The following is a 114,253-nucleotide window of genomic DNA, read 5'->3' as shown; positions in this document are numbered from 1 at the left end:
CCCGTCCGCCTTCGCGGCAGCGATCATGGCGCGCAGGAGGGTGAGCGCAAAATCATTGCTGAGGCTGGGCGAGTGGACGCTGAAGGGCGAAGCGGCCGGCGGCTCGATGACGGGGGCATCGGGAGCCACCCCTTCCGGCGCCTTGCCGGACTGGTAATTGCGATAGGCAAGATAGCCGAGGCCCGCAATGGCGGCCACGCCGCCGACGGCTGCGACATTGCCGGCAAGCTTGCGGCCGGTCTTGGTGCCGAGAAGGGCGGCGGCGAGCGCGCCTGCCTTCATCGGGTTGTTGCGCGCAAGGTCTGTGACCTGACCGGCCTTCCCCTGCAAGGTGCCCGAAAGGCCGGGAACCTTGGATCCGAGGAACTGGTCAAGAAGCTTCTTGGCGTCGAACATGAACAAACTCTCCCTGTTGTTTCACAGGGAGAGATAGGACGGGTGCGGCGTTTTACAAACGCGCGTGGCTGCAATCAGGCCTTCAGCGCCGATGCTTCCGATGCCAATGTCGTGATGCCGGCCCAATCGCCGGCGGCCACAAGCTCCTTCGGGGCAACCCAGGAGCCGCCGACGCACACGACATTCGGCAGCGACAGGTAATCGCGGGCGTTTTTGAGCGAAATGCCGCCGGTCGGGCAGAACACGGTGCCGGCGAGCGGCGAAGAGAGCGCCTTCAGATAGGCGGCGCCACCAGCCTGTTCGGCGGGGAAGAATTTCAACACGTCATAGCCGGCTTCGCGCAGCGTCATCACTTCGCTGGCGGTCGCAGCACCCGGCAGGAGCGGCACGGAGGAGCCCTTGGCAGCAGACAACACGCCCGGTGCGACGCCCGGGCTGACGATGAAGGTGGAGCCCGCTGCAACGGCGGCATCGAAATCGCGCCCGTTGAGAATGGTGCCTGCCCCCACATGGGCACCCTCGACCTCGGCCGCAACCGCCTTGACCGCATCAAGCGCTGCCGGCGTGCGCATGGTGATCTCGATCGCCTTCAGGCCGCCGGCGACCAGCGCGCGGGCCAGATGAACGGCAGAGGCCGCATCATCGACGATCAGGACCGGCACGACCGGTTGCAGCTTCAGGATGGCAAGCAGGGCTTGGCTCTTGGCGTTCATGAGGACCTCCCGGACAGGACGGATTGAAACGATTGAAACTTGAAGCTGAGATAGCGCGCGCCACGGGCAGTGTCGAGAAAAAACGGACCTTTGCCCGCCTTTCGCCTCTGGTCGCATGCAAGGCTTTGCAATAGTTTAGAAAAGCCGACACGAACACGGGAATGGGCATGGCCACGGAAATCGAGCGGAAGTTTCTTGTCACCAGCGAGGACTGGCGAGCAGCGGCAAGCACAAGCGCTGCCTATCTGCAGGCCTATGTCGCCATCGGCGAGGACCGCAGCGTCCGGGTGCGGCTGATCGATGAACAGAGTGCCCGCCTTACCATCAAGATCGGTCGCGGCACGCTGGCGCGCGACGAATACGAATACGATATTCCGGTGGCGGATGCGCAGGAACTGGTGGGGGCAGCGATCGGAACCGTGATCGAAAAGACCCGCTATCTCGTGCCGCATGCCGGCTTCACCTGGGAAGTAGATGTGTTTACCGGCTTCTACCATGGCCTTGTCGTGGCCGAGGTGGAGCTGAGGAGCGAGGCGGACGACCCGCCGCTGCCGCCGTGGATCGGCGCGGAAGTGACCGGCGACCGTCGCTATTCCAATATGGTGATGGCGACAGAAGATCTGTCGGGAGAGCTGCCGCATGGCCTTTCGCATTCGCCCCTCTGAACCGTTCGACGCGGAATTCCGCCGGGTCGCCGAAAGCCAGTTGCGCCAGGCGATTGCGGTGCTGCGCGACCAGCCGGACGGAGAGCATCCCGCCATTCATGCCGCCCGCAAGCGCTTCAAGCGGCTTCGAGCGCTCTACCGCCTCGTATCGTCAGACGCCAAGGCGTTCAGCCGCCGCGAAAATGAACGCATGCGCGACATCGGCCGCAGCCTGTCCAGCGTACGGGATGCCACGGCGCTGATCGAGACCGTCGACTATCTGGCAGGGCTTGCGGTATCGCCGGAAGAAATTGCCGCGCTCGGCTTTGCCTCGCAAGCGCTGATCGACCGGCGCGACCGCATTGCCGCTGCCGAAACGGACCGGGCGCAGACGATCGACCAGGCGATAGCGGCTTGCGAGGAGGCAATCGCCGCACTCGAAATGCTGGACCTTCCGCGCGGCGAGTGCCGCACGGCACGGCGGCTAAAGCGTGCCTTTACCAAGCACGGACGAAAGACCAAGGCTGCCCTTTTCGCCTGCCGGCTGGCGCCGGATGCCGAAGCCTTTCACGACCTGCGAAAATGCGGGCAGACCGGCTGGATGTATCTGACGCTGTTTGCCGATCTCTACCCCTCGGCACTCGGTGCTCTGAAGCGCGAGACAAAGCAGCTTGTCGACCTGCTTGGCCATGAGCACGACCTGAGCGTCCTGACGCAAACCATCAACGAAAGCCCCGAACTTTTTGGGGATGGCGACACATTGGCGCTGCTGCTCGGCGCCATCATCACACGCCAGCAGGCAATCCGCGAAGAAGCACTGGCGCGCGCAGGCACTGTCGTCGCCGATCACCCGAAACGCGAAGCCCGCATTGTTGCGCGGCTCTGGCTGGAGGCCGCAGAGGCGTTGTCCTGATACGGCCTTCTGCCGTGCTTCTGCGGATGATAAGCGCTCCCTTTCACTGCGCGCTGAAAGAGCCTTGCCCTCACCCGTCAGGACCAATTGCTTCTGCGCACGCCCGCTTGACAAAAGGCAAACGATGTCGGTTTTGCGGAAATCCGTTGCGTTGCAGCGCCGGAGGCAGTATTTCGCCAGACATCATGACAGATCTTCACGCCACCGCCGCCGGGCCGAACTCCGGCTCCTTCCTTGTTGCCGCGCTCTACCACTTTGCGCGCTTCGACCAGTGTGAGACGGTGCGCGCACCGTTGCAGGCGCTGTGCGACGACAATGGCGTGAAGGGCACGCTGCTTCTGGCGCATGAAGGCATCAACGGCACGATTGCCGGACCCGATGAGGGCATTGCCCGCGTGCTGGCCTATCTGCGCGCGCTTCCAGGCTTTGCAAATCTCGAGCACAAGGAAAGCCGGGCCTCGAAAATGCCCTTCCTGCGCATGAAGGTGCGGCTGAAGAAAGAAATCGTCACCATGGGCGTCGAGAATATCGATCCCAACAAGATCGTCGGCACCTATGTGGAGCCGAAGGACTGGAATGACCTGATTTCCGATCCCGAGACGATCGTCATCGATACCCGCAACGACTACGAGACGGCCATCGGCATCTTCAAGGGTGCGGTCGACCCGAAGACGAAGACGTTTCGCGAGTTTCCCGACTGGGTGAAGAACAATACCGGCCTGCACAACAAGCCGAAGATCGCCATGTACTGCACCGGCGGCATCCGCTGCGAGAAGGCAACCGCCTTCATGAGGGAACAGGGCTTTGACGAGGTCTATCACCTCAAAGGCGGCATCCTCAAATATCTGGAAACCGTGCCGGAAGAGGAAAGCCTGTGGGAGGGCGCCTGTTTCGTGTTCGACGAGCGCGTTTCGGTCACGCACGGGCTCAAGGAAGGCGACCACAAGCTCTGCCATGCCTGCCGCGAGCCCATCACCCCGGATGTCCGGCTATCGCCGAAATTCGAGGAAGGTGTCTCCTGCCCGCATTGCTATGATACGCGCACCGAAGCCGACCGCGACCGGTATCGCCAGCGCCAGCTGCAGATCGAGCTTGCCCGCAAGCGCGGCGCAAAACATCTCGGCAGCTGACCCTTCCTCAGCCCGCAAGTGTGCCGGGCTCAGGCCGAGCCCGACAGGCGAAACAGCGGTTCTTCCAGCCCGCGCAGCCGTGCAATCTCGGCAATCGGCACCGGCTTTCCAAACAGGAACCCCTGCAGCTGATCGCAGCCGGCAATGCGCAGCGCCACGGCCTGCGCATCGGTTTCCACGCCTTCGGCTGTCACCGGAATATCGAGCGAGCGGGCGAGCGCCACAGTCGCCTGCAGCATGTCCACCGCCCGCCCGCCGAGATCCGCCGCCGCCACCAGCGAGCGGTCGATCTTCATGCGGTCGAAGCCGAACTGGCGCAGATAGCCGACGCTTGAAAAACCCGCACCAAAATCGTCGAGCGCGATGTTCACGCCGGTTTTTTTCAGCCGGCCGAGTGTGTCGCGGGCGCGGGCCGGATTCTGGATGAAATAGGTTTCCGTCATTTCCAGCGTGACGCGGGCCGGGTCCATTTCCGTTTGCTCAAACACCTCAGCCACCCGCTCGGCAAACGCCGGATCGCGGAACTGGCCGGGCGAGATATTGACGGCCAGCGTCAGTTCCGGCCAGTCGCGCAAGGCCTCGCAGGCGGTGCGCAACACGCAAAGGCCCAACTGGTCGATGAGGCCGGTGCTTTCGGCAATCGGAATGAACACGTCGGGCCTGACCGGGCCATGGCCCGGTCGCGTCCAGCGGGCCAGCGCCTCGACACCGGAGAGACGCATATGCTGCGCCTCCACGACCGGCTGGAAGGCAACCGAAATTTCCTGGCGTTCGATGGCCTGTCGCAGATCGACTTCCAGCCGATTTCGCTCCTCACGCTCGGCATCCATGGCCGGGCTATAGGCCGACCAGCGGCCGCGGCCTTCTTCCTTGGCGCGGTACATCGCCATATCGGCCCGTCGCAGCACTTCTTCGCCGGGCACGGTGCCTAGCGGCGAACAGGCAATGCCGATGCTGCAGCCGACAACTGCAATCCGATCGCCCATGCTGAGCGGCGCGCCGAGAAACTCCATCACGCGCTCGGCAAGCTGCGCGGCGTCCGCTTCGGCCGTCCTGCTGAGGAAGCCGATGGCAAATTCATCGCCGCCAAGACGCGCCAGCACCGCCTTTTCGCCGACAAGCGCGCTGAGGCCCGCCGAGACGGCGCGGATCAGCTCATCCCCCGTGGCATGGCCATAGGCATCGTTGACTTCCTTGAACCCATCGAGATCGAGGTAAAGCAGGGCGACATCGCGGCGGGATTTCTGCGCATCCGCCACCAGTTCCGACAGATCGGAAAACAGGCCGGTGCGGTTTGGAAGTCCGCTCAGGCGGTCGGTCAGAGACAGCTTGATGGCGGCTTCCTCATCGGCAGCAAGCCGCGCCAGCGCCTGGCTGCCGCTGACGAAGAGCAGGACGAAGTAGATGGCAACCATGGCGACCGCGCACCACACCAGCGGGCGCACCTGCGCAAGGCTGACATTGCCCGGTGAACGCGGCTCCCAGCTGAGCGCGCCGATCGCCCGGCCCGACGGCGACAGGATATCAACCCGGTGCGATCTGTGTTCCTGCGGTTCCTCGATGCGAAGACCGGGCAGCACATAGGCGCTGGCCAGCCGTTCGATCGTCGGCCCCGTCAGGTGCCGCATGAAGATGACGTAACGCCCCTCATCCGGGGGCGCCACACGCGCACCGCTTTTCATGCGGATGAGCCCGACCCCGAATGCCGCCGTACCGCGGGCCGTGCGCGTAAAGCTGGTGGCTTCCGGAAGCAGGCCCTCGCCGGCCGCCCGCGTCTGTTCGAGCAGGGACCTGACATCCGGCGTGATGTAATCCTCGAAACGTTCCGTGACCGGCTGACCTTCGGCATAGCCGAACACGACACGGCCGGCATGATCCACGATGATCGCCACGTCGAACAGTTCGTTCTTCTCTGTCATGGCGCCGAAATTGCGCCGGGCCCAGCCAAGGCCCGACAGGCGATAGACGTTGTCGGCCGCATCGTCCCAGGCGGCATAATCGTGAAGCGTGGCAGCGAGCTGGCGCTGGAAGGTGAGAAGCGCACCGCTGACGGATTCGCGCGAGCGTTCCTCATCGAGCTGGTTGGCGTAATGGCCCACCCGGTCGAGTGCGGTAAAAACCATTCCTGTTACCGCAATCACAACGGCTGCAAAAATCAGCAGCATCGAGCGCACCGCAGAGCGGCGGTCGACCTTGGCAGCGGAGTGTTTCAACGTAATCGGCACAAACCGCATTCGTCAGCCCTGGCACCTATGCGAACAATGCCGATCATGTATTCGCTTTTGCTTAATACCAGATGCCGGCCACATACCAAACGCAAAATAGCTCCCTTCCCCGAAAGGAAAAGAGCTATCTTGAAAAGTTAATGGGCGGAGTTTTACCAGGCGGCGATGACGGCGCCCTTGAACTGCTTGGCGACGAATTCCTTCACCGGAGCGCTGTGATAGGATTCGACCAGCGTCTTGACCCAGGCCGCGTCCTTGTTCTTCGCCTGCACGGCGATGACGTTGATGTAGGGTGCCTTTTCACCTTCGCGGGCAATCGGATCCTTGGCCGGATCAAGCCCTGCTTCAAGCGCGTAGTTGGTGTTGATCACGGAGGCATCGACATCATCGAGCGCACGCGGCAGCTGGGCAGCATCGAGTTCCGCAAAGGTGAGGTTCTTCGGGTTTTCCACCACATCGGCCGGCGACACCTTGAGGCCGGCGCCCTCGCGGATCTTGATCAGGCCCTTGTCGGCCAGGATCAGCAGCGCGCGGCCGCCATTGGTCGGATCGTTCGGGATGGCGACCGAGGCGCCGTTCTTCAACTCGTCCAGGCTCTTCACCTTCTTGGAGTAGATGCCCATCGGAAAGTTGACCGTCTGGCCGACGCTGACGAGATCAAAGCCGCGGTCCTTCACCTGGTTGTCGAGATAGGGCTGGTGCTGGAAGGAATTCGCCTGCAGGTCGCCATCGGCCAGTGCCTGGTTCGGCACGACGTAATCGGAAAATTCCAGGATCTCGAGGTCGATGCCCTTTTCGGCAGCGACCTTCTTGACCTGTTCCATGATCTGCGCGTGCGGACCGGGGGTCACGCCGATCTTGATGGTTTCGGCAAGCGCCGAGCCTGCGGACAGAAGTGCGGCAAGCGAGGCCGCTAGGATGAGCGTCTTCATGGGTATTCTCCTTGGGAAGGGTTGAATTCGGGTGCCTTGTGAAAGGGGTCAGGATTGGCGGTTGCGCTTGTCGAAGCGGCGCGCCAGCGCATCGCCTGCGCTCTGCACGGCCTGCACGAGAAGGATCAGCACCACCACGACGGCGGCCATGACTTCGGGCATGAAGCGCTGGTAACCGTACCGGATGCCCAGATCGCCCAGCCCGCCGCCGCCGACCGCGCCGACCATGGCCGAGTAACCGATGAGGCTGACCAGCGTCAGTGTCAGCGCAAGCGTGATGCCGGGACGGGCTTCGGCGATCAGCACCTTGGTGACGATCTGCCAGCGGCTGGCGCCCATGGCGCGTGCCGCCTCGATCAGCCCGCGATCCACCTCGCGGATGGCCGCTTCGATGAGGCGGGCAACAAAGGGAATGGTGGCAAGCGTCAGCGGCACGATGGCGGCACTGGTGCCGATCGACGTGCCGGCGATCGCCCGCGTGAAGGGAATGATCGCCACCACCAGAATGATGAAGGGCGTCGAGCGCGTCGCATTGACGACAAGGCCGACGATACGGTTGACCATCGGGGCGGCAAACAGTTCGCCTTTGCCGCTATTGGCCAGAAAGACGCCAATCGGCAGGCCGATCAGCGTGCCGATGAGGCCGGCGACCGTGACCATGTGAACCGTCTGGACAAGCGCCTTCCAGAGAAGGGCGAGAAGCATGTCAGGCGCCATAGCCGAGGACCTCCGTGGACAGGCCCGTCTGGGCATAAAAGGCTTCAGCGCGCGCAAGGACGGCGGGATCGGCGCTGTAGGAGACAACGAGCGACCCATAGGGTTCGCCGGCGATCTCGTCGATCGTGCCGGTGATGATGTTGACCTCGGCACCGAGTTCGCTCATCAGGCGGGCAATCAGCGGCTGTTCGGCCGTTGCGCCAAAAAAGGTGAGGCGCGTATAGATCCGGTCGCCGGGGCTGCCTTCAGCCTTCAGCCGGCGGGTGATGGCATCGGGAAGCTTGGTGCCGGGAAGGCCCGACAGCAGCGCCCGCGTCGTTTCGTGGCGCGGCCGTGTGAAGACGTCGAAGGTGCGGCCACTCTCGACGATCAGACCCTTGTCGATGACGGCCACCTCGGACGCGATCGATTTGACCACTTCCATTTCGTGGGTGATCAACAGAACGGTGAGGCCGAGATCGCGGTTGATGGTCTTCAGGAGATCGAGGATCGACTGGGTGGTTTCCGGATCGAGGGCCGAGGTTGCCTCATCCGAGAGCAGCAGCTTCGGCTCGGTGGCAAGCGCCCGCGCGATACCGACCCTCTGCTTCTGGCCGCCCGACAATTCGGCCGGATAACGGCCCGCCTTGTCGGAGAGGCCCACGAGATCGATCAGCGGCGCCACACGCGCCTTGATGGCCGCGCGCGACAGGCCGGCGATTTCCAGCGGCAGCGCGATATTGCCATAGACCGTGCGCGACGACAGCAGGTTGAAGTGCTGGAAGATCATGCCGACCTTCCGGCGAAGGCCGCGCAGGTTCGTTTCGTCCAGCGCGCCGACATCCACGCCATCGACCAGCACACTGCCGGATGTCGGCTGTTCGAGACCGTTGACCAGCCGGATCAGTGTCGACTTGCCGGCCCCCGAGCGGCCGATAATCCCGGTAATGGCGCCCTTCGGCACGGTATAATCGACGCCGGCAAGGGCGACAAATTCGCCTTGGCCCGCGCGGTCGGCAAAGCGTTTCGTAACGCCCCGAAAGGCAACCATGGGCGTGGCTGCGGTGCCAAGGACTGGAGCGCCTGGCAAGGCGCGAGGCTCAACAGGCGGCGGATCGGAAAGGGTGTCCATTCAATAACTCTTGGGAGGAGGATGCCATCACGAGGCGGAACAGGGTGTTGCGGCAGCGCCGGCAAAGAAGGCCGGGCGTCTAGAGCCTGCAGCACATTCGACGCATGATACGTCGCTCCATCGATCCTGTCTCTCTCTGCATGACGCGGCCTTGCTCAAGCGGCTTGCGGCGGCGCAAGCCCGTGACGTTCTTATGGCATCCGCGGCCTTGGAATCCGAGGGAAGAAATTCCGCATATGGGCGAGAGAGCGGAAAATAAGTGCGCGCAGAAGGCGAAGCGGCGCCGCACCCCCGGGGTGCCACGCCGCCGTTTCCTCACTTCACGTAGGAAACGAATTCATCCGTCGGGCGGCGAACCTTCTTCAGGTTGACCAGCCAGTCGCCTTCCGGCTGGCGATAGCCGAGCGGCAGAAGGGTGACGGAGCGCAGACCGCGGGCGCGCAGACCAAGGATCTCATCGACCTTGGCGGGCTCGAAACCTTCCATCGGCGTGGCATCGACGCCTTCAAAGGCAGCCTGGGCCGTGGCAAGACCGAAGGCGATATAGGCCTGGCGGGCGGCATGCTCGAAGTTCACCTGCGCATCCCGCGGCGGATAGGTGTCGAGCAGCATCTTGCGGTAATTTTCCCAGCCTTCGCTGGTAAAATTCCGCTCCTTGTTGACGAGATCGAACATCGTGTTGATGCGCTCGGCGGTATAATTGTCCCAGGCGGCAAAGACGAGGAGATGCGAGCCATCGGTAATCTGCGCCTGGTTCCAGGCGACGGCCTGGATTTGCGCGCGCACGTCCTTGTTGGTGACGACGATCACTTCGAAGGGCTGCAGGCCGCTGGACGTCGGCGCAAGCCGGGCGGCTTCGATGATCCGCGCCACCTTGTCTTCGGAGACCACCTTGGAAGGGTCCATTTTCTTGGCGGCATAGCGCCAGTTGAGCTTTTCGAGAAGCATGATGTCAGCTTTCTTAAAATTTGTGGCGGCCCGGTCGGGAGGAAACGAGCCAGCGCCTAGATAAAGATGCAAGGACGCCACACAAGGGGGCACATTTGGGTAACCACCCAGGTGCCCTGCAAAAGCCGGGAAAGATGGGCTGCTGACGCTCACGGCATGGGCAGAACGGGCGTGCCGAATGCTTCGAAGGCCGGCTTTGCCAGCAGATAGCCCTGCACGAGTTCAACGCCCAGATCGCGCAAGGCAGCCAGTTCACCGACTGTTTCGACGCCCTCGCACACGGGCGTAATGCCGAAGTCTGCGAGCATGGCCAGCGTGTGGCGCACCACGGTACGCTTGGCGGGCTCCCGGTCGATATCGCGGATGAGATCCATGTCGAGCTTGACGATATCCGGCTGGAAGCGGGCGAGAAGGTTGAGACCCGAATGACCGGCGCCGAAATCGTCGATCGCGGTCATGAAGCCGATCGACCGGTAGGTGCTGAGGATGGAGAGAAGGTGATCCGTATCGATGCGCTCGCTCTCGGTAAACTCGAAGATGATCCGCTCCGGCGGGAAGCCGACCCGCTCGGCGGTGGAGAGCGTCAGACGAATGCAGGCGCGGGGCTCATAGACTGCATTCGGCATGAAATTGATCGACAGCTTTTCCGTCGATGCCGGCAGTGACAGCCGGGCTGCGAGTTCCAGCGCCTTCACCCGGCATTGCTGGTCAAAGGCGTAGCGGTTGGTATGGGTGATGGCAGAGAGCACATGGCCAGCCCCTTCGCCGGCGGGCCCTCGCACCAGCGCCTCGCGCGCAAAAACCTCTCCGCTCGTGATATCGACAATCGGCTGGAACGCCATCGAAAAGGGTCGGTCAAACGCCTGACCATCCCGGCATCCCGCACAACCAACCCCCATCGGAAATCTCCACTCTCTCGCCCGCCGGCGTGCCCGCAGGACTGATCACGCCGGTCCCTCACCGCCCGATGGTAAATTCAACCCGAGGACCCGGCCAGAGGTTCCGGGTACGGCACCGCTTAAGGCAACTTATGGTTACCTTTTGGAAACGCGCCAGCCAGTTCGCTGTACCACTTGCCGCTTTTCTTCACCGTGCGCACCTGGGTGTCGTAATCGACATGCACGAGGCCGAAGCGCATGCGGTAGCCTTCCGCCCATTCGAAATTGTCCATGAGGCTCCAGGCGAAATAGCCCTTCAGCGGAAAGCCGTCACGCACGAGGTCGGCAGCGGCCGACAGGTGAGCGGCATAGTAATCGAGCCGCGGCTGGTCATCCACTTCGCCATCCACCACGCCCATATTGTAGGCGGCGCCGTTTTCGGTGATGTACAGGTCGGGAAGGTCGTAGCGGCGATAGAGATCCGCCACCATGTCCGTCATTGCCGAGGGGAAGATCTCCCAACCGATATCGGTCTTTTCCGGATTGACGAAGGGGGCCGGCACGGTTGCGGGAAACTCGGCGCCCTCTGTGGCGTCGTCGGCCACCCGCATCGGCGTATAGTAATTAAGGCCCCACCAGTCGAGCTTCTGGTTGATGATGGCCAGATCGCCGTCCTCGATCACCGGCATCCGGTCGCCAAGGGCTTCCACCAGGCTTTCCGGATAGTGGCCCTTGAAGACCGGATCGAAAAAGGCGCCGTTGTGGAAATCGAAGGCGCGTCCCGCTGCGGCCTGGTCTGCCGCGCTGTCGGAGCCAGCCACGATCGAATGGGCGTTCAGCACCAGACCGACGGGCACAGTCGGGCTCACATGGCGGATCGCCTCCACGGCAAGGCCATGGGCAAGATTGGTGTAGTGCAGCGCGTGCAGCGCCGCCTCCATGTTCTTTTCGCCCGGCGCATGCACACCGTAGAGGTGGCTGAGCCACACCGAACACCAGGGCTCGTTGAAGGTTGCCACCGCATCCAGCCGGTCGCCAAGACGGGCCATCGCCACCTTGGCATAGCGCTGGAAGGCGTAAGACGTGGAGCGTGCCGTCCAGCCGCCGTCTCCCATCAGCGACAACGGCAGATCCCAGTGATAGAGCGTCGCATAGGTCTTGATGCCGCGCGCCTTGCAGCCGTCGATCAGGCGGTCGTAAAAATCAAGACCCGGCTCGTTGATGCGGCCGATCCCATCCGGGATGACACGCGGCCAGGCGATGGAAAACCGGTAGGCCTCGACGCCCATCTCCTTGATGAGATCGAGATCCGCCTCCAGGCGGTTGTAGTGATCGCAGGCAACATCGCCGTTATCGCGGTTGAACACCCGGCCGGGCATGTTGGAAAAGGCATCCCAGATGCAGGGCTTGCGGCCATCGGCCTTGGTGGCGCCTTCGATCTGGTAGGCAGCCGTTGCCACGCCGAACAGGAAATCCCCGGGAAAGCGGTCGGCAAGAAGTGTCGGGTCAGTCATGGCACAGCTCCATTCCACACGTATAGGCACATCTGCTTTTCGGACTACATCAAATCCTCGCGTCAGGGAATGTGTCGCCTGTCATCCTCTTTCGGGATCCGGACAAACTGCATGAAGACACAACCATGAATATTGCAATAATAAAAATATTAACTTATAATTGCACTCAATGCCTTGACACGAACGCTGCGAGGATCGCTCCATGAACGACGACGGGTTGAACTTGACGTTCATCAACAAAACCGACCTTGACGAGAAGCAGGTCTTCATCAGCTTCCTCAATCACAATCTCGGATCGAAGGATTTTACAGCAAGCTACCAGAATGGCACCCCCGTACCATTCGCGGCGACCACGGATCTGATGTCAACCCCGCTCAGCCTGAAGGAGATCGGCGAGGACGGCTTTTTCATCACACAGGCGATAGGCATCGTGGTCTACGTGTCCTATGGAGCGCCTCTCGCCTCCCGGACAAGCGCTCCTGCGTATATTGGCGGTGGAACCGACTTCGATGTTCAGTTCCAGACGTTTGAACTCACCTGCAACGGAAATCCGGGCGATCAAGGCGACCTGACGGCGATCAATTATTTCACAGCTCCTCTCCGGATCGAAAGTTTCGGCACGGAAGCCACGCCGCTACAGTCGGTCGGCTATACACGGGCGGCCAGCGAGATCGGCAACACACTTTTCCAATGCACACGGCCTGAAGGAAGTGCGCTTGCCAAAACGGCCGATGGATCTCTGCTGCGCTATATCGGCCCCTCATCCTATGGCCAGGATTCAAACCCGTATCCGTCCTTCATCGGCTATCTGCAGGCCGTCAATGCCGCCGGTCAGACAACCGCGATCAGCAATTCCAATGCCTTCAACGTTCCCTCGCAAGGCGGCCCAGGTTCGATCAACTACAACTTCACGCTCAATCTCGTGGCCACGGCAGCTGCCGACGGCTCCATCGACCTCAACGGATCCGTCACCACCGATGTTACTCCCTATGGCCAACCGAGCGCACCCGGCGAGAGCTTCAACAATTGCACAGTGCATATCTCGGCAACGGATCCTCAGAGCTTCAACGACGTGATTTACGGCCAGGCGACAAACTCCGCCGTGACATTTACGGGCAGCGGATGGCAGGATTTTGCCACGTATATTGAACAAAATGGATTGACGGGACAAGGCGTCGAGATGACGACCAAGAACCTGTTGATCGGCGAGATCACGTCAGGCCTGCTGCTTGGCCTTGTCAACAGCGATATCATCCCTGCGGGCCAGACCCAGAAGCTCAAGGATATGACCAGCCGGGAGTGGTGGCACCTTGATCCACTGCCCGCCTTTGCCGAAGCACAGCCGGACAACACCTATTACGACCCCTATGCCGGCGTGATCTTTGCCGCGTCCAACAACGAGGTCTATTCGATCCCCTACAGCGACCGGCTCGGCAACGGCCCGCTGGTCAACAGCGTGTCGTATAACGGCACCACGGTGGAACGGTGGGAGGTGACGCTTCTGCCGCCACTTCCCACACCGATCTGAAGTTGACCGAACGCGACTCGCGCAGCCTTTGCGGCGGACGCCCTTGCCCTACCGCTCACACCTTCACCCAGCCACCATTTTTCTTGCCGCTTTCGATGCAGGCGGTGACGAAGGCGACGCCTTTCACGCCGTCATCGACCGTCGGATAGATGACGTCCGGATCGATGCTCGCACCGGATCGAGCCGCATGGATGGCGGCCGCCGCTTCCGAATAGATGGTGGCAAAGGCTTCGAGATAGCCTTCCGGGTGACCGCTCGGGATGCGGGTGACGCGGGAAGCTGCAGCCCCTGCCCCGGCACCGCCGCGGGTGATCAACTGCTTGGGCTCGCCCAATCGCGTGAACCAGAGATAGTTCGGATCGGCCTGCGTCCACTCGATGCCGGCCTTGGTGCCATAGATGCGCACCTTCAGGCCGTTTTCATTGCCGGTCGCCACCTGGCTGCACCAGAGCAGACCCTTCGCACCGCCTTTAAACCGCAGCATCACATGGGCATTGTCGTCCAGCCGGCGACCTTCGACAAAGGTGTGCACGTCGGCCGCCAGTTCATCGAGTTCGAGGCCCGAGATGAACGAGCCGAGATTATAGGCATGCGTGCCGATATCGCCGGTCGAGCCGCCGACGCCCGATTGTGCCGGATCGGTGCGCCAGACCGCCTGCTTGGCGCCCGTCTGCTCCACCGGTTCGGCCAGCCAATCCTGCGGATATTCCATCTGCACGAGGCGGATATCGCCCAGTTCCCCGGCTGCAACCAGTTCGCGCGCATGGCGCACCATGGGATAGCCGGTGTAATTGTGGGTGAGGATGAACAGCGCGCCGGCCTTGTCCGCCACATCCTTCAGCGCCTTGGCATCTTCCATGTTGGACGTCAGCGGCTTGTCGCAGATGACATGGATGCCGCGTTCCAGAAACGCCTTGGCGGCGGCAAAATGCACATGGTTTGGCGTCACGATCGAGACCGCCTCGATCCCGTCTTCGCGGGCCGCTTCCTTTTCGGCCATCTCGGCAAAGGAGCCATAGCACCGCTGCGGATCAAGCCCGAGATCCCGACCCGATGCGAGCGACTTTTCCGGCGTGGACGACAAGGCCCCGGCCACCAGATCGTAGTGGTCGTCCAGCCGCGCTGCCATGCGATGCACGGCACCGATAAACGCCCCCTGCCCGCCGCCCACCATGCCAAGACGGATTTTTGCCGCACGCTGTTCGGATTTGCTCGCTTCTATGGCCATGAAATGTCTCCTCCTCGATATATGTGCGCAAATTCCCCCTCTGGCTGCCGCCATCTACCCACAAGGGGGGAGAGATCAGGCGGCACAGTCTCCGCCAATCGCACTGGCAGCGGCCGGGTTAAGCCCCTCCCCCTTGTGGGGAGGGGTTGGGGGCGGGGTCTTTGTAGTCGTTACAATCCCAGCATCCGGCGATTTGCGGCGTCATCCGTGCCACCGGCGGCGAAATCGTCGAAGGCTTTTTCCGTGACCTTGATGATGTGCGCCTTGACGAATTCGGCCCCTTCGCGGGCGCCGTCCTCGGAATTTTTCAACGCGCATTCCCATTCGACCACGGCCCAGCCGTCGAAATCATTGGCCGTCAGCTTGGAAAATACCGCGCCAAAATCCACCTGTCCGTCGCCGAGCGAGCGGAAGCGGCCGGCACGGTTGACCCAGCCCTGATAGCCGCCATAGACGCCCTGACGACCTGTCGGGTTGAACTCGGCATCCTTGACGTGGAACATCTTGATGCGGTCTTTGTAGATGTCGATATTGTCGAGGTAATCCAGGCATTGCAGCACGTAATGCGAGGGATCGTAGAGCATGTTGGCGCGCGGATGGTTCTTCACCCGCTCCAGAAACATCTCGAAGGTCACGCCGTCATGCAGGTCCTCGCCCGGATGGATCTCGTAGCACACATCGACGCCCTGCTCGTCTGCAAAGTCGAGGATCGGCTGCCAGCGCTTTGCCAGTTCGTCGAAGGCAGTTTCGACAAGGCCCGCCGGGCGCTGTGGCCACGGATAGATGTAGGGCCAGGCGAGCGCGCCGGAAAAGGTGGCATGCGCCTTGATGCCGAGATGGTGCGAGGCCTTCAGCGCCATCTTCACCTGCTCGACGGCCCAAGCCTGCCGCGCCTTGGGGTTGCCGCGCACGTCCGGTGCCGCAAAGCCGTCAAAGGCTTCGTCATAGGCCGGATGCACGGCCACCAGCTGGCCCTGCAGGTGGGTGGACAGTTCGGTGATCTCGATGCCGTTTTCGCTCGCGACGCCGGCGAACTCGTCGCAGTAATCCTTGGAGTCGGACGCCTTCTTCAGGTCGATCAGCTGGCCGGCCCAGGTCGGCACCTGCACGCCGACATAGCCCTTGTCGGCAGCCCATCTGGTAATCCCGTCCCAGCTGTCGAACGGCGCGGCATCGCCGGCAAACTGTCCGAGAAAAATGGCGGGGCCCTTGATCGTCTTCATATCGTCTCCTCCCGATATCAAACTGCAACGTTACAGCACGGCTAAACCAATACGGCCTTTTGCACAACCGCACTTTTGAGGCACCGCCCGGCGCAACCGGGCGGTGCCTGCTCTCCATCAGATATGATGCACGCTCAGAAGGGCGAGTCCGGGAAATAGTAGTTTTTCGCGTTGTCCTTGGTGATCAGCGTCGCATCCAGCGTGTAGGTGCCGTGGACCGGAACCTGATCGTAGATGGCAGCGGCGGTCAGTTCCATCGCCGTGCCCACCATCGACGGCGGATAGAGCACGTCGACGGGGATCGTCTTGTCGCCGTCCATGACCTTCTTGATCATGTCCTTGGAGCCGGCACCGCCGATGACATATTTGATATCGGTGCGCTTGGCCTGTTCGATGGCCTGCAGTACGCCGACCGCCATGTCGTCATCCTGGCACCAGACCACGTCGATCTTCGGGTATTTGGTCAGGTAATCCTGCATGACCTTGAAGGCGTCGTCGCGGTTCCAGTTGCCGAACTGGCGGTCGAGAACTTTCACCTTGGAGCCGGCAATGCCCTTGTCGAAACCATCCTGGCGCTGCTGGTCGATCGGGATCGGCAGGCCGCGAATGACGACGACCTGTGCTTCCGGCGTATTGGCCTTGATATATTCGCCAGCGACTTCGCCGAGCGCCGGATTGTTGCCGGCGACATAGAGATCACGCACCGAGTTGTCATTGACGGACGGCGCACGGTCGACGATCGAGACGAACGTCCCCTTGCCCTTCACTTCCTTGATGGCGTTGACCAGCGGATCCGGATCCGTCGGCAGGATGACCAGCGCATCGATGCCCTGGATTTCGAGATCCTGCAGGGCATTTGCCTGGGTTGCAGGATCAGGCGAGGTCTTGACGACGACCTTGAGGCCCGGATGCTCCTTCATCAGGAGCGCTGCCACGCGGTTGGCATGGTAGACGACGCCGGCCGTCCAGCCGTGGTCGGCGGCCGGAATCGATACGCCGATGGTTTTGGTGTCGGCCGCGTGGGCTGCACCGAAGACTGTCGACATGGCCAAAGCCAGTCCCAAAATGCTCTTCTTCATTGCCTGTTCTCCTCCCATTGTGTCCAGGATCTTGGCCTTCGACAAAGACCGGGCGACCCCGAAGGCCCGGTCAGGTCACGTTTTGCGCGCCAGCGAACGCTGGACGAGCATTGCGATGATGATGATCGTGCCCTGGATGGCGCCGATCAGATATTCCGAGATGAAATTCGACAGAAGCATGATGTTGCCGACGAGCTCGAGGATGAAGGCGCCGCAGATCGTGCCCCAGACACGCCCCGCCCCACCCTTCAGCGCCGTGCCGCCGACGACGACGGCGGTAATCGCCTGCAATTCCCACAGCATGCCGGTGGTGGCCGAGGTTGAGCCGAGACGCGGCACGTAAAGAAGAACCGCGATCGCCACGCAAAGCCCCTGGATGATGAAGGCCGCCGTGCGCACCTTGTCGACCGCGATGCCGGAGTAGCGCGCCACGTCCCGGCTCGAGCCCACCGCCGTCACATGACGGCCATAGCGCGTGCGATAAAGGATGAAGGCGGCAATGGCGGTGACGGCCAGGATGACGAGGATCGGCACCGGAACGCCAAGCACGGAGCCGAAATAGGCCGGGCGATAGAGCGCCTGCTGCTCGGCCGAGCGCAGCGTGATGGCACCGCCTTGGCTGAGCCAGGTGGTGAGGCCGCGATAGATGCCCATGGTGCCAAGCGTGGCAATGAACGGTTCGATGCGCCCGACCGTCGTGATGAGGCCGTTTACGAGGCCGCAGAGCGAGCCGATGACGAGCGTGAGCACGATCGCCGCCAGAAGCATCAGGGCAGGATCGGCAATGACGCCGGAATTCATGAACAGGATCATGAGGCTTGCGACAAAGGCCACCATGGAGCCGACCGACAGGTCGAGATCGCCGGACGAAATGACGAAGGTGGCACCGACCGCGATGATGGCAATGAAGGCCGAGCGGGTGGCGACATTGGAGAGATTGTTCAGCCCGATGAAGTTCGGGTTGACCATGGCGCCGACGATGAGCAGCAGAAATAGCGCTGCAAACGGGGCGACAGCCCGAAGATCGATATCGCGCCAGGTTCTGGCCCGGCGAGGGCTTGCATCCGCTTGGGTGTCGCTCGTCATGTGTTCCCTGGCTCCCCGGCAGATCCCGCATCCGGCGGCCTGCCTTTCGTCGTCTTGTTTTAACTGCCCTTGAGACGGGCTTTTTGCCTCAGCTTGCCAGCTGCCGCCGAAGGCCGGCCGCATAGCGCATGATCTGCTGTTCGGAAATTTCTTCGCCCTCCAGCATGCCGACGATGCGCCCCTCGCGCATGACGGCAACGCGGGTGCAAAGACCGATCACCTCCGGCATTTCCGAGGACACCACGATGATCGAGCGGCCCTCGCGCGCAAGCGCTGCGATGAAATGATAGATCTGCTGCTTGGTGCCGACATCGATGCCGCGCGTCGGCTCATCGATGATGATGATGTTCGGCTCGATTTCCATGATCTTGGCAAGCAGCAGCTTCTGCTGGTTGCCACCCGACATGCGCCCTGCCCGCACATGCTCGTCGCGCACGCGGATGTCGAAGCGACGCTTCGCCCGCATCATTGCCTTGGCCTCGCTTTTCGGATCGAGATAGCCATGGCGCAGATGCTGGTCGATCGCCTGCAGCGTGAGGTTTACCGTCATGCCCTCGCCAAGCAGCAGGCCGCGTCCCTTGCGGTCCTTGGTCATATAGGCAAGACCTTCGGCATTGGCGGCGCGAAAATCGCCCGCCACAAGCTGCTTGCCGCGGATCGACACCACGCCGGAGGCGCGTGGGCGAAGACCGGCGACTGCCTCCATCAGTTCGGTGCGACCGGAGCCGATCAGGCCGGAAAAACCCAGCACCTCGCCCTTGCGCAGATCGAAACTGGCATCGCGCACATAACCGGTGGACAGCCCGCTGACCGACAGCACAACCTCCTCATCCACATCCGGCTCGTGCTTTGCGGGATAAAGGCTGGACAGCTCACGCCCCACCATCAGTTGGGCAATCGCTTCGCCGTCGAGCGCCGATGTCGGCGCAGTCTTGACCCATTGGCCATCGCGCAGCACCGTCACGCGGTCGGTGAGCTCCATCACCTCGTCCAGTTTGTGGGAGACGAACACGAAGCTCGTGCCCTTTTCGCGCAGCTTGCGCACCTCGCGAAACAGGATCGCGGTCTCCTCGCGCGACAGAACCGCCGTCGGCTCGTCCATGAAGATGATGCGGGCATCGCGGCTGATCGCTTTTGCGATCTCCACCATCTGCTTGTCGGCCACGGCGAGCGATCCGATCAGCGCATTTTCATCGATGTGGGAGCCCAGTTCGTCCAGCACTCGGCGCGTTTCCCGGCGCATGAAACGCCGGTCCAGAATACCGAAACGGGTGACTTCGCGGCCGAGATAGAGACTTTCCGCCACGGTCAGGTGTTCGGCAAGATTGAATTCCTGGTGGATGATGACGATGCCGAGGCTTTCGGCCGCCCCATTGCGCGGAAGCGTCACCGGCTGGCCGTCCAGCAGGATGCGGCCCGATGTCGGCTGTTCGAAGCCGGACAGGATCTTGACCAGCGTCGATTTGCCGGCGCCGTTTTCGCCCATTAGCGCATGGATTTCGCCGGGCATAACGTCGAAATCGACGCTGAACAGCACCTGCACGTCGCCGAAAGACTTGGAGATGCGCTCCCCTACGAGCACGGGTTGCCGCGCCTCGTCCCTGCCCGATATCATGCAAACCCTCCCCGGTGGCTCCTCAACCACCTCTCATCGTGTAAACCTTTACACCCCTGATGTAAAGGTTTACATTTATGAAAATCAGGGGATTATCCGTTCCACCCGGCTTCCTCTGCGCTCATTGCATCGCTAACGTCTCCGGCTATCCGGGCGTCCCGAGCCGGATACCTCTCCAGCAGATGGTCGCCAAGCCTTGTCGAATTCAGCGCCCGCCACGATCGAAGATGTCGCCCGCCTGGCCGAGGTGTCGATTGCAACGGTCAGCCGCGCCATCCACATGCCGGACAAGGTTGCGAAATCCACCCGTCAGCGGGTGAACCAGGCGATTGCGATTACCGGCTATACCACCAATGCCATGGCCCGCTCGCTGCGCATGGGCCGCTCCAACATGATCCTGGTGCTGGCGCCCGATATCGGCGACCCGAATTTCTCCTCGATCCTGATCGGGCTGGAAAACGAGGCGCGCGCCCATGGCTATGGCGTGCTGATCGGCCATACCCAGAACGACCCCGAGCGCGGGCTGGAATACCTGAAATTCCTAAGTTCCAGCCAGGCGGCCGGCATGGTGCTGTTTACCGGCCACCAGCCGTTTGGCCATCAGGTGGTGAGCGAGCGCCTGCCGCCCTCCGTTGCCGTGTTCGAACCGGTGTTCGACAGCGCCACTCCTTACGTCGGAGTGGATGACCAGGCGGGCGGGCGAAAAGCGGCGGAACATCTTCTCTCCTACGGTCATCGCCGCATCGCCTTCATCGGCGACAGCAAGACGCGGCTTGGCCACCAGCGCCGCCGCAAGGGCTATGATCTGGCCATGGATGCGGCCCGCATTCCCGCCAACCAGCGCATGGTGCTCGATGGCGACGGCACGATTGAAAGCGGCCGCCTTGCCGTCGAACAACTGTTCATGCGCGATACGCTGCCCACCGCCTTCTGCTGCGTCAACGATGCGACGGCACTTGGCGTCATCAACGGGCTTTCGGCGCGCGGCTATGACCTGCCGCGGGATTTTTCCGTTATCGGTTTCGACGATGTGCCGCAGGCGACCTATGTGAAGCCGGCGCTCACCACCATCCGCCAGCCACGCTCGGCCATCGGCCGACAGGCCATGGCGCTGCTTCTCCAAAATCTCGGCCAGACAGGTTCGGAGCATCGCGAGATCCTCATCCTGCCGGACCTGATCGTGCGCGGGTCGGTGTCGGAACCGGCAAGGCGTTAAAGCGCTCTGCGCATGAAAAAGCCGGGGCGATGGTCTGCCCCGGCTTGCTGTCGCGTCAGGAATGTCCCGCTCAGACGTAGCGGTTGACGATATTTTCCAGAAGTTCCTGCTGGCCGGATTTGGGCTGCGGGTTGATGTTCTTGGCTTCGACAAGCGCTGCGATGTCATCGAGCGACAGCTCGCCGCGCAGCATCTTCTGGCTGTCGTCCGAGGCCCAGCCGGCATAGCGGGCTTCGAGCGGAGCCGAAAGCGCCTTGTCCTCGATCATCTTTGCGGCTGCCTTCAGGCCGCGGGCGCAGCAATCCATGCCGCCGATATGGCCGATCAGCAGATCGGCCGGATCGATCGACTGGCGACGAAGCTTGGCATCGAAATTGGTGCCGCCCGTGGTGAAGCCGCCACCGGCGAGAACCTGGTAATAGGCCAGGGCCATTTCCGGCACGTTGTTCGGGAACTGGTCCGTATCCCAGCCGGACTGGTAGTCGTTGCGGTTCATGTCGATGGAGCCGAAGATGCCGAGCGCATTGGCCAGCGCCAGCTCATGCTCGAAGGTGTGGCCGGCAAGGATGGCGTGGCCCTGCTCGATGTTCACCTTCACCTCGTTCTCCAGGCCATGCTTCTTGAGGAAGCCGTAGACCGTGGCGACGTCATAGTCATACTGGTGCTTCGACGGCTCCTGCGGCTTCGGCTCGATGAGGATGGCACCCTTGAAGCCGATCTTGTGCTTGTATTCCACCACAAGGTTGAGGAAGCGGCCCATCTGGTCCAGCTCACGGCCGAGATCCGTGTTGAGGAGCGTTTCATAGCCTTCGCGGCCGCCCCACAGCACGTAGTTCTCGCCGCCGAGACGCTGGGTGGCATCCATGCAGGTCTTTACGGTGGCTGCCGCAAAGGCAAAGACGTCCGGATCCGGATTGGTCGCGGCACCCGACATATAACGGCGATGCGAGAACATGTTCGCCGTGCCCCAGAGGAGCTTCACGCCGGTTTCGGCCTGCTTCTTTTCGAAGTGATCGACGATTGCGTTGAGGTTCTTGGTGTTTTCGGCAAACGAGCCGCCTTCCGGGCGTACATCGGCGTCATGGAAGCAGTAATAGGGCGCGCCGAGCAGCTGGAAGAATTCGAAGGCCACGTCGGCTTTCAGCTTGGCCGCATCCATCGTGTCCTTGAACCAGGGACGCTCGAAGGTGTTGCCGCCGAACGGGTCCGTGCCCGGCCAGACGAACGTGTGCCAATAGGCAACGGCAAAGCGCAGATGGTCTTCCATGCGCTTGCCGAGCACGATCTCGTCGGGCTGGTAGTAACGGAAGGCGAGCGGATTGGTGCTGTCCGGACCTTCATATTTGATCTTGGCGATATCGCCGAAAAAGCCTGTCGACATGGGTGGTTCCTCCTTGGTGGGTGTCTATTCCTGTCCGTGCGCCTTACAGCGCTGCCCCTCATCCGCCTGCCGGCACCTTCTCCCCGTTCACGGGGAGAAGGGGTTGCGCCGCAGCCGTTCCGTTCCCTCTCCCCGCGTGCGGGGAGAGGGTCAGGGTGAGGGGCAATTTCCTCAAAGTCCTCGGATCGCCGGATAAAGCGCCCGATAACGGTGATAGGCGGTGTCGTAAGCCGATGTCAGACCTGCGACCGGCTCGACCGTCTCGGCCGTCTCCGGCGCGGTGCAGACGGCAAGCGGATCGGCGCCGGTTGCGGCAATCAGCCCGAGGCGGGCAGCGCCAAAGGCTGCGCCGAAATCACCGTCGGCCGGAATATCGACCGGCACGCCAAGCGCCGTGGCAATCGACGACAGCCAGTAGCGCGAGCGCGAACCGCCGCCGATGGCAGTGACGCGGTCGATGCGGGTGCCGGCGGATTTCAGCGCCTCAAGGCTGTCGCGGATGGCAAACGTCACGCCTTCCATCACGGCCTGGGTGAGTGCTGTACGGTCGGTCTCATGGCCAAGGCCAATGAAGGCGCCACGGATTTTTGCGTCATTGTGCGGCGTGCGCTCGCCCGAAAGATAGGGAAGGAAGGTGACGCCGGTCGGCGCATGCAGGATATCGCCCACCTCGGCGGAAAGCTCGCCGGCCGTCTTTCCGGTGACCTTCGCATGCCAGTTCAGCGCATCGGTGGCCGACAGGATGACGCCCATCTGGTGCCAGGTGTTCGGCAAGGCATGGCAGAAGGCATGGACCGCACTTTCCGGCTTCGGCAGGTAGGAGCCGTTTGCCGCAAAAAGAACGCCGGAGGTGCCGAGCGACACGAAGGCGTGGCCTTCCGCCACCGTTCCCATGCCGCAGGCCGACGCCGCATTATCGCCGGCGCCACCGGCAATCACCACGCTCTGCGTCATGCCCCAGGCGGCAGCAAGCTCGGGGCGGAGACGCCCGGCCTCGGCCGTGCCCTCCACCAGGGCCGGCATCTGGCTTTCCTGAAGGTCGGTCGCGGCAAGAAGCTCGGACGACCAGGCCCGCTTGCCGGTATCGAGCCAACTGGTGCCGGCGGAATCGGACATTTCGGAGATGTGTTCACCGGACAGCCAGAGCCTGAGATAATCCTTCGGCAGCAGCACCTTGGCCACCTTGGCAAAGATCTCCGGCTCGTTGTTCTTCACCCAGACAAGCTTTGGCGCGGTGAAGCCCGGAAAGACGATATTGCCGGTCAAGGCGCGAAAGCGCGGATCGGCATCCAGGTTCGCCGCCTCGGCAAAGGAGCGGGTGTCGTTCCACAGGATGCAGGGGCGCAGCACCTTGTCGTCAGCATCGATCAAAGTTGCGCCATGCATATGGCCGGAGAGGCCGATGCCGCGCACGGCCGCCAGAGCCGCCCCATGGGTGGCCTTCAGACCCGCGACCGCCTCTTCCGTCGCGCGGATCCAGTCGGCCGGATCCTGTTCCGACCAGCCCGGATGCGGGCGCGAGACATCGATGGCGGCGGTGGCCGAGCCGATGACGCGCTGGGTCACATCGATCAGCATGGCTTTGACGCCGGACGTGCCGAGATCGAGACCGAGATACATGCTGGTAGTCCTCCTCATGCTGCCTGTCAGGGCAGGTTGTCTTTCAAGAAAATATCGATGCGGATGCGCTCCTGCGCCTCCACCACGGTTGATCCATCGGCCGCCGCCTTCAGCACCCGGATCGTGCTGCGCACTTCATGACCGGCATCCTGATTGAGCACCGCGTCGATCAGATCAGAGACAAGTGCCGCGCGTGTGACATCGGTGAGCTCATGCAGGATGACGACGGGACGCGTCTTCGCCGGCAGCCGCTCGATGGCGCGGATGAGGCCGCGATTGCCGGCGCCGAAACTGTAGATGCCGGCCAGATCGCCGTGGATCGAGAGCGCCTCCCCCACCAGGTCTTCCGTCCGCGCCGGATCGTCGCGGCCTTCCACCGGCGCGAGGATTGCGCGTTCGGCAAAGCGTTCCGCCATGACGGCAGCAAAGCCGTCCAGCCGTTCGCGGTGGTCGCGCACCATCAGCGAACCGGACAGCGGCAGCACGGGGCCTGCGCGCCCCTGCAGGAAGCGGCCGGTAAGCATGCCGGCGGTGCGGCCGGCCGCGATATTGTCGATCCCCGCGTAATGCGTGCGGGACGCCTCGCCGAGATCCGAGACGAGCGTGACGACGGGGATGCCGGCCGCCACCAGCCGTTGTGCGACGGCGCGCACCGGCGGCGCATCGATTGCGACGAAGGCAACGCCATCCGGCCGTGCGTCCGCCACCGCCTCGAGCGCGGCGACAAGCGCCGGCACGTCAAAGGCCGGTACATCGATGATGCGGAGCGCCATGCGCTCGGCCGCGGCACGCCTTGCGGCCGCCGCCACCTCGCCGCGCAGGCCGATCATGAAGGAATTGTCGTTGGCCGGCAGGATGAAGGTGAAGGTGTAGACGCGGCCCTTGGCCAGATTGGCAGCGGCCATGTCGCGCACGAAACCGAGCGCTGCCACAGCCTCTTCCACCCGCTGCCGGGTGACTGCGCGCACGCCGCTTCGACCGTTCAGCACACGGTCCACGGTTGCAAGGCTGACGCCTGCATGGGCAGCAATATCGTGAACAGTCGGCTTCATGTGTCCTCCCGGCAGAACACATAGACGCGAATTTGAGGTACGTAAATCAAAAAATCGCCGTCCGTGCGGATCGCATGTGAAAAGGGCCGCCCCTTACGTGACGGCCCCTCTCAGGCGGTGGATCTTTTGTGCAGGCTCAGTGCCCGGCGCCGGGAGGTGGCGCGGCCTTTGGCCTGGAAATCATCATGACCAGCAGGATGAGGCTGGCAAACAGGCCCGTCAGCCCCATGAACACATCCATGAAGGACATGATGGTGGCCTGCTGGGTGACGATGCCGGACAGCTTGGAGAGAGCGGCAGTCGAACCGTCGATGCCAAAGGCATTGTAGTTCGCCCCGACACTTTCCAGCCAGTTGAGGGCAGCCGGATTGCCGTAATTCACATGTTCGGACAGACGCGCATAATGCTCGTCGGACCGCTGGGTCAGCAAGGTGTTGATGATGGCAAGGCCAACGGCACCGCCAAGGTTTCGGGTGAGGTTATAAAGACCCGATGCATTCTGGATGCGCTGCGGCGGCAGCGTGCCGAGCGCCACGTTGTTGATCGGCACCATGCACAGCATCATAGAGCATCCACGCAGGATCTGCGGCAGGAAAAGCTCGTAGAAATCCCAGTCCGCAGTCAGCCCTGTCATCAGATAGGTGCCTGACGCAAAGCCGAAGAAGCCGATAGCCATCATCAGGCGCGGATCGAGCTTTCCCGACAGCATGCCGGCGACGGGCGCCGTGAAGAACATGGCAAGGCCCGACACGAACATGGTCTCGCCGATCATCAGCGCGTCGTAGCCACGAATACGCGCCAGATACAGCGGGTAGAGATAGGTCAGGCCGTAAAGGCCGACGCCCATGACGAAGGAAAACAGCGAGCCGAAGGCAAAATTGCGGTTGGTGAAGGCCTTCAGATCCACCACCGGGAAATCCACCTTGAAGGCGCGCCAGAAGAAGACGACCGCGCCGATGACCATGGCGACCGTTCCAAGAACGATATGCTCGTCGCTGAACCAGTCCTTGCTGTTGCCCTCTTCCAACACGTATTCGAGCGAGCCGAGAAACACCGCCATGGAGAGAAGGCCCCACCAGTCGAAGCGCTTCATCAGTTCATGATTGGGCTTGTCGAAATCGATGAAGGTCCAGGCCATCAGCGTGACGATGATGCCGGGCACGATGTTGACCAGGAACAGCCAGTGCCAGGAAAAGGCATTGCTGAGATAGCCGCCGACCGTCGGCCCGATCGTCGGCGCAAGCGTCGCGATGAGGCCGATGATGGGCGAGACGACGGCGCGCTTAGAGGGTGGGAAGATGGTGAAGGCCGCCGCAAACACCGAGGGGATCATGCCGCCGCCGATAAAACCCTGTATGGCGCGGTAGATGATCATCTGGTCGATATTGGTGGCGGTGGCGCAGAGCGCACTCGACAGCGTGAAGCCCGCCGCGCAGACGGTAAACAGCACCCGCGTCGAGAGGATGCGGGCAAGCGTGCCCGACAGCGGGATCATGATGACCTCCGCGATGAGGTAGGAGGTCTGCACCCAGGCCACTTCGTCGGAACCGGCCGACAGGCCGGCCTGGATTTCAGACAGCGAGGCCGAGACGATCTGGATATCCAGGATGGACATGAACATGCCGACCACCATGGCGAAGAAGGCGATGATCTTCCTCTTGTCCATCGGCGGATCGACGGGCCGGGCACCGGCCGGGGCGCCCGCAGTCGCTGTTGTGGCGGCCATGTTGGTTCTCCTTTGCCGGAGCCTCAGCCGTTAGTTGGCCGCCGCGTGGGCGGAGGGAGCGGTGCGGGTATCCACATCGGCAACGACGCTCAAGCCAGCGCGCAGGCGACGTTCGTTCAACACATCCTGCGGCACGGCGATGCGAACCGGCACGCGCTGGACGACCTTGGTGAAGTTGCCCGTGGCATTTTCCGGCGGCAGCAGCGAGAAGACGGCACCGGAGGCCGGCGCAATCGACTGGACCGTGCCTTCAATCGTGTCTTTATCGAAGGCATCGACGTGAACGCGGACCTTCGACCCGACCGCGATATGGCCGATCTGCGTTTCCTTGAAATTCGCATCGATATAAAGGGCATCGAGCGGAACGAGCGAGGCGAGCCGCTTGCCGCTGGAGACGAGGTCACCCGTCTGCACCGACAGATTGCCGATGGTGCCGGCATAAGGCGCCTTCAGCACGGTGAAATCGAGGTCGCGCTTGGCCTGCTCGACTGCAAGCTCCTGCAGGCGCACCGTGTTGACGGCTTCGGTGCGCTGGGCGCGCAGGAGATCGACATTGGCGGCGGCCGAGGTGACGGCTGCCTGGCCTGCGGCCATATTGGCCTGCGCCTGCTCGAGCGCAATCTGCGCATTGTCGAGATCGGCTGCGGTGCCGACGGACTTGGAGGCCAGTTCCGTCTGGCGCTTCTGGGTAATCTCGGCACCGCGCAGCGCCGCCTGCAGCGCGCTCAACTGTGCCTGCGACTGCTTGAGGCTCGCCTCACCCACGGTAATCTGCGCATCCATGCGCGCGACCGCCAGATTGGCGCTTTCGACATTGGCCTGCGCCTGCTCGAGCGCAATGCGATAATCGCCCTGATCGAGCGTGACGAGCGGATCGCCGGCCTTCACCGTCTGGTTTTCGACCACGTTGACCTTTTCGACATAGCCGGACACCTTTGGCGAAATCACTGCGATATCGCCGGACACATAAGCGTCGTCGGTGGACACCAGGAAACGGCCGTCCGTCCACCAGTTGTAACCGTACCAGCCGCCGGCGCCGATGAGCGCCACCGCGAGGATCGGCAGGACAAAGCTCTTCTTTTTCTTCCCAGGCGCGCCCTCACCGGTCTTTGCAGCACCCTGGTCGGCACCGGCCGGCTTCTTTTCACCAATCGGTGCTTCGGTGCGCGCATCCGCCTGTCCGGCGGCATCTGCGCCCTTTGAAACAACACGAAGAGGACCGGATTGAGGAGATGCAGTCATCGGGAGCACCATGGAGGAAGGAGAACGAACGGATCGAACCGATCGGTTCAATTGTGGTTGACATAGAGTGATCCTTAGCACATATCAAGTGCAATCGAACCATCTGGTTCGAAAAGTTTTAAAACCGGGATCACGAATGCCTGAAGACAGCTGCGTTCCCTGCGACGTCCAAACCCCGACCGGCCGGTTTGCCGCTGGCGAGGACCCCGTCAAGCGCGAGCAGATCCTTGACGGCGCCAAGCGCATCTTCATGTCGACCGGTTTCGACGCGGCCAGCATGAACGACATTACGCGCGAGGCGGGCGTATCGAAAAGCACGATCTATGTCTACTTCGCCAACAAGGACGAATTGTTCGCCGCTCTGATGGAGCGCGAGAAGGCGCGCCTTGCCCAATCCCTGCAGGATATCCTGACGGGCGTCGATGACGTGGAGGATGGCCTGTTTCGCTTCGGCGTCGGCTTTGCCACGCACGTCACCAGCAACGACACGATCTCGGCCATGCGTACGATGATCGGGGTTGCCCCGCGCATGCCAAACCTCTCGCAACGGTTTTTCCGCGACGAGACGCTGAACGTACGCACGGTTCTGGAGAATTTCATCGAGCGGCAGGTGGAGCGTGGCGCGCTTGCAACCGATGACATTTCGCTTGCCGCCCGCCAGTTCATCGAACTGTGCACGGGATCGTTCCTGAAGCTGCGTCTGTTCGGCAGCATGCGCACCCCTCCTCCTGAGGACGAGATCGAGCATATCGTGAGTGCCGGCGTGACGCTGTTCATGGCCGGCTACGGGACAAAAAAATCTGCTTCCGCGACGGAATAAAAAAGCGGCTTGCCCGTATACCCCTTGCGCGCGTTCGGGTGTGCGCGGGCGCCAGAAGCCCGCATCCCTCCTAAGGCGCTGACAGTGTAAATTAATTTCGCACTGCAGAGACCGGCTCTTCCGCAATGGCCCAATGACGGTGGCTTGATTCATCAGGCATCCCGGCTACATTTCGAAAAGCCAGCACTCCTGCGGCGCCAAGGGGCTTTCACCTATGCAGAACCTGATGTTACTGGTCCAGGATCCCGCCGCCTGGGTCGCGCTCGTCACCCTGGTGGTGATGGAGATCGTGCTCGGTATCGACAACCTGATCTTCATCTCCATCCTCACCAACAAGCTGCCGCCGGAAAACCGCGAAAAGGCCCGCAAGATCGGCATCGGCCTTGCCCTCGTCATGCGGCTTGGCCTTCTGGGCACCGTCGCCTGGATCGTGCAGCTGACGACGCCGGTCTTCGAACTCTTCGGCCAGGGCTTTTCCTGGAAGGACATCATCCTGATCGCCGGCGGCCTTTTCCTCGTCTGGAAGGCCACCAAGGAGATCCACCACAGCGTCGATCCGGTCGATCACAAGGAAGACATGGTGTCCGGCAAGGTCGCCACAAGCTTTGCCTCCGCCATCGGCCAGATCCTGCTGCTCGACCTCGTCTTCTCCATCGACAGCATCATCACGGCCGTCGGCATGACGCCGCATGTGCCGATCATGGTGATCGCCGTCATTGCGGCCGTGACCGTGATGCTGGTGGCGGCAACACCGCTTGCCAATTTCATCGAGCGAAACCCGACCATCGTCATGCTGGCGCTCGCCTTCCTGCTGATGATCGGCACCACCCTGATTGCCGAAGGCATGGGCTTCCATGTGCCCAAGGGCTATGTCTATGCCGCCATGGCGTTTTCGGCACTGGTCGAGGTCTTGAACATGTTCTCGCGCAATGCCCGCAAGCGCAGTCAGGGCGGATCCGGCACAGATACCGTCCACTGACGCACCGCCCGCTGCGCAGAATGACCGTCAAAGGTCTGGAACTTTTGGGGTGCCGCCGTATTTGAGGTGGCACCCCAAACCACTTTCGCGGCGGCCCCTTCCGGTCCCGCCACCCCCGGAGCGGCATGACCACCCAACAGATCCTCGCCTTTCTCGTCATCGCCGCCATGATGGGGGCCTTCATCTGGGATCGCTTTCGCTATGACGTCGTCGCCTGCTGCTCGCTGGTGGCGGCGGTGCTTCTGGGCGTCGTGCCCGCCCATGATGCCTTTGCCGGCTTTTCCGACGATATCGTCATCATTGTCGGCAGTGCACTGGTCGTCAGTGCCGGCGTCGCCCGCTCGGGCGTCGTGGAAATGGCGATCAAGAAGTTCTTCCCCAACCTGACATCCGTGCGCGCGCAGATCGCGCTTCTGATGATCGTCGTGGCATTGCTGTCGGCCTTCATCAAGAACATCGGCGCGCTGGCGATCATGATCCCGGTCGCCTTCCAGTTTTCGCGCCGCGCCGGCGTTTCTCCCTCGCGCTATCTGATGCCCATGGCCTTTTCCGCGCTTCTCGGCGGCCTGATGACGCAGATCGGCACCTCGCCCAATATCGTTGTCTCGCGGCTTCGCGGCGAAATGACCGGCGCGCCCTTTACGATGTTCGACTTCACGCCCGTTGGCGGCCTGCTGGCGCTCGTCGGCGTGACCTTCCTGCTGTTCTTCTACTGGCTGGTGCCGGAGCGCACCAAGCAGACAGCCTCGATCGAGGATGCGGTGGAAATTTCCAATTACGCGTCAGAGGCGGTGGTCACGGAACAGTCGACGGTTCTGGGCAAGCCGCTCGGCGACCTGTTGAAGCTTGGCGACAACGAGGTGGTGGCAATCGCCGTCTTGCGCGGCGCAGCCCGCATGTCGCCCTTGCCGGACCTCATCCTGCGGGAGAACGATTCCGTTCTGCTGGAGGGGCGCTCGTCGGCTCTGGAACGGGCCACGTCCAGTGCCCGGCTCAAACTGTCCGGCAAGGTGCTGCGCGAAAGCGGCCAGCCGCTGCAGGATCTCGTCTCCATCGAATGCGTGATTTCGCGCCAGTCGGCCCTTGCCGGCGTCTCGGCGGCCAATCTGGCGCTCTCCTATACGCGCGGCGTCAATCTGCTGGCCGTCAGCCGGCGCGGCGAGCGTCTGCGGGAGCGCCTGCGCGACCTGGTGCTGCGCGAAGGTGACGTGATCGTGCTGCAGGGCGGGCGCAAAACGCTGCCGACCGTGCTTCAGGATCTTTCGCTGCTGCCGCTGGCGCAGCAGGAAATCATGCTGGGCACGCAAAGGCGGGCGCTGATCCCGATCGCCATCCTGGCTGTTGCCATGATCACCACGGCGTTGGGCTATGCGCCGGTAGCCGTTGCCTTCTTTGCCGCAGCGCTTGGAATGGCGGTGTTCCGCGCCGTGCCGCTCACCGACCTCTACAAATCGGTCGACGGCCCGATCCTCGTGATGCTCGGCGCGCTGATCCCCGTATCGGATTCCCTTCGCACCTCCGGCGGAAGCGAACTGATTGCGCATTGGCTCGGCACCGCCGCCCACAGCCTGCCGCCCTGGGGCGCGCTGACGCTGATCCTCGTCACGGCCATGGCTGTGACGCCCTTCCTCAACAATGCCGCGACCGTGCTGGTGATGGGGCCGATTGCCGTGAGCTTTGCGACCACCCTCAACTTCCGGCCCGAAGCCTTCCTGATGGCGGTTGCAATCGGCGCCGGCTCGGATTTCCTCACCCCCGTCGGCCATCAGTGCAACACGCTGGTCATGGGTCCGGGCGGCTACCGGTTTTCCGATTACCCGCGCCTTGGACTGCCGCTGTCGCTTCTGATCGTGCTGGTCAGCGTGCCCGCGCTGATGTGGGTGTGGCCGGTGACCTGACGGATTGCCGCATAAATCTTGACGCTTCCCGCAGAATATGCGCTAAGGCCTGCCAATCCCGAAATCCAGATTGCGCCCCTCGTGGCGCTTTTCCAGTTCGAGCAGGCACCCATGACCACTTCCGGCGTCCGCGTCCGTATCGCACCTTCCCCGACCGGCGAGCCGCATGTCGGCACGGTCTATATCGCGCTTTTCAACTATCTCTTCGCCAAGAAGATGGGCGGCGAGTTCATTCTGCGCATCGAGGACACTGATGCCTCGCGTTCGACGCCGGAATACGAGCAGAAAGTGCTGGACGCGCTGCGCTGGGCAGGCCTTGACTGGAAGGAAGGCCCCGATGTCGGCGGCCCCTACGGTCCCTATCGCCAGTCCGACCGCAAGGACATGTACTGGCCCTACGCGCAGGACCTTCTCGACAAGGGCCATGCCTTCCGCTGTTTCTGCACGCCGGAGCGCCTGGACAAGATGCGCGAAGACCAGCGTGCCGCCGGCAAGGCGCCCGGCTATGACGGCCTTTGCCTGCGCTATTCCGCCGAAGAAGTCACCGCCAAGATGGACGCCGGCGAAACCTCCGTCGTGCGCATGAAGATCCCGACGGAAGGGGCTTGCGAGTTCAACGACGGCGTCTATGGCGACGTGTCGATCCCGTGGAATTCCGTCGACATGCAGGTGCTGATCAAGGCCGACGGCATGCCGACCTATCATATGGCAAACGTCATCGACGACCATCTGATGAAGATCACCCATGTGGCGCGCGGCGAGGAATGGCTCGCCTCCGTGCCGAAGCACATCCTGCTCTATCGTTATTTCGGCTGGCAGGAGCCGAAGTTCATGCACCTGTCGCTGATGCGCAATGCCGACAAGTCAAAATTGTCGAAGCGCAAGAACCCGACCTCGATCTCCTATTACTCGGCGCTCGGCTACCTGCCGGAAGCGCTGATGAACTTCCTTGGCCTGTTCTTCATCCAGATCGCCGAAGGCGAAGAACTGCTGACCATGGAGGAACTGGCGGACAAATTCGATCCGGAAGCGCTGTCGAAGGCCGGCGCCATCTTCGACATCCAGAAGCTCGACTGGCTGAACGGCCGTTGGCTGCGCGAAAAGCTGTCGCCGGAGGAATTCATTGCCCGCAGCTTCGAATGGGCCTCTGAAAACCAGCGGCTGACGGAAGGCCTGAAGCTTGCCCAGAGCCGCATTTCCAAGCTCGGCGAATTGCCGAACCTGGCCGGCTTCCTGCTCGCCAGCGACGTCGGCCTGACGCCCGCCTCGTTTGCGGGCCTCAAGACCTCGCCCGCCGAGATGCTGGAAATCATCAACACCGTTCAGGCCGATTTCGAAAAAATGCCGGAATGGACGGTGGAAAGCATCGACCAGGAACTGCGCGCCGTGGCCGACAAGCTCGGCAAGAAGCTGCGCGTCGTCACACCGCCGCTGTTCGTCGCCATGTCCGGTTCGCAGCGCTCGCTGCCGCTGTTTGACAGTATGGCGCTGCTCGGCCGCTCCGTGGTGCGCCAGCGGCTCAAAATTGCCGCAACCGTGGTGGCATCCCTGGTGGGTGCAGAGAAGTAAATAACTGTCCATATGGGATTTTGAATACCCCCTCTGCCCTGCCGGGCATCTCCCCCACAAGGGGGGAGATCATCAAGCAGCATTCGTCCTGCCCTCAGCAAACGAAGCGCCGGGCCGAAGGCAGAGAGTTGGACTGAGAAGCATGCTCCATCCGATCTCCCCCCTTGTGGGGGAGATGCCCGGCAGGGCAGAGGGGGTAACCCGAAACGAACACGGCCCCAAAAGGCGATAACCGATGACCGAACAGAAGACCGAAACCGCCCTCTCCTCCGACGCCACGCAGGTGCGCCGCCAGAAACTGGCGCTGCTGCGCGAAAAGATCGGCGACGTCTATCCGGCGCATTTCCACCGGACGCTGACCAATGCGGAGCTTTCGGAAAAATACGAAAGCCTCGAAGCGGACGTGGAAACGCAGGACGTCGTGACCGTTGCCGGCCGCGTCTATTCCTCGCGCAATTCCGGCATGTTCATGGACATCCGCGATGCCTCGGGCAAGGTGCAGATCTTCTCCCACAAGGACACGACACCGGAAGCCGCCCGCGACATGCTGTCGATGATCGACATCGGCGACATCATCGGCGTGACAGGCATCGTGCGCCGCACCAAGCGCGGCGAGCTGACGATCAACGCGCATGAAATCACCATGCTGACGAAGTCGCTGCTGCCGATGCCGGAAAAGTGGCATGGCGTCTCCGACATCGAACTGCGCTACCGCAAGCGCCACCTCGATATCCTCAGCAATGACGAGAGCAAACTGCGCTTCCAGCAGCGCTCGAAGATCGTTTCCGGCTTCCGCCGCTTCCTGGAAGGCGAAGGTTTCCTCGAAGTGGAAACTCCGATGCTGCAGACAGTCTATGGCGGTGCAACCGCCGATCCGTTCAAGACCTTCCACAACACGCTGAAGATGGACATGTACCTGCGCATCGCGCCGGAACTGTTCCTGAAGCGCACACTGGTGTCGGGTCTCTCCGACAAGGTGTTCGAGATCAACCGCAACTTCCGCAACGAAGGTGTTTCCACCCGGCACAATCCTGAATTCACCATGATGGAGTGCTACTGGGCCTATGCCGACTACGAGGACATGATGGGCCTGGTCGAACGCCTGTTCGAAACACTGGCGCTGTCGATCCACGGCACGACGGATGTCGCCTTTGCCGACAAGACGCTCTCCTTCAAGGGCCCGTTCAAGCGCGTGCCCATGCCGGATGCCGTCAAGGATGCAACGGGCATCGACTTCCTGGCGATCAAGACCGACGAGGAAGCGCGCGCGGCCGCCAAGGCTGCCGGCTTTGCGGTCGAAAAGGACTGGACCTGGGGCGAGTGCCTCGCCTTCATCTTCGAGGAAAAGGTCGAAGGCACGCTGATCCAACCGTCTCACGTCACGCATTTCCCGAAGGACATTTCTCCCTTTGCCAAGGAAGTGCCGGGCGAGCCGCGTCTGGTCGAACGCTTCGAGACCTATTGCAATGCCTGGGAAGTCGGCAATGCCTTTTCCGAACTCAACGATCCGGAAGAGCAGCGCCGCCGCATGGAAGAGCAGCTGGAACAGGCACATGCCCGCGGCGAGAAGGACAAGCAGCTCGACGACGAATTCCTCGATGCCATCGACCAGGGCATGCCGCCGGCCGGTGGCCTTGGCATCGGCGTCGACCGCCTGATCATGCTGCTCACCAATTCGCCCTCGATCCGCGACATCATTCTCTTCCCGGCCCGCCGCAACAAGGCGGACTGATCAGAACCGCACGGACTGATGATCACGGCTCGCCATTGGCGGGCCGTTTTGCTGTCCAGCATTTGGACAAGAAATAACAGAGACGGGATCAGTGGGCGACGGTGGGCGCTTTCGGTGCGGGCGCGGCATCGTTGGTCACCGATGCCGGTTCAGCCGCGTGCGATCCATCCACGTGTGGCGCGGCCACCTTCATCGGGTCGATGCCATCCTGCGCCGGCGCGGACGCAACGGATGGTGCAGCAGCCTCTTCCCCCTGTAACGGGGCACCTGCCGGCGCACGAGCGGCCGGCTCGACAACCGGCTTTGGTGCGTCACTGCCAAAGATCATCGCCTTGGCGCGGGCAAAGAGGCCAGGTGCTTCTGCGGCGGCGGTCTGCTCGGGCGCGGAAGGCGCGGCTTTTGCCGCATCGGCCGCGTGCGCCGCCCCTGGCTCCGCAGGTCCGCTGCCCGCACCATGGGACTGCGCATCGGCGGCGGCCGTCTGCGGCGCGGGACTGCCGAACACCATGCTTTTCAGCGAACTGATCAGGCCACCGCCTTCGGGCTTTTCAGCCGGTGCACCGCCCTCCCCGCCATGACCGCCTCCGGCTGCGGGTTTGTCGCCGTCTCCGGCAACCGGCGTGCCACCATGGCCTTCGGCAGGCTTTTCTGCACCACCGCCATGGCCGGCATCGCCACCACCATGGGCATCGGCTGCGGCGTCGTGGCCGCCTCCCTTGGCTTTCTTCTTGCCCTTCGGCGCACCGTGACCATCGTCCTTGTGCTGCGTTTCGATGACCGGTGACACGCAATCGGCCTTGTCGGTCAGGCTGGCTGCAATCTTTTCGATATCCCCCAGCGTCGGCTCGATGCGCGTTCCGAAATACTCGCCCTTGGCCGAGGCCGGGCCTTCGAAATAGAAGGCCGAGTAGACGGGTTCGGGAATATCCGCGTCCTTGGATGGCGTCGGAATATAAACCACCTGCGCCCCGATGGCGCGACCGCGCATGCCCGCCCTCAGCGTCGGCCCCGATTTGTCCAGCACGCTGATCTGGACGAGATCCGCCTTTTCCGCCGCCTGCACGGACTTTGCCACGCGAAGCGCGGTCTTCAATCGCGCCGGTCCGTCGCCCTGATCGGTGAAGACATATTTGCGCACCCAGTAGTGACCATCGCGTTTGATCTTCACCAGCTGCAGCGTGGTGCATTGCAGCCCGTTCACTTCCAGGTAGGAGGGGCCGAGAAGTCTGTCGGCACCGATATAGAGCGCCAAGGCTCCGCTGCCGCCGCCGAGAAGAACGACGCCGCCGAGAACCAGGCAAAGGGTGCGTGACAGTCGTATCTTCACGCCTTTCACGCCCGGACCTCCGGCATGCTCAAATCCCCTCAACGCAAAACACAGGCCCTGAAGGCCGAGTGGACATCCTCTCTCATTACTCTTGAAGAAGCTTTAAGCCCCCATGCCAATCTCACTGGCCGCGATGCGCCATTCCGCGACAGGGCGCGGCGTTAAGGCGAAAGTCACGAAGTTGCGAATGATTTGCAATAGCATTGACATCGGTAAAAGCGAGGCTAAGTTAGATTGCAAATGAGTTGCATTAGAGGATGACATCCGTGCTACTGCGCATGCTCGCTGCCGGTTTTATAACCGTTTTTAGCCTTGCCCCGGCTGTTTCAAGCGCGGCGGAAAAGCCGAAGGTGGTCACCACCTTCACGATTATCGCCGACATGGCCAAGAACGTGGCCGGCGACACCGCCGACGTCGAAAGCATTACCAAACCCGGCGCCGAGATTCACAATTACCAGCCCACGCCCCGCGACATCCTGCGTGCGCGCTATGCAACCCTTGTGCTGCGCAACGGACTGAACCTCGAACAGTGGTTTGAAAAATTCCTGGTCAACATGGGCGATGTGCCAAGCGTCACGGTGTCGGAGGGCGTGGTGCCGATGGCGATTGCCGGCGGCGCCTATCAAGGCAAGCCCAACCCGCATGCCTGGATGTCTCCGGATAACGCCCTGATCTATGTGGAAAACATCCGCAAGGCGCTCGCTAAAGTCGATCCCGCCCATGCCGATCTCTATGCCGCCAATGCAAAGGCCTATTCCGACAAGATCCGCGCGGCCGTCCAGCCGATCCGCGACACGCTGAACAGTCTGCCTGAAAACAAGCGTTTTCTCGTGACGAGCGAAGGCGCCTTTTCCTATCTCGCCCGGGATTTCGGCCTGAAGGAACTGTATCTCTGGCCGGTCAATGCCGACAGCCAGGGAACGCCGCAGCAGGTGAAAGCGGTGATCGACGCCATGCGGGCCGACAGGATCGGCGTGATCTTTTCCGAAAGCACCGTCTCGCCCGATCCGGCAAAGCAGGTGGCGCGGGAAACAGGGGCAACCTATGGCGGGGTGCTCTATGTCGATAGTCTCAGCGATCCGGATGGCCCCGTTCCGACCTACCTGGATCTTCTGAAAGTCACCACCGGCACGATTGCGAAAGGTCTTGCGCAATGATGATGGGAAAGGTGAAGCCGGCGGCCTTCGGCATAAAGGTCGATAACGTCACCGTCTCCTACCGCAATGGGCATACGGCGCTGCGCCAGGCCAGTTTCACGGTTCCCAAAGGCACGATCACGGCCCTTGTCGGCGTCAACGGCGCCGGCAAATCCACCCTCTTCAAGGCCATCATGGGCTTTGTGCCGCTCTCTGCCGGCACTGTCGACATCCTGGGCATGAGCGCGGCCCAGGCACTGCGCAAAAACCTTGTCGCCTACGTGCCGCAAGCCGAGGAGGTGGACTGGAATTTTCCGGTTCTCGTCGAGGACGTGGTGATGATGGGCCGCTACGGCCACATGAATTTCCTGCGCATCCCCTCGCGCCGCGACCACGAGATGGTGATCGAGGCGCTGGAGCGGGTCAACATGACGGAGTTTCGCAAGCGCCAGATCGGCGAACTCTCCGGCGGCCAGCGCAAGCGGGTGTTTCTCGCCCGCGCCCTTGCCCAGGAAGGCCAGGTCATCCTGCTCGACGAACCGTTCACCGGCGTCGATGTCGGCACCGAGGAACAGATCATCGCGCTATTGAAATCCCTGCGCGACGAAGGCCGCGTCATGCTGGTCTCCACCCACAATCTCGGCAGCGTGCCGGATTTCTGCGACCGCACCGTCTTCGTCAAGGGCACCGTGATCGCCTATGGCAAGACGCAGGACACGTTCAACGAGGAGAACCTCGAAAAGGCCTTCGGCGGCGTGCTGCGCCACTTCGTCCTCGGCGGCCGCGACCTGCATGACGACGAGGACGCCCGCCATGTGCGTGTCATCACCGACGATGAACGCCCCTATGTGACCTATGGCAATGGCACCCGCAAGACGGCGGCCCGGGCACCGCAGGAGGCAACGGATGCTCCAGACGCTTCTTGAGCCCTTCACCTATGGCTATATGCTGAACGCCATCTGGGTGAGCGCGCTGGTGGGTGGCGTCTGCGGCTTTCTCTCGGCCTATCTGATGCTGAAGGGCTGGTCGCTGATCGGGGACGCACTGTCCCATGCCATCGTGCCGGGCGTTGCCGGCGCCTATATGCTGGGCCTGCCCTTCGCGCTCGGGGCCTTCCTCTCCGGCGGCCTTGCAGCGATTGCCATGCTGTTTCTCAACCAGCGCACCAAGCTCAAAGAAGATGCCATTATCGGGCTGATCTTTACCGCCTTCTTCGGGCTTGGCCTGTTCATGGTGTCGCTGTCGCCAACCTCGGTCAACATCCAGACCATCGTGCTCGGCAATATCCTCGCCATCACGCCGGAAGATACCGTGCAACTTGTGCTGATCGGCGGCATCAGCCTCGTCATCCTGCTGTTGAAATGGAAGGACCTGATGGTGGCCTTCTTCGATGAAAACCATGCCCGCACCATCGGCCTGCATCCGGATTTTTTGAAGGCGCTGTTCTTCACGCTGCTGGCTGCCTCCACCGTTGCCGCCCTGCAAACGGTCGGCGCCTTTCTTGTCGTTGCGATGGTGGTGACGCCGGGTGCCACTGCTTACCTCATCACCGACCGGTTTCAGCGCCTGATCGTGCTGGCAGCAGGCATCGGTGCTGTCACCAGCTTTGTCGGGGCCTATGCCAGCTATTTCCTCAACGGCGCGACCGGCGGCATCATCGTGGTGCTGCAGACGCTGATCTTTCTGGCCGCCTTCGTCTTTGCGCCCAAGCACGGCCTGATCGCGGCGCGCCGCCGCCGCGCCCATGCCCTGGAGGAGCCGGCATGAGCGAGACCCTGCAACTGGCCATCCTGCCGTTCCAGCTGCCCTTCATGCAGAATGCCTTTATCGTCACCATGATGATTGCCGTGCCGATGGCCATGCTGTCCTGTCTGCTGGTGCTGAAGGGCTGGTCGCTGATGGGCGATGCGGTTTCCCACGCGGTGCTGCCGGGCGTGGTGGTCGCCTACATGCTGTCGCTGCCGCTGTCGCTCGGGGCTTTCGCCGCCGGCCTCGTCTGTGCGCTCTCCACCGGCTACCTCAAGGACAACAGCCGCATCAAGGAGGATACGGTCCTCGGCATCGTGTTTTCGGGCATGTTCGGGCTGGGCCTCGTGATGTTCGTTGCCGTCAAGAGCGACGTGCATCTTGACCATATCCTGTTTGGCGACATGCTCGGCATCGCGCCGGCCGACCTGCTGGAGACCGGCCTGATTGCGCTTGGCTGCACGATCTTTCTCGGCGTGTTGCGCAAGGACCTTCTGGTGCATGCTTTCGATCCGCAGCATGCGCAAGCCATCGGCCTGCCGGTAAAACTGCTGCATTACGGCCTGCTGACGGTGCTGTCCCTGACGGTTGTCGGGGCGCTGACGGCCGTCGGCATCATTCTGTCGGTTGCCATTCTGGTGGCGCCCGGTGCGATCGCCTTCCTGCTGACGCGGCGCTTCCACACGATGATGCTTGTGGCTGTTGCCATCGCCCTGACTGCGTCCTTCCTCGGCATTTATCTCAGCTTCTTCATCGACAGCGCACCGGCACCCACCATCGTGCTCCTGATGAGCGCCACCTTCATCGCTGCCTTTATCCGCAGTTCGATCCGCGCCCGCCAAAGCGTCGCGACACCCTGACCCCAACGCAAAACGGCCCGCCGTCAAGGCGAGCCGCTTGTCATCGGTCAAGGCGATACTGCGATCAGGCGGCCGCCAGTTCCTTCTTCACCATGGCGCGAAGGCTGATCAGATCCTTGTTGAAGGAGCGGATGCCTTCGGACAGCTTCTCGGTTGCCATTGCATCCTCGTTCAGCATCCAGCGGAACTTCTTCTCGTCGATCGGGAAGAAGGCGTCCTCGGTGATGTTGTCGGGGGACAGCTTGCGCTCCAGCGTGCCTTCGGCCTTGTCCAGTTCATCGAGCAGTGCCGGGCTGATCGTCAGGCGGTCGCAACCGGCCAGCGCTTCGATTTCGCCGGCATTGCGGAAAGAGGCGCCCATGACGATGGTCTCGATGCCGTTCGCCTTGTAGTAATTGTAGATCTGGCGCACCGAGATGACGCCCGGATCGGTTTCGGAGGTGTAATCCTCGCCGGTCGACTTCTTGTACCAGTCAAGGATACGGCCGACGAAGGGCGAGATGAGGAAGGCCTTGGCATCCGCGCAGGCAATCGCCTGGGCCTTGGAGAAGAGCAGCGTCAGGTTGCAGTCGATGCCTTCCGTCTGCAGCACTTCAGCAGCCTTGATGCCTTCCCAGGTAGAGGCGAGCTTGATCAGGATGCGATCGCGCTCGATGCCGCGCTCCTTGTAGGCAGCAATGATGCCATGCGCCTTCTTGATCGACGCTTCGGTATCGAAGGAGAGATCCGCATCGACTTCGGTCGAGACGCGGCCCGGCACCAGCTTGGAGAGCGCGGCACCCACGGAAATGGCGAGCCGATCGGCAACGGCCGAAATCACCGCTTCCTCATTGCCGCCCTGCTTCTTGCCCCAGGAGACGGCTTCCTTGACATCGTCGGCAAACATCGACGTGCCAAGCGCCTTGAGCACGATGGTCGGGTTGGTGGTGCAATCCACCGGCTTCAGACGCGCCACAGCCTCGATATCGCCGGTATCAGCGACAACCGTGGTCATGGAACGGAGTTGTTCGAGCTTGGACGCCATCCGGAATATCCTTGACTTGTTGCATTGGAATTGAGGGAAAAACTGCACCCCTCTCTATCCTTAGTATCTGCGGTCCACAGCGCAAAAGTCAAGACATTTGCCCAGTCGATTTGACATTTGTTTCATCACAATCGATAGTCCTGTCTCCTCAGGAGGAAAAGGATCCGCATACCCGTGGCGAAACTCAGACGCGACACGCATATCGCCTATTCGGAAGCCGCGTCGCTCCGGCTGCGCGCCGCTTGGCTCTATTACAACCAGGGACTGACCCAGAAGGACGTGGCGGAAAAGCTCGGCGTCAGCCGCTCCACCGTCATCCGCCTGCTGGACGAGGCGCTCAAGCGCTCCGAAGTGCAGATCTGGATCAGCGAAGGCATCGACGATTGCGTCGATCTCGCTGTGAAGCTGGAAAAGGCCTACGGGCTGGATGAAGCAGTCGTGGTGCCCTCCCCCGACAGCGACGATGCGGGCGCCATTGCCAAGGCTGTCGGCCTAGCGCTCGGGCAGTTCCTCACCGAAGTGATGACCGACAACATGACCATCGGCGTCGGCTGGGGCCGCACCATGACGGCATCGCTTTCCGGCTTTCGCCCGCCAAGGCGCGAAAACTGCAAGGTCGTCTCGCTGCTCGGCGGCATCGTTGCGGTTCACCAGACCAATCCGATCGACTATACGTGGCGGCTGGCAAGCCAGCTCGGGGCGGAGTGCTACATGTTTCTCGCGCCGCTGCTGGTCGATTCAGTGGCCACCAAGCGGGCGCTGATCGAGGAATGCGGGTTGAAGACGCTCTATGATCTGGCGGAAAACCTCGATCTCGCCATCGTCTCCTGCGGCGATATCGGTCCGCACTCCACGTCCCTGTCGGAAGGCTTTATCAGCCACGACACCTTGCAGGAGCTGGTGGATGCCGGCTGCGTCTGCGACACCATGTTCAACTTCCTCGATGCCGAGGGCCACACCATCGAACACCCGATCCACGAGCGGGTGATGTCGGTCGATCTCGACACGCTGAAGAAGGCCCGTCACATCGTGCTCTCCTCGGGCGGCGCCCACCGCGCAAAAGCCATTCGCGCCACCATCCTCCGCATCGGCTGCAACACGCTGATTACCGACGAGGCGGCGGCACGGGCGCTATTGGGGTTGGCAAAGGAGTGAACGACAACGGCGTTCAGATATCGTCTGGCCATTCCCGTGCCGCGTGCTGCACGAACAGCACTTCGACCTGATCCTCCCGCACCCGGTAGGCGACGATATAGGGCAGGTTCGGCAGCACCAGTTCACGCGTCCCCTCGATCTCTCCACGGCGACCGAGGAACGGATTGGCCGACAGGAGCCGAACGGTTCTGCGATGGATATCCTTGACGACCCGGGCTGCAGCCGACGGATTATGCTGGGCGATGTAATCGCCGATGGCGGTGAGTTCTCCAATGGATCGTCGCGTCCAGACGACCTGCATGCGATCAGACCTGATCGTATCTGGTCAAGAGCGCGTCGATGTCAGCCGGCGAGGCAAATTCGTCCTTGTCCGCATCCGCGATGCCGGCCTGGACACCCGCAATCCATTTTTCCTGCCACGCAAGGGAGCGTCCGTGGGAAAGTGCATCCTCGACAATCCGGCTGCGCGTCAGGCTGGTCCGTTCGGCCAGTTGGTCGATACGGCGCGAGATGTCATCAGGAAGGTCAATCGAGGTTTTCATGCGGTCAGTCTCTCACACCCGGCTGTGCGGCACAAAGAAAATTTGCCCCTCACGCCTTGCCCGCCTCCCAGCCGAGAATGGCGCGCTTGCGGGTGAGCCCCCAGTGATAACCGGTGAGCGCTCCGCTTTTGCCGAGCGCCCGGTGGCAGGGCACGACGAAGGAGATGGGGTTGCGGCCGATGGCAGCGCCCACCGCCCGGCTGGCCGTCGGCTGGCCGATGTCGCGGGCGACGTCCGAATAGGTGACGGCCTTGCCGAACGGAATTTTCAAAAGGCTCTGCCAAACGCGCACCTGAAAATCCGAACCGATCAAAACCACGCGTAGCGGTTCTTCCGCGCACCAGCAAGAGGGATCGAAGGCGCGGGCGATGTAGGGCGCGGTTGCGGCCTGGTCCTCGACATAGACGGCATTCGGCCAGCGTTTGGCCATGTCCTCGAAGCAGGCAGCCTTGCCCCCTTCGTCATCGGCAAAGGCAAGGCCCGCAAGTCCGCGGTCGGTTGCCATCACCAGCGCCAAACCGAAGGGCGACGGGTGGAAGCCGTAGGAAATCGTCAGCCCGCCGCCCTTGGCCTTCCACTCGCCGGGGCTCATCGCTTCATGGGTGACGAAAAGATCATGCAGCCGGCCCGGACCGGAAAGACCCACTTCATAGGAGGCTTCCAGAAGCGGCAATTGCTCGTGCCCCAACAGCCGCTTGGCGTGATCGAGTGTCACAGCCTGCAGGAAGGCTTTCGGCGACAGGCCCGCCCAGCGGGTGAAAACCTTCTGAAGCTGGGTCGGCGAGCGGTCGAGGTCGGCGGCGATCCTCTCGAGCGACGGCTGGTCGCGGTAATCGAGCGTGATGCGTTCGATGACCTGCTTGACCACGGCATAATCCTCACCCTCTGGTGTGATGTCGGTGGCGGGTATGGGCGAAAAGGCGTTCATCGGAAAAGTCCTCATGTCGAGGATGAATTCACCACGGGCAGGCAAAAGACGCCACCCGATTCTTGCGTCACGCCGACCTCAGATCCGCTGCTTCACCGTGGCGAGCGCCCCGCGAAACGCCTTGGCGAAACTTTCGCGATCATCCGGGTTGAGAAAGGAGCCTACATCCGTCAGCCGCCCCTCGCCGCACACATGCATGGAGGTGATGCCGTATTCCTGATGCCGGCGCACGCGAAAGCGCGTCCAGAACGGATTGAACCGATGCTCCACCATGCGCCCTGCCGGCGAGAACTTGCGGATAAAGACATTGGTGCGCGACACCGTGACTTCCTCCCGGGCGCGGCCGGCGCGGTAGTTCAGCCAGAAAGCGCCGTAGAGCAGGAAGAAATCCAGTCCGAAGAACAGACCGATCGGCCAGGCGCCGGTTGCCATGAAGAACAGGCCATGCAGCAGGCAGACGGCACCGCTCACGGCAAGCAAGATGCGAAAGCCCTTTCGCCCAAGCGAGCGATAGGGCGTCAGCTCGGCTGCAAAAACCGGGTTATCCTCCAGCCTGTCCACGTTGCCTTCCCTCGCGCGCCTTGTCATAGAAGCTAAATGGCAATTTCGACGTCACAATCCCATAGGTAAACCTTGCAAAAGTCAAATGGCGCGGCGAGAAGCCGCAGGCATGCCCGCTCCGCCTATAGCAAGGCGGAGATCGAGGAGATCTTTCGACGCTTCAGCATCCAACGGCCGGAGCCAAAAGGCGAACTGGAGCATGTGAACCCGTTCACGCTGGTGGTGGCGGTGGCGCTGTCGGCGCAGGCCACCGATATCGGCGTCAACCGCGCCACAAAAAAACTGTTTGAGATCGCCGATACCCCGGAAAAGATGCTGGCGCTCGGCGAAGAGGGCGTGACCGAGCATATCAAGACGATCGGGCTTTATCGCAACAAGGCCAAGAACGTCATTGCGCTGTCGCGCCTGCTGATCGAGGAATTCGGCAGCGAGGTTCCGAAAACCCGGGAAGAGCTGATGCGGCTGCCGGGCGTCGGGCGCAAGACGGCCAATGTGGTGATGTCGATGGCCTTCGGCATTCCAACGCTTGCCGTCGATACTCATGTGTTTCGCCTTGCCAACCGGCTGAAGCTGGCCCCGGGCAGCACGCCGGATGCGGTGGAGGAAAACCTGCTCCGGGTCATTCCGAAGCAATACCTGTTTCACGCCCATCACTGGCTGATCCTGCACGGGCGCTACACCTGCAAGGCCCGCAAGCCGGAATGCGAGGCGTGCGTGATTGCCGATCTCTGTCGCTATCCGGCCAAGACCTGTGACGTGCCGGTGCCGCTTGCCGAACTACCCGCGCAGATGCTGGGCGCGGATGCCCTCCGCAACAGCGAATGACGGATCGCGCGCGCTCAGGGCCTTGTGCAGATGTACCATCAGGCCGGCGGCAAACAGCGGCGTCAGCAGGTTGACGATCGGGATCGCCAGAAAGCCGGCAATCAGCAGGCCAGCCAGAAACACCGTGCCCTGGTGCTTGCGGCGAAATGCCTTGGCCTCAACCGGCGGGCGAAAGCGCATGGCCGCAAATTCGAAGAACTCCCGCCCCAGAAGGTAGCCGTTCACCAGAAAGAAGGCGACGAGATTGATGCCCGGCAGGAAGAGCAGAAACAGCGCGATGATGTTGCCGATGATCACCACGCCGAGAAACTGCACCGATTCCACCATGGCACGCGCGAGCGGCAGTTCCGTGCCGGGCGGATCGTTCGGATAGTCGCGCTTTTCCACCACTTCGGCCACATCGTCGAGAAACAGGCCGGCAATCAGCGCGGTCACCGGTGCGATCAACAGCGCAAGGCCAAGCGCCAGCCCGATGCCGGCGAGGATCGCAAAGATGAAGGTGAGCCAGCCCGCCCAGTCCGGCACGCTCGGCAGAAGATCGGCAAAGTAGGGCCAGACATAACCGATGAAGATGCCGCGCAGCGCAAACCAAAGACCGATCAGCACCAGGATCGTCAGCCCCAGCACTTTCCAGAAGGCCGAGCGCGTTTCCGGCGCAAAAAGGTTCAAGAGGGACAGTCGCGCGGATTGAAAGATCATGCGTGGCAGGCTCCGTTGAGGACCTGGATGTAGGTGCACGCTGGGCCGCGAACAATAAGCAGCCGGTCAGGTGATGGCTTCGAGTTCGGCGCGGTGGCGATGCATCGCGAGGAACCTGCGGTAATCACGGTCGTAATCGGCGCGCACCGCGGCATTGGGCGCACGGATCTCGCCGCCAAGGTCCATGGCAAGTCCGGCATCGGCAAGCGAAGGGTAAAGCCCTGCTGCAACCGCCGCGGCCATCGCAGAGCCCGCGAGTACGGCATCCGGGGCAGAGGGCACGCGCACGGGGTGACCGGTTATATCGGCATAGAGCTCGATCAGCAGCGGGTTCTGCACATGCCCTCCGGCCACATGCAGCATGTCGAAGCCGTGACCGAACGTCTCCATGGTTTCCAGGATATGGCGGATGCCGAGCACCAGCGCCACGCAGGTGCGCCAGTAGATGCGGCAAAGCCCGTCAAAGGAGGCATCGAGCGTCAACCCGCTCACGACGCCGGTCGCGCGCGGATCGGCAAGCGGAGACCGGTTGCCATGGAAATCCGGCAGGATGTCGATCCCCTCGCCGAGACGATGGCCCTCGGTGGCCCGCAGGACGGCAATGCGGTCGATGATGCGTTGGTGAAGGCCTGGCGTCGGTTCGCCGCCCGCCGCATGCATGCGCACCATATGATCGAGAAGCGCGCCGGTGGCCGACTGGCTTCCCTCGACCAGCCAGTGACCGGCAAGCAGTGCCTCGTAATAGGGTCCCCAGAGACTATGCCCCGGCAGCGGCTGGCGCGATAGCGCAACCAGACAGCTCGACGTTCCCCCAATCAGCGCCAGATTGCGCTCCATGTCGGGATGCCCCGCAACAGCGCCCAGAGCCCCAAGTGCACCGGCATAGGCATCGATCTGGCCAGCAGCCACGACGCACTCGACATCCAGCCCGAGGCCATCGGCAGCTTCTGGCAGGAGACGGCCGGCGGCATCGCCGACGGCAAGCGTGTCCTTCGGCAGGGAGGCCCTTTCAACAAGATCCTCAAGGCCTGCGGCGTCAAGGAAGCCGGCATGCCAGCCCGGATCTTCATGCGACAGATAGTTCCATTTGGCAGTCAGGGTGGAGCGCGAGCGCGCATTGGAGCCGGTTGCGCGCCAAGTGAGAAAATCGGCAAGATCAAAGGCATAGCCGGCCCGCTGCCAGCTGTCGGGCAGATGCGTCTTCAACCACATCAGCTTGGGGATCTGCATTTCCGGCGAGAGCGAACCGCCGGAAAACCGGAGCACCGGATGGGCCATGGCGCTCAACCGTTCCGCCTCCAGCACGGCACGGTGATCGAGCCAGACAATCGTATCGAAACGATCTTCACCCTGGTGAGAGACGGCAAGCGGGGCGCCCTCACGATCGCGCAGCACCAGCGAGCAGGTGGCATCGAAACCAAGCGCTGCAATATCGCTGGCGGCAAGACCCGCTTCACCGATCGCTTGGCGCACCGCATGGCACACAGCCCGCCAGATGTCTTCCGAATCATGCTCGGCAAAGGCATCGCCATCGCGGCGCATCACGATCGGATGCCGTGCCTTGGCAAGAAGCCTGCCGTCTCGGGTAAAAACGCCGGCCCGCGCGCTGGTCGTCCCCACATCGACCGCCACCAGGTGCGCACGCATCAGGTCATATTCCCCATCATCCCTGAAAGCCATTTTCTCAAGACATGGCGCTTATGGTGCGCCCGCCGCTGCTACCGGCTGCAACCGTCGATATGGTTATGGACAAGGTGGATCAAATCGGACATGGCGTCAAACTCGGCATCGGGTGCCAGAGCCGTGATGTCTGCCCGGTACTCCTCCCGGTCTGCATGCGAGCCGCCGGTAAAGGCGAACACTGCCATTCCCGCGCGTTTTGCCGCCAGAATCCCGGCGGGACTGTCCTCAATCACGATGCAATGCTGCGGAGCCACTCCCATCTGCTCTGCCGCGTAAAGGAAAAGATCCGGCGCCGGCTTGCCGTTCTTCACCATGGTGGCGCTGAATATATGCGGCTCGAAGAAATCGACAAGACCGGTGAGGCCGAGCGACAGACGGATACGCTCCGGCTGGCTGGACGAGGCCACGCAGAACCGCCAATTAAGCGCCTGGAGCGCTGCGGCAATGCCGGCAATGGGTTGCAGTTCCTGTTCGAAGCGGGCGTACAGATCCGCCCGCATCCGGTCGAGAAATGCTTCGTTGGCTTCGACACCGAAGGTCTCGTCGAGGACGGACACCATGGTTGCAAGGCTTCTGCCGAGAAAGTGGCGATAGGCCTCCGCCTCCGTCATGACGACGCCATGCGCCTTTACCGCATCCACCAGAACGCGGATGGACAGCGGCTCGCTGTCCACCAGCACGCCATCGCAGTCGAAGATTATCAGCGGCGCCGAGTTCGTCATGACATCACTCTAGCCGACGAGTCGGCCCTCGAGATAGAGCTGAAGTGTGGCGGCCGTGCCTTTGGACCACAATGTCTGAAGCGCATGGGCAAACCGGTCACGGAAATGCTGCGAGCCGGAGACGGCGCCGAAGATTTCATCGAAAGCCAGAAAGGCCATTGGATCGGTTTTGGCCGCAAGCGCTGCCGCCTGCAGCTTTTCGGCGCTCGCATCGTTGAAGACGATCGTCCTGCCGCTGTCGGATGTGCCGGCAAAGTAACGGCACCAGAGAGCCGACACCAGCGACAGGCCGACGATATCTTCGCCGCGCTGCAAGCGGTCGGCGGTAGATGGCAGGATGAATTTCGGTTGACGATTGGAGCCATCCTGTGCAAGGCGCGGGATGGTGTCGCCGATCTTCGGGTTGAGGAAACGCCGCTCGATCAGATCGTAATAGGCCTCAAGGCTGGTATCGGGCACCGGCGGCACGATGGGGATGATTTCTTCCTTTTCCAGCTTTTCCAGAAATGCCCGGATGAGCGGATGTTCCATTGCCTCATGCACGAAATGGATATCGAGAAGCGCTGCCGGATAGGCGATTGCCGCATGGCCACCGTTGAGGATACGGATCTTCATCAGCTCGTAGGGTGCCACATCCTCGACGAACTGCACGCCGACCTTTTCAAGGGCGGGGCGACCGGCGGGGAAATGATCTTCCATCACCCATTGCTTGAACTCCTCGCAGAAGACCGGCCAGCCGTCTTCGATCTCGAACGTGTTGCGCAGAAAATCGATCTCGCGGGCGCCGGTGGCCGGTGTGATGCGGTCCACCATAGAATTGGGAAAGGCGACATTGTCGTGGATCCAGGCGGCAAAATCCGGATCGGAGAGTTTTGCAAGGCCACAGACGGTATTTTCCGTCACATGGCCGTTGCCGGGAATGTTGTCGCAGGACATTACGGTGAAGGGCGCGATCCCTTTTTCGCGGCGCGCCTTCAGCCCGGCGATGATGAGGCCGAAGACCGTCTTCGGCGCGGCGGGATTTTCAGCATCGGCGCGGATGGCCGGATGCGCCGGGTTGAAATCGCCATTGGCGTCGATGAAATAGCCGCCTTCGGTAATGGTCATCGAGACGATGCGGATCTTCGGATCGGTGAGAGCTGCAATGATGGCTGCCTGATCGCCGACCGGCAGGATATCGACCATCGGCCCGGTCACGCGGGCGGCGGTGCGGTTGTTGTCCTGCTCGACCACCGTCGTCAGGAAATCCTGCGCCTGAAGTTTTTTGCGCATCGCCTGGTCGGAGGGCAGGACACCGGCACCGACGATGGCCCAGTCATGATCGAACCCCTCGTTGAAAAGGTCATCCAAGTAGACCGCCTGATGGGCGCGATGGAAATTGCCGACGCCGAAATGCAGGATGCCGGCGGAAAGAGCCGCACGATCATAGGCCGGGATAGCCGCCGTGGCCGCTGCATCGGAGAGGGTGGAGAGGGAGATTTTGACAGTCATGGTGCGGTCCTCGAAGGGTCCCAGGGAGTAAGATTGCAGCGTGATCGCCCGCGTGCGGGCCATCAGCTCATCCAGTTGCCGCCATCGACATTGTAGGTCTGGGCAACGATATAATCGGCGTCGGCAGAGGCGAGGAACACGGCCATGCCGGTCAGGTCCTCGGCGCGGCCCATGCGCCCGAAGGGCACAGCCGCACCAACCTGTCGCTTCTTTTCGCCAAGCGGCAGGTTTTCATGGCGGGCAAACAGCGCGTCGACGCCGTCCCAGTGCTCGCCATCGACCACGCCCGGCGCAATCGCATTGACGTTAATGCCGTGGCGGATGAGATCGAGGCCGGCCGACTGCGTGAGCGAAATCATGGCGGCCTTGGTGGCGCAGTAGACGGCGACCAGCGCCTCGCCGCGCCGCCCGGCCTGGCTTGCCATGTTGATGATCTTGCCGCCTTTGCCCTTGGCGATCATCGATTTCGCCACGGCCTGCAGCATGAAAAGCGAGCCTGCAACATTGATCGAAAACAGCCGGTCATAGCTTTCGCGGGTGATCTCGACGATGGGTGCCAGGTCAAAGAGGGCGGCGTTGTTGATAAGGATATCGACGCCGCCGGTCTTTTCCTCGACAGCGCGCACGGCCGCCTCGATGGAGGCCTGCTGCGTCACGTCAAGTTCCACGGCATAGGCCTGAGGGCCGATTTCGGCAGCTGTTGCCGCGGCACGCTCAAGGTTGATATCGGCGATTGCGACGGTTGCCCCCTCGCGGACATAGGCTTCCGCAAAGGCGCGACCGATGCCGCGGGCCGAACCGGTGATGATGGCGGATTTGCCCTGAAGTCTTCCGCTCATAGCGCAAGCCCCTTCTCATCGAAGCGATAGAGCCGGTTTTCATCCGGCGTGATGTAGACGCGGTCGCCGTGGCGGCAGGCAAAATCGCCATTGGCGCGGGCGGTCACCGTGCCGATGCCATCGACCTCGATATGCATGAACGTGTCCGAGCCGAGATGCTCGGCAATGGTGACCGTGCCCGTCCAGCTGCCACTGTCATGGGAAAGAACCATGTGTTCGGGACGGATGCCGACGGTCTTTGCGCCCTTCGCCTCAGCATACGCCCCCTCGATCAGGTTCATCTTCGGCGAACCGATGAAGCCTGCCACGAAGAGATTGGCCGGTTTGCGGTAAAGATCGAGCGGCGAGCCGACCTGCTCGATCCGGCCCTTGTTGAGGACCACGATCTTGTCGGCCATGGTCATGGCCTCCACCTGGTCGTGGGTGACGTAGATCATCGTGGTCTGCAGCTGCTGGTGCAGCTCGCTGATTTCGAGCCGCATGTTGACGCGCAGCGCCGCATCGAGATTCGACAGCGGCTCGTCAAAAAGGAACGCCTTCGGCTGGCGCACGATGGCACGGCCGATGGCCACGCGCTGGCGCTGGCCGCCCGACAGCTGGCGCGGCTTGCGCTCCAGATAATCGGTAAGGTTCAGCACCTTTGCTGCATCGGCCACCTTGCGATCGATCTCGGCCTTGTCCATGCCCGCCATCTTCAGCGGAAAGGCGATGTTGGAGCGCACGCTCATATGCGGGTAAAGCGCATAGGACTGGAACACCATCGCAAGACCACGCCGTGCCGGCGGCGCATCGGTTGCCGGCTTGCCGTCGATGACGATCTCGCCGCCGGAGACATCCTCAAGCCCTGCGATCAGTCGCAGCAGCGTGGACTTGCCGCAGCCGGACGGGCCGACGAAGACGACGAATTCGCCATCCTCGATATCGAGGTCGATCGACGGGATGACCTTTGCTTCACCGAAGACCTTGGAGACATTGCGGAGGGTAATACTGCCCATCGTCGTTATTCCTTGTTGACCGCTCAGCCTACTTGACCGCACCGAAGGTGAGGCCGCGAACGAGTTGTTTCTGGCTGAACCAGCCCATGATGAGAATTGGCGCGATTGCCATGGTCGAAGCGGCAGAAAGCTTGGCGTAGAACAGGCCTTCGGGGCTCGAATAGGAGGCAATGAAGGCGGTGAGCGGCGCGGCTTTCGAGGCGCTGAGGTTCAGCGTCCAGAAGGCTTCGTTCCAGGAGAGAATGATGTTGAGGAGAAGCGTCGAGGCAATACCCGGAACCGCCATCGGCGTCAGCACATAGACGATTTCCTTCGGCAGCGATGCACCGTCCATGCGGGCCGCTTCCAGGATCTCGCCGGGGATTTCCTTGAAATAGGTGTAGAGCATCCACACGATGATCGGCAGGTTGATCAGCGTCAGCACGATGACGAGACCGGTGCGGGTATCGAGCAGGCCGCCATCGCGGAAGATGAGGTAGATCGGGATCAGCGCGCCGACCGGCGGCATCATCTTCGTCGACAGCATCCACATCAGCACATCCTTGGTGCGCTTGGTCGGCGAAAACGCCATGGCCCAGGCAGCCGGGATTGCGATGAGGAGACCGAGGAAGGTGGAGCCGAGCGACACCACGACCGAGTTCATGAAGTGCAGGAAATAATCCGAACGCTCCTGAACCTGCGCGTAATTTTCCGTCGTCCAGTGGAAGAAGAGGAACGACGGCGGCGAGGCCACGGCTTCCGCTTCCGTCTTGAAGCTGGTGATGAAGGTCCAGAGGATCGGGAAGAAGATCAGGATGCCGAGCGTCCAGGCAATGGCGCTCATGATCAGTTTGCGGCGTGTCGATACCTTGCGTGCCATGGATCAGGCCTCCAGATTCTTGCCGATAAGGCGCACGAGGAAGATGGCGACGATATTGGCGAGGATGACGGCGACGATGCCGCCTGCCGATGCCCCACCGATATCGAACTGCAGGAGTGCCTGCGCATAGACGAGATAGGTGAGATTGGTGCTGGCCGTGCCCGGTCCGCCATTGGTGGTGACGAGGATTTCGGCAAAGACCGAGAGAAGGAAGATCGTCTCGATGAGAATGACGACGGTGATGGCGCGCGCCATGTGCGGCAGCACGATATAGAGGAAGCGCGAGACGGCCCCTGCCCCATCCATTTCGGCGGCATCCTTCTGCTCTTCATCGAGAGACTGGAGAGCGGTCAGCATGATCAGCGTCGCAAACGGCAGCCACTGCCAGGCCACGATGATGATGATCGACAAAAGCGGGATAGAGGCCAGAAAATCGAGCGGCGCAAAGCCGAAGCTGCGGGAAATCCAGGCAAACAGGCCGTTCACCGGGTTCATGAACATGTTCTTCCAGACCAGCGCCGACACGGTCGGCATGACGAAGAAGGGCGCGATCACCAGGATGCGCACAATGCCCTGCCCGAAAATCGGCTGATCGAGCAGAAGCGCGAACGCGATGCCGCCGATGATGGTGATGGACAGCACGCCGCCGACCAGCAGAAGCGTGTTGGTGAGCGCTGCGAAGAACGCGGGATCGGTGAGGAAATACTGGTAGTTGAGGAAGCCCGTATATTCCTCCATGCCCGGCATCAAAAGATTGTAGCGCAGGAAGGAGAAATAGATCGTCATGCCGAGCGGCACGGCCATCCAGGCGAAAAGCAGGATGACCGACGGGGCCATCATCAGCCGTGCTGCGGAATGGGTGTGGGTCGTTGCCATGGGAGCCCCGGCTTACTGTCTGGAGTGTGAAACTGGAAAAGAGCCCTCTCTGGCTGCCGCCATCTCCCCCACAAAGGGGGAGACACGTGCCGCAACCCGTGCCGGACAAGACCGGCGCATCACGGCGTTCCCTTGGGAACAGTGACGCAGGCCGAAAGGCGTCAGCCCGGTTTCTCCCCCCTTGTGGGGGAGATGCCCGGCAGGGCAGAGAGGGCTTAAGGCCTCTTACTTCTTCGGATAACCGGCCTTGGCCATTTCACGGCTGGTCAGCTGCTGGGCACCCTGAAGCGCCTGATCGACAGTCATCTGGCCGGCAAGCGCTGCCGAGAACTGCTGGCCGACAGCCGTGCCGATGCCCTGGAATTCCGGGATCGCCACGAACTGGCCACCGGTATAGGGAACCGGCTTGACCGTGGGCTTTGCCGTGTTGGCAGCCGTCATGGCCTTCTGGGTCATGGCGGCAAACGGTGCGGCCTTCTGGTATTCGGCATTGGTGTAGAGCGAGGTGCGCGTGCCCGGAGGAACGTTGGCCCAGCCCTCCTTCGAGGCGACCAGTTCGGTATAGGCCTTGTCGGTTGCCCAAGAGATAAACTTCTGCGCCGCTTCCGCCTTCTTGGTGCCGGCCGGAATGCCGAGGTTCCAGGCCCAGAGCCAGTTGCCGTGGTTGGTCAGGTCACCGGAGGTCGGGAAGAGCGCATAGCCCACCTTGTCGGCGACCTTGGATTCCTTCGGATTGGAGACGAAGGAGGCGGCAACCGTCGCATCGATCCACATGCCGCATTTACCGGTCTGGAAGAGCGCGAGGTTTTCGTTGAAGCCGTTCGACGATGCACCCGGAGGGCCGGCATCCTTCATCAGGTTGACGTAGAAGGAGAGCGCCTGCTTCCATTCCGGCTGGTCGAACTGGGCCTTCCAGCTCTCATCGAACCAGCGGCCGCCGAAGGAGTTGGCGAGCGCCGTGATGAAGGCCATGTTTTCGCCCCAGCCGGCCTTGCCGCGCAGGCAGATGCCGTAGGTTTCAGACCCCTTGTCGGTGATCTTGCGGGCGGCATCGGCGATGAAATCCCACTTGGGGTTTTCCGGCATCGTAAGGCCTGCCTTTTCGAACAGGTCCTTGCGGTACATGATCATGGCGCTTTCGCCATAGAAGGGTGCCGCATAGAGCTTGCCGTCGACCGAAACGGCATCCTTGATCGCCGGCAGAAGGTCTGCCTGATCATAATTGGCGCCGAGCTTGTCGAGCGGCAGCAGCCAGCCCTGCTTGGCCCAGATCGGAACCTCGTAGGTGCCGATGGTCATGATGTCGTACTGGCCGCTCTTCGTTGCGATGTCGGTGGTGACGCGCTGGCGCAGAACGTTTTCTTCCAGCGTCACCCATTCCAGATCGATGCCGGGGTTCTTGGCCTTGAAGTCATCCGTCAGCTTCTGCATGCGGATCATATCGCCGTTGTTGACGGTGGCGATGGTCAGGGTTTCAGCCGAGGCAAGGCCGGAGAATGCCAGCGCGGAGACAGCGCCGAGCAGAATCGTCTTCAATGTCATGTCTTCCTCCCAGAAGAATACAGCGAGCATTCGCTTTGCTCGTGGGCAATTACTCATTTTAGCCCACGACATGTCAAGCAGGATTCATCGCTGCAATGCAGCGGGAATCGCTCATGTCATTGATTTTAAATTGAATAAATTTTGCTCACAAGCTGAGCATATGCCCAGCTGTTGCCTCGTCCGTGATCAAGCCATTGATCAGCCGGCCCTGCAAGGCGGCGGCGAGCGCCTTTTCCTTGCGCTTTCCAAGCGCCACCCCGATCACCGTTCCGCTCTCGCGCGGCGGGATGGAAACGCTGGCGACGCGATCATTGATCGGATCCTCCAGAAGGCGTCCGGCATGATCGAACATCCAGCCACAGATCTCGCCGGTGGCGCCTGCGGCCATCAGGCTCGTCATTTCGTCCGGCGCCAGAAAGCCGTCGACACAGAGCGGCGCATCGACGCCCAGTTCCCCGATGCCGACAAAGGTGACATCGGCCATGGCGCCAAGCTTCAAGGTGGATTGCACGATGGGCTGGAGATGCAAAAGGTCGCGCTCGTCGGCCGAGGAGCACAGGACCGGCAGCGGCATAGGAAAATGTCGCGCCTTGATGGCATCGGCCATGGAAAAGATGACGTTGTAATAGGCCGCCGAGCCGTCCGGGCCGATATTGCCGGTGAGCGACACGATGCGGTGCTGCGGGCACTCCATCGGCGGCAGTTGATCGACCGCGGCCTTCAGCGTGCGCCCCGTGCCGATGGCAAGCACGATCGGTTCGGGCTTCTTCAGCCATCGCTCGATTTCGGCAGCGGCCGCTTCGGCAATGCCGACGGTGGTCGAGGTCCCGGCCGGGTCGGAGGGCACGACTTCGACATGGATGAGATCGAATTTCGCCTTCAGCGCGGCCGACAGCTCGAGGCAGGCGGCAATCGGATGATCGACCCGCACCTTGATCAGCCGTTCGGCAACGGCGAGCGAAACGAGGCGCTGCGCCGACTGGCGCGAAATGCCCATGGCCGCGGCAATTTCGTCCTGCGTGCGACCGGCGACGTAATAGAGCCATCCGGCGCGTGCTGCGTCGTCCAGCCTACCCTGCGTATCCGAGCGCCTCGCCATCCGGTAACCCTTGCAAACACTTGAGGCTCGTTGCTGGCATGATTGGGCCGATCCTGTCAAATGGCCCGTCCGCCCGCGCCTTCTGCTGGCACAGAGGCGGGACGCTCTTACACCGGAGCGGAGGGGCGCCCTTTGCGGGCCGCCGGCCTATTCCACCTGGACCAGATGTCCCTCCGAAACCTGTCGATAACTGCGCACCGGCGGCACGTATCCGGCCGGGCGAACCGGGCTCTTGATCTCGTCGGTCGACAGGTTGCGCTTGATCGCGCGGCGCGCCGGATCAGGCACCGGCACGGCCGCCATCAGCTTTTTCGTATACGGATGCTGTGGATTGTCGAAAACGGCCGCCCGCGGGCCGATCTCGACGATCTCTCCGAGATACATCACCGCGACCCGATGGCTGACGCGCTCGACCACGGCCATGTCATGGGAAATGAACAGATAGGCAAGGTTGAGGCTCTGCTGCAGATCAAGCAGCAGATTGCAGACCTGCGCCTTGATCGACACGTCCAGTGCCGACACCGCCTCGTCGGCGACGATGACCTTCGGATCGAGCATCAGCGAGCGCGCAATGGCGATGCGCTGGCGCTGGCCGCCGGAAAATTCGTGCGGATAGCGCCGCATCATGTCGGGCGACAGGCCGACTTTCGTCAGAAGATCGGCCGCCTTGTCGCGGGCATCGGATTTGGAGCCAAGATTGTGCTCGATGAACGGCTCCATGACGGCTGAACCGACACTCATGCGCGGGTTGAGGCTGGCAAAGGGATCCTGAAAAACCATCTGCACGGACCGGCGCATGGTGCGCAGCGTGGTGCGGTCGAGGTTCATCACATTGTAGCCGTCGAGCGTCACCTGCCCGCTTGTCGGTTCGACGAGGCGCGTCACCGAACGGCCGGTGGTGGATTTGCCGCAGCCGGATTCGCCGACAAGCGAGAGGGTTTCACCCGCAAACAGATCGAAGGACACGTTTTCCACCGCGTGAACCGCGCCGGTCTGGCGGCCAAAAATACCGGACCGGATGGCAAAGCGCGTCGTCAGATCCTTCACCTCGAGGATCGGCGTCTTACCCTTGTCGACGGTATCGATCACCTCCACGAGCGGCTGCGCTTCGCCGGACTGGATGTCGATAATGGGGAATTTCGCCGGCAGCGCGCGATCCTGCATGGAACCGAGGCGCGGCACGGCTGCCAGAAGCGCGCGGGTGTACGGGTGCTGGCCGCGATGGAAAATGTCGTCGGTGGAGCCGGTTTCGACCGTATCGCCGCGGAACATCACGATGGTTCGGTCGGCAATTTCCGCCACCACGCCCATGTCATGGGTGATGAAGAGAACGGCCATGCCCTCCTCTTCCTGCAGATCCTTGATGAGATCGAGGATCTGGCCCTGGATGGTCACGTCAAGCGCCGTCGTCGGCTCGTCGGCAATGAGAAGTTTTGGCCGCGAGGCCAGCGCCATGGCAATCATCACGCGCTGGCGCATGCCGCCTGAAAACTGGTGCGGATATTCGTCGAAACGCCCCTTGGCATTGGGGATGCGCACCTTGTCGAGCAGCCGCAGCACTTCCGCCTTGGCGTCGTTGAAGGACATATTCTGGTGGACGGTCAAGGCCTCGGCGATCTGCTTGCCGATCGGGAAGATCGGGTTGAGCGAGGTCATCGGCTCCTGAAAAATCATGGAGATGTCGTTGCCGCGAACCTTGCGCATCTCCTCTTCCGGCAGGGAGAGAAGTTCACGCCCGCCAAGCGTGACCTTGCCCTCGATCTTGCTCGACGACTTCGGCAGAAGCCGCATCAGCGAGAGCGAGGTTACGCTCTTGCCCGAGCCTGATTCGCCAACGATTGCCACGGTCTCGCGCGGGGCAATGGAAAAGTTCATGTTGCGCACCACCGAGCGCCAGTGGCCATTGACCCTGAACGAGGTGGTGAGGTTTTCGACCTTCAGCACCGGGCTTGCGGCTGCGTCCGCCGGTTTTACATGGGTGTCAGACACAGGCATCTCCTTCAACTTTGCGGGCATACAGGGCGGGACAAATCAGGCCGCCAGCGCCGTTTCGGCAAGCGTGACCCAATAGCTGATGCCATAGGGGATCGCCTCGTCGTTAAAGTCATAGGCCGGGTGATGCAGATTGGCCGTGGCACCGACGCCAAGGAAGACAAAGGCACCGGGCCGGGCTTCCAGCATGTAGGAAAAGTCTTCCGCGCCCATTTTCGGCGGCGCATTGGTTTCGACGCGCTGTTCGCCAGAAATATTGGCCGCGACTGAGGCTGCAAAATCCGTCTGGTCCGGATGATTGACGGTGACCGGATAGCCGCGATGATAGGTGACTTCGGCCACCGCGCCATGCGCAAGCGCCGTGCCTTCGGCCACCTCCACAAGGCGCTTTGCAGCAAAATCACGCACTTCAGGGTCGAGCGTGCGCACCGTTCCGGTGAGCTTCACCTCCATCGGGATGACGTTATAGGCATCGCCGCCATGGGTGGTGGTGACGGAGACGACGACCGATTTCAAGGGATCGACGGCGCGCGAGGCAATCGACTGCAACGCGATGATGATATGGGCCGATGTCAAAACCGGATCGATCGAAACATGCGGTTGGGCGGCGTGGGCGCCCTTACCCTTCACGACGATCTCGAACGTATCGGCCGCGGCCATTACGCCGCCCTTGCGCATGGAAAAATCGCCGACCGGCAGGCCGGGCATGTTGTGCATGCCATAGACTTCCTTGATGGCGAATTTTTCCATCATGCCGTCTTCCACCATGGCCAGACCACCAGCGCCACCTTCTTCAGCGGGCTGAAAGATCACGGCGACGGAGCCGGCAAAACGGCGGGTTTCGCACAGATACTGTGCGGCCCCGAGCAGCATGGCCGTGTGCCCGTCATGGCCGCAGGAATGCGCCTTGCCGGGGGTTTTCGACGCCCAGGCGACACCGGTGTCTTCGACGATGGGAAGCGCGTCCATGTCGGCGCGCATGCCGATCACCGGCCCCTCTCCGAGCGTTCCCTTGATGATGCCAACGACGCCGGTGCGGCCGATGCCGGTTTCCACCACGTCGCAGCCGAAGGCCTTCAGCTTTTCAGCGACAAACGAGGCGGTCTGGATGACATCATACAAAAGCTCCGGGTTTTCATGGAGATGGCGTCTCCATCCGGCTACCTCTTCCTGCATTTCGGCAGCGCGATTGAGAACTGGCATTGATGCACCCTCGTCTGTCTTTTCAGCTGTTTCCCGTATCTGGCGCCGATATTGCGACGTCCTTCAGTGTTTTTGCAAGCTTCAATTTTCGTTCTTGAACGTAATTTAGGCTTGTGTTTAGATAGCTTAAAATTTGTTCACATCCTGCCAAACGAGCCGAACAAGGCCATGGCGGATGCGCGTCATACCAGGAGGCGATCAACGAAATTCGCCATCACGCTGAGAGGAAACAGCGCGGTGGCGATGCGGTCTGGCAGACCAGGGCCGAGGCGCGGCCGACAATCACTCAAAAACATCTTCAAGGGGAAAAGAATGAAGAGCTTGAAAATCCTGCTTGCCGGTACGGTGGCGGCACTGGCGCTTGGCGGCGCAGCGCAGGCGCAGCGAGGAACCGATGGCGACCTGAAAATCCTGTTCTGGCAGGCGGTCTCCACCCTCAATCCGTATCTCTCCGGTGGCACCAAAGAAGTCTACAGCTCTTCCATGGTCATCGAGCCGCTGGCTCGCTACGACGAGACGGGCACACTCGTTCCGTGGCTGGTGAGCGAAATCCCGACCGTTGCCAATGGCGGCGTCGCCTCCGACATGAAGAGCATCACCTGGAAGATAAAGCCGGGCGTCAAGTGGTCGGACGGCAGCGCGTTTACCGCCGATGACGTGGTCTTTACCTGGCAGTATTGCACCGCCCCGGATGGCGGTTGCGCCCAGAAAGCGCAGTATGAAGGCATCACCAAGGTCGAAGCAGTCGATCCGCAGACGGTGAAAGTCTCCTTCGCAGAGCCGAAATATTATCCCTATGGCGCCTTTGTCGGCGCGCAATCGCCGGTCATCCAGAAGGCTCAGTTCAAGGATTGCGTCGGCGCCAAGGCCCCGGGCTGCACCGCGGCCAATTTCGGCCCGATCGGCACCGGCCCCTTTGTCGTGAAGGAATTCAAGCCGAACGACGTGATCACCTTCGTCGCCAACCCGAATTTCCGCGATGCGGCGAAGCCCGCCTTTGCCTCCGTGACGCTGAAGGGCGGCGGCGATGCGGCATCGGCCGCCCGTGCGGTTCTCGAAACCGGCGAATTCGACTATGGCTGGAACATGCAGGTCGAGCCGGAAGTGCTCGAAACCATGATGAAGGCCGGCAAGGGCAAGCTGGTGACCGCATTCGGCACGCAGGTCGAGCGTATCAACCTCAACTGGACCAATCCTGACCCGGCGCTCGGCGACAAGCGCTCCACCGTCGAAGGCGGCAAGCATCCGTCGCTGTCGGATCCGGCCGTGCGCAAGGCGCTGTCGATGGCCATCGACCGCGACATCATCAACGAAGCGGGCTATGGCGCGGCCGGCAAGCCGACCTGCAACATCGTCCCGGCCCCGGATATCTACATCTCCACCGCCAATGACTGGTGCCTTAAGCAGGATATCGCCGGCGCCAACAAGCTGCTCGACGATGCAGGCTGGAAGAAGGGCGGCGACGGCATCCGCGCCAAAAACGGCGTGAAGCTGTCTTATCTCTACCAGACCTCGACCAACTCCGTGCGCCAGGGCACCCAGGCGCTCGTGAAGGACTGGTGGCAGCAGATCGGCGTGGCAAGCGAGCTGCGCAACATCTCGGCCTCCGTCTTCTTCGGCGGCGATCCGGCAAGCCCCGATACGTTCCAGAAGTTCTATGCGGACGTCGAGATGTACACCAACAACTTCGACGGCACCGATCCGGAAAAATACCTGACCGAATGGCTCTGCAACAAGATCCCGGCCCCCGCCAATGGCTGGCAGGGCCAGAACATGCCACGCTACTGCAACCCGGACTATGACAAGATCGTCGCCGAACTGTCGAAGACCTCCGACCTCAAGCAGCGCGCGGAACTGGCCAAGAAGGCCAATGACATGCTGACGGCCGAAGGCGCCCACATCCCCCTCATTCACCGTGGCCAGATTTCCTCCACGGCCGTCACGCTGCAGGGCGTGCGGATGAATGCCTGGGATTCCGAACTGTGGAACGTCGCAGACTGGTCCCGCAAGAAGTAACGCCCTGAGCGCCGGTTCCGCGTCCTGCGGAACCGGCATTTGCTTCTCCGCGACCGCCTGGAGACCACAGAATGTTTACCTATACGATCCGGCGACTGATGTTTGCCGTACCGACGCTGCTTGTCATCAGTTTCGTTATCTTTGCGCTGCTCGATCTGGCGCCCAACGATCCGCTCGGCGATCTGCCGCTCACCATTCCGCCGGAAGTGCGCGAACAGATCCGCGCCGCCATGGGCCTCGACCAGCCCTTCCTGTTTCGCTACCTGAAATGGCTGCAGCAGTTCTTCGTCAATGAACCGCTCAACATCCTCGAACAGATGACCGGCTGGCAGTTCGGCGATGGCAACCGCATGCGCGTGCTGTCCTGGGCCACCCGCAGCCCGGTGGTCGATCTCATCATCCAGCGCATGCCGCAGACGCTCTGGGTCGTTGGCATGGCCTATGTCTTCGGCATTCTGCTGGCTATCCCCGTCGGCGTCATCTCCGCCTATAGGCAGTATTCGATCTTCGACCAGGTCGGCACCTTCGTCACCATGGTCGGTTATTCGGTGCCGACCTTCTTCACCGGCGTGCTCCTGATCGTCATCTTTTCCTCCTGGCTGCAATGGTTCCCGTCGATCTACGACACCAATCTTGTCGTCCGGGACTGGTCGAGTTTCATCGCCCAGATCCGGCAGATGTTCCTGCCGGTTCTTGTCCTTGCGCTCTACAATGCCTCGCAGATCACCCGCTTCGTGCGCGCCTCCATGCTGGACAATCTCAGCCAGGACTATGTGCGGACCGCCCGCTCCAAGGGCGTCAAGGAAAAGACGGTGCTTCTGGTGCATGTGCTGCGCAACAGCCTCATCCCGGTCGTCACCGTCATCGCGCTCGGCGTGCCGACGATCTTTTCCGGCGCCATCATCACCGAGCAGATCTTTCGCGTGAACGGCCTTGGCCAGTTGCTGATCACCGCCGTGCAGGGCGCCGATATTCCGCTCGTGCAGACGCTGACCTTCATCTTTGCCGTCCTCATCGTTTTGTTCAACCTGATTGCCGATGTGCTTTACGGCATCCTTGACCCGAGGATCCGCTATGACTGACACAGCCGCTGCCGCGCTGGCCGATACCCGCGCGGCCAACGAAACGCCGATGGCGCTGTTTCGCCGCAAGTTCGGTGCCCACAAGGGCGGCGTCGCCGGCCTCATCGTGTTCATCGCCATCCTGCTCATCGTCTATGTCGGGCCCTTGATCCACACCATCGACCCGAACAAGATCGACATCCGTGCCAAGAACCAGGGGCCGTCGCTGCTGCACCCGTTCGGCACCGACAATCTCGGCCACGACATGCTGGCGCAGGTGATGGCCGGGGGGCAGATCTCGCTTGCGGTCGGCATGACCGCCATGCTGCTCTCGCTGCTGCTCGGCACACTCATCGGCGTTCTCTCCGGCTACTTCCGCCGGCTGGACGGGCCGCTGATGCGGCTGACCGATCTCTTTCTCGCCCTGCCGCTGCTGCCGCTGCTTTTGGTGATCATCCTGTTGTTTCGCGACACGCTGCGCACCGCCTTCGGCCCGGAAACCGGCATCTTCATCCTGATCGTCTTCGTCATCGGCATTACCAGCTGGATGCATACCGCCCGCATCGTTCGCGGCGATGTGCTGGCGGTCAAAAGCCAGGAATTCATCCTGGCGGCCAAGAGTAGCGGCATGCGGGAATACCGCATCGTGCTACGGCATATTCTGCCCAATGTGCTCTCCTCGATCATGGTCTCGGCAACGCTCGGCATTGCCGCGGCGATCATCACCGAATCCGCTCTCTCCTTCCTCGGGCTCGGCTTCCCGTCCGACTTTCCGACCTGGGGGCGCCTGCTGTTTGACGGCACGAATTTTCTGCAGATCACCCCTTCCCGCGTCATGTGGCCGGGGCTTGCGATTTCGCTCACGGTGCTCAGCATCAACTATGTCGGCGATGCCATCCGCGATGCGCTGGACCCGCGCACCGTCTCACGCTGAGGCGGTCGCGGCTTTCATCCTCAAGCGCCCCGCCGGGGCGCTTCTGCCATCCGGCCAGCTTTTTTTGCGAAATAATAAAAAGGAGATTTTTTTTGCAGAGGCGCGGAACCAACAGACGGGATGCCCGTTCTTAGTACATCTGGAAGCGCCCCCGTCCCCCCGCCCTTCAAGCTTCCAGATGCCTCTTCATCCCCCTCGAAGAGACCAACGGTCTCGATTTCCCCGGAAATCGAGACCGTTTTTTTATGCCCGGCAGCATCCGTGATGCGACTGCTTTCTTGCAGATACCGTGCGACCGCTGCGGGCTTGCAATCTCATCTCATGAAGGAAAATTTGGTTTCGCCTCAAAGGCAGGCCGCACACAGGGTGCGGCGCTCCTATTCGGAGGCGTGCTCGAGCGGGAACACCAGGCTGTAGCTGATGCGCTCCGGCGTAATGACGTAATGCGCCTTGCCGTTGACGGAGGCCGGCACGACCCGTTCCAGCACGGTGCTGCCGAAATGCGCCTTCAGGCTGTCTTCCTCGCGCGCATCCAGACGGCCGGCGACGAGCGCAAGCCCCTCCTCCCAGCGCACTTCCAGACAATCCTGGCCATTGGCCTGGACACGGTTGCAGCTGATGGCGATGGCGCGACCGCTTTTGACCAGCGATCCGTGGCTGACGGCGTTGACGATCAACTCGTGCAAAGCAAGTCCCAGATGCAGCGACGCATTGGGTGACAGAAGCACGTCGTCGCCGCTCACCTTCACCTGCTGCTGGTGTTCCGGCAGATATTTGTCCGTCTGCTGGCGCACAAGCTCGAAGAAATAAGCACCGCGCCAGCTGGAATCGGTGATGAGATCCTGCGACTGCGACAGCGAATAGAGCCGACCGCGAAACTTGTTCAGGAACATGTCGAGCGAGACGGAATAACGGGCCGTCTGCAGCGCGATGCTCTGGATGATGGCGAGCAGGTTTTTCGAGCGATGGCTCACCTCGCGCAACAATGCGCGCAGCAAACGCTCGCGATGGCGCTCTTCCGACCGATCGACGATGGTGGTGACCAGGTGCACGCCGCCCGCCGCCAAGGCGACCGCCTGCACGCGAAACTCATAAATCTCGTCGGAATTGACGGAAATCTCGAGATGCTTCTTCTGGCCCGGTTCGGTGATGCCATCCTTCAGCATCTTCAGCTTTTCGGCGATATCACCACCAAAAAGGCTGCTGTCACTAGGGGATTCGGCCAAACCGGCAGACCATACGGACGGGAGATTGGTAACGAACAGGTAATTGCGGTCGAGATCCTGGATGATCACGCTCGCTCCGAGATCGACAAGGGCTGGCATGAAAAACTCACGCAACTTGTCGTCACTCTCACCAGCCTGTTGCCATGTCAGCTGATGTGACAACAATTTTACTCCGCCCTTTCCGATTGACCGTGGAACTTGCAGCCCGGCCAATGCAACACCTTATAGGACCTACGCCCCTCAGGAACAACCCGAACGGCAATGAATAAAAGACAGGGAAGGCAGGAGTGGACGCAAGATCTGGGCCACAGGATGTGACCCGAATACTATAATCAACGTCTAGACCTGCCTTCTTATCTGGTAAGACGCCCCGCGACTGAAATGGCAGAGCAGCTTCCGGTGAATTTCGCAGCGACTGAACGCATCGCCGCAGGGAATGTTCCGGAAAACTGTCATGCCATCATCAGGAGCGGCGCGTTTTGTCGAAAATCAAGCGGCGGCCTTGACGGTGTCGTTAAAGAACAGCGCCTGGCTGATCAGGGCCTTCACCATGTCCGGGTTGAAAGGCTTGGTGACCAGGAAAGCCGGCTCAGGCCGTTCGCCGGTCAAAAGCCGCTCCGGGAAGGCGGTGATGAAGATGACCGGGACGCTCGATGATTTCAGGATCTCGTTGACGGCATCGATGCCCGAGCTGCCATCGGCAAGCTGGATATCGGCAAGCACCATCTTTGGTTGCGAGGTCTGGAACAGCGCCACGGCTTCCTTGTGGGTGCGGGCAATGCCGGTGACGCGGTGACCAAGATCCTGCACCATCTGCTCGATATCGAGCGCAATCAGCGGCTCGTCTTCGATGATCATGATCTCGGTCGCGACCTGCCGTGAAATTTCGCGCGAGGCCTCATCGAGAAGGCGGGTAGCTTCCTCGGCACTGACGCCCAGAATCTCGGCCGTTTCCTCGATGGTGAACCCTTCCACCGAAATCAGCAGAAACGCGTGGCGCGCCTGCGACGGCAGGTTGGCAAGATTTGCGACGGCTCTTTGTTCCCAGGCAAAGGGAGACTCGATCGGGCGGATCTCGATTGAGGTGGAACCAAAAATGGCGACAAACAGTTTGTAAAGCGAAACGCGGTCCTTGGACGTTTCCGGAAAAATGGAAACATCTGCAATCAATGCCTCCAAGACCGCAGCGACATATGCGTCCCCCGAGGTCTGCGATCCTGTGACCGCGCGGGCATAGCGGCGCAGGTAAGGAAGGTGGGACGCAATGCGTGAGGTAAGTGACATTCAGAATCTCCCCTGATGCCCAATGGGCAATTAACGTGGTATCAACGGATGCGGCAAAAAAAAGTTCCGAGACATGGGAACTTTTTTTCAGCCCACGCATTTAACGGAACGATATCGCAACAGGCGCCTGTGATGAGTGACGACGAGACCAGAAACAAAGATAAGATGACAACAGCACAATCGAACAACTTCCGGCCGGGCGCAATGCAGCCGAACGCGTCGATTTCCCGAAAGCTACGGGAATTCTACGACGCTGTGCAAGAGGAAGGTATTCCGGATCGATTTCTGGAGCTTCTTGAGCGTCTCGATGAGGCGGAGAAAAACGCCAAGGCGGTAAAAACGAAATGACCAGCAAGGACGAGGACGTCGATCGCGCCTTCAAGCGCGACCTCTTGGCATCTTTGCCCAATCTGCGCGCCTTTGCCGTCTCACTGACCGGGCGCCATGACAAGGCCGATGACCTGGTTCAGGACACGATCATGAAGGCCTGGGCAAACCAGGGCAGCTTCACCGCCGGCACCAATATGCGCGCCTGGCTGTTTACGATCCTGCGCAACGAATTCTACAGCCAGATGCGCAAGCGTGGCCGTGAAGTGCAAGATACCGATGGCCTGTTCAGCGAGCGGTTTTCCGTTCACCCGGAACAATATGGCCGCCTGGACCTGCAGGATTTCCGCAAGGCCCTCGATACTTTGCCCGACGACCAGCGCGAAGCCATCATTCTGGTCGGCGCCGCAGGCTTTGCCTATGAGGAAGCCGCTTCCATCTGCGGATGCGCCGTCGGCACCATCAAGAGCCGCGTTTCGCGTGCCCGCTCGCGATTGCAGGAAATCCTGGGCGTTTCCGGGGAAAGCGATTTCGGCCCGGATCCGGGCGATGCTGCAATTACATCACGCGCCTTCGGCAGTTGACGCGATAAAGCCGATCGTCTGCTGTGCCGCCCGCTGCACCATAGCGACAAGTTCCTCATCATCAAATGGACGCGCAATCACCGGAATGCCGGGAAATCCCGGCACGCCGCGTTGGACCATGCGATCGACCGATGAAAAAACCACGCCGGCGCCTTCCGACAGGCGCAGACGGATTGCATCCTCGACAGGTGGCGTCAGAAGCGAGGCGTTGAGGAAGAGCACGTCGAATGGTCGGCTTTCCAAGGCGTGCGCGATCTCGCGAGGCACAGCGATTTCGGCTGTATAGCCCAGTTTTTCGGTCAAGACCTGTTCGGCCTCGAGAGCCACGAGATATTCGACGTCGATAATGAGGACATGCACACGGTGGTTCCCGATTGATGACGTGAGCCAAGGCGTAGATCACTCCCAATCATGAGGGTCATTTAAAAAAGACACATGCCGTGTCGCATTCTTGAGCTAGGATGGAGCAACTTGTCGCGTCTCCGGTCCCTTCATGGCTCAAATGAAACCATTCAGTCCTCCCCGCATCCCCTGCAACCTCTGTCCCTTGCGTCGCCGTGAGAATTTCCGCGATTTCACGCCGGAAGAACTCGGCTTTGTATCAACCTTCAAGATCGGGGAGCTGGCCGTCGATCCGGGCGCCACGATCATCGTGGAAGGCGAGATGCATCCGCAGCTCTATACGGTACTGGCCGGATGGGGCTTTCGCTACAAGATCCTTGAGGATGGTCGCCGGCAGATCCTCAATTACATCCTGCCTGGAGACCTTGTTGGCCTGCAGGGCAATCTGATGCGGGAAATGCTGCATTCGGTGGAGGCGCTGACGCGCATGACGCTGTGCATCTTCGAACGCGACAGGCTGACATCGCTGTTTCGAAAGCACCCCTCGCTCGGCTACGACCTCACCTGGATCGCCTCCCGCGAAGAATCCATGCTGGACGAACACCTGCTCAGCATCGGCCGGCGCACGGCGCTGGAGCGGGCGGCCTATCTTCTCGCCTTCCTCGATCACCGCGCCCATGTGACGGGCATTTTCAACGAGGACGGAGCGAAGATCCTGCCGCTGACGCAGCAGCATGTGGCCGATACGCTCGGCTTGTCGCTGGTTCATACCAACAAGACGCTGCGCCGGCTGTCGGATGCCAATGTCCTGCGTTGGCTCGACCGAGGCTCGGAAGTGCTGGAGAGGGAAAGGCTGTTCGACATTGCCGGCTGGCGTCCGACGGACGAAGGCCAGCGTCCCTTCATCTGAGGACGCCGGCCATCATCGTCTTGGTCTTGATCAGCGTCAGGCGCCTGGCTCAGCCTCGTTATCCGAGCCTGCTCCCATAAAGCGCGTGACAAGAAGCGCAAGGCCGCTCACCACTGCCGCGGCAGCAAGCGGCCGGGATTTGAGGAGGATAGGCAAGGCCGAGACAGCCGCCGTGATCATCAGCGCGCGGTTGCCGGCGGCCTGTTCCCGCCGCCGCCGCTCGTCCGCCCTGTTCTTCAAAAGGACAATGCTGAAGACGAGAAGAGCCACGGCAAGCGCCAGAAGCGCCACAATGCCAAGGGCCGCCACAATGCTCATCATGGTGGCAAGATAGACGGCAAAGGCCGCAACGCCTGCCCCATAGGCCGTCAGCACGAAGAGCGCTGCAATGGCGTAAAGAACGGTGTTGCGTCGAAGCCGGTGCACGGTGGACCGCATGTCCATCGACACCAGCGAGGCGATTAGAGGGGCAAGACCGCCCATGATCAGCGGCGCGACAGGAGCGCGAACAGGAAGCCGACGCCGGCAGCGATGGCGACCGACTGCAGCGGCTTGGAGCGGATCTGGCGCTCCAGGTCCTGCTCCATCGACAGGGCCTGCGCCTTGGCTGCATCCATCATCTGGGCCGAGGCATCCATGGCATCATGCGAGGCGCGCTTGGCCTTGCTCTTCAGGTCATCGGCCTTCGAAGAGCCGGCAGCGGCAACCGTGCGGGCAAGGGCTGCAATGTCTTCGCGCAACTGCTGCAACTGCAGTTCGATATCGGCCTGGGAGCCGGTGCGCGGAAATTCATTCGGCGAATTCATGGACATTGGGATCTCCTTGAGAAATGGCAATTGCCTGGCAGGACTGCGGTGCGCGCGACAGACTGAAAAATTCGGCGACAGAAAAACATGCCCCCGTCCGTATGCGTCCGGCGCCCGGTGGTTCGCCCGTCAACGACGAAGCTGCTGTTTTGTTCCACAGGACAAAGATTGCATAGCAGGCGCTTGCGCGCATTCTTTTTATGGACTGTGCGAACCGAGCAATCCTTGCGCAAAATCAAGCACGCAAGGATCAGTCGTCAGGTGTCCCAAGGGGTATCGATCGACGATCGTCAGGCCAAGGGCGGCTCGGGCCAGCGCGGCATGCCGCCCAACAGGGTTTCAAAAAGCTTCGACAGCTTCAGCACAAACTGGTCGGCATAGCGCGGGCCGACGATCTGCAGCCCGATCGGCATGCCAGAGCGGGAGAAGCCGCAATTGATCGAGGAGGCCGGCTGCTCCGACATGTTCCACGGCACGGTGAAGGCAATATGCTCGAAGGGAGCTGCCGGATCATTGGTCGGCGACGCCCATTCGGCGGGATAGGACACGATGGGATTGGTGGGCGAAATCACCGCATCCACCGTCGTGAACAGTTTGCCGCAGGTCTTGCGCATTTCGATGGTCTGGTTGAAGCCGCGCACGGCATCGACGCCCGAGACATCGGCGCCGCCCTTTGCCCAGTCGTAGATATAGGGCAGGATCGTATCGCGGCGCGCCTGCGGCATCGCCTCGATATCGCCCCAGAAACGGGCGCGCCAGAAATTGTCGAGCCCGTCCAGCATGGCGCGGGTGATAACCGGACCGACCGGCACGATTTCGGCACCCGCCTGCTCCAGAAGCCGGGCTGCGGCTAGCACGGCATCCTGAACCTCCTGTTCGGCGGCAAGCCCGGTTCCGGCATCGAGCATCAGGCCGATCTTCAGGCCCCGCACATCCACATCGAAATCCAGCCAGTCGAAATCATTGGGCGGCAGCGAGGTTCCATCGCGCCAGTCGGGCCGCGACAGCGTTGCCATGGAAAAGGCGGCGTCTTCCACCGTACGCGTCATCGGCCCGGCGCAGCGCCCGACATAATAGGGATCGACCGGGATGCGCCCCTGGCTGGGCTTGAAGCCGAAAATGCCGGTCCAGCCGGCCGGAAGCCGCACGGAGCCGCCGATATCGGTGCCGATATGCAAGGGGCCGAAGCCGGCAGCCGCGGCCGCAGATGCGCCGGCACTCGACCCACCGGGGTTCTGGGACAGATCCCAGGGGTTGCGGCTGAGCTTGTGGAAGCTCGAGAGCCCGGACGACAGCATGCCGTAATCGGGGCATGTGGTCTTGGCAAAGATCACCGCGCCATCTTCCCGGCAGCGGGCGGCAATCGGCGCATCGGCAGGCGCCGGCACCAGGTCGACAGCTTTCGTGCCGAGCGGCACCGGATCGCCTTTCGTTGCAATCAACTCCTTCAACGTCAGCGGAATGCCATCGAGCGCTCCGAGCGTCTCGCCCTTCATCCACCGCTCGCCGGAGGCTTTTGCCTGGGCGCGGGCGCTTTCTGCGTCATAAAGGTAAAGGGCGCAGACATGCGGTTCGAAGGCAGCAATCCGCTCCTCAACCGCCTGCCAGTATTCAAGCGGCGACAGGTTTTTTTCGGCAAACAGGGTCCGGACCTGCCGGATGGTCAGTGTCAGCAATTCATTCATGGCGATGTCTTCGATCTGAAATCAGGATTGGTCACGAGGGTCTAAAAGGTCGCGCAGGCCATCGCCCAGCATGTTGAGGCCGAGCACCGCGAGCGCGATGGCCATGCCCGGCATCAGCGCCATCCACGGCGCCTGGCCAAGATAGGTTTGAGCGTCCGACAGCATGCGTCCCCACGTGGGTGTCGGCGGCGGCATGCCGAGCCCGAGGAAACTGAGGCCGGCTTCGGTGAGGATCGCAAGGCCGAGCTGGATCGTTACCTGCACGATGATCTGGTTGGAAATGTTGGGGAGGATATGGGTGATGGTAATCTTCGCCCGGTTGCGCCCCATGCCGATGGCCGCCGTCACGTAATCGCGGGTCCAGATCTGGTTTGCGGCCCCAAGCGTCACGCGGGCAAAGACCGGCACCATGAAGACGGCAATGGCGATGATGGCGGTAAACCGCCCCGGCCCCATGAAAGCGCCGAGCATCATCGCCGACAGGATGGGCGGCACGGCAAAGATGATATCGCAGCCGCGCATGACCAGAGTTTCGGTAAAACCGCGCACGGCCGCGACAAACACGCCGACCAGAGTGCCGAGTGTGGCGCCGATAGCAACGGCCAGCAGCGAGGTGGACAGCGAATTCCAAGCCCCCACCATCAGCATGGAGGCGATGTCGCGGCCGAAATGATCGGTGCCGAGCAATCCGACGGAGAGCGGCGGCTTCAGCTTGGAGACGATCTGCATCTTGGTGGGCGGCAGCGGCGTCCAGACCAGAGACAGAAGCGCCACGACAAAGAGGAAGGTGGTGATGAGAAGGCCGGAAAGCAGGATCGGGCGGCGCAACAGATACCGCATCAGCGCACTCCCGCCCGAAGCCTTGGATCAATCGCGAGATAAGCGAGATCCACAAGGAAATTCATGATGATGACGAGGCCGGAAAAGAACAGGATGACGTTCTGCATGACGATGATATCGCGCTGCGTCAGCGCCTGATAGGCAAGCCGCCCGAGGCCCGGCAGGTTGAAGACGTTTTCCACCAGCACCGCGCCGGCAATCAGGAAGGTGAATTGCAGCCCGAGAATGGTGACGACAGGCACCAGCGCATTGGGCACCGCATGCACCCAGAGCGCCGTCTTTTCCGACAGCCCCTTGGAGCGGGCGGTGCGGACGAAATCCTCGTTCATCACCTCCAGCACGGCAGTGCGGGTGACGCGGGTGAGAACACCCGCCTGCGGCAGCGCCAGCGCCACCGCCGGCAGGATCAGCGCCTTCAGCGCCGGCCACAGACCCGCATTCCAGCCGGGGAAGCCTCCGGCCGGCATCCAGCCGAGTGTGACCGAAAACAGCATCACCAGCAGCAGTCCGACCCAGAAGCCGGGAACCGCGATAAACACCTGCGACAGCACGCTTGCGCCGTAATCGACAAGGCTGTTGCGCCGCCCGGCCGAGATGACGCCGAGCGGAATGGCAATAATGATGGACAGCGCAACGGCAAGAAGCGACAGCGGCACGGTGACGGCCAGCCGCTCGCCGACAAGGCCTGCGACCGGCACGCCATAGGTATAGGACGTGCCGAGATCCCCCTTCAGGGCCGCCAGAGCCCAGGTGACGTAGCGCACGGCAAGCGGCTGGTCGAGACCGAGCTGGCGCTGCAGCGCCGCCAGCGTTTCCGGCGTGGCCGACGTTCCAAGCATGACGGATGCCGGATCGCCGGGCAGAAGATCCATCACGACAAAAATCAGCACGGAGACGATGAGGAGCGTCAGCAGAAGGCCCAGAAAGCGCCGCGCGATGAGCAGCAGGATCATTGCATTTCTCCGCAGCGGCGGTTTTGTCGCACAGGCCGAGGCCCTGCGCGCATGACAATTCCGATCCCTTGCCCGTCAGGGCAAAGGCGGCGGACATCTGAACTTACCATAGTCGTCTCATAGATGAGAAAAAGGGGTCCCGGCGGGTTGGCAGGCGCCGGGACCGGCGTGCATCACTGCGTCCAGGAGACGTTGGTCAGCACGTTTGAGGGGATCGGCTCGTGTTCCCAGAGGCCGGTGAGGTTCTTGTTCCACACGCCGAGCTTCGGCATCACGAAGAGGTAAAGCGCCGGCACGTCCTCTGCGAGGATCTTTTGCGCGTCGCCATAGAGCTTTTCCTGGGCTGCCGGATCGGTGGTTTCCTCGACCTTCTTCAGAACGTCGTTGAAGGCCGGGTTCTTGTAGTTGAAGTAATAGGGATCGCGCGCATAGATATCGATGTCCATCGGCTCGGCATGGGCAACGATGGTCATGTCGTAATTGGAGCCCTTGAAGACATCAGCCACCCATTTCGCCGGGAATTCGGTGGTTTCGATGTTGAGCGTCACGCCGATTTCGGCAAACATCGCCTGCAGCATCTGCGAAGACCGCTGCGCATAGGCCATCTGCGGGGCCTTGATGGTGAAGGTGAGCCCGCTGCCATAACCGGCTTCCGCGAGCAGCGCCTTTGCCTTTTCCGGATCATAAGGATGGACGCCGGTCAGATCGACGTAGCCGCGGTCGTTCGGCGTATAATGGCTGCCGATCGGGGTGCCGAAGCCGGACCAGGCGCCTTCCACCAGCGTCTTGCGATCCACCGCCATCATCAGCGCCTGGCGCACACGCTTGTCGTCGAACGGCTTTTTCGCGCTGTTCATGCCGGCAACGACCTTCAGCTCGGTATTGCCGATAACGGTTGCAAGCTTGCTGTCGCCCTTCAGATCCTCAATCAATTCGGGCGCGGCAAATTCCGGGATGGCGTCGATATCGCCGGACTTCAGGGCCGCGGCCTGCGCCTGCGCATCCGCGACGAAACGGAAGACGACCTTTTCAAGCTTCACCTTGACCGACTTGTCCCAGTAGTTGGGATTGGCGGCAAGCTCGACACGGTCGCCCTTCGTCCAGCTGACGAATTTGAACGGACCGGTGCCGATGGGATTGGTCTTGGCGTCTGCGGCATTTTTCGGCGCCACCATGACGGAGGCCGGCCAGCCGAGCCAGTAGAGAAGGCTGCTGTTGCGCGCCTTGAGCTTCAACACCAGCGTCGTGGCATCCGGTGTCTCAGCCGTATCGATTGCCTGGAAGAAACGCTTCTGTCCATTGGTGCTCTCCGGCCCGCGGGCACGGTCCAGCGTGAATTTAGCGGCAGTAGAATCAAACACTTCGCCGTCATGGAAGGTGACGCCCGTCTTCAGCTTGAACGTATAGGTCAGGCCATCGTCGGATATCGTCCAGCTTTCCGCGAGCTGCGGCTTGATCTCACCCTTTTCGTTGATGGTGACCAGACCCTCATAGACATTCTGCCAGGTGACCTGACCGACTGCGACAGGGGCTGCGACCGTCGGATCGAGCCCCGGCGGCTCCACCGACATGCCAAGCGTCAGCGTCGTCTTCGCCGCCGCCTCGGCCGTGCCATGCAGCCCTGCCCCAAGGCCGGCCGCCAGCGCAGCCAAAAGCACGGCGCGGCGCGAGAGTGTCGTCGATGCACGAAGGAATGTGCTTCCCATTCTCCAACTTCCCCTTATTCTCGTTCTGCCACCGGTTCATCAGGCCCTGCGGGAACGCTGTTATGGCAAGAGAGTGGCACTTCGCAGGCGCACACACAATTAGCATTTTTGTGTGCCCTGTGTAGCGGAAAACGCTACACCGATGTCTTCTTCCGTTCAGACTGTTTCGGCCGGTCCGCGCCGCGCATGAAGGCTTCGATGAAGTCGACGAGCTTGGAGGCGGCAAAGGACAGCTGGCGGTCCGGCGCCACGCACAGATCGATCGAGGTGCGCACGCCCTTGCCAGCCGAGACGGGGATGGCCGCAAGCTGGCCGGAGCGTACTTCGCGGTGGACGGCAAGGGCTGGCAGAAGCGTCACGGCCGCCTCGCGCAGAACCAGTTCCTTCAGCATTTCCAAGGAACCGGTGACAAAGACCGGATCCAGCTCCACGCCGATCTTCAAGAACTGCTCCTCGAAAGCCTGGCGTGCGCCAAAGCTCTTGTCCGGCAGCGCCAGCGGCAGAGCGGCGATGTCGCGCAGCGAAATCTCCGGCTGCAATGCTGCCGGATGGTTGGCCGAGGTGATCAGGTCATAGGTGATTTCCGACCGCAGCCGCACCTTCACCCCCGACAGTTTGGGGGCAAAGAGGGTCACGACGAGATCCGCCTCGGCAGAGGCCAGCGCATCCAGCGCCTGGCGTGCGCTGGTGATGGCCACTTCGAAGCGAAGCTTTGGAAAGCGCAGGCTGAATTCGGCCAGCACCGGCGCAATCAGGTTGGCAACGGTCGCGCCATTGGCAAAGATGGTCACCTTTCCGCGCTGCAGGCCCTTCAGGTCATCGATCAGCTGGTGGACGTGTTCGAGTTCCCTCAGCGTTCGTCCGGCCCGCGCCGCCAGAAGCTCTCCTGCGGCGGTCAGCTTGATGCCCCGATTGGATCGCTCGACCAGTGTCGTGCCGAAGTAATGCTCGAGGTTCTCGATCTGGCGGCTGACGGCGGTAGCCGCCACATTGAGATTTTCGGCAGCCGCGCGCATCGAATTGGTGCGCACGAGCTCGTCGAAATACATGAGGGCACGAAGCTGCATCGGGATTCCTCGGTGCCACCGTCAGGCCGGGGTCAATCCCGGCGAAACCCTTCGCTCGCCACCAGAAGCGCGCGAGTATAGTCTTCCGAAAAGGCGCGATTTTCCAGCGCATCGACCGACACTGTTTCGACCACCTTGCCCTTGCGCATCACCGTCAAACGCTCGCACATGTGGCTGATGACGCCGAGATCGTGGCTCACCATGACGAAGGTCAGACCGCGATCTTTTCGCGCCTGTTCGAGCAGGTTGAGGATTTCCGCCTGGATCGAGGCATCGAGCGCAGAGGTCGGTTCGTCGAGCAGCAGGATTTTCGGCTCCAGGATGAGCGCGCGGGCAATCGCGATGCGCTGACGCTGGCCGCCCGACAGCTGGTGCGAATAGCGGAAGCGAAAACCGCTGCCGAGACCCACTTCATCGAGAGCGCGGGCAATGCGCACATCCACATCGGTAAAGCCGTGGATGGCGAGCGGCTCAAGCAGCAGCCGGTCCACGGTCTGGCGCGGGTGCAGCGAACCGTATGGATCCTGAAACACCATCTGCACGGTGCGGTAAAAATCCTTGCTCCGCGTCTGGCCCCGGTAACTTGTCCCGGCCACCGTCAGGCTGCCGCTTTCAAAGCTGTTGAGGCCGGCGATGGCACGCAGAAGTGTCGATTTTCCGGAGCCGGATTCGCCGACGATGCCGAAAGATTCGCCTTCGCGCACATCGATGCTGACGTCATCGAGCGCCAGGAAATCGTCGAAAGCCACCACCATGTTGCGAACGGAAAGAGCAGACGCGCTCATAGAGCCCACTCCGGCTTTCGCTCCAGAACGGGCAGCGGATGGCGATGCGTTCCAATCGTCGGCAGGCAATTCAACAGACCTTGCGTATAGGGGTGTTTCGCCTCCGCGAGATTGGCCGAGGGCAGTTCCTCCACCACGCGCCCGCCATACATGACGATGACGCGGTCGCAGAAGGACGACACCAGCCGCAGATCGTGGCTGATGAAGATGAGGCCCATGCCGCGTTCGGAGACGAGCTTGTCGAGGATGGCGAGCACTTCGAGCTGCACCGTGACATCGAGGGCAGACGTCGGCTCGTCGGCAATCAGCAGCTCCGGCCCGCAGACCAGCATCATGGCGATCATCACGCGCTGGCCCATGCCGCCGGATACTTCATGCGGATAAAGATCGAAGACGCGTTCCGGATCGCGGATCTGCACCGCCTCCAGCATGGCAAGCGCACGCGCCCTGCCCTCCTTCATCGAGACGTTCTCGTGAGTGCGCAAGGTCTCGATGATCTGGCGACCGATGGTCATCACAGGGTTCAACGAATATTTCGGGTCCTGCAGGATCATGGCGACACGCTTGCCGCGCAGGGCCCGGCGCTGGCTGGCCGAGGCGGACAGGAGATCGATGCCATCGAAGGCAAGCGTCTTGGCGCTAATCTTTGCGTGGCCGGGCGTCAGCCCCATGATGGCGCGGCCGGTCTGCGATTTGCCGGAGCCGGATTCACCAACGATGCCGAGCCGCTCCTTGCCGAGCGTGAAGGACACGCCGCGCACGGCATCCACCTGTCCCGTGCGGGTGGGGAAGGAAACGCGCAGATCGTCGACGGTCAGAAGCTTGCTCATTGGCCGGCCTCCTTCGGATCGAGCGCATCGCGCAGGCCATCGCCCAGAAGGTTGAAGCCAAGGCTGACGATGAGGATGGCAAAACCCGGCATGGCGGCCACCCACCATTGATCGAGAATGAAGCGGCGACCGGAAGCAATCATCGCGCCCCATTCCGGAAGCGGCGGCTGCGCGCCAAGCCCCAAGAAACCAAGGCCGGCCGCCGTCAGGATGATGCCGGCCATGTCGAGCGTGACGCGCACGATGAGCGAGGACGTGCAGAGCGGCATGACGTGACGCAGCACGATGCGAAACGGCGAGGCCCCCATCAGCTGCACGGCCGCGATGAATTCGGAATTACGGAAGGTCAGCGTTTCGGCACGGGCGATGCGCGCATAGGGCGGCCAGGAGGTAACGGCAATTGCCAGAATGGCGTTTTCGATGCCGGGACCAAGCGCTGCAACCAGTGCCAGCGCCAGCACGAGCTTCGGAAATGCCAGAAAGATGTCGGTGATGCGCATCAGGACGGCATCGACCCAGCCGCCGGCATAACCGGCCACCGTGCCGACGATAAGGCCGATGGGGGCTGCGATGATGGCCACCAGCACGACGACAAGCAGCGTCAGCCGCGAGCCGTGGATGAGGCGCGAGAGGATATCGCGGCCCTGATCGTCGGTGCCGAGGATATAGCCATCAGCGCCCGGTGGCAGCAGACGGGCATTGCGCAGGTCACCCACGACGGGATTATGCGGGGAAATGAGATCGGCAAGCCCGGCAATGACGATCAGCGCCAGGATGATGAAAAGGCCGACGAGCGCCAGGCGATTCTCCGAGAACCGGCGCCAGATGACATAGGCACGGCCGAGCTTTGCCTGCCGCCGCGAGGTCGGGCGATCCGAGAGCAGCCATTCGCGGCTATAGGGTTTCAAGGTGGTCTCCGGCATGCTCATCGTCTGCGCGTCCTCGGATCCAGCGTCCGGTAGAGAAGATCGGACAGAAGATTGATGGTGATGAACACGGCGCCGATGATGATCGTGCCCCCGAGCACGGCATTGATATCGGCGTTCTGCAGCGAATTGGTGATGTAAAGCCCGATGCCCGGCCAGGCGAAGATCGTCTCGGTAAGAACCGAGCCTTCGAGAAGGCCAGCATAGGAAAGCGCAATGACGGTGAGCAGCGGAACGGCGGCATTGCGCAGCGCGTGGAACCAGATGATGCGGGTTTCCGACAGCCCCTTGGCGCGCGCGGCAACCACATATTCCTGCGCAAGCTCGTTCAGCATGAAGGAGCGCGTCATGCGGCTGATATAGGCCAGCGAGAAATAGCCGAGCAGCGAGGCCGGCAGGATGATGTGGCGAAACAGATCCCACAGCACATCCCATTGGCCCTGGATGATCGCATCGACCATGAAAAGCCCGGTGATCGGCGTGAAGGTATACTCATAGACGACATCGATGCGGCCGGGATAGGCGACCCAGTTCAGCCTTGCGTAAAAGAACAGCAGAGCCAGAAGCGCCAGCCAGAAGACGGGCACGGAATAGCCGATGAGGCCAATGACCCGCACGATCTGGTCGACAAGGCTGCCACGGCGCACCGCGGCCAGAACGCCGAGCGGAATGCCGAAGACGGCGCCGATCAGCGTGCCGAGCGTCGCAAGCTCCAGCGTTGCGGGAAAGACCCGGCGAATATCCTCCATCACCGGATTGGAGGAGAGCACCGAGACACCGAAATCGCCGGACAGGACCTGCTTCAGATAGAGCAGGAACTGGTGCCAGAGCGGCAGGTTGAGGCCAAGCTGCTCGCGCACCCGTTCCACCACATGGGCGGGCGCGCGATCGCCAACGATGGCAAGCGCCGGATCGATCGGGATGACACGCCCGATGAAAAAGGTCACGGCAAGCAGGCCGAGAAATGTCGTCACGACCGTGACGGCAAAGCGCAGCAGGCCTATGGCCGGGCTTGCGGTGCGGCGCCTTGGCCGCACCGCACCCGTTGTTTCAGGAAGCGTCAAGGGATCAGACCTTTCCGCGGATCACTTCGAGATCGTGGAGACGAAGTTCGTATCGAAGCTCGGACCCAGCTTGAAATCCTTCAGCTTTGCCGAATAGCCGGCCACTTCCACCTGCTGGAAGATGACGACGAAGGGGCTCGTCTGCAGAACTTCCTTCTGGAGGTCCTGGTAGATGGCCGCACGCTTGGCGGCATCCTTTTCGAGAAGCGCCGACTGCGACTTCTTCGTCAGTTCCGGCACATCCCAGGCATTGCGCCAGGCGAGCGTCTTGTTCTTGCCCTGGTCGGAATTGTCGTAGTTGCTGGTGAATGTTTCGGCATTCGAGTTCGGGTCGAAATAGTCCGAACCCCACTGGCCGATATAGATGTCATGGGTGCGGGCGCGGTATTTTGTGAGCGTCTGCTTGCCATCGCCCGGAATGATTTCAAGCTTGATGCCGGCCTGGGCGAGCGTCTGCTGCACGGCTTCGGCAATGCCGGTCACCGGCTGCGTGTTGCGCACGTCCATGGTGACGGTGAAGCCGTCCTTCAGGCCAGCCTTCGCCAGCAGTTCCTTGGCCTTTGCCACATCCAGCTTGTAGGGGTTTTCGCTGGAAGCGCCCAACTGGCCTTCCGGCAGGAAGGACTGATGGATCTTGCCGATGCCCTTGATCAGGGTTTCGCCGATGGCATCGTAATCGACCAGGTACTTGAACGCCTCGCGCACTTCAGGCTTTGCGAGGTTGGCATTCTTCTGGTTGAGGCTGAAGTAATAGAGCGTGCCCTTCGGAGCGGAGATCGTGGCCAGATCCTTCTTGCCCGAGATGGCGGCGAGATCGTTCGGCTCAAGGTTACGGGCGATATCGATATCGCCGTTTTCGAGCGCCAGACGCTGGCCGGAGCTTTCCTTCATGTGGCGATAGATGACGCGCTTGATCTTGGCCTTTTCGCCGAAGAAGTTCGGATTGGCTTCCAGCACGACGGCTTCGTTGGCGCGCCAGGTGACGATCTTGTAGGCGCCGGAACCGGCATAGCCGGTCTTCAGGAACTCGTTGCCGAAATCATTGTCGTATTTGTATTCGGCGGTCGGCGTCATCGGCTTGGCCTTGGCGACCACAACCTTCTTGTCAACGACCGATGCCACGGTAGCGGTCAGAACGTTCAGCACGAAGCTCGGGGCATAGGGCTTGTCGACGGTGAGCGCGAAGGTCGCGTCATCGACGGCTTTCGCCTTGTCGGTGATGTTGTCGCCGGTCAGCCCGAACTGCGTCAGAAGGAAAGCCGGCGACTTGTCGAGCTTGACGGCACGCTCGAAGGAATAGGCGACATCGGCTGCGGTGATCGGGTTGCCGGAGGCGAATTTGAGGCCCGGCTTCATCTTGAACGTATAGGTCAGGCCATCGTCGGAGACCGTCCAGCTATCGGCAAGTTCCCCGACGACCTTGGAGGTGTCCTTCGGATCGAGCATGACCAGCTTGCTGTAGGTATTGGCGGTGACTTCCGCCGCGGAAAGCTCGAACGCCTCGCCCGGATCAAGCGTGATGATGTCGTCGATGGCAAAGCCTTCAACGAGCGTATCGGCCGGCGTTGCGGCAAAGGCCTGCGGTGCGGCAAGCGTTGCCAGCGACAGCGCGACGCTCGTCGTCAGGATACGGAAATTGCGGTGAAACACGGTCATGTTAGTCCCCTGATTTTGTTGTCGTGTCAGTCTTGTCTAAACATTCATCACGCTTCGTGCCAGGCGTTCGCAAGAACCCTCAGCCAGTTTTCCCGACACAGCTTATGAAGATCTTCTGAAGCGTAGCCCGCAGCTTTCAGGGCCGCAACCAGTTTCTGGTTGCCGCTGGCATCGCGGATATCGGCGGGAACGGTCGCGCCGTCGAAATCCGAGCCAAGGCCGACGCAGTCGATGCCCATGCGCTCCACCATGTAATCGATATGGCGCACCATCAGGTCGAGGCCGGTATTGGCGTCATCGCGGGCATCCGGGCGCAGCATGGTCACGGCATAGTTGAGGCCGACAATGCCTTTGCGCTCGCGGATCGCGTCCATCTGCCGGTCGGTGAGGTTGCGCGCGACCGCCGTCAGCGAATGGACGTTGGAGTGGCTTGCCACCAGCGGCTGGGTGGAGGTGTTGGCGACGTCCCAGAACCCCTTTTCGGTGATGTGGGCAAGATCGATGAGAATGCCCATCCGGTCGCAGGCCTTCACCAGTTCAAAGCCGAGGTCCGTCAGGCCAGGCCCGGTATCGGGCGAAAGCGGATAGGCAAAGGGCACGCCATGGCCGAAGGCATTGTGGCGGCTCCAGACAGGTCCCAGCGAGCGCAGGCCGGCTGCATGAAACACCTCAAGCGCGGAGAGATCACGGTCGATTGCCTCGCAACCTTCCATATGGATCACCGCTGCAAACTGCCCCTCGCCAATCGCATCGCGAATATCGGCGGTAGACCGGCAGATGCGCCAGGCGCCCGCCTCGTGCAGCTTCAGCGCGATGGCAAATTTTTCCATCGCAATGTCCAGCGAGGCCGCGCGGTCCAAAGGCGCGGCAAGCGGCGTGTAATAATGGCCGTTGACGTCCGGCTCCTTGAGGATCAGGTCACCGGACGGGATGTAGATGGCGCAGAGCCCGCCCACCAGACCACCTGCGCGGGCGCGCGGCCCATCGATATGGCCTTCACGCGTTCCCTTGACGAATTCCGCCACCGGATCAGCACCGTTGCGCATGGTGCGCCACAGCCGCAAGAGAACATCGTTGTGGCCGTCGAACACAGGTTCCATCTGGGATTTCCGAATTGTCATACTAGAGCACTCGATAGGAGGGCGATCCTAGGCCAATCTACAAACTGTCGGCAAGGCGGAAAGTGCCGCCACGCACAACTACTGCCAGCGACCGTCAGTACCCTTCGTCAGCATCGGCGTCTCGAGCACGCCATGGACCAGCGTCCGCCATGCCGGATCCGCGGCATCGAGCGCCGCATGCCACCGCGTGGATTGCAGCATGGCAGCGCCGATGGCGATCGGCGCGACACCCACAGTGTCCAGCAATCGCAGGCCCGCCACGATCGAACTGCCGCTCGAAATCACGTCATCAACCAGCACGACCCGCCGGCCCTCGATGAGCGGCAGCATGCGCGGGTCCACATAGAGGCGCTTTGCCTGTTCGGGCGTGGTGATGGAGGTGAGCGGCACCGACAGCGTTTCCTCGTACCAGAATTTCCGCGAGGTCCCGAGCGGCACATACCGCGTGTGGCCGAGATGGCGGGCAAAGGCTGCGGCAAGGGTCAGGCCGAGCGTCGGCAGGCCCACGACCACGTCCGGCTGAAGCGGTGCGATGCGCTCCGCCAGATCCTTGGCCAGCGCCTCGACCACGGCAAAGCCGGCCTGGTTGATGATGAGGGAGGCCAGCGCATGGCGCCCGTCCGGCAGCGGCCGGATCGGCAGGCGCAACTGCCGGCCATCGGCGAAGCGGGCCGGATAAAAGGTCTCGAAGGGGCCGTCGTCAGGAAAACTTGCGGGGGGATGAACCTCCTGCCAGAACGCGTGGGGCTGCATCAAAAACTCCCGATCAGGCATAATAAGGCTCGTCGCGCCAGCGGCCGACTTCCTCGATCAGCCAGCTGCGAAACAGCTTGACCGGACGGAATTCGACGCGGGTAATCGGCGCGACCACATAATAGGAACTGGGGCTGCGCACCTGTTGCGGCAGCGCCTGCACGAGGTCTCCCGCCGCAAGCTCGGATTCGATCAGAAACAGCGGCATCAGCGCAACGCCGAGACCGGCGCTGCAGGCCTGGGCGACGCTTGAAAACTGCTCGAACCGCATGCCGGGCGCCGGCGTGCCGGCAACCGCCATGCTTTCGAAGAAATGCGTCCAGGCGCCGGGGCGCGAGGCCATGTGCAGAAGCGGCAGCGGCAGAAGATCAGCCGGCTGCTCGATGACATGGCCTGCCAGGAAGACCGGGCTGCAGACCGGCGCCACCATCTCCTCCATCAGGAAGGTGCATTCCGCGCCCGGCCAGTTCGGTTGTCCGATATGGATGGCGACATCCAGCCCGTCCTGCTCGAAATCGAACATGCCGATCCGCGTGGCAAAGTTCAGCGTGATTTCCGGATGGGCCGACACAAAGCGGGGAATGCGCGGCAAAAGCCAGCGCGTGCCAAAGGTCGGCAACATGGCAAGGTTCAGCGTATCGCCATGCCGTTTCGTCATGGCCTGCAGGGAGGCGGCGCGGATCTGCGAGAGAGCGCCGCCAATGGCGCGCGCATAGGCGCGTCCGGCCTCCGTCAGCGCCACACCGCGGCTGGAGCGGTCAAACAAAAGGATGCCCAGTTGGTCTTCGAGACCGGAAATCTGGCGGCTTATGGCCCCTTGCGTCAAGGACAGCTCGTCGGCGGCATTGGAAAAACTGCCCAGCCGCGCCACGGATTCGAAGGCGGCAAGGGCGCTGGTGGAGGGTAAAAGCTTGCGGCTGACATTGGACATCGTCCATTCCTATAGCTCATGTCATCGTGAGTAAACGGCGCTGGACCCGACAAGCCTGTTGGCGGATAACCTCTCCCACAGTTTTAAAGTGGAGGTTCCATTGAGCGACCGTGCAGCATTCTCCTGGGAAGACCCCTTTCTTCTCGACGACCAGTTGAGCGAAGACGAGCGGATGATCCGCGATGCGGCTGCCGCCTTCGGCAAGGCCGAGCTTCTGCCGCGCATTCAGGAAGCCTATCTGTCCGAAACCACCGAACCGGAACTGTTTCGCCTGATGGGCCAGGCCGGGCTTCTCGGCGTCACGCTTCCGGAAGAATACGGCGCAGCCAATGCCAGCTACGTGGCCTACGGCCTTGTCGCCCGCGAAGTCGAGCGCATCGACAGCGGCTATCGCTCGATGATGAGCGTGCAGTCCTCGCTCGTCATCTACCCGATCTTTGCCTATGGCTCGGATGAACAGAAGAAGAAGTATCTGCCGGGCCTCGTGTCTGGCGAACTCATCGGCTGCTTTGGCCTCACCGAACCCGATGCCGGCTCCGACCCGGGCGGCATGAAGACGCGCGCCGAAAAGATCGAAGGCGGCTACCGGTTGCGCGGCTCGAAAATGTGGATTTCCAACGCGCCGATCGCCGATGTCTTCGTCGTCTGGGCAAAGTCGGAAGCCCATAACAACGAGATCCGCGGCTTCGTGCTGGAAAAGGGCATGAAGGGCCTGTCTGCGCCGAAGATCGGCGGCAAGCTGTCGCTGCGCGCCTCGATCACCGGCGAAATCGTCATGGACAGCGTCGAAGTTTCCGAAGACGCGCTTCTGCCGAACGTGTCCGGCCTGAAAGGTCCGTTCGGCTGCCTTAACCGCGCCCGCTACGGCATTTCCTGGGGCGTCATGGGCGCGGCCGAAGACTGCTGGCTGCGCGCCCGCCAGTATGGCCTGGATCGCAAGCAGTTCGGCAAGCCGCTTGCCGGCACGCAGCTTTACCAGAAGAAGCTCGCCGACATGCAGACCGAAATCACGCTTGGCCTGCAGGGCTCGCTTCGCGTCGGCCGCCTGATGGACGAGCACAAGATGGCGCCGGAAATGATCTCCATCATGAAGCGCAACAATTGCGGCAAGGCGCTCGATATCGCCCGCCAGGCCCGCGACATGCATGGCGGCAACGGCATCCAGATCGAATACCACGTGATGCGCCATGCCCAGAACCTGGAAACGGTGAACACCTACGAGGGCACGCACGACGTTCATGCGCTCATCCTCGGACGCGCTCAGACCGGGATCCAGGCCTTCTTCTGATACCCGCGCACGGCACCGGACAGCCATGAAAAGGATCGGGGGGACATCTCCCGATCCTTTTTTATTAGTCATACTTTTTGCCTCGGGCGTTGAATGTCGAACCTTTTTGTCCTAACTGAGGGGCGAAACTTCCAAACCAGGCCGCGATCCTCCCTCGCCCTGCCTCCCCGACCGTCCGCTTTTAAAGACCAAGAATTGAGGTCCTCTCATGCATAGCTATCCTGACGTAAAGCTTTTCATCGCCGGCGAATGGCGCGATGCCATTGGCGGCAAGACCATTGCCGTGGAAGATCCCGCGACCCAGGAAATCATCGGCCAGATCGCCCATGCGGAAAAGGCTGATCTCGACCTCGCTCTCGAAGCTGCCGACAAGGGCTTCAAGATCTGGCGCGACACGTCCGCCTTCGAACGCTCGAAGATCATGCGCAAGGCGGCCGACCTGCTGCGCGAACGCATCGATTACATCGCCTGGCTGATGACGCGCGAACAGGGCAAGCCGCTCGGCCAGTCCAAGGCCGAAATCATCAATGCCGCCGACACCATCGACTGGTTCGCCGAAGAAGCCCGCCGCACCTATGGCCAGATCATTCCGGCCCGCTTCGGCGGCGTGTCCAACATGGCCGTCAAGTTCCCGGTCGGCCCGGTGGCTGCCTTTACGCCGTGGAACTTCCCGATCAACCAGATCGTGCGCAAGCTCTCGGCTGCCGTCTCCGTCGGCTGCTCCATCATCATCAAGGCGCCGGAAGAAACCCCGGCTTCGCCGGCTGAACTCATCCGCGCCTTTGCCGATGCCGGCGTTCCGGCAGGTGTCGTCAACCTAGTCTACGGCGTTCCGGCGGAAATCTCCGAATATCTCATCCCGCATCCGGTCATCCGCAAGATCTCGTTCACCGGCTCCACGCCGGTTGGCAAGCATCTGGCAGCGCTTGCCGGCAAGCACATGAAGCGTGCGACGATGGAACTCGGTGGCCATGCGCCGGTCGTCGTGTTCGATGATGCCGATCTCGACAAGGCGATCGAAGTGTCGGCAGCGGCGAAGTTCCGCAATGCCGGTCAGGTCTGCGTGGCGCCCACCCGCTTCCTCATCCAGGACGGCGTGGCCGACCAGTTCATCGACGGCATCGTGAAGTATGCCGAGAACCTCAAGGTCGGCAACGGCCTTGAAGCCGACGTCACCATGGGTCCGCTCGCCAATGAGCGCCGCATCCCGGCCATGGAAGACATGATCAACGACGCCGTGTCCAAGGGTGCTGTCCTGAAGACCGGCGGCAAGCGCATCGGCAACAAGGGCCATTTCTTCGAGCCGACGGTTCTCGTCGACGTGCCGACCTCGGCCAAGATGATGAACGAAGAGCCCTTTGGCCCGATCGCCATCGTCAACCGCTTTTCGACCATCGATGACGCCATGGCAGAAGCCAACCGCCTGCCGTTTGGCCTTGCATCCTATGCCTTCACCAGCTCGGTCAAGACCGCCCATGCGCTTGGCCGCCAGATGGAAGCCGGCATGCTGACCATCAACCACAACGGCTTTGCCATTCCGGAAGTGCCGTTCGGCGGCATCAAGGATTCCGGCTACGGCACGGAAGGCGGCTCGGAAGCGGTGGAAGCCTACATGGAAACCCGCTTCGTCAGCCAGATGAGCTAAGCTTTCTGCCTGTTACGAAATCGAAAAGGCGTCGGGGAACCGGCGCCTTTTTTGTTGGTCGCGTATTGAGAAGAAAGCCCCCTCTGGCTGCCGCCATCTCCCCCACAAGGGGGGAGACACCATGTGGCAACGCCATGCCCTTCCGCCAACGCGTTCCTTGCCGTGACGATAGATGGGACAGGGTTGACTGTAGCTCATCGATTGGTGCGAGCCTCAGCCACCTGCGCTCTCCCCCCTTGTGGGGGAGATGGCGGCAGCCAGAGGGGGACTTTTGCCAACTATCACCCCAGCGAAAACACCTTGGCCCGGCGCAGCGTGACGAAACCCGCCTCGCCTTTTTCAACGGCCTGTTCCGGCTCGACGTCGAATTCCAGCGTCTCGCCGGTCGAAACCGTGGCAATGACCCGACGCTCACCCGGACGATCCAGCACGCGCTCCACCGTTGCGGCCACACCCGGTCCATGGGTCGACCAGTCGAGATCACGCGGGCGGGCAAAGATGTCGACTGGTCCATCCGGCACGCCGGCGGCAGCCACCTGCGCGCCGCCGACATGGGCAATCCCTGCCCTTACCTCACCCGTGAGGCGATTGGCGTCGCCCAGAAATTTCATGACGAAGGCGTCCTTCGGATCGCGGCAAACCTCCTGCGGCGTGCCCTGCTGGACGATTTTTCCCTCTTTCAGGATCACCACGCGATCGGCGAGATCGAGTGCTTCTTCCTGATCGTGGGTTACGAAGATGGTGGTGATGCCGAGCTCCTGGTGGATCTCGCGCAGCCAGCGGCGTAGGTCGTGGCGCACATTGGCGTCGAGCGCGCCGAAGGGCTCATCGAGCAACAGAACCTTCGGATCGACGGCAAGCGCTCGGGCGAGCGCCACGCGCTGGCGCTGACCGCCGGAAATCTGGCCGGGGAACCGGTCGCCGAGACCTTCAAGGCGTACAAGCCGCAGAAGATCCGCCACGCGGGCGGCAATCTCCGCCTTGTCGCGCTTGACCTTCGACACTTTCATGCCGAAGCCGATGTTTTCCGCCACCGTCATGTGCGGGAAGAGCGCGTAATGCTGGAAGACGAAGCCGACACCCCGTTCGCGCACCGGAATATCCGTTGCATCCTGATCGCCAAAATAGATGTGGCCCTCATCGGCATATTCGAGCCCTGCCACCATGCGCAGGATTGTCGTCTTGCCCGAACCGGACGGCCCGAGCAGCGCGACAAGCTCGCCGCTTTCAATCTCCAGCGAGACGCCATGCACGGCGCGAAAGGTCTCGAATGTCTTGATGACGCTATCGAGGCGGATTTTCATGGGCGTGTTTCCGGCGTGACGAGAATGGTGGCAGGCTTGACGCGACGGCCGGCACCGCGGCCTTCCAGCGCCACCTTGGCAATGATGGTAAAGACGGCGATGACCGCCAGAATGGAGGCCGAGGCAAAGGCGCCGGCGGCCTGGTAATCATGGTAGAGCAGTTCGATATGCAGCGGCAGCGTGTTGGTCTGGCCGCGAATATTGCCCGACACGATGGAGACGGCGCCGAACTCGCCCATCACGCGCGCGTTGCAGAGCACGACGCCGTAGAGCATGGCCCATTTGACATTGGGCAGCGTGACGGAAAAGAAGGTGCGCCAGCCGGATGCGCCAAGCGAGGTGGCGGCCTCTTCCAGATCACGCCCCTGCGCCTGCATCAGCGGAATGAGTTCACGCGCCACAAAGGGTGCGGTGACGAACATCGAGGCAAGCACAATGCCCGGCAGCGCAAAGAGGATTTTCACGTCGTAGGCGTCGAGCATGGGGCCAAAGATGCCCTGCAGGCCATAAACGAAGAGATAGGCCACGCCGGCAACGATGGGTGAGACGGAAAAGGGAATTTCCGTCACGATCAGCAACAGGCGCTTGCCGCGAAAATCGAATTTCGTCATGGCCCAGGCGGCGGCCACGCCAAAGATGGTGTTGAGCGGCACGGCGATGAGGGCGGTGATCACCGTCAGCATGATGGCATGCTGCGTATCGGCATTGGCAAGCGTCGCGACATAGACCTTCCAGCCCTGACGAAACGCTTCGACGCCGATGACGATGAGCGGTGCGAGGATGAGCAGCGCGCCCAGCAAAAGCACGATGCCGATCAGCAGGCGGCGAAAGAGCGGATTGTCGCCAACGCGCGGCGGTTTTCTGCGGGCGGTGCTCATTGGCTATCCTTTCACCGTGTAGCGCAGTGCGCGCGCCTGCAGCCAGTTCGTGACGGCGAGCATGGCGAACGCGGTCAGCAGAAGCACCGAGGCAATGGCGGCGGCGGCCTGATAGTCATATTCCTCCAGCCGGATGAAGATCAGCAGCGCGGTGATCTCCGTCGACATGGGCTGGTTGCCGGCAATGAAGATGATGGCGCCGAACTCGCCCAGCGACCGGGCAAAGGAGAGCGATGTGCCAGCGAGAAGCGCCGGCGCCAGAAGCGGCAGGATGACGGTTCGAAAGATCGTCCAGTCGGAACCTCCGAGCGACTGCGCCGCCTCTTCCAGCGCCGGATCGAGATCTTCCAGCACCGGCTGCACCGTGCGCACGATAAACGGAAGGCTGGTGAAGCACATGGCAATCATGATGCCGAGCGGCGTATAGGCGACCTTGATGCCGATATCGGACAGAACCGATCCGAACCAGCCATTGGCGGAAAAGAGGGCCGTGAGCGAAATGCCGGCCACCGCCGTTGGCAGGGCAAAGGGCAAATCCACCATCGCATCGATGATCCGGCGACCGGGAAAGCGGTAACGCGTCAGCACCCAGGCAAGCGCCAGCCCGAAGAAGAGGTTGAAGATGGTCGCCGCCAGCGCGGCAAGCGCCGTCACCCGATAGCTCGCAACCGAGCGCGGCGAAGAAACAATGGTCCAGTATTCGGCAAAGCCCAGGCTGGAGGCCTTGAAGATCAGCGCTGCCAGCGGCAGGACAACGATCAGGCCGACATAAAACAGGGTAATCCCGAGCGACAGATTGAGGCCCGGCAGGACATTGCGTCTCACGATGCGCTTCTTTCGGGGGTCATTGTAGGCACTCCTCGGAATTCACGGCAAAACCCGGCGGTGAGGATCCGCCGGGTTTTGCAAGCGTTGCCAATGCTATTGGGTTAACGGCTGCCGTACAGCTTGTCGAGCGTGCCGCCGGAGGCAAACTGCTCCTTCTGGATCTTGTCCCAGCCGCCGAACACGTCGTTGACATTCACCAGACGGATGGAGGGGAACTGATCCTTGAACTCTGCCGTGACCTTTTCATTGTGAACGCGGTGGCCGAACTGCGCCGCGATGCGCTGGCCCTCCTCGCTGTAAAGGAAGTCGAGATACGACTTGGCCAGTTCCTGCGTGCCGTGCTTCTTGGCCACCTTGTCGACCACGGCGACCGGGAATTCGGCGAGCAGCGAGACGGACGGAATGACGCTTTCCACCTTGTCGGCACCGTATTGCTTGGCAATGCCGCGCGTTTCGGCTTCAAACGTGATCAGGACATCGCCGGTTCCGCGCTCGACAAAGGTGGTAGTTGCCGCACGGCCTCCGGTGTCGAAGACCGGCACGTTGTCAAAAATCTTCTTCACGAAGGCTTCCACCTTCTCCTCGTCGCCGCCGAAGGCTTCCTTGGCATAGGCGGTGGCGGCGAGATAGGTGTAGCGCGCATTGCCGGAGGTCTTCGGGTTGGGGAAGATCACCTTCACGTCGTCGCGGGCAAGATCCTTCCAGTCCTTGATGTTCTTCGGATTGCCGGCCCGCACCAGGAAGGACGGGAAGGAATAGAAGGGCGAAGCCTCATTGGGAAAGTTCTTCTGCCAGTCGGCCGAGACAAAGCCCTGCTTCACCAGAAAATCGATATCCGTGACCTGGTTGAAGGTCACAACGTCAGCTTCCAGACCTTCCACGATGGCGCGCGCCTGCTTCGAGGTTCCGGCATGCGACTGATCGATGGTGATGCCCGGATGGGTCTTGATGAAGGCCTCGTTTTCGGCAGCAAACACCTCGCGGGCGACATCGTAGGACGCGTTGAGAAGCTTGTTCGGACCTTCGGCAAAGGCAGGTGCTGCAAAAAGTGCCGCAAGCGCAGTGCCAAGAATAAGGAGGCGGTTCATGAAAATCTCCGGTCAACGTCAGTTGAGCGGACTTTACGGGTTCACCTGCGCCAACGCGAGAAACCCGGCATCTGCCTTGGCAGACGGATCCGGAATTTTCCACTCAATCCAGGGTCGAACCGCGATGGTCTTTCCAAGCCATGCTTCCCCTCAAGAGAGGGCGGGAAGCGGCAGGGGCACCGCTTCCCGCCTGTCGCTCATTCCGCGGCGGTGGGAAGAGTGAGCGACGAGGGCTCCTTCGGGCGATCATCGTTCTCGCCGGAGGGCTTTCGGGATTTCGGCTCGCGGCCGAAGAACAGGGCGTAGGCGGCCGGCAGCACCAAAATGGTAAGGACAGTGCCCACCAGGATGCCGCCCATCATGGCATAGGCGAGCGGTCCCCAGAACAGGCCGCGGGAAATCGGGATAAGGGCCAGAACCGCCACCAGCGCCGTCAGCATGATCGGGCGAAAACGGCGCACGGCGGCTCCGACGATGGCTTCGGCCCGCGCCATTCCGGAGGCAATATCCTGGTCGATCTGGTCGACCAGGATGATCGAGTTGCGGATGATGATGCCAAGGAGCGCAATAACACCGAGGATCGCCACGAAACCGAAGGGAGCACCGGTGACGAGGAGCGCGGCCGATGCCCCGATGATGGCGAGCGGCCCCGTCGCCAGCACCAGCATCGACTTGCCAAAGTGCTGCAGCTGGATCATCAGCAGCGCGACGATCACGAACAGCATGACAGGCGCCTTGGCGGCAATCGACATCTGGCTCTCCGCCGCGTCCTCGGCGCCACCCTGGATCTCGACCTTGTAGCCCGCCGGAAGCGCACTGCGCAGATCGCCCATGCCCTGATACATCTTCAGCGCCAGGTCGTTGGGTTCAACACCATCCGGCACGGTCGCCTTGATGGAGACGGTCGGCAGGCGGTCACGGCGCCATTCGATGCCGTTTTCCTGCACGGGTTCGACGCGCGCCACCTGCGAGACCGGCACGAAGCCACCATTGTCCGTCGGGATGTAGATCGAATTAACCGCCGTCAGCAGATGGCGCGTCGCATCGGGCTCACGCAGGACGATGGACACGGTTTCCTCGCCATCGCGGAACTGGTCGAGCGTTGCCCCGCTCAACGTGGCATAAAGCATCTGGCGCACGCGCTGCGAACTGACACCCAGCGCACGGGCACGGTCCTGGTCGATGATGAGCTTCATGGCTATCACCGGCTCCAGCCAATCGTCATGCACGGTGCCGAGAAGCGGATTCTGATGGAAACGCTCCTTCACCTGATCGGCAATGCGGCGCACTTCGGCACGGTCTGGACCCGTCACGCGCATCTGCACGGCCCAGCCCACCGGCGGGCCGAGGAAGAGGCGATCGACCTTACCGCGCACCGTCGGGAAATCCTCGGCCAGGATCTTGCGCAGCTTGACGATCATCCGCTCGCGCTCCTCAAGCCCGTTTGACATTATGAGCAGCTGGGCGAAATTCGGGTTGCGCAGCTGCTGGTCGAGCGGCAGGAAGAAGCGCGGCGCACCTTCGCCGATGAAGGTGGCGACGAACTTCTTGTCCGGATCGTCCATGATCTTCTGTTCGAGCGCCTTGGCCTGGCGTTCCACCTCCGCAATCGCCGTGCCTTCCGGCAACCACAGATCGACGAGGATTTCCGGGCGCGAGGACTGCGGGAAGAAGCTCTGCGGGATGAACTTGAAACTGTAGAGAGAGCCTGCAAACACCATCAGCGTCATCAGGAGAACGATGATCCGGTGTCTGACCGCCCAGCCGACCGTTCCGCGCAAGGCGCGATAGAAGCGCGTATCATAGCTGTCATGATGCGTGCCGGCATGGGCGCGCTGCTTCAGGATCATGTAGCCGAGCCAGGGCGTGAAATAGACCGCGACGAACCACGAGGTCACCAGCGCAATGCCGACGACATAAAACAGCGAGCGCACGTATTCGCCGGCGGTCGAGGCCGCAAAGCCGACGGGAATGAAGCCGGCCGTGGTGATCAGCGTGCCGGTCAGCATCGGGAAGGCGGTCGAGGAATAGGCAAAGGTGGCGGCGTCGAGCTTTTCCAGCCCCTCCTCCAGCTTGCGCTCCATCAGTTCCACCACGATCATCGCGTCATCGACCAGAAGGCCGAGCGCGATGATAAGGGCGCCAAGCGAGATGCGCTGCAGCTCGATGCCAAGCTCGTACATGATGGCAAGGGTGGCGGCGAGCACCAGCGGAATGGAGATCGCAATGACGATGCCCGAGCGCCAGCCGATCGACAGCAGCGACACCACCAGCACGATGACCAGTGCTTCAAGAAGGGCCTGTGAAAACTCGCCGACCGCCTCGTGCACCACTTCCGGCTGATTGGAGATCTGCGCAACGGACACACCGACCGGCAGAGCGCTTTCGAACCGCTTGTAGGTTTCCTCGACCCACTGGCCGACATCCGTCACCTTGTAGCCGTTCTGCATGACCACGCCGATTTCCACGGCATCGCGGCCATTGAAGCGGAACTTGCGATCATAGGGATCGATCAGTCCCTTGCTGACGGTCGCGATATCGCCGAGGCGAAACACCTGGTCACCGCTTCGGATGCGCAAGGCGCGGATGTCTTCCGGCGTGCGCACGCCGCCTTCCACGGAGATGCGCACCGAGCGGGTTGCGGTTTCAACCGTACCGGCGGGATCGACATTGTTCTGGCCGGCGAGCGCGTTCTGGATATCGGTGAAGGTCAGATTGCGCTCGGCAAGCGTCTTGGAGGAGACGTCGACATAGATCTTCTCGTCCTGGGCGCCCAGGATCGAGACCTTCTCGACACCCTTGGTGGCCAGCAGCATGTCGCGGGCCTGCGTGGCGAAGGTCTTCAGCTCGGGATAGCTGTAGCCGTCACCGGTCAGCGCATGGAGCGTGATATAGGTGTCGCCAAATTCGTCGTTGAAATAGGGGCCGAGAAGCCCGCTCGGCAGTTCCTGCTCGATATCGCCGATCTTCTTGCGTACCTGATAGAAGGCATCGGCCACCTGTGCGGAACTCGTATCGCCCTTGATCTGCAGCGTCGTGATCGAGGAACCGGCGCGCGTATAGGATTTCACCCAATCCAGATGCGGGGTTTCCTGCAGCTTGCGCTCAATCTTGTTGACCACCTGATCCTGCATCTCCTCGATGGAGGCGCCCGGCCAGACGGCCTGCACCACCATGACGCGGAAGGTGAAATCCGGATCTTCCTTCTGGCCCATGTTCATGATGGCAAGGCCACCGATGACGATGATGATGCCGAAGAGGAAGCGGCCGATGCTCGGATGGGCGATTGCCCAGCGCGACAGGTTGAAGGGCTGTTTTCCGGACCTGTCCTGGCGGGAGGATGTCATGGAGGTGTCCTGCCTTTGAGCGTGGGGGTCAAGAACGGATCGGGGGCGCGGCATCAGCCTCGCCGGCGGTTTCGGACGCTTGCCCGTAGAGGCGGATCTTCATGTCCTCGCGCATGAACTGCGTGCCGGCGGCCACAACCACATCACCCTTGGCAATGCCACCGGTCACGCGCACGCCGTCATCGGAGAAGCCGCCAACTGTGACCTCGCGCACATGAACGGCGCCGGAGGCCTGGTCAAATACCCACACGACCGGTTTGCCGTTCTGCTTGGCAAGCGCCGAAAGCGGCAGAACATAGGCGGGCGTTGCGCCCTCTGTGGTCGCCGTCACCGTTGCGGTCATGCCAAGGCGCAGCTGCGGATCATCCGGCAGGCTGACGCGAACGGCAAAGGTGCGCGACGTGCTGCTGGCGCTGCCGGCGATTTCGCGCACGGTACCAATGAGCGACAGGCCGCTGTTCGACCAGAAGCTGGCCTTCACCGCCTTGCCAGGCTTGAACTCGGCAATATCGACCTCCGGAACGGCAATCTCGACTTCCTTGGCACCATCGGCAGCCACCGTGACGACGGAAGAACCGGCCGCCACGACCTGGCCCGCTTCAGCGCTGACGGCCGTGACGATGCCATCGACACCTGACTTCAGGCTGGCATAGGACACCTTGTTGCGGGCCTGCTCAAGCGCGGAGACGGCTGCATCGCGCGCGGCAACGGCCTGATCATGCGACAGCTGGCTCTGCTCCAGCGCCGATTGCGAGGTGACGCTCTTTTCCTGCAGGATTTCGGCGCGGCGCAGCGCAAGGCGGGTGATATCCACCTGCTTTTCCGCCGAGGCAAGTTCCGCTTCCGCCTGGCGCACGGACAGTTCGTAATCGACCGGGTCGAGGCGCGCGAGCACATCCCCGGACTTGACCCGCTGCCCGACATCGACCAGGCGTTCGGTGATCTTGCCATCCACGCGGAAACCGAGCGCGATCTCGCGGCGCGCCTTGACGGCGCCCGAATACTGCAGAAGCCGTCCTTCATCCGGCTCCGCCACCGTCACCACCTTGACGGGTCGCGCTTCGGGAGCGGCAGCCTGCTTTTCCTCGCTGCAGCCCACCAGGACCATCAGCGAAGCAGCCACGGCGAATTGTTGCCAGGACATCGTGGTCTTTTTCGTCACTTCTGCGGCTCCTACCGGCGTGTGAAGGGCGGATCGTCTCGATCCCCTGCTCTGAACTGACTAAACGAGAGCGCGCAGGATGAAGGCGGCCATATCATCCGGGCCTGCAACCTCATCCTGGCTCAGTTTTTTCGAAACGATCTGCGGGTGGCAGAATGCGGTGGCTGCCTGCATGAAGCACTCGGCCGCCAAAAGGCTGTCCTGCGCACGAAATTCGCCTGCAGAAATGCCATCGTCGATGATCGAGCGGATCAGTTCGCGCACGCGCTCCAGATGCTGCTGGATCACCTGCCATTGCTGGTCCATGGCCACCAGCACCATTTCATGAACCTTCTCGTCATCGAGCATGGTTTCGACGGTGATGCGGTGCTGCAGCAGAAGATGGTTCTTCAGGCGCTCTGCCGCCGCCCCGCCACCTTTGGCATTGGCGGCCAGGATGGCATATTGCTGCTCCAGCATACGCCTCGCGATGGCCTGGTGGATCTCGGCCTTGGAGGAGAAGAAGCGATAGATATTGGCGGGCGACATCGACAATTCGCGGGCGATGTCTGCCACGTTCGTCTTCGCATAGCCGTAATGCATGAACAGGCGCGCAGCGGTGTCGAGGATACGCTCGACATTCTCCTTGCGCGTATTTTCCTGGGACGGGGCCGACTGATCGCTCATGACACCTTCTGACTAACGACTGACGAATTTATAATTTCGTCAGTCGTATCATGCGCTGCCTTTTTGTCAACGCCCCCCGAAGATTTTTGAATGCCGTGGAACCATTTATGACAGAGCGCGTTTATAAGAGCCGCAAAATGTAGGCGAGGATGGGGGCGCAATGGCCGATGGCCTAAAGGAGCAGCTGGCAACACACGATCACGCGCGGCTGCTGATCAATTCCATTAGCGATTATGCCATCTACATGATCGACCCTCAGGGTCATGTGGCCAGCTGGAACCCGGGCGCCGAGCGCGTGAAAGGCTATACGGCGTCGGAAATCATTGGGGAGCACTTTTCCCGCTTCTATACGCCGGAAGACCGTGCCAGCGGCGCCCCGGAAAAAGGCCTTGCCGTTGCAACCAGCATTGGACGCTTCGAAAAGGAGGGCTGGCGCGTTCGCAAGGATGGCAGCCGCTTCTGGGCGAATGTGCTGATCGACGCCATTCGGGATGAAGACGGCACGCTGCTCGGATTTGCCAAGATCACCCGCGACATCAGCGAGAAGCGCGACACGCAACTGGCGCTCGCCAAAGCGCGCGAAGATCTGTTTCAGGCCCAGAAGGTGGAAGCCATAGGGCAGCTGACGGGCGGCATTGCGCATGACTTCAACAATCTGCTGATGGCCGTGCTCGGCAGCCTGCAGATCCTCGAAAAACGACTGCCCGCCGATCCACAGCTCACGCCGCTTGTGGCCAACGCCATTCGCGGCGCCGAGCGCGGGGCAGCACTGACACAGAGGCTGCTGGCCTTTTCGCGCCGGCAGGAGCTGGATGTCCGGACCATCGATGTGGAAGAGTCGATCGAAGGCATGCTGGAGCTGATGCGTCGGTCACTGGACGCCAACACGGCCATCGAGGCCTCCTATGAGGCCGACCTCCCCTATATTCTCACCGATGCCAACCAGTTCGAAACGGCGCTGATCAACCTCGTCGTCAATGCGCGCGATGCCATGCCGGGCGGCGGCACGATCCGCATTTCCGCCGCGGCTCAGCACCTGAGCGAACCCCAGGGAATGCTGGCGAGCGGCATCTACGTGGCGGTATCGGTGAACGACCGTGGCGAAGGCATGGATGCGCAGACGCTGGAGCGGGCGACAAGCCCCTTCTTCACCACCAAGGGGATCGGCAAGGGCACCGGGCTCGGCCTTTCCATGGTTCAGGGCCTGACGGAACAATCCGGCGGGCAATTACGGCTGGAGAGCGAAAAGGGCGTCGGCACCACCGTCACCATGCTGCTTCCAGCGATCGTTCAGAAAGATGCAGTGCACGTGCTGCCGAAGGAAGAGGTAATCCCCATGTTTGACAGCCCGATCCTCGACCGCGCGCTCACTATTCTCGCCGTCGATGACGATGCGCTTGTGCTCATGAACACCACGCTCATGCTGGAGGATCTCGGCCACACCGTGATCGAGGCGTATAATGGAGAAGAGGCGCTGAAGGTCCTCGAAGGTGGCACGATGGTGGACATGGTGATCACCGACCACTCCATGCCGAAGATGACGGGGGCCGAACTTGCGCACCGCATTCGCGTATCCCAGCCTCGTTTGCCGATCGTGCTCGCAACTGGCTATGCGGAGCTGCCGTCCGGCGAAACCATCCAGCTTCCCCGGCTTCCTAAGCCGTTTTCGCAGCAGCAGCTGAAGGCGTCCATCGCCTCTGCCCTGCAGGCCGGCTGAACCAAGGTCGCCTTCAGACGTTAGAATAGCACGCAACATCAGGAGGACACCGCATGGTTTTCAAACCACAGACTTTTCATGAACTGGAGCCGACGGTGGAGCGTGAGGTTCCGTCGCAGGCGGCGCTGGAAACCGCCGTTGCCGCAGCCCTTGCGGGCGCCGGCGGCCTTGACGCCACCGATGTCACCGTCACCGTCAAAGGCTCTCAGGCAAATCTTGCGGGACGCGTGCTTCGTCCGGGCGAAGTGACCCGCGCCGAAGAAGTGGCTCTGTCCGTGCCGGGCATCCGGTCGGTCGTCAACAGCATTACGGCCCAGCAGCCTCTCTGACCTTTTCCAGGCTGCCTTCAACGCAAAAAGCCCGGCGCGTGAGCCTCACGCGCCGGGCTTTTCTCATGAATGCCGAGGCTTAGCGCGGCAGGGCATAGGCGATAACATAATCACCGGCCTTGGTGCCGACCGAGCCATGACCACCGGCGACCATCACCACGAACTGGCGACCGTCATCCACCGAATAGGTCATCGGCGTGGACTGGCCACCGGCCGGAAGCCGTGCTTCCCACAGCTGCTCGCCATTGGTGAGGTTGTAGGCCCGCAGGTAGTTGTCGACGGCAGCCCCCAGGAAGGCAACGCCGCCCTTGGTGATCATCGGGCCGCCGATGCCCGGAACGCCGAGCTTGAAGGGCAGCGGCAGCGGCGTCATGTCGTAGACGGTGCCGTTCTTCAGCTTGTAGGCGATGTCGCCGGTGCGCAGGTTGGTCCCTGCGACATAACCCCATGGCGGTGCCTGGCAGGGGATCTGCAGCGGGCCGAGGAAGGGTCCCATGCGCACGGCATATGGTGCACCTTCGTTGCGGTTGAGGCCCTGTTCCGACCCCTTCTCGTCCGATCCCTTCGGCGGAACTTCCGAACGCGGAACGAGCTGCGAGGTGAAGGCAAGGTAGGTCGGCATGCCGAACATCACCATGCGCTCCGGATCGACCGCCACGGAACCCCAGTTGAAGGTGCCGAAATTGCCGGGATAGACGATCGTTCCCTGCAGCGAGGGCGGCGTGTACTGGCCTTCGTATTTCATCTGCTTCAGGCGGATGCGGCACACCAGCTGGTCAAACATGGTGACGCCCCACATGTCGCGGCCTTCCAGCGTGCGCGGGCGGAAGTTGAGCGCCGAGATCGGCTGCGTGGGCGAGGTATGATCCTCGGGGATCGCGCCGCCCGGAGCCGGCTTTTCGCTGACATCGATGATCGGTTCGCCCGTGCGGCGGTCCAGCACATAGATGTCACCCTGCTTGGTCGGGCCGATCAGGGCCGGTACCTGAGTGCCATCGGACTTGGTCAGATCCATCAGCACCGGCTGCGCCGGCACGTCCATGTCCCAGAGGTCATGATGCACGGTCTGGCGCACCCAGCGATCGGCACCGGTGTTGATGTCGAGCGCCACGATGGAGGAGGAATATTTCTCCACACTTTCCGAGCGGTTCATGCCGAGCTGGTCAGGCACCTGATTGCCGAGCGGAATATAGACGAGCCCGAGAGCCTCGTCATAGCTGAACACCGACCAGCTGTTGGGGGAGTTGGTCGTATAGCTCTGGCCCTCCGGCAAAGGAGCCGTCTGCGTCGGATTGCCGGAATCCCAGTTCCACACCAGGGCACCGGTGTTCACGTCAAAGGCGCGGATGACGCCGGACTGCGAATGGGTGGAGTAATTGTCGTTGACGGCACCGCCAATGATGATCTTGCCGCCGACAATGACCGGCGGAGAGGTCGAGTAATAATAACCGGCCGGATTATAGCGCATGCCGGCCTGCAGACGCAGCGTGCCATTGTCGGCAAAGGTCGTGCAGACCTGGCCGTTCTTGGCGTCGAGCGCGATCAGCCGGGCATCGGATGTCGGCAGATAGACGCGCGTGGCGCAGGGCGCATCCGGTGCGGCCGCCGGATCGGCATAATAGGTTACACCGCGGCAGGTCTGGTGCTGACGGTCCGGGTTGAGACCGGAATTGCTGTCGAATTTCCAAATCTGCTTGCCGGTTGTCGCGTCGATGGCGATCGCCCAGTTATGCGGCGTGCATACATAGAGCGAATTACCGACCTTGAGCGGGGTGACCTGATAGGTCGTTTCGCCCACATCCTGCGGCAGCTTGACGTCGCCAGTCTGGAAACGCCAGACTTCCTGCAGTTTGGAAACATTGTCGACATTCACCTGATCCAGCGGCGAGTATCGCTGACCGTAAGGTGTGCGTCCGTACTGATGCCATTCGCCGGGCGGAACGTCGCCTCCCAGATTGGGTGCTGCGGCTACCTGGTCCTGCGGCAGGTTGCCGTGGGTGTCCGTCGTATTGACCACCATAGAGATGACCGCGATGACGATGGCAAGCGCTACGGAGGCCCCAAGCGGGCCGGCGCTTGCGCCATAGCTAAAACCGGTCGTCGGGCTCTTGAAGCCCAGAGGCCTGCGGATCCATGGGGTGAGCAACCACATGCCGAGCACGATGATGACACCGCCGCGCGGGCCAAGCTGCCACCAGTCGAAGCCAACTTCCCACAACGACCAGCCGAGCGAGCCGAGAATGATCAGCGAATAAAGCCAAAGCGCTGCAGCGCGCCGCAGGAAAAGCAGGATGGCGGTGAGGAGAAAAGCAATGCCGGTGATGAGGTAATAGACACTCCCACCCAGCATCATGAGCTGGGCGCCACCGGCGGCCAGAGCAATCCCGATCAAGGAGAACAGGACCGCTGTGATCGTAACGGACATATTGAAAATCCCAAAATAGTGTGCGGAAGGCCATGGCCACTGGCCATACCCGCGCCGGTAACGGCATCCATCGTCAAAAGGTTCCAGAGCGTGTCTGAAACTTTCCAGTAGGGCGTTCCAATGCGTCCTCAAGACGAGGAGGTGTACTTTATTCCTCGCCAAGCTCCTGCAGAATCTGATGGCGGGCACGGTTCAGCCGGCTCTTTACGGTGCCGATGGCGCAATCGCAGATCTCGGCGGCAGACTCGTAGCTTTCCCCGAGGATCGCCACGAGCGTCAGAACCTCGCGGTAATGCGGGGGAAGTTTCGCCAGTGCCTGCTGCACTTCCCGGGCCCTTGCCTGAATCTCCTGCGTTGCCTCCATCGGCGAATCGCCGGACACGCATTCCTCAAGCCCCGGCGCCTCACGCCCCAGGATCTTCGCGCGCGTGTAAAATGTATTGCGCATGATCGTGAAGAGCCAGGATTTCAGCTTTGTGCCGGGCTCGAACTTGTCAAGGTTCCCGAGCGCCTTCATCAGCGTTTCCTGCACCAGATCATCTGCGTCGGACGAATTGCGGCAAAAGGTGCGGGCAAACGCGCGGAGAGCGGGGATGAGTCTGACAATGTCTGCGCGTGCAGGATCGCGACTCAACTGTGATTCGGACACCGTTGCAAACCTCTCCAATAGCGGTGGTGGGATCGAGGTGGCAAACGTCGCGTGTGTCTATTTGGTTCCGCTTGAATATGGCGATCGGCGGTTGTCCTTACCCCTTCCTCAATCCACGGCGTTGCGGAACAAACTCAGGGTGCTTTTCGTTCTTGGGCCAACTTCAAGGAAACCGAAAAGGTGGCACCATGAGCATCGTTGGAACCCAGGTGATTGCAGAGGGCGGCGGCAAGTCCGGCTATACGGTCGAATTCGTCGAGCAGGGCGGCAATGTCGTCTCCGTCAGCCTTCGCGCGCAGACCGCCGATATCAATCGCACCAACGCGATTGCAAAGGCGAAGGAATTCCTCGGCCGCATCGTTGAAAACGATGTCCTGCCGGATGAGATGGTGGATGCAAACAGCGCATCGGCCGATGGCGGCCAGACCCTGCCGCTGGAATCCGACCGCCATAACGGCGAGGATATCGAACAGCAGCTGGACAAGGGGCTTGAAGACACGTTTCCCGCAAGCGATCCGGTCTCGGCCACCATCACCTCCATCCCCGGCCGTACCTGATCCAAATCTGATCGATAAGTCACGCCCGGCGGCCGATCGCGCAGCCGGGCGTCGCTTTGCGTGCGCTGCCCATTGACAAGCAAGCCCATTCCGCGCTTTCCAGTAGTTTAGAGGTTGCTGCCGGACGCCACTGCCGCGCCGCGCAACCGACGCACGCACACAAGGCTCCGCCGAGAGGTCGGGATGACGAGAAATTCGGAAAAAATGACCGGCGGAAAAACAATTCTGGGAAACAAGGTCAGCGGCAAGGTTGCCGATCTCCTCGGCGAGATCGAAAAAGAGCCGGTTCCCGATCGCCTGCTCGACCTGGCGCTTCAGCTGCAGAAGGCGCTGAACGAAAAGATCGACCAACAGGACTGAGCTGAGGCGAGCAAGGCAGCGTCCGGCGCGCGTCGACGCTGCCGTCTGTTTAGTCGACCTGCAGCGGCAGGATCGTGTCGATCCGCACCACGCCATCCAGAACTTCCCGCGGACCCTCGGTTGGAAACCGGCCGGAGAGATCCTCGATGACGGTATAAAGCTTTTCGCTCCGAAAGGCGCTTGCCATGCGGGTGGAGTTTCCCTCGGCGGGACTGGCATCGATCTCGGTGAAATCCAGTTCCGCGTCCGTGGCGACCAGCCGTGCGTCGCCGGCCGTCAGTGCCCGCACGACCACTTCCCCCTGCGGTGGGCGATCCATCCACTGCGGATCATCCAATGGGGCGCTCGGCACCAGCCGGTAGATCTTCATCGTCTGCATTTCCAAATCCTCTCAACGTTTGATCAAGGCAGCCATAAAACATCTGCCCCCTGTCATCGTTCCTGAAGGTTGCGTCCCGGAAAGGTCGAACAGACGACAACCGCCGCGCGACGCGTCGGTCAGCCGGCAACTGGCGCAATTTTGCGGCGCAGTATGGAACATTGTGGTGACCGGCCGGTTACACCCTTGCGCTTCACGCGCCACGCTATTCCCCAAAACCCGCTGAGGAGACACCGACCATGGCGACCAAGACCCTTGATGATCTGTTTTACGAAACCCTGAAAGACATCTATTACGCCGAGCGCAAGATTTCCAAGGCACTGCCGAAGATGGCGCGTGGCGCCCAGGACGAAAAGCTGAAGCAGGCTTTCCTGACGCACAAGGAAGAAACCGATGGCCAGATCGAGCGCCTTCAGCAGGTGTTTGAACTGATCGGCAAGCGCGCCCGCGGCAAAACCTGCGCCGCCATCGAAGGCATTCTTGAAGAGGGCGAGGAAATCCTTGAAGAATTCAAGGGCACTCCCGCCCTCGACGCCGGCCTTCTGGCCGCAGCACAGGCTGTCGAACACTATGAAATCAGCCGCTACGGCACGCTAGTCGCCTGGGCAAAGCAGCTCAGCCTCAAGGACGCAGTAACCCTTCTTGAGGAAACGCTTTCCGAGGAAAGCAAGACCGACGCCACCTTGACCACGCTGGCCGGCAGCGCCGTGAACATTGCCGCCAAGAAGGCCGCCTGAGGTCTCATCTGCGGCTCGCCGGTGCGTGAGCCGCAGGCACTGCCTCAAGTCTAAATAGTGAAAAGCCCGCCAGTCTCTCGGAGTGGCGGGCTTTTTACTGTCTTGAAATCAAAGAGGCGACATGGCTGGCGAAGGCGCTCAGCGCTCAGAGAGCGGCGCCGGGCTGCTGCGGCATCACCCGCGTCATATCGCCGTTCACCTCCTGTCGGCGGAACACCGGACGGCGCAGCGTCTCCAGTTCATCCTGCGCATGGCGCTTGGCAGCGCTCAACGCCAAGCTATAGGACGGATATGATGCCGACGGTTTTCCATTCAGCATGTAGATCCAGCCGGTGGCGTGGGGAATGATATCGACACATTTTTCCATGGAACGGGCCTCCTCACCCTGGCGTTTAAACCGCAAGGGACACCGAAGGTTCCACGTCTTTTTATAAAAAATTCCCCTCCCGGCGGGTTGCCAGTTGCCACCGCAGCGCACAAAATTCGTCGGCGCTGGAACTTTTACGAAAAGTGCGCGTTTCGATGCTCGGGCAAATGGAGACGACGATGGCGGATTCGGAAGAGTGGATCAGAAACCGGGCCTATGCATTATGGGAGGCTGACGGTTACACCCACGGCAAGGATGCCGAGCATTGGGAACAGGCACGCAAGGAATTTGAAGCGGCAAGTGCATCTGGCAAAAAGGGCGCAAAAACAAGCGCTGCCAAGACGAACGCAGCCAAATCGATCGCCGTTGAGCCGGCGCCAACCGATCCCGTCATCGATACCGCTCCCGCCAAGGCAAAGCCGAAGGCTGCCGCAAAGTCTGCGGCCGCACCGGCAAAGACGCGCGCGGTGAAGAAGACCGGTCTTTAACACCACGTCACTTCTTAGCGCTGCGGCGTGCGAGGTCCGGGTGCCCCTGCCAAAGACGGCGGTACAGTCGCGCACCCTTTGCCATCAATTGCTTCTTTGCGTCGTGAAGGGATTCACGGCGCCGAATTTCCTTTGATCTTTGTTTGGACACGGCATGCAGGCCCAGCCTTCCTCCCTCCGTATTTCCCCCCGCCGATGGAACGTCGCCCATGGCCGGCGCGTTTGCCACCACACGATGACAGGCGCGCGCAGGATTTCGCCATGATGAACGCTCCGATCAGCTTTATAGACCGCCGGGTTCGGCGTGGCCGGGATCGTTTAGCAGAGACGGTCGCGCCAGAGAGGGACAGGCCCCACATGAACGTATTATCGGTAACTTCGGAGCTATTCCCCCTCATCAAGACGGGTGGTCTGGCCGACGTGACCGGCTCGCTTCCCAAGGCCTTGCAGACCTGCGGAATTTTCACATCGACACTCCTTCCGGGCTATCCCGTCGTCATGGACAAGATCAAGGGCGCGGTTCCGCTGCTTGCCTTTGACGATCTGCTGGGCGAACAGGCAAGCCTCCTGCATGCGCAGGTGGATGACCTCGACCTTTTCGTCCTGGACGCTCCGGCCCTGTTCAACCGTCCGGGCGGGCCCTACGTCGACGAGGCAGGCAACGATCATCCGGACAACTGGAAGCGGTTTGCTGCCCTGTCGCGCGCAGCCGCCGGAATCGCCAATGGCGCCCTGCCCTCCTGGAAGCCGGATCTGGTTCATACCCATGACTGGCAGGCAGCATTGACCTCCGTCTACATGCGCGAGATGGGCTGCACCCTGCCGGTCGTTCTGACCATTCATAATCTGGCGTTCCAGGGGCAGTACGGCGTCGACCGCCTGCACGCCATCGGCCTGCCTGCCAGCACTTACACGACCCAATGTCTCGAATATTTCGGCGATATCAGCTATATGAAGGGCGGGCTGCAGACGGCTGATGCCATTACGACCGTCAGCCCCACCTATGCCCGCGAAATCTTGACGCCGCGGTTCGGCATGGGGCTGGACGGCGTGCTGAACGAACGCGTGATGGCTCTCCGCGGCATCGTCAACGGCATTGACCTTGATGTCTGGGACCCCGCAACCGACACCTACCTGCCGCGCAATTACGATGGGACCAGCCTCAAGCGCAAGCGCGAGAACCGCGCTGTGCTTCTGGAACGCTTCGGGCTCGACCATGGCGAAGGGCCGGTGTTTTCCGCCGTCACCCGGCTGACCTGGCAGAAGGGCATGGACATGCTCGCCGAAACCGCCGACGAAATCATCCATAATGGCGGCAAGCTGATCGTGTTCGGCAAGGGCGACCATGACATTGAGGCAGCGCTGCTGGCCACCGCTGCCCGTTTCCCCGGACGCATGGCCGTGCATATTGGCTATGATGAGCCCACCGCCCATCTGATCCATGGCGGATCGGACGCGATCGTGCAGCCATCCCGCTTCGAACCCTGCGGCCTCACCCAGCTCTATGCGCTGCGCTACGGCTGCGTGCCGGTGGTGTCGCGAACCGGGGGCCTCTCGGAAACCATCATCGACGCCAATGATGCTGCTGTCTCTGCGCGCGTGGCCACCGGGTTCCAGTTTCATCCGGTCAATACCGATGGCCTGAGGCTTGCGCTCCGCCGCGCGCTCGACACCTATTCCGACACGCGCAGCTGGGCACGCCTGCAGAACCAGGGCATGAAGACCCGCTTCTCCTGGGAACGCAGCGCGGAAAAATATGCCGCGATCTATGCGAACCTCGTCGGCAACCGCACGGATGGCGGTCTTCGCCGCCTGGGCGCCTGAGACAAAAGCCGGTCGCTTCTGTCGCGTGACCGGCCGATGATTTCCTCCCCGGCTGTCATGCTGTGGTATTGATGATCAAGAAAGGCCCGCAGCCCATGCTCGCGGGCCTTTTTTCATGCCGCCTCAGCGCCGAGCATGCTCCGTCTCACTTCACAGTTCACCAATTCCTTTGCGATTTACTTTGCCGACTGCCCAACACAAAAAGGCCGGCAAACGAGCTGCCGGCCTTCCCATGTCGTAAAATCGTTCAGGCCCTAGCCGCGGCGGAACACCGCAAGGCTGCGCCCTTCAAGCTCGAAATCCTCATCCTGATCGATTTCCTGGCCACGGATAGCCGGATCGGCGGTAGTCAGCTCGAGGATCCAGCGGCCCTTGTTGAGCGGCGGGATCTTGAACGGCACTGTGCCTTCGAACGGGTTAAACAGCATCAGCACGTCCGACCAGATGCCCGGCTGGCCTTCAAGGTCGCGGCGGCCGAGATGCAGGCCAAGCGTCGTGCCTTCCAGCCATTGCTCCGGCTGCTGGTAGCCGCCGCCGGCGTTGAACCAGTTCACCTCCATGCCATCGCGCCAGTTTTCGCGACGGAACAACGGCTGTTTCTGGCGAAGGGCAATGACGTGGCGGGTGAAGTTGCGCAGCGCCTCATTAGTTTCCGGCAGGCCTTCCCACTGAACCCAGGAGATCTCGCTGTCCTGGCAGTAGCCATTGTTGTTGCCCATCTGGCTGCGGCCGAATTCATCGCCGGCCAGCAGCATCGGTGTCCCGTGCGACAGGAACAGGGTCGCAAGGAAGTTGCGCTTCTGGCGTTCGCGCACCGCATTGATGCCCTCGTCTTCCGTCGGACCTTCCGCACCATAGTTGTAGCTGCGGTTGTCGTTGTGTCCGTCGTTATTGTCCTCGCCGTTATCGTCGTTGTGCTTCTCGTTGTAGGACACCATGTCGTTCAGCGTAAAACCGTCATGGGCAGCGAGGAAGTTGACGCTCGACCAGGGGCGACGGCCGCGCAGGTCATAGATGTCGCCGGAGCCGAGCAGGCGGGCCGCAAAATCCGGTGCCGTGTTCTGGTCGCCCTTCCAGTATTCGCGGGTGGTGTCGCGATACTTGTCGTTCCATTCCGCCCAACCGGGCGGGAAACCGCCGACCTGGTAACCGCCGGGGCCGATATCCCAGGGCTCGCCGATGAGCTTGACCTTGGAGAGCGTCGGGCACTGGGTAATGGCGTCAAAGAAACCGCCGCGCTCGTCAAATCCTTCCGGCTCGCGGCCGAGAATGGTGCCGAGATCGAAGCGGAACCCGTCGACATGCATGTGATCGACCCAGTAGCGCAGCGAATCCATTACCATCTGCAGCACACGGGGATGCGAGGTGTTCACCGTGTTTCCGGTGCCGGTGTCGTTGATGTAATAACGGTGATTGTCCGGCAGCGTGCGGTAATAGGAAAAGTTGTCGATGCCCTTGAAGGAGAGAGTCGGCCCCAGCTCGTTGCCCTCGGCCGTGTGGTTATAGACCACGTCGAGGATCACTTCGATGCCGGCGTCATGGTAGGCGCGCACCATATCGCGAAAACCCTGGAGGCCGCGCGGACCATAATAGCGCGAGGCGGGCGCGAAGAAGCCGATCGTGTTGTAGCCCCAGAAATTATGCAGCCCCTTGTCGAGAAGGTGCTGGTCGTCCGGGAACTCGTGCACCGGCATCAGTTCGACGGAGGTGATGCCAAGGCTCTTGATGTAGTCCACCGTTGCCTTGTGGCCCATGCCTTCAAACGTGCCGCGCAGGTTTTCCGGGATGGCCGGGTTGAGCTTGGTGAAGCCCTTGACGTGGGTTTCATAGACGACGGTTGCGGGCCAGGAAATATTCGGGCGGTTGTCGCTGCTCCAGTCGAAGGCAAAGGGATCGATGACCCGGCACTTCGGCGTATAAGGGGCGCTGTCGCGCTCGTCGAAGGTAAGGTCCTTGTCTTCATGCAGCAGATCATAGGCGAAATGCGCATCGTTCCAGTCGAAATTGCCGACCAGTTCGCGAGCATAAGGATCGATCAGCAGCTTGTTGGGATTGAAGCGATGGCCGTTTTCCGGATCGAACGGGCCATGGACGCGGTACCCATAGAGCTGGCCGGGCTTTACGCCGGGAAGATAGCCATGCCAGATCTCGTTGGTATATTCGGGAAGCGTGATGCGCGCGATTTCGCTCTTGCCGCTCGGATCGAACAGGCAAAGCTCAATGCGTTCCGCATGCGCGGAGAAAATGGCAAAGTTCGTGCCATTGCCGTCATAGGTCGCGCCGAGTTCCAACCAGGAACCCGCTTCCACTTTAAAATCGGTCGTTGTGATATCCATGTCCGCACCTTCTGTCGCTGTGCGCAAACAAAGCGCCACGGACCATTTCGTTCCCGCATTGCGGCAAGATCGACGCTTTAATCAAAGTTAGCGCGGAGGAGCGCCTCCGGTCGCCGGAATATCGCCGCCGCTGCCGCTCTGCGGCGTCGGATCGCGGTCGGCGGGTGCGGCATTGCCATCCGAACGGTTTTCAACGGATGGCGACGTATCGGCAGGCGCGTTCTTCTTCTCCTCGTCGGCAGGACCGCAGGAAGACAGCGTGGCAATCAAAGCGGCGCATCCGGCCATAAACAGCGTTCTCATCATGATCCCTCATCCAATGGCCCGTCCGTCGCCCAGGGCGACATCGACAGGCACTTAAAATTTTCGGTCCTGTCGGTAACCTTTTGCGCCTTTCGATGTTCCTCCCATCCGACAAACCAGTTCGCCGTGACCGGCTAGAGGAGAAGGACAATGATGAACCCGCAGTCTGCAGAAGAGATGGAAGGCCGCCTCAATGCCCACCGTGAACTGATGATCGATTTCATTGCGGCTTTGCTCGCCGGCGATCAGAGCCTGCAGCGGTTCACGCGACGGCTGTCGGAGGATGCAAGCTTCAAGGATCATGAGGAGGATCCTGGCGTCGTTCCGGGGGAAGGCATCGCCATTGCCAACAAGGCTGCCGACGAGATCCGTTCCATTCTCGAAGCCGCCCGTGCCCGCGCAGGAGCCGAGGAGCGCATGGCGTGAAAATGTGCCTCCGACACGCGCCGGCGTCATGGTTGTGACACGATCGCAACACATTCTTAACACCTGTGGCAATCGTGTGGAACCAGATGAAGGCAAGCCCGTTCTGGAGGCACAACCCCTCAGGAGAGACGTCATGCCGCGTGAATGGCTGGAAGCTGCAAGTCTCGTACTTGCCATTGCAACATGCTACATGCTGATCGTGCCGGTCTGAGCGGCCCGATCCTGGCAGCACAATCGACCGGGCGTGCGCCCTCTCAACGGCTGTTGGCGCGCGCGGCAAAATACGCGGCCAGATCCTCCACATCCTTGTCCGTCAGATCATTGGCGGCGCGCGCCATCAGATGGTGAAACGCCGTGCCGCCGCGATGGCCCTCACGAAACAGCCTTAGCTGGCGTGCAAGATAAGGCGCGCTCTGGCCGGACAGGGTGGGATAGACCGGATTTCCATCCGCCTTCTCGTGACAGCTGAGACAGGCGGGAATGCGATCCTCGGGCCGGCCCAATCGCGCAAGCTTTTCCCCATCCTCGACATTGCCGCCATTTGGATTTGCCTCTTCCGCCGAAAGAGTGTTGCGCGGCATCTCGGCATAGTGGGCCGAAAGTGCCGCCACCTGATCGGCGTTGAGCCCGTTGACGGCGGTCTGCATGACGCCGCTTGCGCGCTCTCCCTTGAGATAGGCCATGAGGCTTTTCCGCAGATAGTCGGGCGATTGCCCGGCAAGGCTCGGGATGAGACTTCTGCCGTTCAGCCGGTCCTCGTCATGGCAGGACTGACAGCCGAGCTGGGCTGTTCCCCCTTCAGAAGATGCCGCAAGACCAGCAAGGCGTTGATACTCGGCGGCGTCCATGTTCGGCATCCTGCGCAGGAAGGCCACCATCGACCAGACCTCATCGGGGCGGTGCTCCGCAGCCCAGGCAGGCATGCCGGTAAAGCGCACGCCCTTGTCGACGATGTGAAACAGTTCCGCATCCGTCCAGGTGGGGATACGGGGCTTCAGATCCGGCGGCACCGGCAGCATGCCGAAGACAACCGACGAGCGTTCGCGCGCAGGCGATCCATGGCACATCGCACAGCCGGCTTCATAATGCCCGGCCGCAAGTTTGAGCATTTCGGGATTGTCAAAGGGCGGGACCTCGGTAGAAACCGAGGCAGTGCGCACAGAACTTTGCATCGACCAGTGCAAGAACCAGTCGGTGACCGCCCAGTGGCCGCTTCTTGCCCCGATATTGATGAGACCGGACCAGGCCACGAGCAGCGCAAGGACGGGCGCGACGATGACGGCTGCGATCAGATATTTCCAGCGGATGTACATCAGCCCTCCTTTATCCCGGTCGTTTGTGGCGCATTCAGCGTGCGCGCCAGAAGCGCGACACCGCCGGCGAGATAGACGGCCGCGCCGACCATCAGCATCACGACCCCGCCGACCTGCTGGTCCTCTCCCGCCGAGAGCGTCGTGCCGAAACAGGTGACGAGGCCGTCGCCGTAGAGCGGGCGCGGAGACAGCGCCAGAAGCGCGCCGAGAAGCGTCATGTGCATGGTGGTGAAGAGAAGACCCAGCGTGCCGCCGAGCCGGCGCTCGTCGCGTGCCTCACCCGATCCTCCGAAACAGGAGAGCCAGAGGATGAGGCCGGCCGTGAGGAACGAGGCCTGCTCCAGCATGCGGACAAGGGGCAAGCTTTCGGAAAGCGCCCGCAGGGCCGGAAGATGCCAGCCCCACACGACAACGAGTTCGATCAGCGAGGCGGTGATCGGCGTCAGAAGCCGGCTTGTCGAGACGCGATCATAGCGCGTGCCGGATAGAGACAGCGCCAGAAGCGGTGCGGCACCGGCCACCACCGCCATGTGGGTGATCATGTGGACCGAAAACGAGGCGGCGTTCTCGACGACGAGCAAGGCCCAGGCGGCGCACAGCACCAGAAGCCCGAAGACGAACATGCCGCGTCTCATAGCCGCGGTCATGTCTGGCACTCCGCAAGGATGATCAGCGGGATTGCAGTATAGATGACCGCGACGAAGCTGAGGCCTGACAGCAGCAGGGTCGCAAACCCCTGGAACAGGCGCCGGTCCTGCCCGGTTGCGGCGTCATGCGGCGGATCGTCGGAGCCGAAACCCCATTGCCGCCAGGCGAGATAGCCGGCGAACACGATAAAGCCCAAGGCAAGGAGCGTGAAGACGACGAGGCCCCAGCGGAAATCATTAAAGCCGAGCCCATAGATGCCGGGCTTGGCGCAATAGATGGCCATCACGACATAGCAGACGATAAAATGCAGCGCCCAGACGGTGGGAGCAGTAAACAGGGTCCAGAGCGTTTCGACTTCGCGGGGGATGACGCTTTTCATGAAACCCTCATCTCAGGCTCGGGAAGAGGCCGATGGTGGCAAAGGTGCCGACGGCCGTTGCCAGCATGAAGTGCCAGTAGAGCACGACATTGCGCAGGTCCTGGTCATAGGTGCCGGTGAGGCGCCCGGCAAAACTGCGCGCCAGGCAATAGGCCTGCATGATGATGGCAACCGCCGAATGCGCTGACGTCCAGATGACGAGAACCCAGACGACCGCCGGATAGACATGCCGCGTCGGCTCCATGTCATGCGTGTAGGGTCCCATGAAACCGGCGGCGGTTCCGCAAAGGGTGAGCGCCAGCGCCAGAACCAGTAGAAGGCGGGTGGTCGCGGTCCGGTCGCGGTCATTGACCGACCGTGCCGCCATCATCGCCAGCCACGCCGCGATGAAGAGGGCGGCAGCCGCCAGCGGCCACATCATGCCGGGACCGGCAGCCCCAGCGGTGAAATCGTCGTGAATGGTCCAGTAGAAGAAATAGCCGAAGATGAGGCTTGCAAAGGCCGTGCCGTCTCCGACCATGGTGATGAACATCGCCCACCAGCCGACGGAGGCCGGACCCGAGACATAGAGCGGAAAGCTCTGTCCCATGCCGGCGTTGCGATTTTCCGTCTCGGGGATTTGCGCCGTTCCCGTCCACAGCCAGTAGAGGATGGAGATCAGCGTGCCGATGGCGCAGAGGATGGTGATCCACCACCACTCATAGGTCAGCGAAATGAACACGCCGCCCAGCATGAAGGCGGCAACCATCGTGACCTTGGACGACCCGCCGACGCGCAGCACCTGCAGCGGCTTGCCATCGAGAACGGAGGTGACGAGGGTTTCGCGGTGGCCGGTTTCGGCGTCCGGCAGGTAGAAGCGGCCCTCGGCGATCTGCTGGCGCAGATCAGGCTGGTCCCAGAGGGGATAGCGGCTATGAACCACAGGAATGGAACGATAACCCCAGTTTTCGTCCTTCTCGTTCAGCCATTCCATCGTCCCGGCATTCCACGGGTTGACCGGTGAGGCCGGCACATTGCGCTTGGGCCGCAGCACATCAAGGAGGACCAGAGCAAAGCCCGCGGCAAAAACGAAGGCGCCAATTGTCGAGATGAGGTTGAACCAGTCCCACCCCATCTCCTCCGGATAGGTGTAGACGCGGCGCGGCATGCCGCGAAGGCCCGCAAAATGCATCGGGAAGAAGGCGACGTTAAAACCGATGAACATCAGCCAGAAGGCGATCTTGCCGAGGCGATCGGACAGTTTCTTGCCCGAGAAGAACGGGTAGAAATAATAGATGCCGGCCGTTACCGGAAACAGCATGCCGCCGATCAGCACGTAATGCAGATGGGCGACGATGAAATAGGTGTCATGCGCCTGCCAGTCGAAGGGCACCAGCGCCACCATCACGCCCGTCAGACCGCCGATGATGAAGATCGCAAGGCCGCCGGCGCCAAACAGCATCGGCGTCGAAAAAATCACCCGGCCGGCAAGCATGGTGGCGATGAAGACGAAGATCTGCACCCCCGTCGGAATGACGACTGCTTCGGAGGCGGCCGAAAAGAAGGCAAGCGAGATCTGCGGCAGGCCCGTGGTGAACATGTGATGCACCCAGAGCCCGAAACTGAGAAAGCCAGTGCCCACCGCCGCCAGCACGATCCAGGAATAGCCGACGATCGGGCGCTGCGAAAAGGTCGGCACGATCATGGCCATCAGTGCAATCGCCGGCAGGAAGATGATGTAGACCTCCGGATGCCCGAAGATCCAGAACAGGTGCTGCCACAAGAGCGGGTCGCCGCCGCGGGCGGAATCGAAAAACGGCCAGTCGAACATGCGCTGCATTTCAAACAGCAGGTCGCCGGCAATGAGCGGCGGAAAGGCAAACAGGATCATGCCGGCCACCACCAGCAGATACCAGGCAAAGAGCGGCATCATGTTGACACGCATGCCCGGCGCCCGGCATTTCATGATGCCGACAATGAGTTCGACGGCCGCCGCAATGGAGGCCACTTCGATGAAGGACAGGCCGAGCAACCAGATATCGGCGCCGATGCCCGATTGTTCCTTGTCGGTGGCGAGCGGCGGATACATGAACCAGCCGCTATTGGGCGCCGCATTGAAGAAGATCGAGCCGCAGACGAAGACCCCGCCGATGGCAAAGCTCCAGTAGCCGAAGGCCGAAAGGCGCGGAAACGGCAGTTCGCGCGAGCCGAGCATCGAGGGCAGGATGAAGATCGCGACGGCCTCGAAGATTGGCACGGCAAACAGGAACATCATCACCGTGCCATGCAGGGTGAAGGCCTGGTTGAAGAATTCCGCCGAGACGAGATCATTGTCCGGCACGGCAAGCTGCAGGCGGATCAGAAGCGCCAGCAGGCCGGCAAACAGCATGAACACGAAAGCCGTGCAGCCATACCACAGGCCGATCTGGCTGTTGTTGACCGAGGTCCAGTAACGCCAGCCCGACGGCGTGCGCCAGATGTCCCGCAGGCGCTTTTCCTGCGCGGCGCGCTCCTCTTCGGTCAGCAGCGGTCCCAGTTCGACGGTCATTCCAGTCCTTTCAGGTAGAGGGCAATCGCTGACACATCGGCCGCGGGCAGCATGGCAAAGCCTGGCATGCGCACGCCGGGCTTGATGGCATCGGGATATTGAATGAAGCGGGCGAGGTTTTCCGGCGTATTGGGCAAGGTCCCGGCGGCCACCGTCGGCCGGCTTCCAAATGCCGTGAGGTCCGGCCCGAGCGCGCCGTCTGCCGGCGTGCCGGAAATGGCATGGCAGGAGCCACAGCCATGGCGCAGAAAGAGATTGAGCCCGCGCGGCTGGCCGCTCGCGACAGGCTCGACGCTTGCGACCGGCACCTCCCCGGGCCGCGCTGCCAGCCAGTCCTCAAACGCTTCAGGCTCCAGCGCCTGCACCGAAAAGGCCATGAGCGCATGGGCGGTGCCGCAGAACTCGGCGCAGACGCCGCGATAGGTGCCGGGCCGTGTCGCTTCCAGTTGCAGGGCATTGGTGCGGCCGGGAATGGCATCCATCTTGCCGCCGATCGAGGGGATCCAGAACGAATGGATGACGTCCTTGGCCTTCAGAAGGAAAAGCACCCGCTCGCCGACGGGCATGTGAACTTCATTTGCCGTCTCGCGGACCACGGCACCGGTGCTGTCGAGATAGCGCACCCGCCACCAATATTGCTCGGCCGTCACTTCAATGCGCCGCAGCCCCTCGCCCTCGCCGCCGAACCAGGGACGCATGGCCGGCATCAGCCAGACCGCATAGGCGAGCAGAAAGGCCAGCACGACCACCGGAAAGGCCACCCCGCCGAAGAAGATCACCCGGCTTGCGCCGCTCTCGGACATCGGCTTTTTCTTCAGGCGGCTGGCATAGATGACGGCGCCGACGACGATCAACCAGATCACGCCGCCGCCGGCGACCATGGCCCAGAACAGCGTAGCGACCGCCTCGGCCTCCGAGCCAGCGGGGTCGAGCGCCGACTGGACGCCCGTGCAGGAAGAAAGGCCAAGGCCCGATAAAAGGACGGCGAGTGGGAGCCGACAGTTAACTGGAGATCGTGTTGGCCGGCTCCTGCCGGTCAAGCGGTCATCACACATCCATGCCCCTGCGGCTGATCGTCAGTGAAATTGCCGCATCCCGGCAATGGCGAACAGGGCGGCAACAGCGGGCCATCGAATTTGTTCCAACCAGCGTTCGATTTTTTTCTGCGGAACCATCCGCAGCGCGTGCCGGTTTATCTGGAACCACAGGCCAATCAGGGCCTGAACGACATGCAAGGCACTTCGTCTCCCCAGGGGC

Annotated in this window: 107 protein-coding genes (1 of these 107 cut by a window edge); 33 read left to right on the top strand and 74 right to left on the bottom strand. The window is 61.7% G+C overall.

All coding sequences use genetic code 11. From position 1 onward, the window contains the following. Both J2858_RS14510 and J2858_RS14505 read right to left on the bottom strand, forming a co-directional pair. A protein-coding gene (locus tag J2858_RS14510; protein ID WP_210105515.1) for a tellurite resistance TerB family protein crosses the window boundary here: on the bottom strand, positions 1-396 show its 5' portion. Its footprint begins 303 nt before the window's first position; 396 of the gene's 699 nt are visible here — the first part of the coding sequence; it begins with the start codon at positions 394-396; its stop codon lies off the left edge, out of view. Positions 397-470: 74 nt separating this feature from the next. After that, the gene (locus tag J2858_RS14505; RefSeq protein WP_210105514.1) at positions 471-1,109 is read right to left on the bottom strand and encodes a 2-dehydro-3-deoxy-phosphogluconate aldolase; all 639 of its coding nucleotides are present in this window, start codon (positions 1,107-1,109) and stop codon (positions 471-473) included. A gap of 167 nt (positions 1,110-1,276) precedes the next feature. On the opposite strand from J2858_RS14505, the gene J2858_RS14500 reads away from it, so the two are divergent. The 3 genes from J2858_RS14500 (at position 1,277) to J2858_RS14490 (ending at position 3,796) form a co-directional block, all read left to right on the top strand. Beyond that, a complete protein-coding gene (locus J2858_RS14500) occupies positions 1,277-1,774 on the top strand; it encodes a CYTH domain-containing protein (protein WP_210105513.1) in 498 nt (165 codons plus the stop codon). Continuing rightward, positions 1,749-2,666: a CHAD domain-containing protein gene (locus J2858_RS14495; RefSeq protein WP_210105512.1), complete on the top strand. Its 918-nt coding sequence runs from the start codon at positions 1,749-1,751 to the stop codon at positions 2,664-2,666. The genes J2858_RS14500 and J2858_RS14495 overlap by 26 nt, the downstream gene beginning before the upstream one ends. 185 nt (positions 2,667-2,851) lie before the next feature. Next, on the top strand, positions 2,852-3,796 hold the full coding sequence (locus J2858_RS14490) for a rhodanese-related sulfurtransferase (protein ID WP_210105511.1): 945 nt from the start codon (positions 2,852-2,854) through the stop codon (positions 3,794-3,796). A gap of 29 nt (positions 3,797-3,825) precedes the next feature. On the opposite strand, the gene J2858_RS14485 is transcribed toward J2858_RS14490, so the two are convergent. From J2858_RS14485 to J2858_RS14455, 7 genes are all read right to left on the bottom strand, one after another. Next, positions 3,826-6,030: a putative bifunctional diguanylate cyclase/phosphodiesterase gene (locus tag J2858_RS14485; protein WP_210105510.1), complete on the bottom strand. Its 2,205-nt coding sequence runs from the start codon at positions 6,028-6,030 to the stop codon at positions 3,826-3,828. Positions 6,031-6,173: 143 nt separating this feature from the next. Then, positions 6,174-6,953: a MetQ/NlpA family ABC transporter substrate-binding protein gene (locus J2858_RS14480; protein WP_210105509.1), complete on the bottom strand. Its 780-nt coding sequence runs from the start codon at positions 6,951-6,953 to the stop codon at positions 6,174-6,176. Between the two features lie 48 nt (positions 6,954-7,001). Next, the gene (locus J2858_RS14475; RefSeq protein ID WP_210105508.1) at positions 7,002-7,670 is read right to left on the bottom strand and encodes a methionine ABC transporter permease; all 669 of its coding nucleotides are present in this window, start codon (positions 7,668-7,670) and stop codon (positions 7,002-7,004) included. Further along, on the bottom strand, positions 7,660-8,700 hold the full coding sequence (locus tag J2858_RS14470) for a methionine ABC transporter ATP-binding protein (protein WP_210105663.1): 1,041 nt from the start codon (positions 8,698-8,700) through the stop codon (positions 7,660-7,662). The genes J2858_RS14475 and J2858_RS14470 overlap by 11 nt, the downstream gene beginning before the upstream one ends. A gap of 396 nt (positions 8,701-9,096) precedes the next feature. Then, complete coding sequence (locus J2858_RS14465; RefSeq protein WP_210105507.1) at positions 9,097-9,729, bottom strand: NAD(P)H-dependent oxidoreductase; 633 nt, start codon at positions 9,727-9,729, stop codon at positions 9,097-9,099. A gap of 149 nt (positions 9,730-9,878) precedes the next feature. Further along, a complete protein-coding gene (locus tag J2858_RS14460; RefSeq protein ID WP_245366096.1) occupies positions 9,879-10,571 on the bottom strand; it encodes an EAL domain-containing protein in 693 nt (230 codons plus the stop codon). Positions 10,572-10,747: 176 nt separating this feature from the next. Continuing rightward, on the bottom strand, positions 10,748-12,121 hold the full coding sequence (locus J2858_RS14455) for a GH1 family beta-glucosidase (protein WP_210105505.1): 1,374 nt from the start codon (positions 12,119-12,121) through the stop codon (positions 10,748-10,750). A 202-nt stretch (positions 12,122-12,323) separates the two neighbouring features. On the opposite strand from J2858_RS14455, the gene J2858_RS14450 reads away from it, so the two are divergent. Then, positions 12,324-13,649 carry a hypothetical protein gene (locus J2858_RS14450; protein ID WP_210105504.1) on the top strand — a complete coding sequence of 442 codons (1,326 nt, stop codon included), beginning with the start codon at positions 12,324-12,326 and terminating at the stop codon, positions 13,647-13,649. A gap of 55 nt (positions 13,650-13,704) precedes the next feature. Here J2858_RS14450 and J2858_RS14445 read toward each other — a convergent pair whose 3' ends face one another. The 5 genes from J2858_RS14445 to J2858_RS14425 all read right to left on the bottom strand — a co-directional run bounded on the left by J2858_RS14445 (position 13,705) and on the right by J2858_RS14425 (position 19,880). Further along, entirely contained in the window at positions 13,705-14,877 is a 1,173-nt protein-coding gene (locus J2858_RS14445) for a Gfo/Idh/MocA family protein (protein WP_210105503.1), read from the bottom strand. A 170-nt stretch (positions 14,878-15,047) separates the two neighbouring features. Further along, positions 15,048-16,100: a sugar phosphate isomerase/epimerase family protein gene (locus J2858_RS14440; protein ID WP_210105502.1), complete on the bottom strand. Its 1,053-nt coding sequence runs from the start codon at positions 16,098-16,100 to the stop codon at positions 15,048-15,050. 134 nt (positions 16,101-16,234) lie between these two features. Continuing rightward, positions 16,235-17,179 (bottom strand): substrate-binding domain-containing protein, encoded by a 945-nt coding sequence (locus J2858_RS14435; RefSeq protein WP_210105501.1) that lies wholly within the window; start codon positions 17,177-17,179, stop codon positions 16,235-16,237. Between the two features lie 75 nt (positions 17,180-17,254). Next, a complete protein-coding gene (locus J2858_RS14430; RefSeq protein WP_210105500.1) occupies positions 17,255-18,265 on the bottom strand; it encodes an ABC transporter permease in 1,011 nt (336 codons plus the stop codon). 88 nt (positions 18,266-18,353) lie between these two features. Then, entirely contained in the window at positions 18,354-19,880 is a 1,527-nt protein-coding gene (locus tag J2858_RS14425; protein ID WP_210105499.1) for a sugar ABC transporter ATP-binding protein, read from the bottom strand. Between the two features lie 196 nt (positions 19,881-20,076). Here J2858_RS14425 and J2858_RS14420 point away from each other — a divergent pair, with 196 nt between their 5' ends. Continuing rightward, the gene (locus J2858_RS14420) at positions 20,077-21,096 is read left to right on the top strand and encodes a LacI family DNA-binding transcriptional regulator (protein WP_210105498.1); all 1,020 of its coding nucleotides are present in this window, start codon (positions 20,077-20,079) and stop codon (positions 21,094-21,096) included. 70 nt (positions 21,097-21,166) lie between these two features. On the opposite strand, the gene xylA is transcribed toward J2858_RS14420, so the two are convergent. The 5 genes from xylA to J2858_RS14395 all read right to left on the bottom strand — a co-directional run bounded on the left by xylA (position 21,167) and on the right by J2858_RS14395 (position 28,117). Further along, a complete protein-coding gene (gene xylA, locus J2858_RS14415) occupies positions 21,167-22,477 on the bottom strand; it encodes a xylose isomerase (RefSeq protein ID WP_210105497.1) in 1,311 nt (436 codons plus the stop codon). 171 nt (positions 22,478-22,648) lie between these two features. Continuing rightward, complete coding sequence (xylB, locus tag J2858_RS14410; protein WP_210105496.1) at positions 22,649-24,097, bottom strand: xylulokinase; 1,449 nt, start codon at positions 24,095-24,097, stop codon at positions 22,649-22,651. 26 nt (positions 24,098-24,123) lie between these two features. Then, positions 24,124-25,149: a LacI family DNA-binding transcriptional regulator gene (locus J2858_RS14405; RefSeq protein WP_210105495.1), complete on the bottom strand. Its 1,026-nt coding sequence runs from the start codon at positions 25,147-25,149 to the stop codon at positions 24,124-24,126. Between the two features lie 136 nt (positions 25,150-25,285). Then, positions 25,286-26,875: a DHA2 family efflux MFS transporter permease subunit gene (locus J2858_RS14400; RefSeq protein ID WP_210105494.1), complete on the bottom strand. Its 1,590-nt coding sequence runs from the start codon at positions 26,873-26,875 to the stop codon at positions 25,286-25,288. A 30-nt stretch (positions 26,876-26,905) separates the two neighbouring features. Beyond that, positions 26,906-28,117 (bottom strand): HlyD family secretion protein, encoded by a 1,212-nt coding sequence (locus tag J2858_RS14395; protein WP_210105493.1) that lies wholly within the window; start codon positions 28,115-28,117, stop codon positions 26,906-26,908. Positions 28,118-28,253: 136 nt separating this feature from the next. Here J2858_RS14395 and J2858_RS14390 point away from each other — a divergent pair, with 136 nt between their 5' ends. The 5 genes from J2858_RS14390 (at position 28,254) to lysS (ending at position 35,115) form a co-directional block, all read left to right on the top strand. Then, positions 28,254-28,937, top strand: coding sequence for a TetR/AcrR family transcriptional regulator (locus J2858_RS14390; protein ID WP_210105492.1), 684 nt, complete (start codon positions 28,254-28,256; stop codon positions 28,935-28,937). A 214-nt stretch (positions 28,938-29,151) separates the two neighbouring features. Next, complete coding sequence (locus tag J2858_RS14385) at positions 29,152-29,916, top strand: TerC family protein (RefSeq protein ID WP_210105491.1); 765 nt, start codon at positions 29,152-29,154, stop codon at positions 29,914-29,916. Positions 29,917-30,041: 125 nt separating this feature from the next. Next, positions 30,042-31,814: an SLC13 family permease gene (locus J2858_RS14380; RefSeq protein WP_210105490.1), complete on the top strand. Its 1,773-nt coding sequence runs from the start codon at positions 30,042-30,044 to the stop codon at positions 31,812-31,814. A gap of 111 nt (positions 31,815-31,925) precedes the next feature. Continuing rightward, entirely contained in the window at positions 31,926-33,383 is a 1,458-nt protein-coding gene (gltX, locus tag J2858_RS14375; RefSeq protein WP_210105662.1) for a glutamate--tRNA ligase, read from the top strand. A 235-nt stretch (positions 33,384-33,618) separates the two neighbouring features. Beyond that, entirely contained in the window at positions 33,619-35,115 is a 1,497-nt protein-coding gene (gene lysS / locus J2858_RS14370) for a lysine--tRNA ligase (RefSeq protein ID WP_210105489.1), read from the top strand. Positions 35,116-35,203: 88 nt separating this feature from the next. On the opposite strand, the gene J2858_RS14365 is transcribed toward lysS, so the two are convergent. Beyond that, a complete protein-coding gene (locus tag J2858_RS14365; protein WP_210105488.1) occupies positions 35,204-36,451 on the bottom strand; it encodes a hypothetical protein in 1,248 nt (415 codons plus the stop codon). A gap of 269 nt (positions 36,452-36,720) precedes the next feature. On the opposite strand from J2858_RS14365, the gene J2858_RS14360 reads away from it, so the two are divergent. The 4 genes from J2858_RS14360 to J2858_RS14345 are packed head-to-tail and all read left to right on the top strand — an operon-like array spanning position 36,721 to position 40,184. Beyond that, positions 36,721-37,599 carry a metal ABC transporter substrate-binding protein gene (locus J2858_RS14360; RefSeq protein WP_245366235.1) on the top strand — a complete coding sequence of 293 codons (879 nt, stop codon included), beginning with the start codon at positions 36,721-36,723 and terminating at the stop codon, positions 37,597-37,599. Further along, entirely contained in the window at positions 37,596-38,504 is a 909-nt protein-coding gene (locus J2858_RS14355; protein WP_432443357.1) for a manganese/iron ABC transporter ATP-binding protein, read from the top strand. Before J2858_RS14360 ends, J2858_RS14355 begins: the two co-directional genes overlap by 4 nt. Further along, positions 38,485-39,345 carry a metal ABC transporter permease gene (locus J2858_RS14350; protein WP_210105486.1) on the top strand — a complete coding sequence of 287 codons (861 nt, stop codon included), beginning with the start codon at positions 38,485-38,487 and terminating at the stop codon, positions 39,343-39,345. The genes J2858_RS14355 and J2858_RS14350 overlap by 20 nt, the downstream gene beginning before the upstream one ends. Beyond that, positions 39,342-40,184 (top strand): metal ABC transporter permease, encoded by an 843-nt coding sequence (locus J2858_RS14345; RefSeq protein WP_210105485.1) that lies wholly within the window; start codon positions 39,342-39,344, stop codon positions 40,182-40,184. The genes J2858_RS14350 and J2858_RS14345 overlap by 4 nt, the downstream gene beginning before the upstream one ends. Before the next feature lie 64 nt (positions 40,185-40,248). On the opposite strand, the gene tal is transcribed toward J2858_RS14345, so the two are convergent. Beyond that, positions 40,249-41,208: a transaldolase gene (gene tal / locus J2858_RS14340; RefSeq protein ID WP_210105484.1), complete on the bottom strand. Its 960-nt coding sequence runs from the start codon at positions 41,206-41,208 to the stop codon at positions 40,249-40,251. Between the two features lie 174 nt (positions 41,209-41,382). Between tal and J2858_RS14335 the strand changes: the two genes are divergently transcribed. Next, positions 41,383-42,363 carry a sugar-binding transcriptional regulator gene (locus J2858_RS14335; protein WP_210105483.1) on the top strand — a complete coding sequence of 327 codons (981 nt, stop codon included), beginning with the start codon at positions 41,383-41,385 and terminating at the stop codon, positions 42,361-42,363. A gap of 13 nt (positions 42,364-42,376) precedes the next feature. On the opposite strand, the gene J2858_RS14330 is transcribed toward J2858_RS14335, so the two are convergent. The 4 genes from J2858_RS14330 to J2858_RS14315 all read right to left on the bottom strand — a co-directional run bounded on the left by J2858_RS14330 (position 42,377) and on the right by J2858_RS14315 (position 44,421). Continuing rightward, positions 42,377-42,664, bottom strand: a complete 288-nt coding sequence (locus J2858_RS14330; RefSeq protein ID WP_210105482.1) for a type II toxin-antitoxin system RelE/ParE family toxin — start codon at positions 42,662-42,664, stop codon at positions 42,377-42,379. 4 nt (positions 42,665-42,668) lie between these two features. Next, on the bottom strand, positions 42,669-42,905 hold the full coding sequence (locus tag J2858_RS14325) for a CopG family ribbon-helix-helix protein (RefSeq protein WP_210105481.1): 237 nt from the start codon (positions 42,903-42,905) through the stop codon (positions 42,669-42,671). A gap of 49 nt (positions 42,906-42,954) precedes the next feature. Beyond that, positions 42,955-43,833 carry a methylated-DNA--[protein]-cysteine S-methyltransferase gene (locus J2858_RS14320; protein ID WP_210105480.1) on the bottom strand — a complete coding sequence of 293 codons (879 nt, stop codon included), beginning with the start codon at positions 43,831-43,833 and terminating at the stop codon, positions 42,955-42,957. 78 nt (positions 43,834-43,911) lie between these two features. Beyond that, positions 43,912-44,421: a DUF2244 domain-containing protein gene (locus J2858_RS14315; RefSeq protein ID WP_210105479.1), complete on the bottom strand. Its 510-nt coding sequence runs from the start codon at positions 44,419-44,421 to the stop codon at positions 43,912-43,914. Between the two features lie 45 nt (positions 44,422-44,466). Between J2858_RS14315 and nth the strand changes: the two genes are divergently transcribed. Continuing rightward, positions 44,467-45,219 (top strand): endonuclease III, encoded by a 753-nt coding sequence (gene nth, locus J2858_RS14310; RefSeq protein WP_210105478.1) that lies wholly within the window; start codon positions 44,467-44,469, stop codon positions 45,217-45,219. Here the strand turns inward: nth and J2858_RS14305 are convergent. The 12 genes from J2858_RS14305 to J2858_RS14250 all read right to left on the bottom strand — a co-directional run bounded on the left by J2858_RS14305 (position 45,172) and on the right by J2858_RS14250 (position 59,219). After that, entirely contained in the window at positions 45,172-45,918 is a 747-nt protein-coding gene (locus tag J2858_RS14305) for a sulfate transporter family protein (RefSeq protein ID WP_210105477.1), read from the bottom strand. The genes nth and J2858_RS14305 overlap by 48 nt on opposite strands. Positions 45,919-45,984: 66 nt before the next feature. Beyond that, positions 45,985-47,565 carry an FGGY-family carbohydrate kinase gene (locus J2858_RS14300; RefSeq protein WP_210105476.1) on the bottom strand — a complete coding sequence of 527 codons (1,581 nt, stop codon included), beginning with the start codon at positions 47,563-47,565 and terminating at the stop codon, positions 45,985-45,987. 71 nt (positions 47,566-47,636) lie between these two features. Next, on the bottom strand, positions 47,637-48,323 hold the full coding sequence (locus J2858_RS14295) for an HAD family hydrolase (protein WP_210105475.1): 687 nt from the start codon (positions 48,321-48,323) through the stop codon (positions 47,637-47,639). A gap of 9 nt (positions 48,324-48,332) precedes the next feature. Continuing rightward, positions 48,333-49,814: a mannitol dehydrogenase family protein gene (locus J2858_RS14290; protein ID WP_210105474.1), complete on the bottom strand. Its 1,482-nt coding sequence runs from the start codon at positions 49,812-49,814 to the stop codon at positions 48,333-48,335. Between the two features lie 62 nt (positions 49,815-49,876). Beyond that, a complete protein-coding gene (locus J2858_RS14285) occupies positions 49,877-50,653 on the bottom strand; it encodes an L-iditol 2-dehydrogenase (protein WP_210105473.1) in 777 nt (258 codons plus the stop codon). After that, entirely contained in the window at positions 50,650-51,648 is a 999-nt protein-coding gene (locus J2858_RS14280; protein WP_210105472.1) for an ABC transporter ATP-binding protein, read from the bottom strand. Before J2858_RS14280 ends, J2858_RS14285 begins: the two co-directional genes overlap by 4 nt. 28 nt (positions 51,649-51,676) lie before the next feature. Continuing rightward, positions 51,677-52,507: a carbohydrate ABC transporter permease gene (locus tag J2858_RS14275; protein ID WP_210105471.1), complete on the bottom strand. Its 831-nt coding sequence runs from the start codon at positions 52,505-52,507 to the stop codon at positions 51,677-51,679. A 3-nt stretch (positions 52,508-52,510) separates the two neighbouring features. Continuing rightward, complete coding sequence (locus tag J2858_RS14270) at positions 52,511-53,383, bottom strand: carbohydrate ABC transporter permease (protein ID WP_210105470.1); 873 nt, start codon at positions 53,381-53,383, stop codon at positions 52,511-52,513. A 225-nt stretch (positions 53,384-53,608) separates the two neighbouring features. Then, positions 53,609-54,925 carry an ABC transporter substrate-binding protein gene (locus tag J2858_RS14265; protein WP_210105469.1) on the bottom strand — a complete coding sequence of 439 codons (1,317 nt, stop codon included), beginning with the start codon at positions 54,923-54,925 and terminating at the stop codon, positions 53,609-53,611. Between the two features lie 145 nt (positions 54,926-55,070). Next, complete coding sequence (locus J2858_RS14260) at positions 55,071-56,024, bottom strand: sugar-binding transcriptional regulator (RefSeq protein ID WP_210105468.1); 954 nt, start codon at positions 56,022-56,024, stop codon at positions 55,071-55,073. Positions 56,025-56,171: 147 nt separating this feature from the next. Then, positions 56,172-58,013, bottom strand: coding sequence for an ABC transporter ATP-binding protein (locus J2858_RS14255; protein WP_348635492.1), 1,842 nt, complete (start codon positions 58,011-58,013; stop codon positions 56,172-56,174). Positions 58,014-58,055: 42 nt separating this feature from the next. Further along, the gene (locus tag J2858_RS14250) at positions 58,056-59,219 is read right to left on the bottom strand and encodes a M20 aminoacylase family protein (protein WP_210105466.1); all 1,164 of its coding nucleotides are present in this window, start codon (positions 59,217-59,219) and stop codon (positions 58,056-58,058) included. Positions 59,220-59,531: 312 nt separating this feature from the next. On the opposite strand from J2858_RS14250, the gene J2858_RS14245 reads away from it, so the two are divergent. The 3 genes from J2858_RS14245 to J2858_RS14235 all read left to right on the top strand — a co-directional run bounded on the left by J2858_RS14245 (position 59,532) and on the right by J2858_RS14235 (position 63,230). Beyond that, the gene (locus J2858_RS14245) at positions 59,532-61,235 is read left to right on the top strand and encodes a peptide ABC transporter substrate-binding protein (RefSeq protein WP_210105465.1); all 1,704 of its coding nucleotides are present in this window, start codon (positions 59,532-59,534) and stop codon (positions 61,233-61,235) included. Between the two features lie 71 nt (positions 61,236-61,306). Beyond that, positions 61,307-62,317, top strand: coding sequence for an ABC transporter permease (locus tag J2858_RS14240; protein WP_210105464.1), 1,011 nt, complete (start codon positions 61,307-61,309; stop codon positions 62,315-62,317). Beyond that, positions 62,310-63,230, top strand: coding sequence for an ABC transporter permease (locus J2858_RS14235; protein WP_210105463.1), 921 nt, complete (start codon positions 62,310-62,312; stop codon positions 63,228-63,230). Before J2858_RS14240 ends, J2858_RS14235 begins: the two co-directional genes overlap by 8 nt. Positions 63,231-63,607: 377 nt before the next feature. Here J2858_RS14235 and J2858_RS14230 read toward each other — a convergent pair whose 3' ends face one another. Both J2858_RS14230 and J2858_RS14225 read right to left on the bottom strand, forming a co-directional pair. Next, positions 63,608-64,555 (bottom strand): sensor histidine kinase, encoded by a 948-nt coding sequence (locus tag J2858_RS14230; RefSeq protein ID WP_210105462.1) that lies wholly within the window; start codon positions 64,553-64,555, stop codon positions 63,608-63,610. 390 nt (positions 64,556-64,945) lie between these two features. Then, positions 64,946-65,740 (bottom strand): response regulator, encoded by a 795-nt coding sequence (locus J2858_RS14225; protein ID WP_210105461.1) that lies wholly within the window; start codon positions 65,738-65,740, stop codon positions 64,946-64,948. Between the two features lie 165 nt (positions 65,741-65,905). On the opposite strand from J2858_RS14225, the gene J2858_RS14220 reads away from it, so the two are divergent. Both J2858_RS14220 and J2858_RS14215 read left to right on the top strand, forming a co-directional pair. Next, on the top strand, positions 65,906-66,088 hold the full coding sequence (locus tag J2858_RS14220; RefSeq protein ID WP_210105660.1) for a NepR family anti-sigma factor: 183 nt from the start codon (positions 65,906-65,908) through the stop codon (positions 66,086-66,088). Continuing rightward, complete coding sequence (locus J2858_RS14215; RefSeq protein WP_210105460.1) at positions 66,085-66,651, top strand: RNA polymerase sigma factor; 567 nt, start codon at positions 66,085-66,087, stop codon at positions 66,649-66,651. The genes J2858_RS14220 and J2858_RS14215 overlap by 4 nt, the downstream gene beginning before the upstream one ends. On the opposite strand, the gene J2858_RS14210 is transcribed toward J2858_RS14215, so the two are convergent. After that, complete coding sequence (locus J2858_RS14210; RefSeq protein WP_210105459.1) at positions 66,631-67,011, bottom strand: hypothetical protein; 381 nt, start codon at positions 67,009-67,011, stop codon at positions 66,631-66,633. The two genes, J2858_RS14215 and J2858_RS14210, sit on opposite strands and share 21 nt — an antisense overlap. A 133-nt stretch (positions 67,012-67,144) precedes the next feature. On the opposite strand from J2858_RS14210, the gene J2858_RS14205 reads away from it, so the two are divergent. After that, positions 67,145-67,903, top strand: a complete 759-nt coding sequence (locus tag J2858_RS14205) for a Crp/Fnr family transcriptional regulator (protein WP_210105458.1) — start codon at positions 67,145-67,147, stop codon at positions 67,901-67,903. A gap of 36 nt (positions 67,904-67,939) precedes the next feature. Here J2858_RS14205 and J2858_RS14200 read toward each other — a convergent pair whose 3' ends face one another. From J2858_RS14200 to J2858_RS14130, 15 genes are all read right to left on the bottom strand, one after another. Then, positions 67,940-68,386 (bottom strand): hypothetical protein, encoded by a 447-nt coding sequence (locus J2858_RS14200; RefSeq protein WP_210105457.1) that lies wholly within the window; start codon positions 68,384-68,386, stop codon positions 67,940-67,942. Between the two features lie 2 nt (positions 68,387-68,388). After that, a complete protein-coding gene (locus J2858_RS14195) occupies positions 68,389-68,715 on the bottom strand; it encodes a DUF883 family protein (RefSeq protein ID WP_210105456.1) in 327 nt (108 codons plus the stop codon). 284 nt (positions 68,716-68,999) lie between these two features. Beyond that, positions 69,000-70,394 (bottom strand): amidase, encoded by a 1,395-nt coding sequence (locus J2858_RS14190; protein WP_210105455.1) that lies wholly within the window; start codon positions 70,392-70,394, stop codon positions 69,000-69,002. 21 nt (positions 70,395-70,415) lie between these two features. Further along, complete coding sequence (locus J2858_RS14185; RefSeq protein WP_210105454.1) at positions 70,416-71,234, bottom strand: ABC transporter permease; 819 nt, start codon at positions 71,232-71,234, stop codon at positions 70,416-70,418. Further along, positions 71,234-72,187 carry an ABC transporter permease gene (locus J2858_RS14180; RefSeq protein WP_245366088.1) on the bottom strand — a complete coding sequence of 318 codons (954 nt, stop codon included), beginning with the start codon at positions 72,185-72,187 and terminating at the stop codon, positions 71,234-71,236. Before J2858_RS14180 ends, J2858_RS14185 begins: the two co-directional genes overlap by 1 nt. A gap of 173 nt (positions 72,188-72,360) precedes the next feature. Beyond that, the gene (locus J2858_RS14175) at positions 72,361-73,893 is read right to left on the bottom strand and encodes an ABC transporter substrate-binding protein (RefSeq protein WP_210105453.1); all 1,533 of its coding nucleotides are present in this window, start codon (positions 73,891-73,893) and stop codon (positions 72,361-72,363) included. A 134-nt stretch (positions 73,894-74,027) separates the two neighbouring features. Beyond that, a complete protein-coding gene (locus J2858_RS14170; RefSeq protein ID WP_210105452.1) occupies positions 74,028-74,960 on the bottom strand; it encodes a LysR family transcriptional regulator in 933 nt (310 codons plus the stop codon). A gap of 32 nt (positions 74,961-74,992) precedes the next feature. Continuing rightward, positions 74,993-75,745: an ABC transporter ATP-binding protein gene (locus tag J2858_RS14165; RefSeq protein ID WP_245366086.1), complete on the bottom strand. Its 753-nt coding sequence runs from the start codon at positions 75,743-75,745 to the stop codon at positions 74,993-74,995. Further along, positions 75,742-76,575, bottom strand: coding sequence for an ABC transporter ATP-binding protein (locus J2858_RS14160; RefSeq protein ID WP_210105451.1), 834 nt, complete (start codon positions 76,573-76,575; stop codon positions 75,742-75,744). The genes J2858_RS14165 and J2858_RS14160 overlap by 4 nt, the downstream gene beginning before the upstream one ends. Further along, positions 76,572-77,504 carry an ABC transporter permease gene (locus J2858_RS14155; protein ID WP_210105450.1) on the bottom strand — a complete coding sequence of 311 codons (933 nt, stop codon included), beginning with the start codon at positions 77,502-77,504 and terminating at the stop codon, positions 76,572-76,574. The genes J2858_RS14160 and J2858_RS14155 overlap by 4 nt, the downstream gene beginning before the upstream one ends. Beyond that, positions 77,501-78,565 carry an ABC transporter permease gene (locus J2858_RS14150; RefSeq protein ID WP_210105449.1) on the bottom strand — a complete coding sequence of 355 codons (1,065 nt, stop codon included), beginning with the start codon at positions 78,563-78,565 and terminating at the stop codon, positions 77,501-77,503. Before J2858_RS14150 ends, J2858_RS14155 begins: the two co-directional genes overlap by 4 nt. A 21-nt stretch (positions 78,566-78,586) precedes the next feature. Then, positions 78,587-80,221, bottom strand: coding sequence for an ABC transporter substrate-binding protein (locus tag J2858_RS14145; RefSeq protein WP_210105448.1), 1,635 nt, complete (start codon positions 80,219-80,221; stop codon positions 78,587-78,589). A gap of 47 nt (positions 80,222-80,268) precedes the next feature. Next, a complete protein-coding gene (locus tag J2858_RS14140) occupies positions 80,269-81,321 on the bottom strand; it encodes a dipeptidase (protein ID WP_210105447.1) in 1,053 nt (350 codons plus the stop codon). A 99-nt stretch (positions 81,322-81,420) separates the two neighbouring features. Then, a complete protein-coding gene (locus J2858_RS14135) occupies positions 81,421-82,095 on the bottom strand; it encodes a phosphoribosyltransferase (RefSeq protein ID WP_210105446.1) in 675 nt (224 codons plus the stop codon). 13 nt (positions 82,096-82,108) lie between these two features. Next, positions 82,109-83,026 carry a LysR substrate-binding domain-containing protein gene (locus J2858_RS14130; RefSeq protein ID WP_210105445.1) on the bottom strand — a complete coding sequence of 306 codons (918 nt, stop codon included), beginning with the start codon at positions 83,024-83,026 and terminating at the stop codon, positions 82,109-82,111. A gap of 100 nt (positions 83,027-83,126) precedes the next feature. Here J2858_RS14130 and J2858_RS14125 point away from each other — a divergent pair, with 100 nt between their 5' ends. Together J2858_RS14125 and J2858_RS14120 are read left to right on the top strand one after the other, a co-directional pair. Beyond that, positions 83,127-84,314 carry an acyl-CoA dehydrogenase gene (locus tag J2858_RS14125; protein ID WP_210105444.1) on the top strand — a complete coding sequence of 396 codons (1,188 nt, stop codon included), beginning with the start codon at positions 83,127-83,129 and terminating at the stop codon, positions 84,312-84,314. Positions 84,315-84,522: 208 nt separating this feature from the next. Further along, entirely contained in the window at positions 84,523-85,959 is a 1,437-nt protein-coding gene (locus J2858_RS14120) for an NAD-dependent succinate-semialdehyde dehydrogenase (protein ID WP_210105443.1), read from the top strand. Positions 85,960-86,240: 281 nt separating this feature from the next. On the opposite strand, the gene J2858_RS14115 is transcribed toward J2858_RS14120, so the two are convergent. From J2858_RS14115 to J2858_RS14085, 7 genes are all read right to left on the bottom strand, one after another. Continuing rightward, positions 86,241-87,263 (bottom strand): sulfate/molybdate ABC transporter ATP-binding protein, encoded by a 1,023-nt coding sequence (locus J2858_RS14115; protein WP_210105442.1) that lies wholly within the window; start codon positions 87,261-87,263, stop codon positions 86,241-86,243. Continuing rightward, the gene (gene cysW / locus J2858_RS14110; protein ID WP_210105441.1) at positions 87,260-88,141 is read right to left on the bottom strand and encodes a sulfate ABC transporter permease subunit CysW; all 882 of its coding nucleotides are present in this window, start codon (positions 88,139-88,141) and stop codon (positions 87,260-87,262) included. The genes J2858_RS14115 and cysW overlap by 4 nt, the downstream gene beginning before the upstream one ends. 3 nt (positions 88,142-88,144) lie before the next feature. After that, a complete protein-coding gene (gene cysT / locus J2858_RS14105; RefSeq protein ID WP_210105440.1) occupies positions 88,145-88,966 on the bottom strand; it encodes a sulfate ABC transporter permease subunit CysT in 822 nt (273 codons plus the stop codon). A gap of 104 nt (positions 88,967-89,070) precedes the next feature. Continuing rightward, entirely contained in the window at positions 89,071-90,057 is a 987-nt protein-coding gene (gene cysP, locus J2858_RS14100; protein WP_210105439.1) for a thiosulfate ABC transporter substrate-binding protein CysP, read from the bottom strand. 197 nt (positions 90,058-90,254) lie between these two features. Continuing rightward, on the bottom strand, positions 90,255-93,404 hold the full coding sequence (locus J2858_RS14095; protein WP_210105438.1) for an efflux RND transporter permease subunit: 3,150 nt from the start codon (positions 93,402-93,404) through the stop codon (positions 90,255-90,257). Between the two features lie 28 nt (positions 93,405-93,432). After that, entirely contained in the window at positions 93,433-94,566 is a 1,134-nt protein-coding gene (locus J2858_RS14090; RefSeq protein WP_348635491.1) for an efflux RND transporter periplasmic adaptor subunit, read from the bottom strand. Between the two features lie 60 nt (positions 94,567-94,626). Next, positions 94,627-95,232: a TetR family transcriptional regulator gene (locus tag J2858_RS14085; protein ID WP_210105437.1), complete on the bottom strand. Its 606-nt coding sequence runs from the start codon at positions 95,230-95,232 to the stop codon at positions 94,627-94,629. 160 nt (positions 95,233-95,392) lie between these two features. Here J2858_RS14085 and J2858_RS14080 point away from each other — a divergent pair, with 160 nt between their 5' ends. Together J2858_RS14080 and J2858_RS14075 are read left to right on the top strand one after the other, a co-directional pair. After that, positions 95,393-96,949: a PAS domain-containing sensor histidine kinase gene (locus J2858_RS14080; RefSeq protein WP_210105436.1), complete on the top strand. Its 1,557-nt coding sequence runs from the start codon at positions 95,393-95,395 to the stop codon at positions 96,947-96,949. Between the two features lie 53 nt (positions 96,950-97,002). Further along, complete coding sequence (locus tag J2858_RS14075) at positions 97,003-97,278, top strand: BON domain-containing protein (RefSeq protein ID WP_210105435.1); 276 nt, start codon at positions 97,003-97,005, stop codon at positions 97,276-97,278. Positions 97,279-97,357: 79 nt separating this feature from the next. On the opposite strand, the gene J2858_RS14070 is transcribed toward J2858_RS14075, so the two are convergent. Together J2858_RS14070 and J2858_RS14065 are read right to left on the bottom strand one after the other, a co-directional pair. Continuing rightward, a complete protein-coding gene (locus J2858_RS14070; RefSeq protein WP_210105434.1) occupies positions 97,358-99,703 on the bottom strand; it encodes a glucose/quinate/shikimate family membrane-bound PQQ-dependent dehydrogenase in 2,346 nt (781 codons plus the stop codon). A 148-nt stretch (positions 99,704-99,851) separates the two neighbouring features. After that, positions 99,852-100,352: a sigma-70 family RNA polymerase sigma factor gene (locus J2858_RS14065; RefSeq protein WP_210105433.1), complete on the bottom strand. Its 501-nt coding sequence runs from the start codon at positions 100,350-100,352 to the stop codon at positions 99,852-99,854. Positions 100,353-100,540: 188 nt separating this feature from the next. Here J2858_RS14065 and J2858_RS14060 point away from each other — a divergent pair, with 188 nt between their 5' ends. Next, positions 100,541-100,909: a hypothetical protein gene (locus J2858_RS14060; protein WP_210105432.1), complete on the top strand. Its 369-nt coding sequence runs from the start codon at positions 100,541-100,543 to the stop codon at positions 100,907-100,909. Positions 100,910-101,092: 183 nt separating this feature from the next. Further along, entirely contained in the window at positions 101,093-101,269 is a 177-nt protein-coding gene (locus tag J2858_RS14055) for a hypothetical protein (RefSeq protein WP_210105676.1), read from the top strand. A 49-nt stretch (positions 101,270-101,318) separates the two neighbouring features. Here the strand turns inward: J2858_RS14055 and J2858_RS14050 are convergent, their stop codons facing one another. Next, positions 101,319-101,648, bottom strand: coding sequence for a hypothetical protein (locus tag J2858_RS14050; RefSeq protein WP_210105431.1), 330 nt, complete (start codon positions 101,646-101,648; stop codon positions 101,319-101,321). A 239-nt stretch (positions 101,649-101,887) separates the two neighbouring features. Here J2858_RS14050 and J2858_RS14045 point away from each other — a divergent pair, with 239 nt between their 5' ends. After that, positions 101,888-102,385, top strand: coding sequence for a ferritin-like domain-containing protein (locus J2858_RS14045; protein WP_210105430.1), 498 nt, complete (start codon positions 101,888-101,890; stop codon positions 102,383-102,385). A gap of 145 nt (positions 102,386-102,530) precedes the next feature. Here J2858_RS14045 and J2858_RS14040 read toward each other — a convergent pair whose 3' ends face one another. After that, positions 102,531-102,752, bottom strand: coding sequence for a hypothetical protein (locus J2858_RS14040; protein WP_210105429.1), 222 nt, complete (start codon positions 102,750-102,752; stop codon positions 102,531-102,533). 179 nt (positions 102,753-102,931) lie between these two features. Between J2858_RS14040 and J2858_RS14035 the strand changes: the two genes are divergently transcribed. Continuing rightward, positions 102,932-103,240, top strand: a complete 309-nt coding sequence (locus tag J2858_RS14035) for a DUF2934 domain-containing protein (protein ID WP_210105428.1) — start codon at positions 102,932-102,934, stop codon at positions 103,238-103,240. A gap of 357 nt (positions 103,241-103,597) precedes the next feature. Continuing rightward, positions 103,598-105,064, top strand: coding sequence for a glycogen synthase GlgA (gene glgA, locus J2858_RS14030; protein WP_210105427.1), 1,467 nt, complete (start codon positions 103,598-103,600; stop codon positions 105,062-105,064). 254 nt (positions 105,065-105,318) lie between these two features. Here the strand turns inward: glgA and glgX are convergent, their stop codons facing one another. Together glgX and J2858_RS14020 are read right to left on the bottom strand one after the other, a co-directional pair. Beyond that, positions 105,319-107,400 (bottom strand): glycogen debranching protein GlgX, encoded by a 2,082-nt coding sequence (gene glgX, locus J2858_RS14025; RefSeq protein ID WP_210105426.1) that lies wholly within the window; start codon positions 107,398-107,400, stop codon positions 105,319-105,321. Positions 107,401-107,487: 87 nt separating this feature from the next. Continuing rightward, the gene (locus tag J2858_RS14020) at positions 107,488-107,706 is read right to left on the bottom strand and encodes a hypothetical protein (RefSeq protein ID WP_210105425.1); all 219 of its coding nucleotides are present in this window, start codon (positions 107,704-107,706) and stop codon (positions 107,488-107,490) included. Positions 107,707-107,853: 147 nt separating this feature from the next. On the opposite strand from J2858_RS14020, the gene J2858_RS14015 reads away from it, so the two are divergent. Next, complete coding sequence (locus tag J2858_RS14015) at positions 107,854-108,129, top strand: hypothetical protein (RefSeq protein ID WP_210105424.1); 276 nt, start codon at positions 107,854-107,856, stop codon at positions 108,127-108,129. A 76-nt stretch (positions 108,130-108,205) separates the two neighbouring features. After that, positions 108,206-108,340, top strand: coding sequence for a hypothetical protein (locus J2858_RS24250; RefSeq protein ID WP_281067734.1), 135 nt, complete (start codon positions 108,206-108,208; stop codon positions 108,338-108,340). Between the two features lie 43 nt (positions 108,341-108,383). Here J2858_RS24250 and J2858_RS14010 read toward each other — a convergent pair whose 3' ends face one another. The 6 genes from J2858_RS14010 to J2858_RS13985 are packed head-to-tail and all read right to left on the bottom strand — an operon-like array spanning position 108,384 to position 114,231. Next, entirely contained in the window at positions 108,384-109,442 is a 1,059-nt protein-coding gene (locus J2858_RS14010; RefSeq protein ID WP_210105423.1) for a c-type cytochrome, read from the bottom strand. Further along, entirely contained in the window at positions 109,442-110,089 is a 648-nt protein-coding gene (locus tag J2858_RS14005) for a cytochrome c oxidase assembly protein (protein ID WP_245366085.1), read from the bottom strand. The genes J2858_RS14010 and J2858_RS14005 overlap by 1 nt, the downstream gene beginning before the upstream one ends. Continuing rightward, positions 110,086-110,469 carry a hypothetical protein gene (locus J2858_RS14000; RefSeq protein WP_210105422.1) on the bottom strand — a complete coding sequence of 128 codons (384 nt, stop codon included), beginning with the start codon at positions 110,467-110,469 and terminating at the stop codon, positions 110,086-110,088. Before J2858_RS14000 ends, J2858_RS14005 begins: the two co-directional genes overlap by 4 nt. Before the next feature lie 7 nt (positions 110,470-110,476). Continuing rightward, on the bottom strand, positions 110,477-112,996 hold the full coding sequence (ctaD, locus tag J2858_RS13995) for a cytochrome c oxidase subunit I (RefSeq protein WP_210105421.1): 2,520 nt from the start codon (positions 112,994-112,996) through the stop codon (positions 110,477-110,479). After that, positions 112,993-114,051, bottom strand: a complete 1,059-nt coding sequence (gene coxB, locus J2858_RS13990) for a cytochrome c oxidase subunit II (protein ID WP_210105420.1) — start codon at positions 114,049-114,051, stop codon at positions 112,993-112,995. The genes ctaD and coxB overlap by 4 nt, the downstream gene beginning before the upstream one ends. 21 nt (positions 114,052-114,072) lie before the next feature. After that, a complete protein-coding gene (locus J2858_RS13985) occupies positions 114,073-114,231 on the bottom strand; it encodes a hypothetical protein (protein WP_210105419.1) in 159 nt (52 codons plus the stop codon). Positions 114,232-114,253: the final 22 nt, after the last annotated feature.

It is taken from the genome of Neorhizobium galegae (genome assembly GCF_017877135.1).
GTDB classification, from domain to species: domain Bacteria; phylum Pseudomonadota; class Alphaproteobacteria; order Rhizobiales; family Rhizobiaceae; genus Neorhizobium; species Neorhizobium galegae_A.
This window is presented reverse-complemented; position numbering and strand designations above follow the sequence as displayed.

Bases quoted from the DNA above. Each gene is read 5' to 3' on its own strand.
- J2858_RS14495 (WP_210105512.1), top strand. From the start codon at position 1,749: ATGGCCTTTCGCATTCGCCCCTCTGAACCGTTCGACGCGGAATTCCGC.
- lysS (WP_210105489.1), top strand. From the start codon at position 33,619: ATGACCGAACAGAAGACCGAAACCGCCCTCTCCTCCGACGCCACGCAG.
- J2858_RS14275 (WP_210105471.1), bottom strand. From the start codon at position 52,507: ATGGCACGCAAGGTATCGACACGCCGCAAACTGATCATGAGCGCCATT.
- J2858_RS14040 (WP_210105429.1), bottom strand. From the start codon at position 102,752: ATGGAAAAATGTGTCGATATCATTCCCCACGCCACCGGCTGGATCTAC.
- J2858_RS14425 (WP_210105499.1), bottom strand. From the start codon at position 19,880: ATGATATCGGGCAGGGACGAGGCGCGGCAACCCGTGCTCGTAGGGGAG.
- J2858_RS14315 (WP_210105479.1), bottom strand. From the start codon at position 44,421: ATGACAAGGCGCGCGAGGGAAGGCAACGTGGACAGGCTGGAGGATAAC.
- J2858_RS14215 (WP_210105460.1), top strand. From the start codon at position 66,085: ATGACCAGCAAGGACGAGGACGTCGATCGCGCCTTCAAGCGCGACCTC.
- J2858_RS14440 (WP_210105502.1), bottom strand. From the start codon at position 16,100: ATGAAGACGATCAAGGGCCCCGCCATTTTTCTCGGACAGTTTGCCGGC.
- J2858_RS14055 (WP_210105676.1), top strand. From the start codon at position 101,093: ATGACGAGAAATTCGGAAAAAATGACCGGCGGAAAAACAATTCTGGGA.
- J2858_RS14450 (WP_210105504.1), top strand. From the start codon at position 12,324: ATGAACGACGACGGGTTGAACTTGACGTTCATCAACAAAACCGACCTT.
- J2858_RS14185 (WP_210105454.1), bottom strand. From the start codon at position 71,234: ATGCGGTATCTGTTGCGCCGCCCGATCCTGCTTTCCGGCCTTCTCATC.
- glgA (WP_210105427.1), top strand. From the start codon at position 103,598: ATGAACGTATTATCGGTAACTTCGGAGCTATTCCCCCTCATCAAGACG.
- J2858_RS14295 (WP_210105475.1), bottom strand. From the start codon at position 48,323: ATGACGAACTCGGCGCCGCTGATAATCTTCGACTGCGATGGCGTGCTG.
- J2858_RS14095 (WP_210105438.1), bottom strand. From the start codon at position 93,404: ATGACATCCTCCCGCCAGGACAGGTCCGGAAAACAGCCCTTCAACCTG.
- glgX (WP_210105426.1), bottom strand. From the start codon at position 107,400: ATGGATATCACAACGACCGATTTTAAAGTGGAAGCGGGTTCCTGGTTG.
- J2858_RS14245 (WP_210105465.1), top strand. From the start codon at position 59,532: ATGAAGAGCTTGAAAATCCTGCTTGCCGGTACGGTGGCGGCACTGGCG.
- J2858_RS14000 (WP_210105422.1), bottom strand. From the start codon at position 110,469: ATGAAAAGCGTCATCCCCCGCGAAGTCGAAACGCTCTGGACCCTGTTT.
- J2858_RS14180 (WP_245366088.1), bottom strand. From the start codon at position 72,187: ATGATCCTGCTGCTCATCGCGCGGCGCTTTCTGGGCCTTCTGCTGACG.
- J2858_RS14330 (WP_210105482.1), bottom strand. From the start codon at position 42,664: ATGCAGGTCGTCTGGACGCGACGATCCATTGGAGAACTCACCGCCATC.
- ctaD (WP_210105421.1), bottom strand. From the start codon at position 112,996: ATGACCGTCGAACTGGGACCGCTGCTGACCGAAGAGGAGCGCGCCGCG.
- J2858_RS14305 (WP_210105477.1), bottom strand. From the start codon at position 45,918: ATGATCTTTCAATCCGCGCGACTGTCCCTCTTGAACCTTTTTGCGCCG.
- J2858_RS14405 (WP_210105495.1), bottom strand. From the start codon at position 25,149: ATGAAGCCGACTGTTCACGATATTGCTGCCCATGCAGGCGTCAGCCTT.
- coxB (WP_210105420.1), bottom strand. From the start codon at position 114,051: ATGTGTGATGACCGCTTGACCGGCAGGAGCCGGCCAACACGATCTCCA.
- J2858_RS14140 (WP_210105447.1), bottom strand. From the start codon at position 81,321: ATGGAACCTGTGTTCGACGGCCACAACGATGTTCTCTTGCGGCTGTGG.
- J2858_RS14430 (WP_210105500.1), bottom strand. From the start codon at position 18,265: ATGACGAGCGACACCCAAGCGGATGCAAGCCCTCGCCGGGCCAGAACC.
- J2858_RS14250 (WP_210105466.1), bottom strand. From the start codon at position 59,219: ATGCCAGTTCTCAATCGCGCTGCCGAAATGCAGGAAGAGGTAGCCGGA.
- J2858_RS14280 (WP_210105472.1), bottom strand. From the start codon at position 51,648: ATGGGCAGTATTACCCTCCGCAATGTCTCCAAGGTCTTCGGTGAAGCA.
- J2858_RS14505 (WP_210105514.1), bottom strand. From the start codon at position 1,109: ATGAACGCCAAGAGCCAAGCCCTGCTTGCCATCCTGAAGCTGCAACCG.
- J2858_RS14480 (WP_210105509.1), bottom strand. From the start codon at position 6,953: ATGAAGACGCTCATCCTAGCGGCCTCGCTTGCCGCACTTCTGTCCGCA.
- J2858_RS14005 (WP_245366085.1), bottom strand. From the start codon at position 110,089: ATGACCGCGGCTATGAGACGCGGCATGTTCGTCTTCGGGCTTCTGGTG.
- xylA (WP_210105497.1), bottom strand. From the start codon at position 22,477: ATGTCGACAGGCTTTTTCGGCGATATCGCCAAGATCAAATATGAAGGT.
- J2858_RS14190 (WP_210105455.1), bottom strand. From the start codon at position 70,394: ATGAATGAATTGCTGACACTGACCATCCGGCAGGTCCGGACCCTGTTT.
- J2858_RS14475 (WP_210105508.1), bottom strand. From the start codon at position 7,670: ATGGCGCCTGACATGCTTCTCGCCCTTCTCTGGAAGGCGCTTGTCCAG.
- J2858_RS14235 (WP_210105463.1), top strand. From the start codon at position 62,310: ATGACTGACACAGCCGCTGCCGCGCTGGCCGATACCCGCGCGGCCAAC.
- J2858_RS14220 (WP_210105660.1), top strand. From the start codon at position 65,906: ATGACAACAGCACAATCGAACAACTTCCGGCCGGGCGCAATGCAGCCG.
- J2858_RS14130 (WP_210105445.1), bottom strand. From the start codon at position 83,026: ATGTCCAATGTCAGCCGCAAGCTTTTACCCTCCACCAGCGCCCTTGCC.
- J2858_RS14260 (WP_210105468.1), bottom strand. From the start codon at position 56,024: ATGGCGAGGCGCTCGGATACGCAGGGTAGGCTGGACGACGCAGCACGC.
- J2858_RS14075 (WP_210105435.1), top strand. From the start codon at position 97,003: ATGGTTTTCAAACCACAGACTTTTCATGAACTGGAGCCGACGGTGGAG.
- J2858_RS14240 (WP_210105464.1), top strand. From the start codon at position 61,307: ATGTTTACCTATACGATCCGGCGACTGATGTTTGCCGTACCGACGCTG.
- J2858_RS14320 (WP_210105480.1), bottom strand. From the start codon at position 43,833: ATGAACGCCTTTTCGCCCATACCCGCCACCGACATCACACCAGAGGGT.
- J2858_RS14175 (WP_210105453.1), bottom strand. From the start codon at position 73,893: ATGGGAAGCACATTCCTTCGTGCATCGACGACACTCTCGCGCCGCGCC.
- J2858_RS14345 (WP_210105485.1), top strand. From the start codon at position 39,342: ATGAGCGAGACCCTGCAACTGGCCATCCTGCCGTTCCAGCTGCCCTTC.
- J2858_RS14460 (WP_245366096.1), bottom strand. From the start codon at position 10,571: ATGGCGTTCCAGCCGATTGTCGATATCACGAGCGGAGAGGTTTTTGCG.
- J2858_RS14165 (WP_245366086.1), bottom strand. From the start codon at position 75,745: ATGAGCGCGTCTGCTCTTTCCGTTCGCAACATGGTGGTGGCTTTCGAC.
- J2858_RS14270 (WP_210105470.1), bottom strand. From the start codon at position 53,383: ATGGCAACGACCCACACCCATTCCGCAGCACGGCTGATGATGGCCCCG.
- J2858_RS14395 (WP_210105493.1), bottom strand. From the start codon at position 28,117: ATGACTGCATCTCCTCAATCCGGTCCTCTTCGTGTTGTTTCAAAGGGC.
- gltX (WP_210105662.1), top strand. From the start codon at position 31,926: ATGACCACTTCCGGCGTCCGCGTCCGTATCGCACCTTCCCCGACCGGC.
- J2858_RS14205 (WP_210105458.1), top strand. From the start codon at position 67,145: ATGGCTCAAATGAAACCATTCAGTCCTCCCCGCATCCCCTGCAACCTC.
- J2858_RS14015 (WP_210105424.1), top strand. From the start codon at position 107,854: ATGATGAACCCGCAGTCTGCAGAAGAGATGGAAGGCCGCCTCAATGCC.
- J2858_RS14225 (WP_210105461.1), bottom strand. From the start codon at position 65,740: ATGTCACTTACCTCACGCATTGCGTCCCACCTTCCTTACCTGCGCCGC.
- cysW (WP_210105441.1), bottom strand. From the start codon at position 88,141: ATGAGCACCGCCCGCAGAAAACCGCCGCGCGTTGGCGACAATCCGCTC.
- J2858_RS14135 (WP_210105446.1), bottom strand. From the start codon at position 82,095: ATGCAGCCCCACGCGTTCTGGCAGGAGGTTCATCCCCCCGCAAGTTTT.
- J2858_RS14195 (WP_210105456.1), bottom strand. From the start codon at position 68,715: ATGTCCATGAATTCGCCGAATGAATTTCCGCGCACCGGCTCCCAGGCC.
- J2858_RS14385 (WP_210105491.1), top strand. From the start codon at position 29,152: ATGCAGAACCTGATGTTACTGGTCCAGGATCCCGCCGCCTGGGTCGCG.
- J2858_RS14290 (WP_210105474.1), bottom strand. From the start codon at position 49,814: ATGACTGTCAAAATCTCCCTCTCCACCCTCTCCGATGCAGCGGCCACG.
- J2858_RS14380 (WP_210105490.1), top strand. From the start codon at position 30,042: ATGACCACCCAACAGATCCTCGCCTTTCTCGTCATCGCCGCCATGATG.
- J2858_RS14200 (WP_210105457.1), bottom strand. From the start codon at position 68,386: ATGGGCGGTCTTGCCCCTCTAATCGCCTCGCTGGTGTCGATGGACATG.
- J2858_RS14170 (WP_210105452.1), bottom strand. From the start codon at position 74,960: ATGCAGCTTCGTGCCCTCATGTATTTCGACGAGCTCGTGCGCACCAAT.
- J2858_RS14350 (WP_210105486.1), top strand. From the start codon at position 38,485: ATGCTCCAGACGCTTCTTGAGCCCTTCACCTATGGCTATATGCTGAAC.
- J2858_RS14500 (WP_210105513.1), top strand. From the start codon at position 1,277: ATGGCCACGGAAATCGAGCGGAAGTTTCTTGTCACCAGCGAGGACTGG.
- J2858_RS14045 (WP_210105430.1), top strand. From the start codon at position 101,888: ATGGCGACCAAGACCCTTGATGATCTGTTTTACGAAACCCTGAAAGAC.
- J2858_RS14155 (WP_210105450.1), bottom strand. From the start codon at position 77,504: ATGAGCATGCCGGAGACCACCTTGAAACCCTATAGCCGCGAATGGCTG.
- tal (WP_210105484.1), bottom strand. From the start codon at position 41,208: ATGGCGTCCAAGCTCGAACAACTCCGTTCCATGACCACGGTTGTCGCT.
- J2858_RS14265 (WP_210105469.1), bottom strand. From the start codon at position 54,925: ATGACATTGAAGACGATTCTGCTCGGCGCTGTCTCCGCGCTGGCATTC.
- J2858_RS14470 (WP_210105663.1), bottom strand. From the start codon at position 8,700: ATGGTTGCCTTTCGGGGCGTTACGAAACGCTTTGCCGACCGCGCGGGC.
- J2858_RS14050 (WP_210105431.1), bottom strand. From the start codon at position 101,648: ATGCAGACGATGAAGATCTACCGGCTGGTGCCGAGCGCCCCATTGGAT.
- J2858_RS14445 (WP_210105503.1), bottom strand. From the start codon at position 14,877: ATGGCCATAGAAGCGAGCAAATCCGAACAGCGTGCGGCAAAAATCCGT.
- J2858_RS14465 (WP_210105507.1), bottom strand. From the start codon at position 9,729: ATGCTTCTCGAAAAGCTCAACTGGCGCTATGCCGCCAAGAAAATGGAC.
- cysP (WP_210105439.1), bottom strand. From the start codon at position 90,057: ATGAACCGCCTCCTTATTCTTGGCACTGCGCTTGCGGCACTTTTTGCA.
- J2858_RS14115 (WP_210105442.1), bottom strand. From the start codon at position 87,263: ATGAAAATCCGCCTCGATAGCGTCATCAAGACATTCGAGACCTTTCGC.
- J2858_RS14070 (WP_210105434.1), bottom strand. From the start codon at position 99,703: ATGTCCGTTACGATCACAGCGGTCCTGTTCTCCTTGATCGGGATTGCT.
- J2858_RS14300 (WP_210105476.1), bottom strand. From the start codon at position 47,565: ATGCGTGCGCACCTGGTGGCGGTCGATGTGGGGACGACCAGCGCGCGG.
- J2858_RS14455 (WP_210105505.1), bottom strand. From the start codon at position 12,121: ATGACTGACCCGACACTTCTTGCCGACCGCTTTCCCGGGGATTTCCTG.
- J2858_RS14400 (WP_210105494.1), bottom strand. From the start codon at position 26,875: ATGGCCGCCACAACAGCGACTGCGGGCGCCCCGGCCGGTGCCCGGCCC.
- J2858_RS14360 (WP_245366235.1), top strand. From the start codon at position 36,721: ATGCTCGCTGCCGGTTTTATAACCGTTTTTAGCCTTGCCCCGGCTGTT.
- J2858_RS14285 (WP_210105473.1), bottom strand. From the start codon at position 50,653: ATGAGCGGAAGACTTCAGGGCAAATCCGCCATCATCACCGGTTCGGCC.
- J2858_RS14120 (WP_210105443.1), top strand. From the start codon at position 84,523: ATGCATAGCTATCCTGACGTAAAGCTTTTCATCGCCGGCGAATGGCGC.
- J2858_RS14325 (WP_210105481.1), bottom strand. From the start codon at position 42,905: ATGAAAACCTCGATTGACCTTCCTGATGACATCTCGCGCCGTATCGAC.
- J2858_RS14010 (WP_210105423.1), bottom strand. From the start codon at position 109,442: ATGTACATCCGCTGGAAATATCTGATCGCAGCCGTCATCGTCGCGCCC.
- J2858_RS14035 (WP_210105428.1), top strand. From the start codon at position 102,932: ATGGCGGATTCGGAAGAGTGGATCAGAAACCGGGCCTATGCATTATGG.
- J2858_RS14085 (WP_210105437.1), bottom strand. From the start codon at position 95,232: ATGAGCGATCAGTCGGCCCCGTCCCAGGAAAATACGCGCAAGGAGAAT.
- J2858_RS14160 (WP_210105451.1), bottom strand. From the start codon at position 76,575: ATGAGCAAGCTTCTGACCGTCGACGATCTGCGCGTTTCCTTCCCCACC.
- J2858_RS14020 (WP_210105425.1), bottom strand. From the start codon at position 107,706: ATGATGAGAACGCTGTTTATGGCCGGATGCGCCGCTTTGATTGCCACG.
- J2858_RS14060 (WP_210105432.1), top strand. From the start codon at position 100,541: ATGAGCATCGTTGGAACCCAGGTGATTGCAGAGGGCGGCGGCAAGTCC.
- J2858_RS14145 (WP_210105448.1), bottom strand. From the start codon at position 80,221: ATGACCGTGTTTCACCGCAATTTCCGTATCCTGACGACGAGCGTCGCG.
- xylB (WP_210105496.1), bottom strand. From the start codon at position 24,097: ATGTATCTCGGTCTCGATCTCGGCACGTCCGGCGTCAAAGCCATGCTG.
- J2858_RS14435 (WP_210105501.1), bottom strand. From the start codon at position 17,179: ATGAAGAAGAGCATTTTGGGACTGGCTTTGGCCATGTCGACAGTCTTC.
- J2858_RS14355 (WP_432443357.1), top strand. From the start codon at position 37,596: ATGATGATGGGAAAGGTGAAGCCGGCGGCCTTCGGCATAAAGGTCGAT.
- J2858_RS14080 (WP_210105436.1), top strand. From the start codon at position 95,393: ATGGCCGATGGCCTAAAGGAGCAGCTGGCAACACACGATCACGCGCGG.
- J2858_RS14390 (WP_210105492.1), top strand. From the start codon at position 28,254: ATGCCTGAAGACAGCTGCGTTCCCTGCGACGTCCAAACCCCGACCGGC.
- J2858_RS14490 (WP_210105511.1), top strand. From the start codon at position 2,852: ATGACAGATCTTCACGCCACCGCCGCCGGGCCGAACTCCGGCTCCTTC.
- J2858_RS14230 (WP_210105462.1), bottom strand. From the start codon at position 64,555: ATGCCAGCCCTTGTCGATCTCGGAGCGAGCGTGATCATCCAGGATCTC.
- J2858_RS14485 (WP_210105510.1), bottom strand. From the start codon at position 6,030: ATGCGGTTTGTGCCGATTACGTTGAAACACTCCGCTGCCAAGGTCGAC.